Genomic DNA, 111,506 nt, shown 5'->3' with positions numbered 1-111,506 from the left:
GCGGCGCGCAGACCGTGCGCGCCAGCGAGCGGCTAGCCCGCCAGGACCCGCTGACCGGTCTGCTGAACCGTCGTGGCCTGCGCACAGCCTTCCAGGACCTCGTGCACCCGGTGAGCCGGACCGTGCAGGCCGGTGGGGTGCTCGTGGTGCTCGACCTCGACGACTTCAAGCACGTCAACGACACCTGGGGCCACGAGGTCGGCGACCAGCTGCTCGTCGCCGTGGGGAGCCGGCTGTCCGAGACCGTCCCCGCCGGCAGCACCGTGTGCCGCTCGGGGGGCGACGAGTTCGTCCTGCTGCTGCCCCCGGGCGCCGACGCTCCGGCGCACCTCCTGTCCCGGGCCCTCGACGCGCCGGTCACCCTCGCCGGCCGGCCGTTCCCGGTCCGCTGCAGCGCCGGGTGGGTCCCGCTCGGACCGGGGAGCGAGCTCGCGCACGCCCTCGCCGACGCCGACGTGGCCCTCTACGCCAGCAAGTCCGGCGCCCGCGGCACCGCGACCCTGTTCGCCCCCGAGCAGCGGGAGCAGGTGCTCGGTCAGCTCGCGCTGGGCGCCGACCTGCGCCGACTGGTGGACGGCGACCCGACCGCCGGCGAGCTGTTCCTGCTCTACCAGCCGCTCGTCTCGCTGCCCTCCCGGCGGGTGATCGGCTGCGAGGCGCTGCTGCGCTGGCGGCACCCCACCCGCGGGCTCGTCTCCCCCGACACCTTCCTGCCGATCGCCGAGTCCCAGGGCCACGGCGCCGCGCTGGACGCTTGGGTGCTCCGCGAGGCCTGCCGCGCCGCCCAGGCCGAGATCGACCCGACCTGGTCGGTGAGCGTCAACCTGGGCCGGTCCTCCATGGTCGACCCGGACCTGGCCGGCACGGTGCGCGCCGCCCTGGCCACCAGCGGACTGGCCGCGGAGCGCCTGCACCTGGAGATCACCGAGCACGACCAGCTGCCTGCCGACGCCGGTGTCGTCCCCCTCCGCGATCTCGCCCTCGAGGGCGTCGGGGTCGCCCTGGACGACTTCGGCACCGGCTACACCTCGGTCGCCTACCTCGAGCGCTACCCGATCAGCGTGCTCAAGCTCGACCGCTCGGTCACCGGGTACGACGCCTCGGTCGGTCTGCTGCGCGGCCTGGTCGCCCTCGCCACCGGGATGGGCACCACGGTGCTCGCCGAGGGCATCGAGACCGACGAGCAGTGCGCCCGGCTGGCCACGCTCGGGGTGGACGCCGGTCAGGGCTGGCTGTTCGGTCGTCCGGTGCCGACCTCCGACCTCACAACGCACCGTCCACTGGTCACATCCTTATCCGAAAGATAAGGTTTTGCACGGTGAGAGGAGGATCCATGACTGCCGTCCCGACGGCGATCACCCAGGCGCCGCTGCGCACGATCCGTCCCCAGGACCTGGCTGCTGTCTACACCCAGCCCAACGTGCAGCTTGCCCGGCTCACCCGCGGCGGACGGGTGCGCAAGGCGGCACCGGGTCTCTACTACGCCCTGCCCGACGACCAGGACGTCACCTGGCTGCCCACGCTGGAGGCGGTCGCCGCGGGCGCTGCGACCGCCCTCTACGGCGACCGGGTCCCCGTCTTGATGCACCTGACCGCGGCCCGGCTGCACGGAGCGCTCCCCCGCGCCGTCGGCCTCGCCGTCGTCGCCGTCCCCACCCGACGGCGACCGCTGCGCCTCCTCGACCGGCCGGACGCCGTCCTCACCTTCGTGGCCCGCGACGTCGACGACCTGGACGCCGCCCTGATGCCGACGGACCTCGGCCGCGTCCTGGTCACCACGCCGGAGCAGACCGTGCTCGACCTCGCCCGGCGCCCCGAGCTGGGCGGTCTGCCGGACGAGGTCCGGGACGTCGTCCGGACGCTGCTCCCCCGCTGTGCACCCGAGCGGCTCGACCTGCTGGCCCGGGGTCAACGGATGACCCGCACCCTCGAGCGGCTCCGCGCCGAGCACCCGTGACCGCCGGCCGTCGTCCCCGCCGCGGACTCGACCCGGCCGAGGCCGCAGTGGTCCGCGACCGGTTCGGGGTGGCGGACTCCCAGGTGCTCCGCGACCACGCGATCAGCCACGTCCTCGCGGCGCTCTCCGCAGCCGGCCTGGCGGATGCGCTGCTGTTCATCGGCGGCACCGCCCTGTCCCGCACGCACCTCCCCGACCGGGACGTCACCTCGCCGGCCTTCAACGAGGTCAAGCGGCAGATCGCCGAGCTGGTGCACACGGCGCCGGTGCCCGCCTGAGCCGCTACGGTGCGGGCCCATGGCGATCAACCCCCGCGGTGCCGACCTGAAGCAGTTCCTCGCCGAGGACCCCGGCGGGCCCGTGGTCATGCTCAACCTGCTGCGCTTCGCCGACGGCGGCCGGGAGTCCTACGCCACCTACTCCCGGGCCGTCGAGCAGACGTTCCTCCCCCGCTACGGCGGCGAGGTCGTCTACGCCGGGGACGGCGGCACCCCGCTTGTCGCCGAGGAGGGCCAGGCGTGGGACGCCGTCCTGCTGGTGCGGTACCCGAGCCGGGAGGCCTTCAGCGCGATGGTGGCCGACCCCGAGTACCAGGAGTTCACCCAGCACCGGACCCAGGCGCTGACCGAGGCGGTGCTGCAGCCGACCGCCGCCCGGTAGGCCGTGGCTCAGTCCTCGGTACTGGCTGTCCGGGAGGCCAGGTACCGGGCGGTCAGCTCCGCCGGGACCCGGCCCCGGTCGCTGACGTCGATGCCCTCCGCGCGCGCCCACCGGCGCACCTGCGCCGGGGTCGGCGCCGGGACCGGCACCGGCCCGGCCGGGGCGAAGGTCTGCTCGACCCCGGCGGTGTCCGCGGCGGCTGCCAACTCGGCCTGGCAGGCGCCCAACCAGCGGTAGGTCCACTCCTGGGCCAGCGGCCGGGTCTCGCAGAACACCACCGGCACGGCGGGGAACCGGGCCTGCGCCTCGGCCAGCGCCTCCGCAGCCGCGGCGCCGGGCCAGTGCTCCAGGGAGAACAGCCGGCTGTACCGGTCCTCGACGACGACCGCCGACCGGGGCAGCGCGCTGAGCTCGGCCATCGCATAGGTCAACTTCCCGCTGCGCAGGCTGGTCACCAGGTCGGCGAGGGTCTTGCGCTCGACGGCGGCCAGCACCTCGCCGTCCCGCAGCACGGCGTAGTCGCCGGCGGCCAACCGCCGCCGGGTGGTCACCGCCTGCTGGTGGCCGAAGGTCCAGGGGTACTTCTCCGCGGTGTCGACGACGATCTCCAGCACCTGGCCGGCCGCCCGGGCGGTGGGCAGCGCAACACCCGGCCGGGCCTGCTTGCTGGTGCTGGGGGTCTGCCAGAAGACGACCTCGCGACCGCGGGCTCGGGTGAGCACCAGCTGCGAGCGGTTGCGGCGGGCCCGGGTGAGGACGAGGTCGATGGCCGGTCCGCGCCGGGTGCAGGTGCGCACCTCGTGCCGCTCGAGGACCTCGGCGTCCGCCGGCCAGCCCTCGGCCCGGTGGCAGTAGACCTTCGTCGCCCCCGGCCAGGTCTCCCGGGCCTTCAGCACGATCCCCTCGGCACCCAGCGGCACCCGGATCAGGTAGGGCAGCGACGAGTCCGGGTCAGGGTTGCGTGCCACCAGGAAGTCATCGGCCACGGCCTGCAGCCTGCCAGGCACCTGCTCGTGCTACGAGGTCATGACGATCTCGGCGCCGGGTTGACCCGGGCCGCCCGGGCCGCCGAGGCTCGAGGGGTCAGCAACGACGTCCTGGACTCCGAGAGGACCTTCTCCCGTGCTCACCTTGACCCCGCAGGCGACCACCGCGATCCGCAGCATCACCGAGAAGAGCGAGGCCGCCGAGCAGGGCGGCCTGCGCATCTCCGGCGACACCGCCGACCAGTCCCTCGCCGTCAGCCTGGCCGCGGTGCCGGCCGACGACGACCAGGTCGTCGAACAGGACGGCGCCCGGGTCTTCCTGGACGGCAAGACCGCGACCGTCCTGGACGACAAGACCCTGGACGCCGGCGCCGCCCCGTCGGGCAGCATCCAGTTCGCGATCACCGAGACGGCCGGCTGAACCCGCTCCCTGCCCCCGGCCTACGGACGGTCACGTCAGGCGCAACGCGGCGAACTCCGCCACCTGCCCGGCGATCGCCTTCTCCGTCGGCAGCCGCTCCATGGACGACGCACCGAAGAAGCCGGCGACGCCGGTGGTGCGCTCCAGCACGTACTGGGCGTCGGCGGGCTCGGCGATCGGCCCGCCGTGGCACAGCACCAGGACGTCGGGGCGCACCGCCACCGCCGCGTCGCGCAGCTCCTGCACCCGCGCGACCGCGTCGTCCAGGGTCATCGCGGTCTGCGCGCCGATGGTCCCGCTGGTCGTCAGGCCCATGTGCGGCACCAGCACGTCCGCCCCGGCCTCGGTCATGGCCACCGCCTGCTCGGCGTCGAACACGTAGGGCGCCGTCACCAGACCACGCTCGTGGGCGGCGCGGATCATCTCGACCTCCAGGCCGAAACCCATGCCGGTCTCCTCGAGGTTCGCCCGGAACGTCCCGTCGATCAGCCCCACCGTCGGGAAGTTCTGCACCCCGGCGAACCCGATCCGCACCAGCTCGTCGAGGAACGGGCCCATCAGCCGGAACGGGTCGGTGCCGCACACCCCGGCGAGCACGGGGGTGTCCTGCACGACCGGCAGCACCTCGCGGGCCATGTCGACGACGATCGCGTTCGCGTCGCCGTAGGGCATCAGCCCGGCCAACGAACCGCGGCCGGCCATCCGGTAGCGCCCGGAGTTGTAGATGATCAGCAGGTCGACCCCACCGGCCTCCGCGGCCTTCGCCGACAGGCCGGTGCCGGCGCCCGCGCCGATGATCGGCCGGCCGGCAGCGGCGGTCGCCAGCAGTCGAGCTCGTGCCGTTGCGGCGTCCATCAGTTCCCCTCGGCGGTGATCAGGGCGTGCAGTCGCTCGGCGGCCAGCCGGCCGAAGCCGGGGTCGTTGATCGCGCCGTCCCAGTCGGTGACCGGCACGTCGGTGCCGGCCAGCCCCTCCCGGACGGCGCCGAAGAGGGCCTCGTCCGCGTCGGGGTCGGCGAACGGCCCACCGGGGACGTCGATCCCCGACACCCCGCCCACCGGCAGCAGCACCTCGGCCGGGCCGGTGGCCGCGCCGACCTTGGCCGCCACCCGCCGTCCCAGCTCCGCGCTCTCCTCAGCCGTGGTGCGCATCAGCGTGACGGTGGGGTTGTGCACCAGGAACTGCCGATCGGCGAACTCAGCCGGCACCGTCTCCCGGCCGCCGAAGTTGACCATGTCCAGCGCACCGACGCTCACCACCTGCGGGATGCCGCGCCGTCCGGCCGCCTCCAGCCGGTGCGGACCGGCGGTGAGCACCCCGCCCACCAGGTCGTCGGCGAGCTCGGTGGTGGTCAGGTCGAGCACACCGGCGAGCAGCCCGGCATCGGCCAGGCCCTCCAACGCGCGGCCGCCGGCGCCGGTCGCGTGGAAGACCAGCACCTCGTAGCCGAGCTCGGTGAGCCGGGCCCGAGCCTCGTCGACCGCGGGCGTGGTGAGCCCGAACATGCTCGCGCCGACCAGCGGCGCGTCGTCGGTCGCCGGCTCCGCCGTCCGACGCTCGTAGGCGACGGCCATGCCGGCCGCGGCGGCGGCGGCGTTGCCGAGCACCGCCCGCGAGATCGAGTTCAGCCCCGAGATGTCGACGACGGAGTACATGAGCGTGACGTCGGACTGCCCGACGTAGGGCGCGACGTCCCCCGACGCCATCGTCGACACCAGCAGCTTCGGGACGCCGACCGGCAGCGCCTGCATCGCCGGCGCCGCGATCGACGAGCCACCGGACCCACCGACGGCGAGGACGGCGTGCAACCTGCCCTGCTCGAGCAGATCCCGGACGACGGCTGCCGCGCCCTTCCCCATCGCGTCCATCACCGCACCGCGGTCACGCGCTGCGAGCAGCGGGCCGACGTCCACCCCCGACCGGGAGGCGACCTCGGACGACGGGACGTCGGCCGCGGCGTCCTCGGTGAAGCTGCCGACGTCGACCGTGACGACCTCGCAACCGGCGGCCTCCAGCTGCGCGCGCAGCCAGCTGTCCTCCTCGCCCTTGGTGTCCAGCGTGCCCAGCAGAACCACGGTCGCCATCGACCGCCTCCTGTCGTCGAGGGGGATGGGGGGGGGTCAGCGCCGACGCAGCGACGCGTCGGTGATCGCNTATTAGGCTACGGGGGGCCCGCGATATCTAGAAGGCGTCGGCACCGTCAGATGTGTATAGGGTATAGGAGCCAGGCGCCGACGCAGCGACGCGTCGGTGATCGCGGGCGGGGCGTACCCGGCGTCGTCGGCCCGGATGTTGGTCCCCGGCGGCACGATCGCGTCGATGGCGTCCAGCACGTCGTCGGTCAGGACGACGTCCACCGCCGGGAGCTGGCTGGTGAGCTGCTCCATCGTCCGCGGTCCGATGATCGACGACGTCACCCCCGGGTGCCGGATCGTGAACGCGATCGCCAGCTGCGGCAGGCTCACCCCGGCCTGCTCGGCGACCCCGGCCAGGGCGTCGGCGGCGTCCAGCTTGCGCTGGTTGATCGGGTCCGACAGGTCGTAGCGCGAGGCCATCCGGCCGCCCATCGCCGAGGCGCGGTGCGTCTCGGGGGCATCGGCGCCCTTGCGCCACTTGCCCGACAGCCAGCCACCGGCCAGCGGGCTCCACACCAGGGTGCCCATGCCGTACTCCTGGGTCACCGGCAGCAGCTCGCGCTCGATGCCGCGAACCAGCATCGAGTAGGGCGGCTGCTCGCTGATGAACCGCCCGCTGTGCCGCACCGCCGCCGCCCACTGCGCCTGCACGACCTGCGAGGGCAGGAACGTCGAGGACCCGAAGTAGCGGATCTTCCCCGCCCGCTGCAGGTCGGTCAGCGCGTCGAGGGTCTCCTCGATCTCCGCGTCGGCCGAGGGACGGTGGATCTGGTAGAGGTCGATGTGGTCGGTCTGCAACCGGCGCAGGCTGTGCTCCACCTCGGTCACCAGCCACCGACGGCTGTTCCCCTGCTGGTTGGGGTCCTCCCCCATCGCCCCGTGCGCCTTGGTCGCCAGCACGACGTCGTCCCGCCGTCCCCCGGCCAGCGCCTTGCCGACGATCTCCTCGGACTCCCCCGCCGAGTACACGTCCGCGGTGTCCACGAAGTTGATCCCCGCGTCCAGGGCGGCGTGGATGACCCGGACCGACTCGTCGTGGTCGGTGTTCCCCCACGCGCCGAACATCATGGCTCCCAGGCAGAGCGGGCTGACCTTGACGCCGGTGCGACCGAGCGTGCGCATCTCCATGGGTCGTTGCATGCCCCCACCAACCCGTCGCACACACGGCGTCGCTCCTGGGCTCGGGGCGTGCGTGACCCGTCAGACGAAGGCGCGCTCCCGCAGCTTCTCCTCGGCCTCGGTCGGCAGGTGGACGTCCAGGAAGAGCTCGTCGACGGTGAAGTACGAGCCGCCCCGTGCCGAGCGGGCCGCGACGACGGCGTCGGCGAGCCCCGGGGCGATGTCGCAGACCGACGCGATCGCCGAGGCAGGCGCACCGTTCAGGTCGACCAGCCCGCCGTCGTCGTAGCCGCGGCCGAGGTCCGGGCGGCCGATGCCGAGCTCACGTGCCATGGACCGGTCCCGAGCGATCAGCTCGCGGGTCTCCGCGCGGCGGGTGCGGGCGGCCAGGATCGAGGCGATCGCCGGGTCGGTGTGCAGCGGCCGGGCGGTCGGGACCACCCCGCCGTACACCTCGCGCCGCAGACCGTTCAGCTTCACGACCGACACGACCGCGGCCGCCAGCGCCGAGAACCCGCCCAGTGTGCTGAACACCGAGTCCGGTGTCGTGCCGTCGGGGTTCCGGTCCGGCGTCAGGACCAGGAGGACGACGAGCCACGCCGTCACCGCGGTGAACGCGACCGCCCACCGGCGGACGTCGGGCCCGTGCAGCTGCTGGGCCGCGTGCCAGAACGGGACGCAGGCCAAGAAGCCGACCGACAGCCCGGCCACCCAGAGGTACCAGCGCCCGGTGCCGGTCGCCGAGACCGTCTCCTGCGGGGAGGCCGTCACCGGCCGACCGCCGGGAGGGGCTGCGCGGCCCAGCCACCGTCACCGCGGGGCGGCAGCGCCCCGGCGGCGTGCACGGACACCAGCGGCAACGGCGGTGCGGCCTGGTCGAACTCGGTGTGCTGCCACTTCCACCGCTGGATGCGCGGGATCACCCAGAGCAGGTAGACGCCCAAGGTGATGAAGGAGAGGAACAGCCACTTGAGCCAGTTGCCGAACAGGCCGATCGCCGAGCCGGTGAACCGGAGCTGGAAGCCGTCGATGTAGGAGTGCTTGGCCCGCCAGCGCTCGTTGAGCACCAACGCGAACGGGTAGCAGATGCCGAGCGTGAAGACGGTGATGGCCAGGCCGAGCAGTGCGGTGCCGACGTAGGTCGCGGCGCCGCCGTCGAAGCGGAAGCGAGCAGAACGCATGGTGTCCCCCGTGGGTGGCTGATGGAGCCGCGCCAGGTTAGGTAGGGGAACGACACCGGACGGTTCCGACACACCCGACTCCGGCATGGACGGGGCACGTGTGGCAGAGGAGACGACACCGACACCGCGCGGTACCGGACGGTGTCGTCTGCGCCGATGGGGTCCCCGGCACGACGCCGCACCACGGAGCAACGGGGGAACCACGATGACGCAGCACGTCAAGGACCGGTCCGCACGAGCAGCACGGGCCCAGGAGGGTGTCCTGCGGACGCCGCTCCTCCGCCGTCCTGCCGCCTGGGGAGCGGCGGCGACCGTCCTCGCCGCCTTCGTCCTGGGTGGTTGCGGCAGCGACGAACCCGCCGCCACCAGCGCGGCGACCTCGGCCAGCGCCGTCGCGCCGACCACCGAGGCGCCCGCGACCACACCGGCACCTGCGCCCGCACCCGCGGTCACCCCCACGACCGTGGCAGCGCCGGTCGTGGACTTCGCCATGCCCGACCTCGTCGGCACCGACCTGCAGACCGCCCAGGACACCATCCAGACCTACGGCGTCTTCCTCACCGTGTCCCACGACCTGCTCGGCACCCGCAACCAGGTGCTGGACTCGAACTGGATCGTCTGCGACCAGAACGTGGCGGCCGGGCAGCAGGTCACCGGCGAGGTCGAGGGCTCCATCGACTTCGGCGTGGTGAAGCGCGAGGAGGGCTGCCCCTGACACAGGGGCCGGCTGAGTCCTCGCCGGGGACTCGGCCGCCGGCGCTCAGCGACCGGCGGCCTTGGCCGCCTCGCGCCAGCGGCGACGGGCGTCGGCCACGAAGCCGTGCAGCGGGTGCGACTTGTTCTCCGCCTGGTTGAGCGGGGGCTCCAGCTCGGCGATGACGTCGGACTCCACCGTCCACGGCTCGGCGTGCTCGGCCCAGCTGACGTGCAGCGTCTGCGCCATCCAGTCCGACAGCGCCAGCTCGTCCTTGTTCACCAGCACCGGCCGCGTCGTCCAGCGGCTCCGCCAGCCCTGCTGCTCGGTGAGCAGCGCGGCCAGGGAGCGGCGCAGCGTCGACGATCCCGTCGTCCCGCGGATGTGGTCACCCACCACCCGCGAGCGCAGCGTCGCCGCCGACGTCGCCCCGCTCGGTGCGATGCCGATGTACAGCAGCTGCACCGGGGCGGTCGGGTGCCGCGGGCCGGAGATGCCGGGCAGCGCACCGAAGCGCCCCCACCAGGCGTAGATGCCGGGCACCGGCGGCACCGCCGTCATCGCCTCCGGTACCGGCACGGGCAGGGAGTGCAGCGCCTCGACCACTGGGTCCACGACCCACAGTCAACCCTGGCCTCCTAGGCTCGGGCCGTGCCGCATCCACCCCGTGACCCTGCTGCCACCGGACGCCGCTCGGTCCTGGTGCGGGTCCTCGGCGGAGTCGGCGTGCTCGGCATGGCCAGCCCGCTGATCTGGGTGGTCGCGCTGGCGGTGATGTGGTTCGTCGCGCGCGACTCCCTGAACGGGGACCTCGTCTTCACCGTCTTCGCCACGACGCTGCTGGCGATGGTCGTCGGCGTCCTCCTGTTCGGCCTGGCCGACCGGCTCGACCAGCGCGGCAAGGCCCCCGCCGGCGAGGACGACGCAGCCTCCGAGCTGCCCTGACCCGGGGGTGTCCGCACATCCCTCAGGGTGTGCGGTCATCGCGATGCGCGGACACCCGCAGGGACGACCGGACACCCCGGCCGGAGATGCTCAGCCGACCAGGTCCTCGGCGTCCGGCACCGTGCCGGCGGAGTCGGCGACCCCGCGGGCGAGCACCGCGGTCAACCCGGTGAGCGTGCCGGCCGGACCCATCGGACCGTCGGCGACCAGGTACTCCCGCGCCCCCAGGTAGGAGTGCGTACCGGCGTCGAAGATCCACTCGTGCCGCTGGCCGTTCCGCACCAGGGCCACCCCGATCCCGGCGCGGCCGGCGGCGTCCTGCGCCCCGGGTACGACCTCGACGCCGGGGATCAGCGCCACCGCGCGGTAGAGCGCAGCGTCGACGGCGGGTGGGGCCAGGCTCTCCTGCAGCAGGCTCCCGATCGCGAGGAACGCCGCGAGGTCGTCGGACGCGGTCGCCCGCACCTGGTCCAGCAGCTGCTGCGGGTCGGTCGGGAGCTGGGCGAGCACCTCGTAGCGGGCGGGATCGCCCCCGCCGCCGAGCTCGAGGTTCAGCCGGGTGTCCACGCCGTCCTCGCGGATCAGGCCGATCCCGCCGTCCGGCTCCTGCGAGAGCCAGACCTCCCGGTCCTGCAGCCCCTCGAACACCGCCGGCCCGGTGCCCTCGTAGGCCGGGGTCGCGTCGATCGAGGCGCTCAGGCTGCGCACGTACACGTACTGGTCGGCCTGCGGCACGGGCACCGACGCCGCCGCTGCGGCCGTGGCGATCTCTCCCAGGACCTCCGGCGTGCGGGCGGCGTTCCCGGCGAGCACCTCGACGGTCGCCGGGTCGGCAGCGGGCTCGCGGGTCGGCGGCGTCCCGGACACCAGGACGGCGACGACGGCGGCCGCGGCGACCACCCCCACCGGCACGGTCAGCACCGGCCACCACCGGCGCCTCCGCCGGACCGGGGCGCCGAGGCCGTCGTCCACCCGGGACCGCAGCCGGGCGAGCTGGGCGACCTCGGCGACGGTCGGGGCACCGCTGCCCACCGGGTCGGCCTCGCAGAGGAGCAGGTCCAGGTCGTCGGGGGTGCGGCTCATCGTCGGCCTCTCTGGGGTGCGGCGTCCGGTACGGGGGTGGGGTCGGTCTCGGCCAGCACGGCTCGCAGGCGTTGCCGGGCCCGGTGCAGCCGGACCCGCAGGGCGGCCGGGGAGCACCCGAGCACCTCGGCGGCCTCGGCCGGCGACAACCCATCCCAGGCAATGAGCGTCAGCAGCTCCCGGTCGTCGTCGCGCAGCTGGGCCAGCGCCCCGGCCACCGCCTCGCCGGCCCCGGGTTGGGGCGATGGCTCCCGCTCGGCGACGTCGGCCGCCCGGGACAGCAGGGCCGCGCGCCGGTCCCGCGCCCGCAGGTGGTTGGCCGCCACCCGGCGCGCGATGGCCAGCAACCACGGCAGGGCGAACTCCGGCGCGTCGGTCTGCCGTCGCCAGGCCACCGTGAACGTCTCGGTGACCACGTCGTCGACGTCGGCAGGGTCCACGCGGCGACGGGCGTAGCGCAGCACGGCCGGCGCGTGCTCCTGCCAGAGCTGCTCCAGCCGCACCTCCGCCGCGGAGGTCATGCCCGTCGTCCTGCTGCTGCGCCCACGTCGGGGTCAGTGTCCGGCAGACCCGCCCGCGTTACAGGGCGGCCCGCGTCGTCCTCGGGCGAGGATGTTGGCGAACACAGCTCGGCAGTACGGCATGCACGTCAACGGCGCTCACGAGCAGAGGACGACGTGGATGTCAGTGGTTCGAACTAGCGTTCGATCCATGCAGACGACCCCGCCCGCGGAGCTCGACGAGCTGATGTCCAGAGCCGCAGCCACCCTCTCCTCCGGCCTGCGGAAGGGACTCGAGAGTCCGACGCCCGGCGCCCTGCTCGGCATGGCGTCGATGCTGCTCGCCCTCTTGAGCGCCCCCGAGGTGGATCCGGGCAACACGACTGCCGTCGTCCGCGGGCTCGCGGCGCAACATCGCCCCGAGGCCTCAGCAGGCGCGCTGGCGATCGCCACCCTTGCCGACGACGCTGGTCTGCGCAGGTGGGCCCGTCGAGACTTGGCTGACCGCGGGTACGCCGTCCCACGATGGCTCGCCCAGCTGCACCGCGCCGCCCCGTCCGGTCGTGCGTTCGAGATCTCCGGTCCGTTCCGCGACCGCGACGACCTCGTCGTCGGCGTCACCCTCCCGACCGGACACCCGCTCACCGCCGTCGTCCGGATCGACAACGAGTTCGGCGGTCGGGCTGTCGGCGGCGCCCTGTTCGAGCTCCCTGTCGACGAGACGCTCGAGCACCTCCAGCCTCCCGACGACGCGGACGTCCACATCCGCAACATCGACGCGGCCGACGCCCGCGCCCGCATCGCCGCGAGCTTCAGCCACATCGATCTCCCACTCGCCTCGCGAACGGACTGGCACAGCCAGCGACCTCTCGTGCGCTGGCTGCTGACCCGCCTGCCGACCGGTGGCGAGCCACGAGTGCCCGGCCAGGTCGACGACGTCGACGTGGACCACGTCCTCCGCCGGTTCCTCGCGAGCCCATGGGGCCGGCCGTGGGTCCGAGGCCACTTGTCCGCTTTGGCCGAGCACGTCCTCGGCGACGGCCTGGCCAACGGTCTCGGCGACCCGCTGCTGTGGGCGCCGCACCACGTGGCCCGCCTCCTCGACCCGACTCATCGCCACATCGACGCGGACGAGCTCGATGCAGTCCGCACCCCCGAGCTGCTGCGCGACCTGATCCGCTACGGGCACGGCGAGCGCGGCCTACGACAGGAACTGACCGACAGGTCACTGCGTGAGGTCGACCGGTGCGCCGACGCATTCATCAGATCGGTTCGAGCCCGGGAGGAGGCAGCGTGAGCGCGGCAGGACCGCTCCCCGCGCCGGCCACGTCCATCCGGACCACGAGCCGGGCCTTCCACGCCTGCGCGAGTTGCCTCCTGACGATGGCATCGGCGTCCTTCGCGACAGCGGCAGCACGGCGGTCTTCGCCGTCGACCGGGTTGAGCAGCATGGCGGGGACGCTTCCCCCACCGACGAGGTCCAGGACTCCTTCGACGAGGAACCGGGCGGCCACCCGGTCGGCGTCGTCATCACCGCCTCGGTCGCCACCGGTTGATCAGTCGACGGTCTCCCACGCATCACCGGTGAAGGGCTGCTCGTCCGGATCGGCCTGCCCCTCCAGGCGCACGAGCAGCCGCAGGCGACTGCCCACCTCCGGACCGTTCACCCGGACGACCGACAGCCGGACGTCGTCGACCGAGTGGACGAAGTCCAGCAGGACGTCCGGGACATAACCGAGCGGCTGGTCGTCACCCTCGACGACGAGTACGGCTCGTGCATTCGTCCAGTTGTCGGGGTCAGGCCTGAGGAACAGAGCGTCGCCGACGCACAGTCGGCCAACCCGTTCATCGGCACCCGGCACGTGCCGCATGCCGTGCACGAGAAAGGTCGCGTGCGTGCTGCCGTCGGCGGCGACCTCGGGGATCGGCAGCAGCATGATGCCGTCGCCTGCTCGCTGCCCCCCGGATCGCGCGAGCACCTCGAGCGGGGTCACGTCGCCCGACAGGTCGAGCGCGGCCAGGTACATCGGGTGCTCAGGGCGACGCGGGTCCATGATCCGCTCCGCGAACAGAGGGAAGAGGCCGTCGGAGCGGTAGGAACGGCCGGTGTCGGAGAACCCGAGGAAGGGCCGGAACCCAGGGCGTGCAACGGCCGACCGGAGGTAGTGGAACGTGTACTGGCCCGCGGTGGGTGCACCCAGGACCCCGACCGGGCGGTAGAAGCCCTCGGCATCCTTCTCCGTGACCATCAACCGGTGGTGCTGGACGTGGGCGCCGCGCACCACGGTCGCGATCTCATCGACAGTCATCGAGCACCCTCCTCCGGTTGATGACCAGCAGTTGTTCGCAAAAGGTACGAGCAGGGTCCGACATTCGCGGTATTCCGTCGAGTGCACCACGGATGTCGTCGAGCTCCACCGCTTCCAGGGTCGACAACCAGTGCGCCCGGGCCGCCGTTCCCGCCTGGTCCAGTGCATCCGCAGCGACCGCGGTCAACGGGACCCTGGCACCGTCCTCGAACTTCCTGGCGAAGGCCTTGTCGGCGTACGCCGCCAGGCCGACGGAGTCCGCGGCCAGCGCAGCACGACGCGCCTCCGTGAGCGACGAGCCCAGCGCGGCACCGTGGTCGTAGGACGCAGCCAGCGTGACGACGCCGTCCTCGTCACGGAGCACCGCCCAGTTCTCCTCGTGCCGGTCGAGGTTGCCGATCCACGCGTCGAGCACCAGGTAACCGGCCAAGGCGGCCACGGCCGTCGGGACACCTGATGCCCCCGTCGGTGGACCCACGTCGAAGGCACGCAGCCGGTCGACGATGTTCTGGACCGAGTGCCCGACGTGGTTGCGGGGTGGCCGCCCGCGGCTGTCCCGGTATCGATAACCCGGGATGTCCGCCAGCAGGTTGGCACCGTTCTGGAACTCGGTCGACGGTTCCGCGAGGTCCTTGCAGACGACACCCGGTTCAGCCCCGTCCCCGCGCCGCACGTGGGCGAGTTCGACCTCGGCACACGGGACCCCGATCAACGACGCCAGCCGCTCGGCCGCCTTCTCCGACCAGTCCTCCCCCTGGAGCTCACCGGTCGCCGCAGCCCTGCGCGTGGCCTTGTACAGCCACTGGACGCCGTTCGGGTCGCGCCGCCACTGGTTCGCCCCGCTGCCGCGGGCCTCGATCTGGATCGTCTCCCAGTCGCTGACATCCACCTCGATCGCCTCGGCCACGGCGCGACGGTAGCCAGCAGGTCCGACACCGCGCCGGGTTCGGAAGGGCCACGCACGTCCCGCGCACCACCAGCACCGAGCTGTGTCCGCATCGAGAGCGTCCGCGAATTCCTGTGGGTGAGCGGGCCCTGCGATGGGCGCACACCCGCAGGGATCCGCGGACACCCCGGGTCGTGGGTGATCCCTGACGGTGGCGGGGCGGTGCAACGGCCTCGCACCGTGCAGAACGACCGCCGACCCCTACGACAGCAGCGGCGCCAGCTCCGCCGCGCAGAGCCGCGCCGCGTCCAGGCACTCCACCGGCACCTCCCCGCGCGGTGAGCTGATCGCCACCGCCGCCACCAGCCCGCCGGAGGCATCCAGCACCGGCACGGCCAGGCAGGCCACGCCGACGTGCAGCTCGCCGCTCTGCCCGGCCCAGCCCTGCGCGCGGACCTCGTCCAGCAGCAGGTCCAGCCGGTGCACCCGGGTCACCGTCGCCGGGGTCACCGCGGCCAGCCGAGCGGTGCCCGGCAGCAGCTGCCAGTCCGGGACGGCGGCCAGCAGCAACCGGCCGGCCGCGCTCGCGTGCAGGTGCCGCTCCACCAGCGCCACGGCGGCCAGCGGCAGGTCCGGGTCGACGTCGACCACCTTCAGCGACCGAGCCCCGTACCGGACCAGGTGCACCCCGGCCCGCACCCGCCCGCGCGCCTCCGCCAGCACCGTGCGCGCGGCAAGAGGCGGCGCGACCGGCGTCCCCGCGCCCAGCAACCCCTCCACCCGGGCGCCGAGGGCGAACCCGTGCAGGTCGGGCAGCCGGACCAGCCACTCCTCCCCCACCAGCAGGTTCAGCAGCCGGTAGGTCGTCGCCGGCGGCAGCCCGAGCTTCTCGGCCAGCTCCCCCGCGGTCACCCCCGGCCCCGCCCCGGCNGTGCAGCTGGTCCTGGACGGCTACCGCCCGCACCCTGCGCTGGCCGTCGACCGTCGCTGGGAGCTCGTCGCCGGGAACGCGGCCGTCGCCCTGCTCACGGCGGGGGGGGGCCCCCGGCCGGCGGGGGCGCCCGGCCCCGCGCCGGGCCCGCGGCGCCCCCCCCCCGGGGCCGCCCCCCCCCCCCCCCCCCCGGGGGGGCGAGGACCGAGCCCGTGGTCGCCGAGTCGTAGACGCCGCCCCCGGCCAGCCGGTCCGGATCGCGCAGCCGCCAGAACAGCCACAGCAGCGGACCGCCCAGCCACAGCACCACGAACACCGCGACCACCGCCCCGCCGAGCAGCACCGCGCCCAGCAGCACCAATGAGCCCAGCACCGCGGCCAGCACGCCCCCGACCAGCGGGCCCGGGGTCAGCTCGCCGATCCGGCGCAGGAAGCGTGGCATCGCCGCACACGCCAGCACGTAGGCCAGCAGGTAGCCCATCGCCGAGACGGTCAGCGAGCCGGCCAGCACCGTCCGCGGCGCGACGCCGGCGGCCAGCAGCACCACCGGGACGCCGGCCACCAGCGGCAGCACCGACAGCAGCGCCACCCACGGCGTGCCGAATCGCCGCGACGTCCGCCCGGCCGCGGCCGGCAGCACCCGCTCCCGGCCCATCGAGAACAGCACCCGGCCCAGCGCGTTCACCGAGCCGGTCACGCAGGCGAAGAACGACGCCACGATCCCGGCGTCCAGCAGCCCCGACAGCACGCCGAGGCCCTGCAGGTCCGCCAGCCGGCCCACCGGCACCGCGGAGTCCAGCACGTCGGCCGGCGCCGTCCGCAGCAGCAGCACCTGCGCCGCCCCCGCCGCCAGGAACAGCACCCCGGCCACCACCGGCGTCCACAGCACCGCCCGCGGCACGGCGACCAGCGGACGGCGGGCCTCCACCCCCAGCGTGGATGCGCTCTCGAACCCCATGAACCCGGCCACCGCCAGCACCGCGCCCACCGCCAGCCCACCCGGACCGGGCGTCGCCGTGGTCACCTCGTTGACCGCCCCGGTCCCGCGCTCCAGCACCACCAGCGCGGTGAGGACGGCGACCACCAGCGCGATCGACACCACCTCCAGCCCTAGGGCGAGCCGCGCGGACAGCGCGATCCCGCGCAGCGTCGCGGCCACCGCGGCCAGCCCGAGCAGCGCGGCCAGCAGCGCCGACGTCAGCGGGGTCGGCGCGAGCCCGAGCAGCGACCCGAGGTAGGCACCCGCCCCGGCCAGCGCCGACACCCCGACCGAGGCGTAGCCGATCACCAGCGCCCAGCCGGCGACCAGCGCACCGGCCGGGCCCAGGCCCTTCGCGGTGTAGCTGTAGAGCCCGCCGACCGCGGCCATCCGCCGGGCGAACTGGGTCAGGCACCAGCCCACGCCGACCAGCAGCGCGGTCGCGGCCAGCAGCACCCACGGCGTGGCCGCCCCGGCCGGCACCAGCACCAGCGCCGGGACGGCGACCATGGCCGCCGAGGGCGCCAGCGCGGACACCGACTGGGCCAGCACCTCCACGAAGCTCAGCCGCCGTCGGCGCAGGCCGGCGACCGGTGACCGGGCCGGGAGCGTGGCAGGCTGTCGCACGTCGGCAGGCTAGAGGTGGCCGGTGTCCCGTGGGCGATCCGCGAATGAGAATTGTGACGCGCAACACTCCCGATCGGCGTCGCACGGACGTCGTCGGAACATGACGCGGCGGTAACCGGCGTCACACCGGATCGGGCCAAGGTTCCGGGCAGTCCTGTCCCGCTGCCCCAGGAGCCCCCGTGGCCACCGTGTCGCCCCCGCCCGCCAGCCCCGCCTCAGATCCGGCACCACCGACCACCGCTCCCACCGACCACCGCCTCTCCGGCAAGCTCGGCGTGGGCGCCATCGTGTTCATGGTCGTGGCCGCCGCCGCGCCGCTGACCGTCGTCGCCGGCACCGTGCCGATCGGCATCGCCGCCGGCAACGGACCGGGCTACCCGGCCACCTACCTCGTCTCGGCGATCGTGCTGGCCTTCTTCGCCGTCGGGTTCACCGCGATGACCCGGCACGTGCCGAACGCCGGCGCCTTCTACTCCTACATCGGCGTGGGCCTGGGCCGCGGCTGGGGCCTGGGCAGCGCGCTGGTCGCCCTGGTCAGCTACGTGACCGTGCAGGGCGCCGTCTACGGCTACATCGGCTTCGCCCTCGGCGGCCTGGTCGAGTCCTACGGCGGGCCGTCGCTGCCCTGGTGGCTGTGGACCTTCGTCGTCATGGCCGTCACCGGCGTGCTCGGCTTCCGGCACATCGAGCTGTCCAGCAAGGTGCTCGGCGTCCTGCTGGTCGCCGAGGTCGGCATCGTGCTGCTCCTCGACGCCGTCGTCGTCGGCAAGGGCGGCACCGACGAGGGCCTGTCCAGCGCGTTCCTCAACCCGACCGAGGTGCTGTCCGGCGCCCCGGGCTCGGGCTGATGTTCGCCATCGCCGGGTTCATCGGCTTCGAGGCCACCGCGATCTTCCGCGACGAGGCCCGCGACCCCGACCGGACCATCCCCCGCGCCACCTACGCCGCGCTGGCCATCATCGGCGTCTTCTACACCGTCAGCGCCTGGGCCGTGGTCAGCGCCTGGGGCGACAGCGCGGTCGTCGCCGAGGCCGCCGCGGACCCCGGCAACATGCTCGTGGTCACGGCGCAGAACTACCTGGGGACGGCGGCCGGCGACGTCATGCAGGTCCTGTTCATCACCAGCCTCTTCGCCGCGGTGCTGAGCTTCCACAACGTGCTGAGCAGGTACTTCTTCTCCCTCGGCAACACCGGCGTCGTCCCGGCGTCCTTCGGCCGGAGCCACCCGACGCACTCCTCGCCGCACGTCGCCTCGCTGGTGACCACCGTCGTCGGCGCCGTCCTCATGGCGGCCAGCGCGATCGCCGGCCTGGACCCGGTGCTCGAGGTCTTCACCTGGCTGGCCGGGATCGCCAGCGTCGGCATCGTCGGGCTGATGCTGCTGGCCTGCGTCGCCGTCCTGGTGTTCTTCCGGCGCACCGGGGTGGACCGCCGGCCCTGGCAGACCGTCGTCGCACCCGCCCTGGGCGTGCTCGGGCTGACCGCGATCCTCGTGCTGCTGGTGCAGAACCTGCCCCTGCTCATGGGTGGCTCGACCGCCCTGGGCGTCGGCGCCGGCGTCCTGCTGCTCGTCGCCCTCGCCGCCGGGTTCGTCCTGGCCAAGGCCCGTCCGTCCGCCGCCCGTGACCTCGTCCGCGCCACCCGCGCGGACGCCGCCCCGCAGATCTGAGGAGACCAGCGATGACCACCACCGAGAACCGCACCGCCACCCACCCGCTGTCCCGGATGACCGCCGAGGAGATCGAGATCGCCCGCGGGCTCGTCGCCGACGCCGGGCTGGTGCAGCCCAGCACCGTGTTCGTCTACGTCGGCCTGGCCGAGCCGCACAAGCGCGACGTGCAGGAGTTCACCCCCGGCAGCCCGGTCGAGCGCCGGCTGCGGCTGCTGCTGCTGGACCGCGCCACCGGCGCCGGCCGGGACGTCCTGGTCTCGGTCACCGCCGGGACCGTCGTGTCCGACACCGAGATCGACGGCGTCGCCGACGGCCAGGTGCCGATCACCGATGCCGAGTTCGAGGCGATCGAGCCGATCCTTGCCGCCGACGAGGGCTGGGTCGCCGCGATGGCCAAGCGCGGTCTGGACGTCGCCGACGTCCGCGCCGTCCCGCTGTCGGCCGGGTCCTACTACCCCGAGGAGCACGGGCACCGCGTCGTCCGGGTGCTCGGCTTCCACCAGGCCGACCCCGACGACCTGCCCTGGGCGCACCCGGTGGACGGCGTCGTCGCCTACGTCGACATCACCCGCGGGATCACCACCGCCGTCCACGACCACTTCGACCTGCCGGTGCCCGCCGAGCGCGTCTCGCTGGAGGGCACCCCGCGCGACCTCAAGCCGATCGAGATCACCCAGCCCGAGGGCCGCTCGTTCACCCTCGAGGACGACGTCGTCCGCTGGGCCGGCTGGGAGTTCCGGATCGGCTTCGACGTCCGCGAGGGCCTGACCATCAACCAGCTCTCCATCGACGGCCGGTCGGTCGTGCACCGTGCCTCGATCGCCGAGATGGTCGTGCCCTACGCCGACCCCTCACCGGTCCGGTTCTGGCAGAACTACTTCGACACCGGCGAGTACCTCTTCGCCCGGTACACCAACTCCCTCGAGCTGGGCTGCGACTGCCTCGGCGACATCCAGTACCTGGACGCGACCATCGCCGACGAGACCGGCGCCCCGCGGGTCATGCGCAACGCCATCTGCATGCACGAGGAGGACTACGGCGTCGCCTGGAAGCACACCGACATGTTCACCGGGATGGCCGAGACCCGGCGCTCGCGGCGGCTGGTGGTCAGCTTCTTCACCACGATCGGCAACTACGACTACGGCTTCTACTGGTACCTCTACACCGACGGCACCATCCAGCTGGAGTCCAAGGCGACCGGCGTGGTGTTCACCTCGGCCTACCGCGGCGAGGAGCACCCCTACGCCACCGAGATCGCCCCGGGCCTGGGTGCGCCGTTCCACCAGCACCTGTTCTCCGCCCGGCTGGACATGGCCGTGGACGCCGCCGACGGCTCGGGCAACACCGTGCACGAGGTGGACGCCGTCCGGGTGCCGATGAGCGACACCAACCCCTACGGCAACGCCTTCACCCGCTCGCTGACCCCGATCACCCGGGAGTCCGAGAGCGGCCGGTCCACCGACGCCACCAAGGGCCGGACCTGGCACGTCGTCAACCCCGGCAAGACCAACCGCCTGGGCCAGCCGGTCGGCTACGCGCTGCACCCGGAGAACGCCCCGGTCCTGCTGGCCGACGACGAGAGCTCCATCCACCAGCGGGCCACCTTCGCCACCAAGTCGCTGTGGGTGACGGAGTACGACCCGGCCGAGCGCTATCCCGCGGGCGACTTCGTCAACCAGCACCCCGGGGCGGCGGGTCTGCCCGCGTTCATCTCCGGCGACGCCCCGCTGGAGGACACCGACGTCGTCCTCTGGCACACCTTCGGGCTGACCCACTTCCCGCGGCCGGAGGACTGGCCGGTCATGCCCACCGACTACGCCGGCTTCGTGCTGAAGCCGGTCGGGTTCTTCGACGCCAACCCCGCGCTCGGGATCCCCGCGTCGACGTCCTCGCACTGCGCGGGCAAGGGGTGACCAGCGCGGTCGCCGTCCGGTCCGGGGCGCTGACACCGGGCCGGACGGCGGTGGCGCTGTCGCTGGTCTCGGTCGTCGTGCACGCCGGGCTGCTCGAGCGCGACTCCCTGGGCTCCTGGGCGATGGTCGGCCTGGCGCTGGCCTGCCTGCCGTGCGCGGGCCGGCTGTGGTCGGGCCCGAGCCGCGGCACCTGGGCCACCGTCGCGCTGCTGGACGCCGGGATGCTGGTGCTGCACGTCCAGCTCATGGCTGGCATGCACCACCACGGCGGGACGACGCTGCCGGTGTGGCTGATGGTCGCCCAGCTCGCCCTGGCCGCCTGGGGTCTCCGCCCGGCCCGCCGCTGACCCGTCCACGGCGTGGATCAGGTGGGACGACGACCGTGCATCCTCGGCCGCCGACGTCGGTGGCTGAGGATGCGCATCGCCCGTCGGAGCTGATCCACGCCGCGGAGGGCGGGCGCGCATGCTGGGCGCGTGCCCTCCCCCACCGTGCTCGTCTCCGGCGCCAGCATCGCCGGACCCACCACCGCCTCCTGGCTGGCCCGCGCCGGGTACGAGGTCACCGTCGTCGAGCGGTTCGCCGCCCTGCGCGACGACGGCCAGAACATCGACGTCCGCGGGGCCGCCCGCGAGGTGCTGCGCCGGATGGGCCTGGAGGACGCCGCGCTGGCCGCCGGGACCGGCGAGCAGGGCACCGTCTTCCTCGGCGAGGGCGGCCGCGAGCTCGCCCGGTTCCCGGCCAGCACCGACGACACCTCCGGGCCCACCGCCGAGATGGAGATCCTCCGCGGCCGGCTCGGGGAGCTGCTGCACGACCACACCCGCGACGCCGTCCGGTACCTCTTCGACGACCAGATCGCCGGCCTGGCCCAGGACCTCGACGGCGTGGACGTCAGCTTCGCCTCGGGCCGGGAGGAGCGGTTCGACCTCGTCGTCCTCGCCGAGGGGGTCGGCTCCCGCAGCCGCGACCTGGTGTTCCCGGCCGCCTCCCGCGAGTACCTGGGCATGGTCATCGCCTACCTGACCATCCCGCGGCAGGACGACGACACCGACTGGTGGCGCTGGTACGTCGCCGGCCGCGGCCGCGGGGTCAACCTGCGCCCGGACGACGTCGGCACCATCCGCGCCTCGCTCAACGTGGTCACCGAGACCCGCGGCCTGGACGACCAGCCGCGCGAGGTGCAGGTCGCCTCGCTGCGCCGCGCGTTCGCCGGCGCCGGCTGGCAGACCGACCGGGTGCTCGCCGCCCTGGACGACGCCCCGTTCTACCTCGAGGACCTCGCCCAGGTGCACCTCGACAGCTGGTCGACCGGCCGGATCGCGCTGGTCGGCGATGCCGCGTGGTGCGCCACCCCGGTCAGCGGCATCGGCACCACCCTGGCCCTGACCGGCGCGTACACCCTGGCCGCCGCGCTGGCCGGGACCACCGACCACCGCGCCGCCTTCGTCGAGTACGAGCAGCGGATGCGGCCCTTCGTCGACAAGGGCCAGTCGCTGCCCCCGGGCGTGCCGCAGGTCGCCAACCCGCGCACCGAGCTGGGCCGGCGGGCCTTCGGCGCCGTCCTCCGGGTCGCCGCCAGCCCGCTCGCCGCCAAGGTCGGCGGGGTCGCCGGCCGGTTCACCACGCCCCCGGCCGACAAGTACGAGCTCCCCGCCTGGCCCGCCGCCTGACCCGTGCCGCAGCAGGTCACCGCGCAGTCATCGGGTCGCGCCACGACGCGACCCGATGACCGTGGGGTGACCTTTCTGCGGCCCCGGGACAGCCGGTCACCGCAGAGGGATCCGGTCACGGTGCACGGTGACCGGATCCCTGACGGGTGACCGCAGACTCACGCCGTCCGGGGAGACTCCGGCGTTGCAGGGTGACAGGAGCCCTGCAAGGCGTGAGTCTGCGCGGGTGACCCGCTCCCGCGCCCTCGCCGTCCTCGGGTCCGTCCTCGGGTCTGTCCTCGCCCTCACCGCCTGCGGGCCGAAGGACTCCCCCGCCGCACCCGGAGACGACCCCGACGCGCTGGTGCTCCGGGTGACCCAGGGCGGCGGGTACACCGCGCCCGGCGCCGACCTCGGCCGGCTGCCGCTGGTCAGCGTCTACCGCGACGGCCGGGTGATCACCGAGGGCCCGGTCGTGGCGATCTACCCGGCCCCGGCGTGGCCGAACGTGCAGGTCACCCGGCTGGACGACGACGCCGTCACCGACCTGGTCGACGCCGCCCTGGACGCCGGGGTGACCGCCACCGGCGACCTGGGCTCCCCCGGCCTGGCCGACGCGACCACCACAACGATCACCCTGGTCACCGCGGCGGGCACCAGCACCCGCGAGGTGTACGCGCTGCAGGAGGGCCAGGGTGACCCCGCCCTGACCGCCGACCAGGCCGCCGCCCGCACCGCGCTGGCCGACCTGGTCGACCGGCTCACCGCCGTCCAGGGGGACGGCGAGACCTACGAGCCCAGCGCGGTCGCCGCCCTGGCCGGCAGCTACGTCCCGGACCCCGACCTCGCGCGCGACCCGGTGACGTGGCCCGGCGCCCCCCTCCCCGGGGAGTCGGTGGCCCCCGGCATCGGGTGCACGGTGAGCGCGGGCGCCCAGGCCTCCGCCGTCCGCAGCGCCGCGCAGGACGCCGACGGCCTGACCCCCTGGACCGACGGCTCCGCCACCTGGGCGGTGACCTTCCGCCCGCTGCTGCCCGACGAGTCCGGCTGCGCCGACCTGGCCGGGTAGCACCCCCCGAGCGGGTGAGACGGCCGGTCCCGGGTCAAGGCCCGGTACCGGAACGCCGACAACCGGCAGGTGAGCGCCCCCACGAGCAGGTCCCGGGTGCCCGACGTCCTGACCGTGGGCGCCGTGGCGGCCCTGGTGCTCGCGTTCCTCCCCGCCACGCGCTCGGCGGCGGTCGTCGCGATCAGCCTGCTGGCCACCCTCGCCCCGCTCGTCGGGTGCCTGCTGCACCGCCCGGCCCGGCTGCTGCCGTGGGTCGTGGCCACCGGCATGCTCACCGGCTGGACCCTGTCGATCACCTTCGGCGCCCGCTGGCCCGTGCTCGGCGAGTACGCCCAGGACGTCGGCACGCTGTTCGGGGTCGGCCTGGTCCTCTACATGTTCACCCAGCACGTCCGGTCCCGTCCGGTGGACCGCCGCACCCACGAGCGCGCCGTCTGGGGCCGCCGGGCCGACCAGGTCACCCTCGTCCTGCTGATCGGCCTCGCCTCGGCCCAGGTGCTCACCACCGCGCGCGCCGCCTCGGCGCCGGCCAGCGCCTACTGGGCGCCGCTGGACGTGCTGATGATCGCGGTCGTGCTGCGGTTCGCGTTCTCCCGGGCCGGGCTGACCCCCAGCATCCGGCTGTTCATCGCCGGCTGCGTGGCCGCCGGCATCTACGACGCCGCGGCCTCCACCACCGGCATCCGCCTGCAGCCGCTGGACAGCGTGCTGTCGGTCGTCTGGGCGGTGTCGATGGCCTGCATGGTCGCCGCCGCCCTGCACCCGACCATGGCCGTGGCCTTCCGCAGCTCCGCGCTGCGCCGGCTGCGCCCGGAGTCCGGGCGGGTGCTGGGGCTCATGGCGCTGGCCCCCGTCCCGCTGGCCCTGGCGGTGCTGCACCCCTCCGGCCGCCTGCCGTGGCTGGTCTACCTGGCCACCGCCTGCGTGGTCGCCACCCTGGCGATCGTCCGCGGCGCCCAGGCCCTGCTCTCCAGCGAGGGCCACGCCGGCCGCGACCCGCTGACCGGCCTGGCCAACCGCCGCGGCCTGCAGATCGCCTTCGACGAGCTGCTGCTCACCGCCCGCCCCGGCGCCGACCACGTCGGCCGGCTGGCGCTGCTGGACCTCGACGACTTCAAGGACGTCAACGACACCCACGGCCACGAGGCCGGTGACCACCTGCTGATCGCGGTCGGCGAGCGGCTGTCGGCCGCCGTCGGCGACACCGGCACCGTCGCCCGCTCCGGCGGCGACGAGTTCGTGCTGGTGCTGCGCCCGGACGCCCCCGCGGTGGCCGACATCGTGACGGCCGCGTTCGGCGCCCCGCTGGCCCTGCGCGGCCCGCTGCCGCACAGCTCCCTGGTCCGGTGCAGCGCCGGGTGGGTGCCGCTGACCGCCGCCAGCCAGCTCCCGCTGGCCCTCGCCGACGCCGACATCGCCCTCTACGTCAGCAAGGGCAGCCGCCGCGGCGCCGCCACCGAGTTCGCCCCCGCCCAGCGCGACGAGGTGCTCGGCCAGATCGGGCTCAGCGACGACCTGCGCCGCCTGATCGCCGGGGACGGCGACGCCGGCGAGCTGCTGCTGGTCTTCCAGCCGCTGGTGGACCTGCGCACCCGCGTCGTGCTCGGCTGCGAGGCACTCGTCCGCTGGCAGCACCCCACCCGCGGTCTGCTGGGCCCCGACACCTTCCTGCCCGTCGCCGAGGCGCAGGGCCACGGCGCGGCCGTGGACACCCTCGTCCTGCGCCAGGCCTGCCAGGTGGCCGCCCGGTGGGCCGAGCAGGGCCTGGACCGCACGGTCAGCGTCAACCTGGGCCGCTCCTCGATGACCGAGCCCGACCTCGCCGACCAGGTGCGCGACGCCCTGGCCTGCAGCGGCCTGGCCCCGCACCGCCTGCACCTGGAGATCACCGAGCACGACCAGCTCCCGGTCGACGCCGGGGTCGACGCGCTGCGCCAGCTGGCCGAGCTGGGCGTCGCGATCAGCCTCGACGACTTCGGCACGGGCTACACCTCGCTGGCCTACCTGCAGCGCTACCCGATCACCCTGCTCAAGCTCGACCGTTCCATCACCGGCGCCGACGCCGGTGACGACCTCATCGCCGGGATCACCAGCCTGGCCGGGATCCTGGGCATGGCGGTGCTCGCCGAGGGCATCGAGACCGAGGATCAGCACGCCCGGCTCGCCGCGTTCGGCATCGACGCCGGCCAGGGCTGACTGTACGGCCGCCCGGTCCCCGCCGACCAGCTCGACGTGCTCCAGGCGACCTGATCCCCCCGGTGCGGGACCATGCCCCGGTGAGCACCCCCACCCGACGCGCCGCCTCGTCGGCCACCGGGGTGCTCGCCCTCGCCGTCGCGCTCACCCTCGTGCTGGTGCCGGCCGCGGTCTGGCCGGCGACCCGGGTGCCCGCCGTCCTCACCGCGACCGCGCTGGCCGTGCTCGCCCCGCTGGTCGCCATCCGCTGGCACCGGCCGCCGCGGCCCGGGCCCTGGCTGGCGATGTCGGCGATGCTGGCCTGCTGGCTGGTCGCCCTCGCGCTGGCCACCTCCGCCCCGACCAGCGGCGTCGTCGTCCAGACAGTGGGCATCGCGGTCGCGCTGGGCCTGTTCGGCGTGCTGTTCGGCCGGCAGCGCCGCGGCGGGCCCGACGAGCGCCGGCGGACCCGCCGCGAGACCTGGGGACGACGCACCGACCAGCTGGTGGTGGCCGCCGTCGTCGTCCTGGCCGTGGCCCAGTCGGTGGCCGCGGCGATGACACCCGGGGTGCCGTGGGCCACCTCGGTCGCCCCGTTCGACCTGGTGCTGATCTGCCTGCTGCTGCGCTTCGCCGCCTCGCGCGCCGACCTGGGCACCAGCATGCGGCTGCTGCTGGCCGGTGGGGTCGCGGCCGCGGCCTACGACTGCCTCTCGTCCGCCGACGGCGTCCGGCTGCCCGGCCCGCAGGCCGGCACCGGCGTGCTCTGGACGGCGGCCATGTGCCTGTTCGTCGCCGGCTCGCTGCACCCGGACATGCGCACCGCGTTCACCGGCGCCCGGCTGTCCCGGCTGCGGTCGGAGTCCGCCCGCCTGCTCGGGCTGACCCCGCTGGTGCTGGTCCCGGTCGCGCTGTGGCTGGTCGACGACGCCGGCCACCTGCCGACCACCGCCTACCTGGGTGCCGCGGCCGTGGTCGGTGCGCTGGCCATCGTCCGCGGCGCGCAGACCATCCGGGGCAGCGAGCAGCAGGCCCGGCAGGACCCGCTCACGGGGCTGGCCAACCGGCGCGGGCTGCGGATCGCCTTCGACGACCTGGTCCCGCCCGGCACCCCGGACGACGTCGTGGTCGGCCGGCTGGCCGTGCTGGACGTCGACGACTTCAAGCACGTCAACGACACCTACGGCCACGAGACCGGCGACCGCCTGCTGGTCGCGGTGTCGTTGCGGCTGGCCGCCGCGGTCGGCGAGCGGGGCACCGTGGCCCGCTCGGGCGGCGACGAGTTCGTGCTGCTGCTCCCACCCGACGGCGTCGGCGTGCCCGAGGTGATCGCCTCGGCCTTCCGCGCGCCGGTGGTCCTCGACCGCGGGCCGACCGACCGGGCCCTGCCGGTGCGCTGCAGCGCGGGCTGGGTGGACCTGACCGGCGCCAGCGAGCTGCCCCTGGCCCTGGCCGACGCCGACGTGGCGCTCTACACCAGCAAGGGCGCCACCCGCGGGGCGGCGACCCGGTTCGCCACCGCCCAGCGCGAGGAGGTGCTCGGCCAGCTGTCGCTGGGCGCCGACCTGCGCCGCCTGGTCGCCGGCGAGCCCGACGCCGGCGAGCTGGTGCTGCTCTACCAGCCCCTGGTCGCGCTGCCCTCCCGCGTCGTGCAGGGCTGCGAGGCGCTGGTGCGCTGGGCGCACCCCGGCCGCGGGCTGCTGGGCCCCGACACCTTCCTGCCCGTCGCCGAGGAGCTGGGCCACGGCGCCGACGTGGACGCCTGGGTGCTGCGCGAGGCCTGCGCCGCGGCGCAGGCCTGGCCGGACCCGACCTGGACGGTCAGCGTGAACCTGGGGCGCTCGACGATGTCCGACCTGCGGCTGGCCGACCGGGTGCGCCGGGTGCTGGCCGACACCGGGCTGGACCCGCACCGGCTGCACCTGGAGATCACCGAGCACGACCAGCTGCCGGCCGACGCGGGCGTGCAGACCCTGCGCGAGCTGGCGGCCGCCGGCGTCGGGGTCAGCCTGGACGACTTCGGCGCCGGCTACACGTCGGTGGCCTACCTGCAGCGCTACCCCGTCTCGGTGCTCAAGCTCGACCGGTCCATCACCGGGCCGGACGCCGCCGGCGCCCTGCTCAGCGGGCTGGTCGGGCTGGCCGGTGCGCTGGGCATCAGCGTGCTGGCCGAGGGCGTGGAGACCGACGAGCAGTGCGCCCGGTTGGCCCGGCTGGGCATCGACGCCGGCCAGGGGTCGCTGTTCGGCCGCCCGGTGCCGACCGAGCAGCTCGTCGCCGAGCAGCGAGCCGGTAACCCCACGTAGCTCACTGGTCACATCCCGGAGCGCTGCCCCGGATTCCGCCGCGTGCCGACCTACTGTCGCCGCGATCGGGACCGACGAGCGGGAGGGGTGGGGCATGCAGGTCGACCACAGCGTCGATGCCATCGCGGCACTGCAGCAGCACGCCGCCTGGCGCCTGCTCCGGGCCGACGACGCCCCCTTGGTGATCGCCTTCCTGTCCCGCGTCTTCGTCACCGGCGGCGCGCACGGGCTGCCGGCCGGCGAGCTGGCCGACCGGCTCGGCGACCTGCTGGCCGACCTGGACGGCACCCCCCGGGCCCAGGTGGACGCCCGCGGCTACCTCGACGGCTGGGCCGGCCCGGACGGCGGCTGGCTGCGCGCCTGGTACCCGCCCGGCTCCGACGAGCCCGTCATGGACGCCACCCCGGCGGCCGAGCTGGCCATCGCCTGGGTGGCCGGGCTGGCCCCGCGGCCGTTCGTGGACACCGCCGCCCGGCTGGACTCCGTCGTCGACCTGCTCCGCTCCCTGGCCGCCGGGGACGCAGAGCCGACCCTCCAGCGCGACCGCTACCTGCACCTGGCCCGCACCGCCCGCGGCCTGCTCGCCGACCTGCGCGCGGTCGAGGCGGCCTTCCGCGAGCGCGACCGCGAGCTGCGCGACCGGATCGCCGGCGGGGACGGCGCCCTGGCCCTGGACGTCGCCGCGGGTCGCCGCGGGATCGCCGACGGCGACCAGGGCCGCAGCTTCTTCGCCTGCTACGACCGGCTGCTCTCCCCGCGCCTGCAGGAGGAGCTCACCGACCTGCTCACCCGGGTGCACGCCCTGCCCGCGCTGCGCACCTGCGCCGACCCGCAGCTGCGCCGGGTGCAGCACGACCTGGTCATCGCCGCCGAGCACACCCGGATGGTGCTGCGCGGGCTGACCGACGGCCTGCGCTCGGGCCTGGACGACCGGGTGTGGCGGGAGAACCGCCGGGTGCTGGAGCTGCTCGGCGGCATCGAGCAGCGTGCCCGCCGGTTGTCGGCCGGCCTGACCCCGCTGGACGGGTTCGCCGTGGAGCTGGACGACCTGGCCCCCACCGTCGTCCTGCCGGTCGAGCGCCCGCTGTACGCCCCGCCCCGGCGGGCCGCGGTGGACAGCGCCCGGCCCGACGCCGGCGACGAGGACTTCGCCGCGACCGCGCTGTTCGGCCAGGTCCAGGTGGACCCGGTGCCGCTCACCGCGCACGTGCGGCGCGCGCTGCTGCAGCGCCCGCGGGTGGAGCTGGCGACCGTCCTCGAGCAGCACCCCCTGCAGCACGGCCTGGCCGAGCTGATGGCCTACCTGTCCCTGCGCGACGACGCCTTCGACGTCGTCTTCCCGCTCCCCGCCGACGACGACGTCCCCGACGACCGGGACGACGACGACACCGTCAGCTGGACCGACCCCGACGGTCTCCCCCGCAGCGCCACCCTGCCCCGCGTCGTCTACGCCCGCCGGGACACCGGTCCCCGCGCCGGCAGCACCCACCCCGCCGGCCGCCGCGCGCGGCTGATCCCCGTGGAGGACTCCCGATGACCGCCCTGCTGCCCGAGCTCGACGCCGCTCCTGCCCGCGCCGAGCTCGACCTGCCCCTGGTGGTGACCACGCTGATGCGCGGTGTCCTGTACCGGGAGAGCTCGCCGGAGGTCTGGCGGCACCTGACCGCCCTGCAGTCCGACCTGCGCGACCACGTCGCCGTCCTCGGGCTGGTCCCGGTGGTCGACGAGCGGGAGGGCTACGCCTTCCTGCGCCAGCGCCCCGAGGACCCGGGCACCGAGCGGCCGCTCCCCCGGCTGGTCGCCCGCCGGTCGCTGTCCTTCCCGGTCAGCCTGCTGCTGGCCCTGCTCCGCCGCGAGCTGGTCGTGGCCGACGCCGGCGACGGCGGCAGGCTGGTGCTCACCCGGGCCGCCCTGGTCGACCTGCTCGCGGACTTCCTGCCCGACCCCGGCCGGCGCAACCGGCTGGTGGAGCAGGTCGACGGGCACATCGCCAAGGTCGTCGAGCTGGGCTTCCTGCGCCGCATGCCCGGGCCGGACGGCGGGTTCGAGGTGCGCCGCGTGCTCAAGGCCTTCGTCGACGCCCAGTGGCTCGGCGAGTTCGACGCCAAGCTCGCCGAGTACGCCGGCCAGCACCCCGCCGCCGCCTCCGGCTCTGGCTCGTTCTCCGCCGCCTTCTCCGCCGACATCGAGGAGGACCTCCTGTGACCACCACCCCGCCGGTGCCGCACCTGCTGCTCACCACCGAGGACGACGCCCCCGGCAGCCGCGCCGGCTTCCGGCTGGACCGCCTGGAGATGCTCAACTGGGGCACCTTCGACCGCCGGGTCTGGACGCTGCGCGCCGACGGCCAGAACACCCTGCTCACCGGGGACATCGGCTCGGGCAAGTCCACCATCGTCGACGCGTTGAGCACGCTGCTGCTGCCCGCGGCCCGGGTCTCCTACAACGAGGCCGCCGGCGCCCCCACCCGCGAGCGCGACCTGCGCTCCTACGTGCAGGGCCACTGGCGGGCCGAGCGCAGCGACACCACCGGCGCCCCCCGCACCGTGGGCCTGCGCCCGGGCAGCACCTGGACGGCGCTGCTCGCGGTGTTCCGCAACGAGGCCCTGGACGAGACCGTCACCCTCGGCCAGGTGTTCTGGCTGCGCTCGGGCGAGGTCGGCCAGCCCGACCGGTTCCACCTGGTCGCCGACCGCGACCTCTCGATCGCCGGTGACCTCGCCGAGTTCGGCAGCGACCCGGCCGCGCTGCGCCGCCGGCTGTCCGCCCGGGTCGACGTCGAGGTGTTCGGCACCTTCACCGAGTACGGCCGGGTCTACCGCAACCGGCTGGGCATCGCCTCGGAGCAGGCGATGGACCTGTTCCACCAGACCGTCTCGATGAAGGCCGTCGGCGACCTCAACGGCTTCGTCCGCGACCTGCTGCTCGAGCCCGGGGACTCCGCCGGCTGGGTGGACCGGCTGCTCGGCCACGTCGACCAGCTCACCCGCGCGCACGACGCCGTCGTCACCGGCCGCACCCAGCTGGCCCAGCTCGCACCGGTGCTCGCCGACGCCGACCGGCACGCGGTGCTCACCGAGCAGATCGTCACCGTGGACGCCGACCTGGGCGCGCTCCCGGTGTGGGCCGACCGGCTGCGCGAGAAGCTGCTGTCCGCGCAGGCCACCACGCAGCGCGCCGAGGTCGCGGCCACCGACCGGGCGCTGAGCCAGGGCATCACCAACCTGGACCTCGCCCGCGCCCGCGAGCTGTCGCTGACCATGCAGCGCACCGGCAACGGCGGCGAGCGGCTGCGCTACATCGACGAGCAGCTGCTGGACCTCGAGGTCGCCCGCCGCGAGCGGCGCACCCGGGCCGGCACCTTCGCCGGCCTGCTGGAGGCCACCGGCCTGGACCCGGTCACCGACGTCGAGGACTTCGTCGCCCGGCGCACCGAGATCGCCCAGGCCCTGTCCCGCGCGGTGGACGGCGAGGCCCAGGTCGAGGAGCGGCTGGCCGAGGTCGAGGTGGCCCTGGCGTCGCTGCGCTCCCGGGCGGCCGCGATCGGCCACGAGCTGACCGGGCTGCGCGGGCGCACCGGCGTCGTCCCCCGGGACTCCCTGCGGCTGCGCGACCGGCTGGCCGCCGCGCTGTCGGTGGACGCCGGCCTGCTGCCCTTCGCCGGCGAGCTGGTCCGGGTCTCCCCCGTGCACGCCGAGTGGGCCGGTGCCGCCGAGCGGGTGCTGCGCGACTTCGCGCTGACCGTGCTCGTGCCGCACGAGCACTACGCCGCGGTGACCGCCTGGGTCGAGGAGCAGGACCTGGGCGCGGAGCTCGCCTACCTGGCGCTGCCGGCCCAGCTGCCGGCCGCCTCGCCCATGCCGGCCCCGCAGTCGCTGGCCGCCACCCTCGAGGTGCGCTCCAGCCCGCTGGCCGCCTGGGTGGAGACCCAGGTGGCGCTGCGCGCGCCGCACCTGCGGGTCGACGACATCGAGGAGTTCCGCCGCACCCCGGTCGCGGTCACCCGCACCGGGCAGGTCAAGGACCGCACCGGCCGGCACGCCCTGGACGACCGGCACCCGATGGGCGACCCGCTGCACCAGGTGCTGGGCTGGGACAACGCCGGCAAGGTCCGCGCGCTGGGCGCCGCGGAGAACGCACTGCTGCCCCAGCTCGGCGAGCTCTCCGCCGCCCGGGACGCCGTCCGCGCCGAGCGGGCCCGCACCGTGGCCCGCGGCCGGGACCTCGCCCAGCTGTCGGCCTACGACAACTGGAAGGCGCTGGACTGGCAGGGCGCCATCCGGCAGATCGCCGAGCTCGGCCGCGAGCGCGACCTGCTGGTCGCCGCCTCCGGGGTGCTCTTCGGCCTGGACGGCGCGATGGACGACCTGCGCCGCGACATCGTCTCGCTGGCCTCGGCGCAGGCCACCCTGCAGCAGCGCCGCGGCGCCGCCGCGCACGCCCTCGGGGAGACCTTCCGCGTGCTGGAGGGCGTCCGCCGCCGGCTGGCCGCGGCCGGCGCCGACGACGCCCGGGACGCGGTGCCCGCCCGCCAGGCCGTGGACGACGGCTCGGCCGTGGCCCGCGCGCTGCGGATCGACCGCGCGCTGACCGCACCCGAGCGGCTGAACCGGCGCGGCTGGATCGCCTCCTCCCCGCCCGGCGACCTGGACGATGTCGACGAGCGCGAGCGCACCCTGCGCGCCGCGCTGGAGCGCGAGCGCACCACGCAGACCTCGGTGCGCGCCGAGGTCGAGGCCCGGATGGTGCGCGCCATGGCCGCCTTCCGCGCCCAGCACCCGGCCGCCGCGACCGGTCTGGACGCCTCGCGGGACGCCGCGGACGCCTTCCGCGAGCTGCACGAGCGGCTGCGCACCGACGAGCTGCCCCGCGCCGAGGCGACCTTCACCGCCTGCCTGGAGCAGGACACCGTGCGCGACATCGCCGGGTTCCTGGCCGAGCTGGAGCGGCGGGCCGCGCAGGTGACCGAGCGGATCGAGGCGATCAACGGCTCGCTGCACGACATCGACTACCACCCGGGCCGCTACCTGGCCCTGGAGGCCCGGCGCAGCGGCGCCCCGGAGATCGAGGACTTCCGGGCGGACCTGCGGTCCTGCACCGAGGTCGACGACGCCGACCCGGAGCTGCGGTTCGCCCGCATCGCCCGGATCGTGCAGCGGCTGCGCGGCCGGGCCGGGCACGCCGCCGAGGACCGCCGCTGGGCCCGGACCGTCACCGACGTCCGCACCTGGTTCGTGTTCTCCGCGATCGAGCGCTGGCGGCACGACGACGCCGAGCACGAGACGCACACCGACGCCGCGGGCAAGTCCGGCGGGCAGAAGGAGAAGCTGGCCTACACGGTGCTGGCCGCGTCGCTGGCCTACCAGTTCGGCATCGACCCGGCCGCCCACCTGGCCCGCAACTTCCGGTTCGTCGTCATCGACGAGGCGTTCGGGCGGGGCTCGGACGACTCCACCCGGTTCGCCCTGGACCTGTTCGGCCGGCTGGGCCTGCAGCTGCTCGTGGTCACCCCGCTGCAGAAGATCCACGTCATCGAGCCCTACGTGGCCTCGCTGGGCTACGTGGACAACCAGCAGGGCGACGACTCCCGGCTGCAGTGCCTGACCGTCGAGGACTACCGCACCCGCCGGGCGCTGGCCCGGTCGGTCACCGCCTGACCGCTACAGCTCCGGGATGCACGCCCCGGCGCCCAGGCGGGCCAGGCCGGCCATGTCGCCGTCGGCGAAGTCCAGGACGTCGCCGCTGGTGGTCGAGGCCATCAGCTGGTCCTCGTCCCACACGTGGGCCAGCCCGACGACGTGGCCCAGCTCGTGCAGCAGGATCGCGCGGGCCAGGGCCTCGTCGCCGTCGGCCAGCAGGGTGGCGTACTCGGGGCCGTCGAGGGTGACGCTGCCGGTGACGTAGGCGACCGGTCCGCCGTCCGGGCCGGCCGATGCGCTGCCGCCCAGGCCGGCGACGTCCCCGGCCAGGCCGGGCTCCTGCTCGGGGGTGCGCCAGCCGACCACCACCGGCGCCCAGCGGTCGCCGTAGCGGTCGGGCTGGTAGGCCGCGCGGCCGCCGCCGGGCACCTCGTCGGTGGGTCCGTCGTAGCGGAACTGCAGGCCGGTCACCGCGGTCATCCGGGCCAGCGCGTCGACCAGCATCGTCTCGGCGCCCTCGGGCGCGCCGTCGGTGCTCAGCACCACCGCGACCGGGCGGCACGGGTCGTAGGCCACCGGGGTCACGCCGTCGGCCTGCTCGGCGACGAAGGCGTAGACGTCGCTGTCCGGCGCGGTCGGCGGGGTGCCCAGCGGCTCGTCGGACTCCTCGCCGCCCGGGGTGGGCACCGTGCGCGGCGCCTCCACCGGGGCGACCGAGGGTGCGGTGACCAGCGGCAGGGACGGCGTGCGGCCGCTGCCCAGGTACCAGCCCGCTGCGGCCACGACCAGCACGAGGACGACGGTCAGCAGGCCCGGCCACGCGCGCCGGCGACGCGACGGGAGAACCGGGGGCAGCACCGGCGGGCCCCACTGCGGCACGGGGTACCGCTGGGTGGGGGCCTCGTCGGGGTGGGGCTCGCTCATCGCCGTCCAGTGTCCGGTGCGGCACCGACGGTGTCCCGCGCCGCGCCGGTCCGGCCCCCCGGAGGGGGCAGGGTCAGACGCCCAGGTGGGCGAGGGCCTGGACCACCAGGGCGCTCTGCCCGTTGGCCAGCTCGGCGAGGACGCCGGGCTCGCGGGCCTCGTCCGGGGCGAACCAGGTGAGCTCCAGCGCGTCCTGCTGGGGCTCGCAGTCGCCCTCGACCGGCACCACGTACGCCAGCGACACCGCGTGCTGACGCGGGTCGTGGAACGGGGTGACCCCGGGGGTCGGGAAGTACTCGGCGATGGTGAACGGCTGCGGGGCCGGCGGGACCCGGGGCAGGGCGAGCGGGCCGAGGTCCTTCTCCAGGTGCCGGAGCAGCGCCGCGCGGACCCGCTCGTGGTACAGCACCCGGCCCGACACCAGGGCCCGCTTGATCTGCCCGTCGCTGCCGACCCGGAGCAGCAGGCCGACCTTGGTCACCGTGCCGTGCTCGTCGACCCGGACCGGGACGGCGTCCACGTAGAGGATCGGCAGCCGCTCGCGGGCGGCGTCCATCTCCTCGCCGGAGAGCCAGCCGGAGTCGGACAGGGTGGTCGCCTCGGTCATGTGCACTGTCTATCCGACCGCGCCCCCGGTCAGCTGCAGCGGGGTCCGGCGAGCGGGCCGAGCCGGGCCAGCCCCTCCAGGTCGCCCTGCTGGTACTCCCGCCCGAGGGACCCACCGGCGTCCATCAGCTGGCTGGGGTCCTCGACGTGGTCCAGGCCGACGAGGTGGCCCAGCTCGTGCAGCAGCACCCCGCGCGCCCGCGCCGGGCTCGCGTCGGCGAACCAGCCGGCGTCCAGCACGACCTGGCCGCGGCCGTAGACCTGGCCGCCGGACCGGCCGCCGACCACCATCGGGCGGGCCCACCCGATGGCCTCGCCGGCGGCGAACAGCTCGTCCTGCGCGGTCGGCACCCAGGACACCAGCACCTCGGCACCGCCGGGCAGCGGGTCGGTCGCGCCGCCCTGGTCCGGGCGCAGCTGGGTGGACCCCAGCGCGGTGAAGGTCAGCCCGGTGGCCTCCTCGACCGTCGCGACGGCATCGGTCACCAGGGCCAGCGCGCCATCCGGCGCGTCGGTCCAGTCGACGACGTAGCCGACCGGGCTGCAGGGGTCCCAGGTCACCGGCGCGCCGTCGGCGGCCTGGTTCAGGAAGGCGTGGTCCCCGGCCGCGCGGGCCGGCGTCGGGTCGGCGACCTGGGCGACCAGCAGCCCGGCGAACAGCGGGATCTCGACCGCGACCAGCAGCAGGGCGGCGAACCGGATCCGCGAACGGCGGCGGCGTGGGGTGGAGGGCACCTGCCGTGTCTAGGTGACCCGGCGGCCATCCGGACGTCCCGGTGACGCAGCGTCACCCCGTCGGCGGTCCCGGATCACCCGGTCGGGCGTCACCCCGCGACGGGCAGGGGCTCCTGCGGACACTGCGTGAGCACCGTGGCCATCGCGGCGTGCTCGGCGGCCGTCGTCCACAAGCCGTAGGTGAGCTTGACCGCGACCTGGCGGGCGACGTAGGCGCAGCGGTAGGCCTGGTTGGGCGGCAGCCAGGTCGCGGTGTCGCCGTCGCCCTTCTGCTGGTTGAGCGGTCCGTCGACGGCCAGCAGGTTGAGCGGGTCGTTGGCGAAGGCGACTCGGGTGGCCTCGTCCCACTGCTGGGCGCCGGTCTGCCAGCTGTTGGACAGCGCGACGACGTGGTCGATCTGCACCTGCTCGCTGGTGCCCTGTCCGCGCAGGAAGGAGATCGTGGTGCCCGAGTACGGGTCGACGAGGACGCCGCTGGTCACCACGCAGTCCTGGGTGCCGGGCCGGAACTGCTCGGCGGAGAGGTCGCGGGCCAGCACGTCGTTGCGGGTGTCGCAGCCGTTGCGGTCGGTGTCGACCCAGCCGCTGCCGTACCGGTCGCGCTCGTAGCCGGTCTGCGGCGCCCGGCCGCGGACCGGCAGCCCGGCCAGGGCGGCCAGCGCGGTGCCCGGGTCGGCCCCGGCGACGGCGGTCGCGGCGGCGTCCTCGCCGAGCAGGCCGGTGTCCGGGTCGATGGTGACTGGCGCCTGGGTGACCGGTTCCGGGGTCGTCGGCGGCGGCGTCGGGGACGGCAGTGCGCTCGACGTCGCCGGGGCGGTGGCGGCGGTCGGGGTCGGCGCCGGGCCCGGGTCGGCGCCGAGCGTGCCCACCCCGACGCGGAGCAGGACGGCGACCGCGGCGACGACCGCCAGCAGGGTCCGCCGCCCGCTGCGGGACAGGCCGCGGCGGGGGCCGGTCAGCCTGGTCGAGGGCACCTTCAGCGGGTCGCGGCTCATCGCCGTCCAGGGGGCTGGGCGGGGCGGCGGCCGACGGGGGCCGACACGCCCCCGGTTCTGCCAGGATCTGCCGGCATGACCGGGGAAGACGACCTGCACCGCCTGTCCATGACCGTGCTGATGACCCCGGACATGAGCAACTTCTCCGGCAACGTGCACGGCGGCCAGCTGCTCAAGCTGCTGGACCAGGTGGCCTACACCTGCGCCAGCCGGTACAGCCGCACCTACGCGGTGACCCTGAGCGTGGACCAGGTGGTGTTCCGCGAGGCCGTCCACGTCGGCGAGCTGGTGACCTTCCGGGCCAGCGTGAACTACACCGGCCGGACGTCGATGGAGATCGGCATCCAGGTCACCACCGAGGACCTGCGGGCCGGGATCGTCCGGCACACCAACAGCTGCTACTTCACGATGGTCGCGCTGGGCGCCGACCGCCGCCCGGTCGCCGTCCCGCCGCTGGAGGTGGTCACCGAGGACCAGCGGCGCCGGCACGCCGCGGCGGTGTCCCGGCGCGAGCTGCGCCGGGAGATCGAGGCCCGCACGCAGGAGATCCGGACGGCGGTGCCCTGACCGGGCTGCTCTAGCGTCGGCCCCGTGGACGAGATCGCCGAGGCCTTCTACCTGCCGCTGGGCGAGGGCCGGTTCACCCCGACCCGCGCGACCGAGAGCCCGTGGGACGTCGGGGCGCAGCACGGCGGCCCGCCGTCGGCCCTGCTCGCGCACCTGGCCGCGGCCGCCGGGGACCAGCAGCCGGCGCGGGTGTCGGTGGACTTCTTCGGCGCGATCCCCCGCCAGGAGCTGACCGTCGAGGTGTCGCCGGTCCGCCCGGGCCGCCGGATCGACCTGACCGAGGCGGTGATGACCGTCGGCGGCCGGACCGTCGCCGTGGCCCGGGTGTGGTCGCTGGCGCCGGGGCCGACGCCGCCGGTGGTGACCCCGGCCGTCGTCCCGCCCCCGGTGCCCGCGGAGGGCACCGTCGTGTTCCCGGGGCTGCCGGACTTCGGCTACCAGGAGGCCCTGGACTGGCGGTACACGGCCGGGTCCCCCGAGCAGCTCGGCGCCGCGGACGTCTGGACCCGGGTGCGCATCCCGCTGGTCGCCGGCCAGGAGCTCACCGGCACCGACCGCACGCTGATCGCCGCCGACGCGGCCAACGGCATCTCCGTGGAGCTGCCGCTGGAGCGCTGGCTGTCCATCCCGCCCGGGATGACCTGCCACCTGACCCGGGAGGCCGAGGGCGAGTGGGTGCACCTGTCCTGCGCGACCCGGCTCGGCGGCAACGGCCTGGGCCTGTGCACCGGCACGATCTCCGACACCGCCGGGGTCTACGGCGAGGTCAGCCAGCCGCTGCTGGTGCGCGAGCGCTGATCCGGTTCCCCCTGGTCGCGACCGGGTAGCGCCCCGCCATGACCTCCAGCAGCCCGGACCGCCAGGACGAAGCCCCCAGCCGCAGCCAGCGGCACGCCCGCAGCCGCGCGGTGTCCGCGACCCTGGGCGGCCTGGGTCTGGGGATGCTGCTGGCGCCGGCCTGGACCGTGCGGCACCTGGCCCCTGGCGCTCGGGCGCCGCGCAGCTGGCTGGTCCGGGTGCTCGGCGTCCGGACGGTGGTGCAGAGCGCGGTGCTGCTGGCCAACCCCACCCGGCAGGCGATGCAGGCCGGCGCCGCGATGGACGCCCTGCACCTGGCCAGCATGGCGCCCGCGGCGCTGATCTGGCCGAGCTACCGGCAGGCCGCCGGGGTCAGCGCCGCCGTCTCCGGGGTCGCGCTCGCGCTGCAGCTCGCCGTCGCCCCGCAGGCCGAGGACGCCGTCCGGATCCCCGGCGACGTCCCTCCCCGCTGACCCGGGCTCACCCCGCCAGCGGCGCGGCGATCTCCCAGAGGTGGCCGGACGGGTCGGCGAAGGCCGCCGTCCGGACGCCCCACGGCCGGTCCTGCGGACCGTTGCGCAGCGCGATGCCGAGGCCCGCCAGCTCCGCGCAGACGGCGTCGACGTCGGCCACCCCGACGGTGAGCATGAACCGGTGCGGCCCGGCGTCGGCGACGGTGCCCGGCTCCACCAGCTCGACCGCCTGGTCGGCCTGCAGCAGGTTCACCACAGTGTTGCCGATCGAGAACGCGGTGGACACGTCGTCGGTGAACAGCTCGCGACCGTCGAACACGGCCGCGTAGAACTGGCGGGCAGCGGTCAGGTCGTCCACGAACAGGGTGATGGCCTGCAGGTCGCGCAGCGGCACGGTGCCTCCTCGGTAGGGGTGTCGGGGAGGAGACCGCCGGGCCGGCCCGGACTCATCGGCGCGGACTCATCGGCGCGGGACGGGCGTCCAGTCCGTCGCCGTCCGCAGCGGGCCCTTGAGCACCTTGCCGCCGGCGTTGCGCGGCAGCGGCCCGTCCAGCACCCGGACGTACTGCGGCACCTTGTAGTCGGCCAGCCGCTCGCGGGCGAACGCGGCAAGGTCGGCGACGGCCAGCACGGTGCCCGGCCGGGTGAGGACGACGGCGCCCACCTTCTCCCCCATCACGTCGTCGGGCACGCCGACCACGGCGACCTCGAGGACGTCGGGGTGCTCGGCCAGGACGTTCTCCACCTCGACGGAGTACACGTTCTCCCCGCCGCGGTTGATCATGTCCTTGGCCCGGTCGACGATCCGGACCAGGCCCTCGCCGTCGACCGTGGCCAGGTCGCCGGTGTGCAGCCAGCCGTCGACGAAGGTCTCGGCGGTACGGGCGGCGTCCCCCCAGTAGCCGACGGCGACGTTCGGCCCGCGGACCAGCAGCTCGCCGATCCCGCTGTCGGGGTCGGGCCGGTCGACGGCGACGTCGACCACGGGGGCCGGGAAGCCCACCGAGTCGGCGTGCGCGTCGGTCCAGGCGTCGGGCAGGAAGGTGGCCAGCGCGCTGGTCTCGCTCAGCCCGAACCCGTTGCCCAACCGGACGCCGGGGAAGGCCAGCCGCAGCCGGTGCACCAGTTCCGGGGCCATCGGGGCGCCGCCGTAGGACAGCGCCCGCACGCTGGACAGGTCGGTGGTCGCCAGGTCCGGGTGCCGCAGCACCAGCTCGTAGATCGTCGGCACGCTGGTCAGCAGGGTGACCCGGTGCTCGGCGACGGCCGCGAGGAACGCGGCCGGCGAGAACTTGGGCATGAGCACCGTGGTGCCGCCCATCAGCACCTGGGTGATCATCTGCGAGCAGCAGCCGGTGACGTGGAACAGCGGGACCGAGATCAGCGAGACGTTGCTCTGCTCGACGTCCAGCTCGCGGCAGCGCTGCACGTTCTCCGCCGAGCTGACCAGGCACTCCTGGGTGAGCATCGCGCCCTTGGGCCGGCCGGTGGTCCCCGACGTGTAGAACAGCGCGGCCACGTCGCCCAGTGCCGGGTCGGCCGGCTCGACCGGGTCACCGTCGGGCAGGTCGACGGAGTCCACGACGACGGCGGCGCCGGAGTCCTGCAGCACGAACGCCGTCTCGGCCGGGGCCAGCCGGGTGTTCAGCGGGACGACGACGGCGCCGGCCAGCTGGGCGCCCCAGAACCCGAGCATCCAGGCCAGCCCGTTCGGCAGCCCGACGGCGACCCGGTCGCCCGGTCCCACCCCCGCGGCGCGCAGGCCACCGGCCACCCGCAGCGCCCTGTCCCACAGCTCGCGGTAGGTGGCGGTGCCCCCGCCCAGCTCGACGACGGCGGTGCGGTCGGGGTGCGCGGCGACGGTGTCGGCGAACCCGCGGACCACGTTGGGCAGCAGGCCCTCGTACCGGGCGATGCCGTCCGCGCCGCGCTGGATGCCCGTGCTGTTGAAGACCACCGTTGCATCCTGCACCTGTCGGCTGGGCACGGCCCGCAGGGTCTGGACCGTCCGGCACGCGGGCCCTACGGTCGGCGGGGTGTCCGTCGTCCCACCAGCCCGACCGAGCCGGGCAGAAGCCGAGGCGGTCCCCCGGCCGGGCCGCGGCTACCTGCTCGGGGCCGACGAGGGCGTGCCCGGTCGCGGCCCCGAGGTGAAGGCCTCGAACGAGTCGACCGGCGGCAGCCTGGCCGTCTACCGGAGCGTCCTGGACGGTGCCGGTCCGCCGCCGCACCAGCACCGCCTGGATGACGAGACGATCATCGTGCTCGAGGGCACCGTCGAGGCCGAGTGCGGGGACGACGTCTTCCGCGGGGACGCCGGGAGCACGATCTTCCTGCCCCGCGGGCTGACCCACACGTTCCGGTCCGTCGACGGGCCGGCCACGTTCCTCTTCGTCGTCACCCTGGGCCACCTCGACGAGTTCTTCCGGGCGCGGGAGGCGGGCGGCAGCCGGGAGGAGATGATCGACCTCGTGCGTCGGTTCTTCTGACGCCTCGGTAGCGCAGAGCATCGTTGAAGTTCTCGGATCTTGGGCTTGAGGTGGGGGTCGCCTGATCCGAGGAGTTCCTGGTGGTTGTCACTACCCTTGCCCTGACCGTTGAGCTGCCTGAGCTGGGTGGTTCGTTGACCTGGTCGCAGCTGGAGGCGTGGGCGGTGGCGATGCGCGATGAGGTGCCCGCCGCCGCGGTAGCGGCGGCTGTGGAGGAGCTGCAGGACAGGCTGATCGACCGGGTGTGTGGTCCCAGATGGCTGCCGGTGTGGGACCTGCCGGCGCCGTTCGGGTGCCCGGGGTGCGGGGTGATGAGCGACTTCGCCCGCAAGGGCAAGCGCACCCGTCCGCGCCGGCTGGACACCGCCACCGGGATCGTGCGCATCCAGTTGGCCAACGTGGGGTGCCGGTCGTGCGGGCGGGTGTTCGCCCCGCTGCTGTTGTTGTTGGACCTGTCGGGCCGGCGACGCACTGATCGGTTGATGGTCGAGCTGGCCGAGTTGGCCACCCAGATGTCCTTCGCCCGCGCCGGGGCTGTGGCCGCGCAGTTCGGGGCACCCGGGACGGCCGGGCGAGCGCACTCGGCTGTGGCCGACCTGGCCCCGATGCTTGATGGGGTGGGGTGCGCAGACCTACCTGGTGCCCCCGGGCGGGCCGAGGTGGTGATCCTGGATGGCACCGGCATGCGCGCCGGTCGCCGCAGGCTGGGCGTGGACACCAACATCGCCATCGGGCTCACCGCCCGCACCGGCCCACGCCGCCGCCGCCGCGCCACGGTCAACCTGCTCGGGCTGACCCTGGGCCAGCCGTGGTCGGCCATGGCCACCCAGCTGCGTGCGGTGGACCCACCGGCGATGGTCGTCGTGGACGGGGAGCTGGCGATCACCCGACTGGCCCAGGACGTGTGGCCCGACGCCCCGATCCAGCGCTGCTGGTGGCACCTGCCCCGTGCGCTGCGCTGGGCCCTCTACGCCGACAAGGCACCGCACCCCTGGGCCAACGCCCAGCGCGCCGGACTGGTCGACCTCCTGCACCGCGTGGCCCGCGAACGACTCACCCACGCCCAGGCCTTGGACCTCTACGACGCCTTCGTCGACACCATCACCGACGCCGACCACCACGCCGCCGCACAGCTGCTCACCGGCGCCCGCGACCAGGTCTTCACCTGCCTGCGCCCCGAACTCCGACAACGACTGGCACCCCTGGGCGGACCCGAACTGGGCTCCGGAGTCATCGAGCGCGTCATGCGCGAACTCAACGCCCGCACCGACATCGGCGGCACCCGCTGGTCAGTCGAGGGCCTACGCGACCTGGTCACCATCCAACTGGCCCGGATGACCGACCACCCCGCCTGGACCACACTGACCCAAGCTCTACGCCCGACCAACACCATCGACTTCAAGATCCACACCCTGAAGTTCAACGCTGCTTGACGCTACCGACGCCTCAGCCCGCGGCCAGCACCGCCCAGCCGTGGGCCGGCAGCTCCAAGCCCGCGCCCCGCGGCGTACCGGACCCGGCCAGCAGCTCCCCCGCCGCCGGGACCGTGGCGGCCTCGCCGGCCACGTTCAGCGCCACCAGCAGCGCCTCGCCGTCGGCCGCCGTCCGGTAGACCAGCTGCTCGTTGGTCAGGTGCAGCTGCTCGGTGCGGGCCCGGTGCAGCCAGCGGTGCCGGCGGCGCAGCCCGACCAGCTCCTGGTGCAGGGCGAACACCGGCCCGCCCTCGACGGCGAGCGGGTCGGCGGGGAACTCGGGCCGGATGGCGTCGTCCCCGCCGGCGCGGTGCTCCTTGATGCCGTGCCAGCCGAACTCGTCGCCGGACCAGACGGCCGGCGTCCCGCCGACGGTCGCCCAGAGCACCAGGGCGTGCGGCAGCCGGTCCTCCCCCACCTGGTCGACGATCCGGGTGACGTCGTGGTTGCCGACGAAGGTCCACGGCACGAAGGCGTCGAGGAACCCGTCGTGCCGCTGCAGCGCGTGCGCGGTCTCGAACAGGTTGCCCTCGGCCAGGCCGTGCCAGATGCCCTGCCACAGCTCGTACTGGGTGACCGCGTCCATGCCCGAGGCCGCCACGACCCCGGCGTAGTCGCCGTGGATGACCTCGCCGACGACGTAGACGTCGGGGAAGCGCTCGCGCACGGCGGGGAGCACATGCGCCCAGAACTCCGGCGGGACGGCGTAGGCGGCGTCCAGCCGCCAGCCGTCGACCCCGCGCTCCAGCCAGTGGCACATCACCTCCACGACGAGCTGCACCACGTCGGGCTGGGTGTGGTCGAGCTCCACCAGCGCGCCGTGGCCCTCGAAGACCGCGGGCTGGTCGCCGTCCCACCGGAACCAGTGCCGGCGGGCCGGGTCGGCGAACGCGGGGTGGTCGCGGCCGACGTGGTTGAACACGCCGTCCAGCAGCACCCGCACGCCCTTGTCGTGGGCGGCAGCCACCAGCTCGTCGAAGTCCTGCTCGTCGCCCAGCCGGGGGTCGATCCGCAGGTGGTCGACGGTGTCGTAGCCGTGCGTGCTGCTGGCGAACACCGGCCCGAGCGCCAGGCCGTTGCAGCCCAGGGACACCAGGTGGTCCAGCCACCCGCTGATCCGCGGCAGCCGGTGGGTGACCGTCTCCACGGCCTCCCGCTCGGCGCCGACGAACCCCAGCGGGTGCACCTGCCACCAGATCGCGTCCTGCACCCAGTCGGGCACGCTCACACCAGCCCGGTGAGGACCGGCCACGGGTCCTCACCGGCGACGGCGGCGCCCAGCACGCGCGCCCAGGTCAGCTCGTTGCCCGCCTCGTCCCGCCAGGACCACATCCGCTTGGTCAGGTGGTGCAACCGGTGCTCCTGGGTGAAGCCGATCGCGCCGTGCACCTGGTGGGCCTGCCGGGCGACGACGTCCACCGCCGCACCCGCGCGCACCTTGGCCGCCGCGGCGGCGAGCTCGACCGGCTCGCCGCGGTCCAACCGCTGCACGGCCGCGTCGACCAGCGCGGTGACCGCGGTGACCTCGCCGGCCATCTGCGCCAGCTGCATCTGGATGCCCTGGAACTTCGCCAGCGGGCGGCCGAACTGCACGCGCTCACCGGCGTACTGCACGGTCCAGGCCAGCACCGTCTCCGCCGCCGCGGACAGCTGCACCGCCCGGGCGAGGGCGTATCGGGCGCGCAGGTCGGCCGGCAGCGGGCCGACCTGGGCGGGGACCCCGTCGAGGACGTAGGAGCCGCGCGGCTCGCCGGCCAGGTTGGCGGCGTGCGTCGCCTCCAGGCCGGACACGTCGACCAGCGCCAGGACGTCGCCGTCCGGACCCGCGGCGACCACGGCCAGCCAGTGCACGACCCCGGCCCAGGCGACGTCGGTCGCCGTCCCGGTGAGCCGGCCGTCCTCGACCCGGACCGCCCCGGCCACCGACACCGACAGCGGCTGGTCGACCGGCGGCAGCTCGAGCCCGGCCGCCAGGACGGCGGGGGCGGCCACCAGCAGCTGCTCGGCCACCGGCACCGCCCCGGCACCCGCGGCCAGCGTGGCGACGACGGCGACCGCGTCGGCCAGCTCGCCGCCCGAGCCACCGGCCTCCTCGGGCAGCCCGACGCCGGTCAGCCCGGCCTCGGCCAGGTCGGCCCACAGCTCGGCGTCCCACCGGCGGTCGGGGGTCAGCTGGGTCGGCTCGTGCCCGGCCAGGATCTCCCGGACGGTGGAGACGACGAGGTCCTGGTCGCTCATCGCAGACCCAGCCCGCGCGCCACGATCCCGCGGAGGATCTCGTTGGTGCCCCCGCGCAGCGTGTAGCCCGGCGCGTGCAGCTGCGCCTCGGCCAGCGCCCGCCCCAGCGGGTCCGGTGAGTCCAGCGAGGCGGGCACGTCCACCACCTCGCGGATCGCCTCGACGACGTCGGCCTCGAACGTCGTCCCCACGTCCTTGACCAGCGCGGCCGGGATGTCGGGCAGCTCGCCGCGGTCCAGGGCGGCCGCGATCCGCAGGGACAGCTGGCGCAGCGCCAGCAGCCGGGCGCTCAGCCGGCCCAGGGTGGCCAGCTCGGCCGGCGACGACGCCCGGCGGGCGAACTCGGCGACCAGCGGGAAGGTGGACAGGAAGCGCTCGGGACCGCTGCGCTCGAAGGCCAGCTCCGCGGTCACCTGGTGCCAGCCGGCCCCCTCCTCGCCCAGCAGCATGTCGCCGGGGATGACCACGTCGTCGAACACGACCTCGTTGAAGTGGTGCCCGCCGTCCAGGATGCGGATCGGGTTGATCGTGATGCCCGGTGTCGACAGGTCGACCAGCAGCTGGCTCATCCCGGCGTGCCGGTGCGCGGTGTCCAGCGGCGCGGTGCGGACCAGGGTGATCGCGTAGTGGCTGTGGTGGGCGTTCGACGTCCAGACCTTGGCGCCGTTGACCACCCAGTCGCCGTCGGCGTTGCGCACGGCCCTGGTGCGGATGGAGGCGAGGTCGGAGCCGCTGTCGGGCTCGCTCATGCCGATCACGAAGAAGCACTCGCCGGCGGCGATCCTGGGCAGGATGTCCTTGCGCTGGGCCTCGGTGCCGTAGCGCAGCAGGTTCGGCCCGGACTGCCGGTCGGCGATCCAGTGCGCGGCGACCGGCGCGCCGGCGGCCAGCAGCTCCTCGGTGACGGCGTAGCGCTCCATCGCGGTGCGCTCGTGCCCGCCGTACTCCTTCGGCCAGGTCATGCCCAGCCAGCCGCGCTCCCCGAGCTTGCGCGAGAAGTCCGGGTCCACGCCGGACAGCCAGGTGTCCACGTGCGTCGTGAAGGACCCGGCCGCGAGCTCGGCGGCCAGGAACTCGCGGACCTCCAGGCGCACCGCCTCGGCGGCCTCGGAGGGTGGTGCGGGGGCGAGCGTCAGCGTCGACGGCATGCCGGCGATGGAAGCACCTCAGCGCACCGTGAGCAGCATCGGCCCCTTCGGCTTGGGGATCGGGATCGGGGAGATGACGACGCCGGCGCGCGGGTCGGCGGTGACCCGCCGGGTGGCCAGCAGCCGGGCGACGATCGCCTTGACCATCACCTCGGCGACGTGGTTGCCGATGCACAGGTGCGCCCCGCCGCCGAAGGGCACGAAGAGGTGGCTGTGCTGCTTGTGCTCCTCGCGGCCGGGGGCGAAGCGGTCGGGGTCGAAGGCGTCCGGGCGGGTCCACCAGTCCGGGTGCCGGTGCAGCGCCAGGCTGGACACGCTGACCCCGGTGCCGGCCGGCACGTGCACGCCGGCGATCTCCACGTCGGCCAGGGCGCGGCGCGGGGAGAACGGCACGGGCGGGCTCAGCCGCAGCGCCTCGGACATCGCCCGCGAAGTGTGCACCAGGTCGCCGTGGTCGGCCGGGGTGACCGGGGCGCCGTCCAGCGCACGGACCTCGGCGGCCACCCGGTCCTGCTCCTCGGGGTGCAGCGCCAGCTGCCAGAGCATGACCGCCAGCGTCGAGGTCGTGGTGTCGTGCGCGGCGAGCATCAGGAAGACCATGTGGTCGACGACGTCGTCCACCGGCAGCAGCTCGCCGTCCTCGGTGGTGGCGTGGGCGAGCCGGGACAGCAGGTCGGTGCGCGGCTCCGACTCCCGCCGCCGCGCGGCCACCAGGTCGCCGAACACCCGCACCAGCTCGGCCCGGCCGCGGATCCCGCGCCGCCAGGGCGTGCCCGGCAACGGCACCCGCAGCGGGGTGATCGAGGCGGCCACGGCGTCGGCGAAGGCCCGGTTGACCCGCTCGGACTCCTCGCCCAGGGACACCCCGACGAACACCTCGGCGGCGATGTCCAGGGTCAACCGCTTCATCAGCAGGTAGACGTCCACGTCGCCGTCGGGGAGCTCGCGCAGGTGCCGGTCGGTGACCTCGTGGATGGCCTCGACGTACCCGGTCAGCGCCGCCCGGCTGAACGCCTGCTGCATCACCCGGCGGTGCCGGTGGTGGTCGTCGAAGTCGCGCAGCATCAGCCCGTTGCGGAACAGCTCGCCGATCGTGTTCGACCAGCCCTGCTCGCTGGAGAGCACCTTGCCCGGGTCCAGGAAGACCTCGCGGGTGGCCTGCGGCGTCAGGAAGGTGATGCCCTCGCGGCCGAGCACCCGCATCCGGTAGACGTCGCCGTAGCGCAGCCGGTTGCGCTCGGTCAGCCCCCGGGCGTCCCGGACGAACATCAGCGTGTGGCCGACCAGCGGCCACCCCCGGTCACCGGGCACGTGCGCGAGCGGATCCACCACGGAGCACCTCCGAGCCGGCCGCGCCGTTGCGACCTGACCGCGACCCTAGGGCCGCGGGAGGACGGCGTCCACGAGGTGCGGCCCCGGTGCGGCGAACGCCCGGCGCAGCGCGTCGGCGAGCTCCGGGCCGGTGGTCACCCGCTCCCCCGGCACGCCCATGCCGGCGGCCAGCGCCACGAAGTCCAGCGACGGCGACCCCAGGTCCAGCAGCCGCCCGGCCCGCGCCCCGCCGGCCGCGGCGCCCACGTTCTCCAGCTCGCCGGCCAGGATCGCGTAGGCCCCGTTGTCGCAGACCAGCACCGTGACGTCGAGCTGCTCGCGGGCCATCGTCCACAGCGCCTGCAGCGTGTACATGGCCGAGCCGTCGGCCTGCACCGCGAGCACCGGCCGGTCCGGGCAGGCGACCGCCGCGCCGACCGCCATCGGCAGGCCGTCGCCGATGGCGCCGCCGGTCAGCGACAGCACGTCGTGCCGGGGCGCCCCGGCGGTCGCCGGGAAGAGGGCGAACCCGCTGGTCAGCGATTCGTCCACCAGCACCGCCCCGTCCGGCAGCACCGCCGCGACGACGGCGGCGAGCACCTGGGCGTCCAACGGCCGGGCCGGCACCGCCGGCACCGCGGCCGGGGCGAGCACCGGGGCACCGCCCACCTCGTCGGCCAGCGCGGTCAGCGCGGCCAGGGCGGACTCCCCCGGCTCGGTGAGCACGTCGACCCGGCAGCCCTCGGGCACGAAGGTGCCGGGCACGTCGGGGTAGGCGAAGAACGCGACCGGGGCCGGCGCGCCGACGAGCACCAGCTGCCAGACGCCGTCCAGCGCGGCCAGCGCCGGCCCCGGCGGGTACGGCAGCTTCGGGACGTCGGGCAACCCGGCACCGCGGGCCATCCGCGCCGGGAAGGTCTCGGCCATCAACCGCGCCCCGGTGCCGGCGGCGACGCGCGCCGCGGCGAGCAGGGCGTCGGCGGTCAACGCGTCCCCGCCCAGGAACAGCACGGTGTCGCCGTCCAGCGTGCCGGCCAGGGCGGTCGGGTCCGGCACGTGCGGCCGGGCCCGCGGCCGGGGTGCCACCCCGGGCGAGGCGCCGGTGGACCAGGAGACGTCGGCGGGCAGCACCAGGGTGGCGACCTGCCCCCGGCCCGCGGCGGCCACCGCGTCGGCGACGTCGTCCCCGACGGTGCCCGGGGTGAGCGACCGGCGCACCCAGCCGACGGCGCCGGCGAGGGCGTCCAGGTCGGACTCCAGCGGGGCATCCCGCCGCTTGTGCGCCAGCGCGTGGTCGCCCACCACGACCACCAGAGGCGCCCGGCCGCGGCGGGCGTTGTGCAGGTTGGCCCAGCCGTTGCCGAACCCCGGCCCCAGGTGCAGCAGCGTGGCCGCGGGCCGGCCGGCCATCCGGGCGTAGCCGTCGGCCGCGCCGGTGGCCACGCCCTCGAAGAGGGTCAGCACCGCCCGCATGTCCGGGACGTCGTCCAGCGCGGCGACGAAGTGCATCTCCGAGGTACCCGGGTTGGCGAAGCACACGTCGACCCCGGCGTCGACGAGCGTGCGGATGACTGCCTGGGCACCGTTCACCTCCGCACCCTGGCACCCCGGCGGGTCCGCCGCTCAGCCGCCGGTGGGCACGACGACCACCGTCGCCAGGCAGAGCACGGCGACCAGCACGCCCAGCACCGCCGGCGCGCGGTCACCGGGCCGCCGTCCGGCCACCAGCGCCCGGCTGCGCACCTGCCCGAGGACGACGGCGACCCCGGCCACGGCGAACGCGGCCACGACCAGCACCCGGTCGAGCACCGACGCCTCGCCGGTCAGCGTGCGCAGCAGCAGGAGCGAGCCGTTGGTCGCCGCGGCCAGCCCGGTCCGGGTCCAGGCCAGCGACGTGCGCTCGGCCGGCAGGGTGGGTCCCGAGGTCACCCGCCGGCCACCAGCAGCACGCAGACCCCCACGGCGACGACGGCCAACCCCACCGCCAGCACCACGACGGTGCGCGCCACCGGCAGCGCCTGGCCGCGGCGCATGGCGCGCTGCACCTGCCGCCAGCGGACCAGCCCGGCGATCGCCGCCACGACGCTCAGCACGCCGAGCCCGACGCCCAGCGCGGTCCGGACGCCGTCGGCCCCCAGCTGCGGCACGAACTGGTCCAGGGCGACGCCGGCGGCAAGCAGGGACAGCGCGGTGCGCAGCCAGGCGAGGAACGTGCGCTCGTTGGCCAGGGTGAACCGGTAGTCCGGTTCGGACTCCTCGGGGACCTCCGCCGCCTGTCGCTGCACCCGCCTAGTCTGGCGGGAGCAACGTTCGACGACTCGAGGATGTCCCCACCGTGACGATCGCCCCCGCTCCGATCGTGAGCCGTCCCAGTCCGGTGCACGTGGCCGAGAAGGGTTCGCGGCTGTCGATGCTGCTGCGGACCACTGATCACAAGACGATCGGCTTGATGTACCTGGCTGTGTCGTTCACGTGGTTCATGGTCGGTGGCCTGATGGCCATGTTGATGCGTGGTGAGCTGGCCCGGCCGGGGTTGCAGTACTTGTCCAACGAGCAGTACAACCAGTTGTTCACCATGCACGGCACGGTGATGTTGTTGTTCTTCGCGACGCCGTTGTTCTTCGCGTTCGCGAACTTGATCCTGCCGTTGCAGCTGGGTGCCCCGGATGTGGCGTTCCCGCGGTTGAACGCGTTCTCGTTCTGGTTGTTCCTGTTCGGCGGGTTGATCATGATCTCGGGGTTCGCCACCCCTGGTGGTGCTGCGGACTTCGGGTGGTATGCCTATTCGCCGTTGTCGGATGTGACGAACTCACCCGGTGCCGGGGCTGATCTGTGGATCGCCGGGCTGGCCGTCAGTGGTCTGGGCACGATCTTGGGTGCGGTCAACTTCATCACCACGATCGTGTGTCTGCGGGCGCCGGGGATGACGATGTTCCGGATGTCGATCTTCGGGTGGTCCTCGCTGGTCACCAGCATCTTGATCTTGTTGGCGTTCCCGATCCTGACTGCGGCGTTGTTGGCGTTGCTGGCCGACCGGCACCTGGGTGCGTTGGTGTTCTCCGCGGCCAACGGTGGGCCGATGCTGTGGCAGCACCTGTTCTGGTTCGTCGGCCGTCCCGAGGTCTACATCATCGCGTTGCCGTTCTTCGGGATCATCTCCGAGATCATCCCGGTGTTCGCCCGCAAGCCGTTGTTCGGCTACAAGGGCATGGTGTTCGCGATCATCGGGATCGGGGCGTTGTCGTTGACGGTGTGGGCGCACCACATGTACGCCACCGGGGCGGTGCTGCTGCCGTTCTTCAGCTTCTTGACCTACCTGATCGCCGTGCCGACCGGGATCAAGTTCTTCAACTGGATCGGCACCATGTGGCGCGGGCAGTTGACGTTCGAGACCCCGATGCTGTTTGCGATGGGGTTCCTGGTCACCTTCTTGCTGGGTGGGTTGACCGGGGTGCTGCTGGCGTCCCCGCCGCTGGACTGGCAGCTCAACGATTCCTACTTCGTGGTCGCCCACTTCCACTACGTGGTGTTCGGGACGGTGGTGTTCGCCGCCTACGGCGGCATCTACTTCTGGTTCCCCAAGATGTGCGGGCGGATGATGGATGAGCGGTTGGGCAAGGTGCACTTCTGGTTGACGTTCATCGGGTTCCACACCACGTTCTTGGTCCAGCACTGGCTGGGCAACCAGGGCATGCCCCGCCGCTACGCCGACTACCTGCCCACCGACGGGTTCACCACGCTGAACACGATCTCCACGATCGGGTCCTTCATCCTCGGGGCCTCCACCATCCCGTTCCTGTACAACGTGGTGAAGTCCTGGAAGTACGGCCAACTCGCCCTGCGCGATGACCCCTGGGGCCACGGCAACTCCCTGGAGTGGGCCACGTCGTCCCCCCCGCCGCGGCACAACTTCACCGAGATCCCCCGCATCCGCTCCGAACGCCCCGCCTTCGAGCTGCACTACCCCCACCTGCGGGACCGCCTGGACCGCGAGGCCCACGCCGGCGGGAAGCACGGCACCTACGCCAGCGAAGTCCTCGAGGGCACCGGCAAGCGCGCCGGCGCGAACGACCCCGACCCCACCTGAGCAGCGGCGGGGGGCGTGAGCCCCCCGCCCTCCGGGGTAGGTGACGAGCACCGTCCGCCTATCCCAGGAGTGCCCGCATGCCACGAACCGTCGTCGTCACCGGAGCGAGCGGGGGCATCGGACGGGCCACCGCGGTCGAGTTCGGCCGCCGCGGGGACAAGGTCGCTCTGCTGGCCCGGGGCGAGGTCGGCCTGGCCGCCGCCGCCGACGAGGTCCGGGCCGCCGGTGGGACGGCTCTGGTCGTGCCGGTGGACGTAGCCGACGCCGACGCCGTCGAGGCCGCGGCGAGCCGGGTCGAGGCCGAGCTCGGCGAGATCGACATCTGGGTCAACGTGGCGTTCACCGCCGCGTTCGCCCCGTTCCACGAGCTGACCCCGGCCGAGTACGCCCGGGTGACGCAGGTCAGCTACCTGGGCTTCGTGCACGGCACGATGGCTGCCCTGAAGCGCATGCGCCCGCGCGACCGGGGCGTCATCGTGCAGACCGGGTCGGCGCTGGGTCGCCGCGGCATCCCGCTGCAGAGCGCGTACTGCGGCGCCAAGCACGCGGTGAAGGGGTTCACCGAGTCGGTGCTCACCGAGCTCAAGGCCGAGGGCAGCAACGTGCACATCACCCGGGTCGACCTGCCCGGGGTCAACACCCCCCAGTTCAGCTGGGTGCTGAACAAGATGCCCAAGCGCCCGCAGCCGGTGGCGCCCATCTACGCCCCCGAGTTGATGGGCCGCGCGATGGTGCACGCCGCCGAGCACCCGCGCCGCCGGGCCTGGTGGATCGGCACCCCGACGGTCTACACCGTGCTCGGCGCCGAGGTCTGGCCCCAGTTCATGGACTGGTACCTCTCCCGCAGCGGCGTCGACGGCCAGCTGACCGACGTCGACGCCTCCGCCGACGACCCGGTCAACCTGTACGAGCCCGCCGACGGCGAGGGTGGCCGGGACTTCGGCGCCGAGGGCCGGTTCAGCGACCAGCAGTGGACCTGGGACGCCCAGATCTGGGCCAGCCAGTACCACGGCACGGTGGCCGCGGTCGCCGGTGCCGGGCTGCTCGCCGGTGCCTCCGCGCTGCTCCGCCGCCGCTCCTGACCCGTGGTCTGATGGGCGTCCCGGGCACCGACGCCCGGGACACCCCCGGAGGTAGCCCGTGACCCACCGCCTGCTCGTGACCTACGGCCAGCCCACCGACCCCGCCGCGTTCGACGCGCACTACCGCGACGTGCACGCCGGCCTGGCGCAGGCCATCCCCGGGCTGGTCCGGTTCTCCACCGGGCACGCCGAGTCCATGGACGGCTCGCCGTCCCCGGCCTACCTGGTCGCCGAGCTGGACTTCGAGTCCGCCGAGGCGATGGGCTCCGGGATGAGCTCGGAGGCCGGGCGGGCCGCCGGCGCCGACGTCGCCACCTTCGCCTCGGGCGGCGCCACGATGGTGCACTTCGAGGTCCAGGACGCCACCCCCTGAGCCAAGGGCGGGGCCGGACCCACCGGCCCCGCCCCCGCGAGCACGTCACCCACCGAGGAGCACCCATGAGCGACACCCGGGCAGACCTCGGTGAGCACGACGAGCCGGCCGAGGACCAGGTGGTCGACGCCTTCGACGCGATCGTCGCCGAGGGCAGCCAGCGGCTGCACCGCAGCTGGCGGGAGGTGCTGACCACCGGGCTGGCCGGCGGTCTGGAGGTCGGCACCGGGGTGCTCGCCCTGCTGGCCGTGTACGCGGAGACCGGCAGCCACCTGCTGGCCGGGATCGCGTTCAGCATCGGCCTGATCGCCCTGCTGCTGGCCCGCAGCGAGCTGTTCACCGAGGGCTTCCTGGTGCCGGTGACCGCGGTCGCGGCCAAGCGGGCCAGCGTCGCGCAGCTGGGCAAGCTGTGGGGCGGCACCCTGGTCGCCAACCTCGCCGGCGGCTGGCTGGTGATGTGGCTGGTGGTGCACGCCCTGCCCGACCTCGGCGCCACCGCCGTCGAGTCGGCCGTGCACTTCGTCGACGCCCCGCTGGACCTGCAGTCGATCTGCCTGGGGGTGCTGGCCGGCAGCGTGCTGACCCTGATGACCCGCATGCAGCACGGCACGGAGTCCGACCCGGCCAAGATCGTGGCCGCGGTCGCCGCCGGTTTCCTGCTGGCCGGGCTGCAGCTGTTCCACTCCATCCTGGACTCGCTGATCGTCTTCGCGGCGCTGATCAGCGGTGCCCCGTTCGGCTACGGCGACTGGCTGGCCTGGTTCTGGTACGTCGCGCTGGCCAACATGGCCGGCGGGCTGCTCGTGGTCACCGCGCTGCGGCTGGTCCGGAGCAAGGACCTCCTCGAGCAGGAGCGCGCCGAGGCCGAGTCGGAGGCCTGACCCGGTGCGCGCTCTCGTGCTGCCCAGCGCCGGCCCGGACCCGCTGCCGCCGGACGTCGCGCGGGCCGCGGTCCGCGGCTACCAGGGCGGACGACGTCCGCTGTGGTTCCGACCGCCGGGGACCCGCGAGGGACGGTGGGTCGAGCTGCCGGCGTTCGGCTGGGCCCGGTTCGACCGGGCGGCGGGCGGCAGCGACGACGCCGACCTGCTGGCCGCCGAGGGCCTGCACGGCCGCCTCGACCCCACCGCGCACGCCGCGGTCGCCGACGCGCTGGTCCGGGTGCGCCCGGTGGTGGACGCCGCGGTCGAGCGGGCCGCCGGGCGGGCGTTCGGGGAGCTGCCCGACGACGAGCTGTCGGTGCTGGGCGAGCCCGGCACCGTCGGCGCCGCCCTGCGGCAGGTGCAGCGCGAGCCGCACTTCCCGCACCTGTCCGCCGCGCTGCACCACCGGCACCCGGCCCTGGTCCCGCACGTCGACCGGGTCACCCGGCTGCAGCTCCTCCCGCACGTCGAGGAGGGCGACAGCGACCTGCACGCCGTCGTGCACCGCGAACTGCGGGCCAACGAGGCCGCCTTCGCCGAGCTGTCCGCGGAGTCCGGGCTGACCCCGCTCCGGCTGCACGACGTCCTGGTCTGGCTGTCGGGCAGCCTCCGGCTGACCCATGCGGTTGCCCTCGGCCGGCGAGGGGCACAGTGACGGTCATGCCCCTGATCACCACCTCGTTCGACGCCACCAGCACCGCCGCCGACGTCGTCGCCGGCCACGACCTCAGCGGCACCCGCGCGGTCGTCACCGGCGGCGGGTCCGGCATCGGGGTCGAGACCGTCCGCGCGCTGGCCTCGGCCGGCGCCGAGGTCACCATCGCCGTGCGCGACCCCGAGCAGGGGGCCCGCGCCGCCCAGGACGTCGCCGGCACCACCGGCAGCACCACGCTGCGGGTCGCCCGGCTGGACCTGCTGGACCTGGACTCGGCCGCGGCCTTCGTCGCCGACTGGGAGGGCCCGCTGGACCTGCTGGTCAACAACGCCGGCGTCATGGCCCTCCCCCAGCTCACCCTGACCGACCGCGGCTGGGAGACCCAGTTCGCCACCAACCACCTGGGCCACTTCGCGCTCACCACCGGGCTGCACGACGCGCTCGCCGCGGCCTCGGACGGCGCGCGCATCGTGTCGGTGTCCTCCACGGGCCACCTGCGCTCCCCCGTGCACTTCGACGACATCCACTTCGCGCAGCGCGAGTACGACGCCTGGCAGGCCTACGGCCAGTCCAAGACGGCGAACGTGCTGCTGGCGGTCGAGGCCACCCGCCGCTGGGCCGACGACGGCATCGTGGCCAACGCGCTCATGCCCGGCGGGATCATGACCAACCTGCAGCGGCACGTGTCCCAGGACGTCCTCGACGGCTGGGACAAGGCCCAGCGCGAGGGCACCGTCGTCTTCAAGACCACCGAGCAGGGTGCCGCGACCACGCTGGTCGCCGCCGTCGCCCCGGAGTTCGCCACCGGCGGGCACTACCTGGAGGACTGCGTCCAGGCGCCGACCGTCGCCGACGACGCGACCGGCGTGCGGGCCGGCGTGCGGGCCTACGCCCTGGACCCCGGCAACGCGCAGCGGCTCTGGGAGGTCAGCGAGGAGCACCTCGCCCAGCGGCCCGACGCCGACTGAGCGACGCTGACGACCGTGAGCAACGACAAGGGCTACGTCGAGCCCGGCAAGTCCTTCGAGCGGGACACCAACTACATCGAGGACCGCATCCTCGCCGACGGCTCCCAGGGCTGGCCGGTGGAGGCCGACCGGTACCGCCTGGTCGTCGCCCGCGCCTGCCCGTGGGCCAACCGCGCGACGATCGTGCGGCGGCTGCTGGGCCTGGAGTCCGCGTTCTCGATGGGCATCTGCGGCCCGACCCACGACAAGGACAGCTGGACCTTCGACCTGGACCCGGGCGGCCGGGACCCGGTGCTGGGCTACGAGCGGCTGCAGGAGGCGTTCTTCGCCCGCGACCCGGAGTACCCGCGCGGCATCACGGTGCCGGCGATGGTCGACCTGCCCACCAAGGCCGTGGTCACCAACGACTTCGCCCAGATGACGCTGGACTTCTCCACCGAGTGGACGGCGTTCCACCGCGACGGCGCGCCCGACCTCTACCCCGAGCACCTGCGGGACGAGATGGACGACGTCATGAAGCGGGTGTTCACCGAGATCAACAACGGGGTCTACCGCTGCGGCTTCGCCGGCTCGCAGGAGTCCTACGCCAGCGCCTACGACCGGCTGTTCACCGCGCTGGACTGGGTCAGCGAGCGGCTGGAGAGCCGCCGCTACCTGATGGGCGACACCATCACCGAGGCCGACGTCCGGCTGTTCACCACCCTGGCCCGCTTCGACGCGGTCTACCACGGCCACTTCAAGTGCAACCGGACCAAGCTGACCGAGATGCCGGTGCTGTGGGCCTACGCCCGGGACCTGTTCCAGACCCCCGGGTTCGGCGACACGACCGACTTCCCGCAGATCAAGCGGCACTACTACATCGTCCACGCGGACATCAACCCGACGCAGATCGTACCGGTCGGCCCGGACACCTCGGTCTGGCTGACCCCGCACCATCGCGAGGAGCTGGGCGGCTCGCCGTTCGGCGACGGCACCCCGCCCGGCCCGGTGGCCGCCGGCGAGGAGGTGCCGGAGTCCGAGGGCCCCGGCGGCTCCACGTCGTACTGAGGCCGGCCACGGTGGCCACCCGGGTGCGGCTCCTCCTGACCGTCGCGGCGCTGACCCTGGTGGCCGGCTGCACCTCCTTCGCCGACGCACCCGCCGGCACGGCCAGCTCGTCGGGCACGGCCACGACGACCCCCACGGCGACGAGCACCACCGCCGACGGTCCGCTCGCGGTCACCGACGAGGTCGACCTCGGGCGGTCGGCCGCCGACGTCACCGGTGCCCGCGTCGCGGCCGACCGGGACGGGTACGCCGTCCTGCTGCAGGGCGGGGCGGGCGGCACCGTCCTCACACCGGACGGCGCCACGGGCGTCACCGGCACGGTGCTCACCGACGTGGCCCTGGTCGACGGCGACCCCGTGGCCGCCGCGCTGACCGCCGGCGCCGTCGACCCCGACCCGGCGGTCGGCGTGCTGCTGGCCGCGGGCTCCACGGCCCTGCCGACGGATCTGGCGCCCGCGGTCGCCGCACCCCGGGGTCTGCCGGTGCTCGCCGCGACCGGCGGCGACCAGCTGTTCCTGCTCGCCGAGACCCCGGACGGCGTGGGCGCGCAGGTGCTCGCGGTGGACCCGGCGACCGCCGAGGTGCTCGCCACGACCGACCTGGACCTGGAGGTCGACGGCGCCACCGCGATCGAGCTGGTCGGCCTGGTCCCGGCCGGGGACGGCGGCGTGGTGGCCGGTCTGGGCGTCACCACCCCGGACGAGGACGTCGTCGCCCGGCTGGTCGAGCTCGACGCCGACCTGGAGCCCGTCGGCCGGGCCACCGGGCCGGAGGGGCGGCTGGTCGGGCTGACCGGCGACGACGGCACAGCCCGCGCGCTGGTCGAGGCGCCCGACGGCACCCTGCGGCTGTTCGGGCCGCAGGGCGGGCGCGAGCAGGGCGACCTCGGTGCCGGCAGCCGGGTGGCCGGGGTCGCGGCCTACACCTCGAGCGCGGGGACCGTCGTGGTCACCGCATTCCTGGACCAGCCGGCCCCCACGGTGGTCGTCACCGCGCCCGACGGGGACCCGACCACGCTGGAGCTGTGCGACGGGGACGGCGACGCGCTGGCCGTCGCCGCGGCGGGAGACGGCACCTTCCTGGTGGCCGGCACCTGCGACGGGGAGAGCCGGCTCTGGACCCTGGGCTGACACCATCCCGGGCATGACCGCCTCCCTGCCTGCGCTGTTCGACCTGACCGGCCGGACGGCGGTCGTCACGGGGGCGTCCTCCGGGCTCGGCACGACGTTCGCGGCCGCCCTGGCCGGGGCCGGGGCATCGGTCGTGGTGACCGGACGGCGGGCCGACCTGCTCGCGGACGTGGCCGACGGGCTCCGCGCGGCCGGCGCCGTCTGCGTCCCGGTGGTGGCCGACGTGCGGCTGCCGGCCGACTGCGCCCGCGTGGTGCAGGCCGCGCTCGACGAGACCGGCCGGGTCGACGTGCTGGTCAACAACGCCGGCACCGGCCACGGCGCCCGGGCGCTCACCGAGGACCCCGCCGCCTTCGAGGCGGTCCTGGCCACCAACCTGGCCGGTGCGCACCACATGGCCCAGGCCGTGGCCCGCGCGATGGTCGCCGCCGGGCACGGCGGGTCGGTCGTCAACGTGTCCTCCGCGCTCGCGCTGGCCGTCGGCGACGTGCCGCAGGCCGCCTACACGGCGTCCAAGGCGGGCCTGCTGGGCCTGACCCGTGACCTCGCGATGCAGTGGACCGCCCGGTACGGGATCCGGGTCAACGCGCTGGCCCCGGGCTTCTTCCCGTCCGGGATGACCGCGCCGCTGCTCGGGTCGGAGAAGGGCGCGGCCGGGGTGCTGGCCCGCACCCCCGTCGGCCGGGTTGGCCGGCCCGAGGAGCTCGTCGGCCCGCTGCTGCTGCTCGCCTCGGACGCCGGGTCGTACATGACCGGCGCGACGGTGGCCGTCGACGGCGGCTGGTCCATGCACTGACCCTTGCCCGACCGTCCGTTTGTTCATAGCCTCCTGTGATCCACCTCACCCAGGAGTGCCCGTGTACAAGCTCATCGCGATCTGGTCCGCCCCCCGCCCCGAGGACGCCGAGGCGTTCGAGGAGCACTACCGCACGGTGCACCTGCCCGCGGCCGCCCGGACCCCCGGGATGACCCGGCTGGTCGCCGTCCGCACCGACAGCGGGCTGGAGGGCGGGGAGTCCGCGTTCTGGCGCGTGGCCGAGCTGCACTTCGACACCAAGGCCGAGCTCGAGGCCGCCGAGCACTCCGACGCCTGGGGGGCGATGCGGGCCGACGCCGGCGGGATGATCGAGCGCTTCGGAGTCACGCTCACCGTGGGCATGGGCCAGGAGCAGGACGCCGAGCTGACGCCGGCATGACCGTCCTGGTGACCGGCGGGTCCTCCGGCATCGGTCGCGCGGTCGCCGAGCACTGGGGCTCGCTCGGGCACGACGTCGTCGTCAACTTCCACTCCGACGACGCCGCGGCCGCCGAGACCGCCCGGCTGGTGACCGCCGCCGGCGGCACCCCGCACCTGGTCAAGGCCGACGTCGGCACCGCCGACGGGGTGGCCTCGATCGCCGACGCCGTCCGCGGCCTGACCGACTCCCTCGACCTCTACGTGCACTGCGCCGCCCTGGCGGTCACCGGCAGGGCGCTGGAGATCGACCCGGTCCAGCTCGCCCGGGCCATCGCGGTGAACGGCACGTCGCTGGTCCCGCTGACCCAGAGCCTGCTGCCGGTCCTGCAGCGCGGGTCGAGCCTGGTCTACGTCAGCAGCCGGGGAGCCCGGTCCTATGTGCCGAGCTACGTCGCCCTGGGCCCGACCAAGTCCCTCGGCGAGGCCCTCGTCCGCTACCTGGCCGTCGAGCTCGCCCCGCGCGGGGTCCGCGCCAACACCGTCGCCGCCGGCCCGCTGGACACCCCCGCGTTCCGCACGATGTTCGGCGACCTGGCGCAGACCCGGCTGGACGCGGCGGCCGCCGCCAACCCCAGCGGGCGGGGCCTGACGGTGGCCGACGTGGTCGGCGCGGTCGCGTGGGTGGCCTCGCCGGCGGCGTCGATGGTGCAGGGCCAGACCGTGATGGTGGACGGCGGCCTGTCGCTCTGATGCCGCCCTGGACAGCAAACGGCCGTTTGCCTACGGTGTGGGGCATGCCACACGGGACGCAGCCCTCGTGACCGCCCCGACCACCGGCCCCGGGACCGACCCGCGCCCGCAGGTCGTCGGCACCGACGACGGCCCCGCCGTGGCGGGCGTCCGCTGCACCGCCTGCGGGCACCCGTCGGCCTTCCCCCGGCCGCGCTGCCCGGCCTGCCGCGGCCCCGTCGTCCCCGCGCTGTTCGGGCCCACCGGGCGGGTCTGGAGCTCCACCGTCGTGCGCATCCCGGTGCCCGGCCGCACCCCGCCGTACGCCCTGGCCTACGTGGACCTGGACGACGGGCCGCGGGTGCTGGCCGGCGCCGAGGGCGACGCGGCGCTGGCGATGGACACCCCGGTGCGGCTGCTGCCCGCCGACCCGGCCGGCGACGTCCGCGTGGCGGTGGTCCGGTGACCGTCGCCGTCCACGGGGTGGGCACCTCGCACTTCGGCCGCCAGCCGGGCCGGACCCTCACCGACCTGGCCTGGGACGCCGTCCGGGAGGCCCTGGCCGACGCCGGGACCGAGGACGTCGACGCGGTCTGGGTGGGCACCGTGTTCGGCGCCCCCGGCGTCGCGCAGCGCGTGCTGCATGCCCTGGGCATCACCGACGTGCCCGTGGTGACGGTGGAGAACGCCTGCGCCAGCGGGACGACGGCGTTCCTCGAGGCGCACGAGTCGGTGCGCACCGGGCGGTACCGGCGGGTGCTGGCGCTGGGCCTGGAGCAGATGAGCACCGCCTTCGACGGCGCCATCACCCCGGAGCCCACCGACGCCGAGGGCCTGTCCGGCCTGGCCATGCCGGCGCTCTACGCGATGGCCGCCCACCGCTACCTGGAGACCGGTGCCGCCACGCTCGAGCAGCTCGCCGCGGTGTCGGTGAAGAACCACGCGGTCGCCGAGCACAACGACCGCGCCCAGTACGCCGGTCGGTACACCGTGGAGCAGGTGCTGGCCTCGCGGATGATCGCCGACCCGCTGACCCTGCTGCAGTGCTGCCCCACCTCCGACGGGGCCGCCGCGGCCGTGCTGGCACCGGCCGACGGCTCCCCCGACGAGGTCCTCGTCCGCGGGCTGGGGTTCCGGTCGGGGTCGCTGTGGGACCACCGCTCCGCGCACGTGTGGGGCTACGACCTGGTGGCCGCCACTGCGGCCGACGCCTTCGCGCAGGCCGGGACCGGGCCCGACGACGTCGACGTGTTCGAGGTGCACGACGCCTTCACCGTCGGCGAGGTCGCCACCACCGAGGCGCTGGGCATCGTCCCGCCCGGGGACGGCGGGGCGGCCGCGGCCGCGGGGGTGACCGCGGTCGGCGGCGCGCGGCCGGTGAACCCCTCGGGCGGGCTGCTCTCCCGCGGTCACCCGCTGGGCGCCACCGGCCTGGCCCAGGTGGCCGAGGTGGTGTGGCAGCTGCGCGGGCGGGCCGGCGGGCGCCAGGTCGAGGGGGCCCGGACCGGGCTGGTCGAGACGATGGGCGGCGGCGTCAGCGGCATCGACGGCAACGGCTGCGTCGTGGCGGTGCTGGCCCGGTGACCGCCGTCGAGCTCGACCTGTTCAGCCCGGCCGCCGTGGCCGACCCGTACGCGGTGTTCGACCACCTGCGCGACACCGACCCGGTGCACTGGAGCCCGCGGTACCGGTCCTGGATCGTCACCCGCCACGCCGACGTGTCCGCCGCGCTGCGCGACGCGCGGTTCTCCTCCGACCGGATCAGCCCCTTCGTCGACGCCAAGCTGTCCGGGCCCGACGCCGACCCGGCCCTGCGGCAGACCTTCGCCGTGCTGGCCGACTGGATGGTCTTCAAGGACCCGCCCGACCACACCCGGCTGCGCCGGCTGCTGCGCACCGCGTTCACCCCGCGCTCGGTGGCCGCGCTCGAGCCACGGGTCCGGGCGCTGTCCGACGAGCTGCTCGACGCCGTCGCCGGTGCGGGCCGGGCCGACCTCGTCGGCTCCTACGCCTACCCGCTCACCGCGGCGGTGATCGCCGAGATGCTCGGGGTGCCCGCCGCCGACCGCGACCTGTTCAAGGGCTGGTCGGACTCCATCTCCGCGTTGGTCTTCGCCGGCCTGGGCACCCCCGAGCGGTACGAGCGCGCCGCCGACGGGATGCTCGAGCTGCGCGACTACCTCGGCGACCTGGCCGAGCGGGCCACCCGCGACCCCGGCGACGACCTGGTGTCCGCCCTCGTGCAGGCCCGGGACGACGACGACAGCCTCAGCCACGACGAGGTCATCTCCACCGGCGTGCTGCTGCTGTTCGCCGGGCACGAGACGACCACCAACCTGATCGGCAACGGCCTGCTGGCCCTGCTGCAGCACCCCGACCAGCGGGCGCTGCTGGAGTCCGGCGAGGTCGGCATCGGTCCCGCGATCGAGGAGTTCCTCCGCTACGACGGCCCGGCCAAGACCGTCGTCCGGCAGATGGCCGTCGACGTGGAGCTGGGCGGGCAGGTGCTGCGGGCCGGGCAACGGGTCTTCCTCTGCCCGCCCAGCGCCAACCGCGACCCGGCGGTCTTCGCCCGTCCCGGCGAGCTGGACCTGACCCGCCGGGAGAACCCGCACGTGGGGTTCGGCTTCGGCCTGCACTACTGCCTCGGCGCCCCGCTGGCCCGGCTGGAGGCCGGGGTGGCCATCCCGGCCGTGCTGGACCGGCTGCCGGGCCTGGAGCTCGACCCCGCGGCCGAGCTGTCCTGGGCACCGGTGCTGCTCAGCCGCGGCCTGACCGGGCTGCCGGTCCGGTGGCGGTCGTGACCGCCCGGGTCGACCGGTCCCGCTGCGTCGGGTCGGGCACCTGCACCCAGATCGCCCCGGACCTCTTCGTGCTGGAGGACGGCACGGCGCGCGTGCTGGCCCCCGGCGAGCCCGGGTCCCGGGCGGTCCGGGACGACGACCGCACCGCCGCCGACGTCGAGGAAGCAGTCGAGTCCTGCCCGGTGCAGGCCATCGAGGGAGGACCCGCATGACGACGACAGCCCCCCGGGCCCGCACCCGCCGGTCGACCGCCGAGCGGCTGGCCGGTCACCGGCCGTTCTGGGACGAGGAGCGGGAGACGATGCCGCCCCGGCAGCGCGACGCCGTCGTCCTCGCCCGGGTGCAGCACCAGCTGCAGCGGGTCTACGCCGAGCTGCCGTTCTACCGGCGGCACTACGACGCGCACGGCTTCCACCCCGACCAGGTCCGGTCGCTGGAGGACTTCACCACCCTCGTGCCGGTGATCACCAAGAAGGACCTCGTGGCCGACCAGGCCGCGCACCCGCCGTTCGGCAGCTACCTGGGGGTCGACCGCGACCAGGTGGCCCGGGTGCACGGCTCGTCGGGCACCAGCGGGGTGCCGACGATGTACGGCGTCTCGCACCGGGACTGGGCCCGCTGCGGCCAGGCCATGGCGATGGGCCTGTGGTGCGCGGGCTTCCGGCCCGGCGACATGGTGCAGGTGACCTTTCCGTTCACCATGTTCTTCGGCGGCTGGGGCAACGTGCAGGCCCTGGAGCTGCTGGGCGCCGGGTGCTTCCCCACCGGCTCGATGGTCGCCACGGAGCGGCAGATCGAGTTCCTGCACGCCCTCGACGTCGACGCGGTCATCGCGACGCCGTCCTACCTCGCGCACCTGGCGCACCGGGCGGAGGAGCTCGGCACGCCGGTGCGCGACACCCGGGTGGAGCTGGCGCTGGTCGGTGGCGAGCCCGGCGGCAGCATCCCCGCCGTCCGGTCCCGGCTGCGCGAGCAGTGGGGCGACCTGGCCGTCGTCGACGGGGCGGCCGGCTCGACGTCGGAGATGTACCCGTTCCTGACCAACATCGGCTGCCTGCAGGAGCCCGGCGGCGGGGTGCACCTGTTCCAGGACGAGAACTACACCGAGGTCGTGGACCGCGACGACCCCAACGTGCCGGTCACCGTGGGGCTCCCCGGCGCGGTCGTGGCCACCCACCTCTGGCGGGAGTCGCAGCCGATGATCCGGTTCTGGACCGGCGACGAGGGCCTGCTGGACGACGCCCCGTGCCGGTGCGGCCGCACGTACCCGCGGCTCCCCCGGGGCGTCTTCGGCCGGATCGACGACATGCTGGTGATCCGGGGGGCCAACGTCTACCCCTCCGCCGTCGAGGCGGCGGTCCGGGACACCCCGGGCGCCGGCGCCGAGTTCCGGATCGTGGTCGACCGGCCGCGGGACCTGGACGAGGTGCTGGTGCTCGTCGAGCGCGGCGCGGGCCGCAGCCCGGCCGACGACCCCGCCCTGCAGGAGGCCCTGGAGGCCCGGGTCAAGCGGGCGGTCAACGTCCGCATCCCGGTGCAGGTGGTCGCCGCCGGGTCGCAGGAGGCGCAGACGTTCAAGGCCCGCCGGGTGGTCGACAACCGCCCCCGCCCCTGAGGCGGGTCAGCGGGCCGGTCGGGACCGGGAGCCGTCCAGGAAGGTCGCGCTGACCCGGTCGGCCATCTCCTCGGCCGAGGCCGGGCCGTCGGGGTCCCACCAGCGGGTCAGCCAGTTCAGCGACCCGATCAGCACGTGGCCCGCCGTCCGGACGTCGAGGTCGTCGCGCAGCGACCCCTCGGCCACCCCGGCGGCCAGGACGGCGCGGACCAGCTCGACGTACTCGTGGTCCATCGCGGCCCACTCCGGGTACCGACCCATCCCGGCGATCTCGTGCACGTACACCGCGGCGTAGACGAAGTGCTCGGCCAGCACGCCGGCGTGCACCCGGGCGATCGCGACGACCTTGCCCGGCGCGGTCCCCTCCGCGGCGACCAGGGCGCGGGTCTGCTCGAGCAGCTGCTCGGCCGGCGGTCGGACGACGGCGAAGAGCAGCTCCTCCTTGCTGGTGATGTAGTTGTAGAGGCTGCCCTTGAGCATGCCGACCTCGTCGGCGACGTCCTCCAGGGTGGCGGCGTGGTAGCCCTTCGCGCGGAACACCTTGGCCGCGGCGGCCATCACCTCGGGCCAGCGACTGGGTCGGGGCACGCACCTGTCCTCTCCACGCGCCCCGGCCCGGGGACCCGGCGGGGACGGACCATCATCCCCGCCGGGCCTGCTCGGCCGACCCTCAGGCCCTGCCGAGGGCGACGTCGGCGAGCTTGAGCCGGCGGGCCATGTGCTGGTTGCGCTGGAACTGCGGCATCACGTACCGGGCGAAGAGCTCCAGCGACCGGTTCCACTTGTCCGTGCTCACCCAGTCGCGGCTGTTGATCAGGAAGGTGCCGAACCCGCCGACGGACTCCTCGATCTCGCGGATCTGCCGGACGCAGTCCTCCGGGCTGCCGATCACCCACGGCAGCTCCTCGGCCATCCACTCGAAGGTGAGCTCGGCGTCGGGCATCTCGATGTCCTTCTTCATCAGCGCGCCCAGCCCCAGCCCCAGCAGGTACTCGTAGGACCGGTGCACCCCCTCGCGGATGTCCTTCATGGCCTGGTTCTTGTCGTCGGAGACGTAGACCTCGCGGCTGATCCGCCAGTTCGCCCGGGCACCCGCCGGGTCGAGCCCGGCCGCGGAGGCCGCGGTCGTCATCGCGTGCGCCTGCTGCTGCAGGTCGGGGGTGAACTCGTTCTTCTCCGCGAGCAGCGGGGCGAAGTACACCGACAGCGGGTTCCAGCCCCGCTCGCCGCACTTGGCGTAGTTGTGCACCCCGGTCAGGCCGGCGATCGCGAACGGCGGCGGGTCCTGGTACGGCCCGACCTGGATCTGCCGGTTCTCGTACTTCCAGTAGACGCCCTCGTAGTCCACCGGGTCCTCGCTGGTCAGCAGCTTCCAGACGATCTCGATGGCCTCGTTCATCCGCGGCGTCGCCTCCTCCGCGGGCATCTGGAACAGCGCCTTGTCGGTGGGCAGACCGCCGCCGCCGAACCCGTACTCCAGGCGGCCGTGGGTGAGGTGGTCCAGGAAGGCCAACCGCTCCGCCACGAGGAACGGCTCGTGGTAGGGCAGGTTCACCACGCCGGTGCCCAGCCGGATCCTCGACGTCAGCCCCGAAGCCTTGGCGATCATGTACTCGGCCACCGGGACGTTCTCGAACCCGCCGGTGTGGTGCTCGCCGATCCAGTACTCGTGGAAGCCGAGCTTCTCGGCCAGCACCACGTCGTCGATGTCCCGGTCGTAGGACAACGTCCAGTTCTCCTGCGGCGGGTGCTCCGGCATGGTGAAGATCCCGAACCTCATGTGCGGCGCTCCTCTGCATCGACGACGCACCCCGGTGGACGCCGTTGGCAAACAGTGAGTCGGAAACGTCCGGCTGTGTCAAGGGTCACACCGACGTGCCGGCCCGCCCAGGGCTGGCACCATCACGGACCGTGCAGTTCCGAACCCCCTCCGTCGCCGTGCTGGCGCTCGCCCTGGCCACCGCCGCCTGCACCACCGGGGGGACCTCCGCGCCCACGGCGGCGCCGACGACGACCACGGCCGCACCGCTCGGGGCAGCTGGCCACCCGGGTGGTCACGGTGGCGCCGGGCAGCACCGAGGTCACCCCGGTGGCCAACCTGGACAGCATCGCCGTCGACGAGCTGCAGGCCGGCCCGGCCGGCTGGGTGCACCTGATCGCCACCGACTACGCCACGAGCTCACCCCCGGAGCTGCTCCCCCTCGACCTCGGCACCGGTCTGGCCGCCGACCCGGTGGAGCTGTGCGACGGGGCGCAGCCGTTCGGTCTCAGCCGGTCCGCCGACGGGGCGCGGCTGCTGGCGTGGGTGGCCTGCGGGCAGGCCGACACCCGGTTGTTCGTGCTGCAGGGCTCCTGACCGGGTCAGTCGCCCCCGCCGCCACCACCGCCGCCGTCCGAACCCCCGGAACCGCCGTCCGAGCCGCCGGACCCGCCGTCCGAACCGCCCCAGCCACCGCCGTCGTGGTGACCCGACCCGTGACCGTGCGAGGAGCCGTGGTGGCCGGGGCCGGGGTCGGCGCCGCCGTCACCGCCCCACCGCTGGTCGCCGGCCGCCCCGGTGTACCCGTAGGACGGCGTCGTGTCGCCGACGTAGAAGCCGCTGTCGGCACGCCGCGGCGAGCGGCCGCGCGAGACCGCCCGGCGGGGCTGCGAGCGGAACAGCAGCACCGCGCAGAGCAGGGTCACCAGCGCGACGAAGGTGGCGAAACCGCCGGCGCCGCCGTCACCGTCGACGAAGAGCGCGACGGCGGCCGCGGTGAACACGACCGCGGCCAGGGACAGCAGGACCCCGAGGGTCACGGCGAGGGCGCGCACGGCGGTCACTGTGCCGGGTCCGGTGCGGCCGGGCAACGGTGGACCCGTGCGGCCGGCGGGGGAGGTGCGCCCGCCGCGGTGCGGGCGGACCTCCGGCGGCGTCAGTGCCGGGTGGTGCCGCAGTCGGTGCAGCGCTTGCGGTGGGTCTCGTTGGTGGTGGGGCAGTTGGCGCAGGTCCAAGCGCCGCGTTCGAGGGTGCGCACGGGGTCCTCCGGGGGATAGGTGTGATCCAGCCCCCATGACGCTAGCCACACATCATGACGAATCCGTGAACTCCGGGTTGACTCCCGGCACACGGTCGCCCCAGCGGTCACCCGCGCTGCAGACCGCCGCACCCACCGGCGCCGCACGCGCAGCCACCGCAGCCGGCCGCGACCGGCGCGGGCTGCGCCGCCACCCTGCGCAGGGCGAGCGCACCGGTCACCGACATGACCCCGGCGGCGAGCACCGCGACCGACACGGCCAGCACCGAGGCTGCCGCCAGCCAGGTCGGTCCGGCCAGCACCGTGCCCGCGGCCAGCGCGACGACGGCGAGCCCGACCGCGAGCCCTGCGCGCACCCGCCGCGCCGGCTCGGCCCGGACGACCAGCGCGACCAGCACCCCGGCCAGCACCACGACGCAGGTCCACGCGGCCACCGCCGGCGGGAAGAACGCGAGCCCGACGGCCACCGCGCCGAACCAGGCGGCACCGGCACCGGCCACCGCGGCCGACCGCTCGACCAGCCCGGCCCGGGCCGACCGCAGCAGGGCCACCCCGCGCACCAGGCCGAGGACGCCGAGACCGGCCAGCAGCAGGCGGACGCCGGTGTCGGCGACCACCACGGCCACGACGGCCAGCACGACCAGCACGACCCCCTGCAGGGCCGACCACGGCCACGAGCGGCGGGCCTGGTCGGGGGTGGCCGAGACGGCGGCGGGGGCGGGACCAGCGGTCGAGGCAGCGGCGGGCGACGTCACCACCCCAGTGTCCCCCATCCGCCGGGCGGACCACCCGACCGTGTGCCACCCTCCGTGCACGGGGGTCCCACAGGTCCAGCACGGAGGTCCACCCATGAGCGCGCAGCAGACCGCCGACCGGGTCGGCCGGTCCGACGCCCTGCAGAACCTCGCCAGGGTCGGGCTGGTGGCCTACGGCGTCGTCCACCTGCTGATCGCCTGGCTCTCCCTGCAGCTGGCCTGGGGCGGTGGCGGCGAGGAGGCCTCCCAGTCCGGCGCCCTGCAGACCCTGTCCGAGGAGCCGTTCGGCAAGCCGCTGCTGTGGGTGCTCGGCCTCGGGCTGATCGCGCTGGCGCTGTGGCAGGCCGCGGAGATCGTCCGGCACGTCGGCGGGCTGTCCGGGTCCGGCGATGCGAAGAAGAAGGCCGTCGTCGCGGTCGTCAAGTGCCTGGCCAAGGTGGTGGTCTACGGCTTCCTGGCCTTCACCGCCCTGCGCTTCGCCACCGGCAGCGGCTCGTCGAGCTCGGACCAGCAGCAGCAGACCACCTCGGGGGTCTTCGGCCTGCCCGGCGGGCGGTTCCTGGTGGGCGTCGCGGCGCTGGTGGTCATCGGGGTCGGCGTCTACCAGATGGTCAAGGGCGCGAAGAAGAGCTTCATGGAGGAGATCGACACCTCCCCGGCCTCGGCCGGCCAGGTGCGCGTCATCGAGCGGCTCGGCCAGGTCGGCTACCTGGCCAAGGGTGCCGCCTTCGTCGTCGTCGGCGGCCTGCTGGCCTACGCCGCGATCACGTTCGACCCGGAGAAGTCCACCGGGCTGGACGGCGCGATGCGCACCATCCTGCAGGCCCCCTTCGGCCAGTGGCTTCTGTCGCTGGTCGCCGTGGGCATCGCCGCGTTCGGCGTCTTCTGCTTCTTCCGCGCGCGCTACCCGCAGCGCACCTGACCCGCGTGCCGTCTCTGCCCCCTGCCCTCACCCGCACCATGGACCGGCTCGTCGGCCGGGTGCCCGACCGGTGGCTGGACCGCGCGCACCGGGCCGTGGAGCACGCCCAGGAGGTCACCGACCACCCGTGGCTGGAGCGGCTGGCCCGGGTCGGCCTGGTCGCCTACGGCGCGGTGCACCTGCTGATCGCCTGGCTGGCGTTCACCGTCGCCTGGCGGATCTCCCCCGACGCCGCCGACGCCGACCAGGCCGGTGCGCTGCGGACGGTGTCGGAGTCCCCCGGCGGCCTGGTGCTGCTGTGGGTCATCGGGCTGGGCCTGCTCTCCCTCGCCGTCTGGCAGGCCGGGGAGGTGCTGCGCTGGTGGACCGGCCTGCTGCACCCCGACCGGCGGCTGCACGCGGCGTTCATCTGCGCGAAGTGCCTGGCCAAGGCGGTCGTCTACGGGGCGCTGGCCGTCGTCGCGCTGGTCTTCGCCGTCGGGTCCCGCTACGACGCCACCGAGAGCACCCAGGACCTGACCGACGACCTGCTGGAGATCCCGGGCGGGGCGACCCTGCTGGTGGCCGGCGGCCTGGTGGTGGTGGGCGTCGGTGCCTACCTGGCCTGGCGGGGCTGGACGGCGGGCTTCATGAAGGACGTCGACCTGGACGCCGCCCCGGACCGCTACGAGCCCACCATCGCCGCCCTGGGCCGGGTGGGCTACCTGGCCAAGGCCGTGGCCTTCGCGGTGGCCGGCGGCCTGGTCGTCTTCGCCGCCGTCACCTCCGACGTCTCCACGGCCACCGGGCTGGACGGCGCGCTCAACGCCATCGGCGCCGTGCCGCAGGGGCGCTGGCTGCTGACCGCGGTGGCCATCGGCTTCGCCGCGTTCGGCGTGTACGCGCTCGCCCGGGCCCGCTACCCCGACCGCGACCCGGCCACCTGACCTCCCCCGCCAGCCCTCGAACACCTGTACGATCGTCCGATGTCGCCCGGGCCGCTGCTGCACGCGGACGCGGACTCGTTCTTCGCCTCGGTGGCCCTGCGGTCCCGGCCCGAGCTGGCCGGCGCGCCCCTGGCCGCGGTCGCCCACGTGTTCGTCGCCAGCGCCACCTACCCGGCCCGGGCCCGCGGCGTGCGGGGCGGCATGTCGGTGCAAGAGGCGCTGGGGCGGTGCCCCGAGCTCGTGCTGGTCGAGGTCCCGCACGCCGAGGTCGAGGAGGTCGCCGACGCGCTGTTCGACCTCTTCGGCGAGTGCGCGACGGCGGTCGAGCCGGGGTCGGTCGAGGAGGCGTTCCTGGACGTCGGGGCCGCCGGCTGGGACGACGCGGTCGCCGCCGGGCACGACCTGCGGCGCCGGGCGGCGGCCGAGCTCGGCATCCCGGTGAGCGTCGGGGTGGGCCGGACGAAGCTGATGGCCAAGCTGGCCTCGCGGGCCGCCAAGCCCGACGGGCTGCACGTGCTGGGCGTCGACCGGGAGCACGAGCTGCGCTCCTCCTTGCCGGTCGAGGAGGTGTGGGGCGTCGGGCGGGCCACCCGGGAGCGGCTCGCCGTGCTGGGCGTGCACCGGTTGGCCGACGTCGACGGCGTCCAGGCCGACCGGCTGCAGGCGGTCTGCGGGACGGCGATGGCCCGCCGGCTGCGCAGCATCCGGACCGGGACCGACGACGCGCAGGTGCGACCGGTCAGCGCCCGCACCAAGCTGTCCGCCGAGGGCTCGACCACCGGGTGGGACCGGGCCGACCGCTCCCCGGCGGAGCTGGCCGGCACCTGCGTGGCCCGGCTGTGCCGGCGCGCCGAGCGGGCCGGGCTGACCGGCACGGAGCTGCGGATCAGCGCGGCGCCGCGCGACGGGGCGCCCGCGGTGACCCTGCGCCGGGCCGGGCTGCCGGCCACCGCCGACGTCACGGCGTGGCAGGCCGCGGCGGCGACCCTCCTCGCCACGGCGGACCTGCCGCCGCTGGCCGGCCTGCGGGTCACCGTGGCCGGCCTGTCCCCCGTCGGTGCGGCACCCCTCACCCTGTTCTGAGCAGGCTGCGCCGACCCGGGCGCAGGCCGTCCCGACCACTGACGACCCCCGGCCGGGGCACGACTCGTCGGCCGGAACCTGACAAGAACGGTACAGTTTCGTGTCGGTTTCGGTGACGGCCGGTGGTCGGTCGGTCGCAATAGGGTCGGGAACCACTGATCCCCCAGAAGCGCATGGAGCACACCGTGACCGCGTTCGGCCTGCACCCCCGCTCCTACCCCGTCCCGTCGGTGGACCACCGCCCCCGGGCCGACGTCATCCCGATCGGTGGTCGGACCACCACCACCGGACCGGTGCTGGTCTCGCTCGCCCAGGCCGCCACCGCGCTCCCGGTCAGCACCAAGGTGCTCTGGGTGGAGTACCTGACCCTGGGCGGCAGCCTCGACCTGGACTGGTTCTGCGCCCACCTCGACTCCCCCGGCGGCGCCCAGCCCGAGGAGCACGCGATCGTCGTGGAGACCGTCACCGAGTTCATCGCGGCCGAGGGCCTGCCGCTGCGGGTGGCCTGAGCACGACAGCGGCCGGCCACCCCGCGGGGGGATGGCCGGCCGTTGCCGGTGCGGGATCAGCCGATCAGAGGTCGATCGCCTCGTAGCAGGGCTCGGTGAACTCGTAGCCCTCGGCCGTGCTGCCGGCCAGGTCCTCCTCGGTGACCGAGATGCCGGTGGAGGCCTCCGGGTCGGGGCTGGACAGCTGGGTCACCCGGACGGCGGCGGAGTCCCCGCCGTCGGCGTAGTCACCCGAGCCCTCCGGCAGGATGCCCTCGTAGTCGACCGAGCTCAGGCCGGACGCCGCGGAGTACAGACCCTCGCGGGTCAGGTCACCGTTCTCGGCGGCCGCCTCGAGCGCTGCCTTCAGCGGGTAGGACCAGGCCCAGCCGGCCAGGAAGAACTCGTTCGGGGTCGAGCCCGACTCCTCGGCCGCCGCGCGCATGGCCTCGTGGCCGGGGGTGTCGGAGTCGAACGGGGCCCACGGCCCGAGCAGCTGGTAGGACGCCTGCAGCGCCGGCGCGGCCGGGCTCTGCAGCAGGGCGACGTTCCAGGTCGGCGAGGAGCCGAGGAACTTGCCGGTGTAGCCGGCGGCCACCGACTGGCCGACGATGGTGGCCATGTCGGCCGGGCCCGTGGACACCACGACGACGTCGGGCTGCTGCTCGACGATCGCCGCGACGGCCGAGGCCTGGTTGTCGGTGCCGGCGGTGGTCTCCACGTTGGCGAAGTCGATGCCGTTGGCCTCCGCGGCGATGCTGGCGCCGGCGGCGGCGTCGCCGCCGTAGTCACCGGCGTAGTGCACGGCCATGACCGACTCGGCGTTGTTGGTCTCCACCGCGTAGTCGACGCCGTTCATGGCCTCGGCGCAGTAGGTCGGACCGGACTCGACGATCGCGTCCTGGAACAGGTACAGCGAGGTCCAGCCGGCCGGGGCCGCGACGATGTTCTCGGCCTCGAGGTCCTCCACGATGGCCGCGGTGGGGGGCGAGCCGAGGGTCTGGGCCAGGGCCAGGATGTCGGGCTTGATCTCCTGGTAGACCTGGTTGGCGACCTGCGGGTTGTACTGGTTGTCCCGCACGTACTCGGTGACGTTGATGTCGTAGCCGCCGATGCCGCCGTCCTCGTTCACCCGGTTCCAGAACGCCTCCTGGCCGGCCACGATGACCGGACCGGCCGGGGCGAAGGGGCCCACGGTGAGGTCGGACAGCGTGCCGAGGTAGATGCACCCGTTGTCCGGGTTGACGGCCTCCGGGCAGGCGTCGCTGGTCACGCCGACGTCGGTGGCGATGTCGCCCTCGCCACCCCCGCCGTCGGCCGGGTCCTCGCCGCCGCCGCGGCAGCCCGCGGCGAAGACCGCGAGGCCGGCCAGGCCGGCCGCCGCGACCCGCCGTCGTGTCCGTGTGCTGCTCATCCGTGGTGCTCCCTTCGTGCCGGCACCGATGCCGGTCGGGCGACCTGCCCGGCGTCCTCGCCGGGCAGGAGATTGCGGAACCGCGCGGTGCGCGGCTCAGTAGGAGAAGGGCCAGGCCTTCCAGTAGTTGCGGATCCGGACCCACAGGCCGAACAGGCCCCGCGGTTCCAGCAGGAGGAAGGCGACGATCAGCAGCCCGTAGAGCAGCGTCTCCACCTGGAAGACGTTGGGCGTCTCGGTCGCCGACGAGGACAGGAACGGCAGGTACTCCGGCAGCTCGCGGGTCAGCCGCGGCAGCAGCGCGATGAAGAAGGCGCCCATGATCGAGCCGGAGATCGTGGAGACCCCGCCGATCAGCACCATCGCCACGAACTGCACCGACACCAGCAGCCCGAAGCTGGAGGGGTCCAGGTACCCGGTGATCGAGTACAGCAGCGCCCCGGCGCAGCCGGCGTAGAAGCCGCTGATCACGAACGCCCGCCGCTTGACCTTGCGGACGTCGACCCCGGTCACCTCCGCGGCGATGTCCCGGTCGCGGACGGCGGCGAAGCTGCGGCCGATGGCCGAGCGGGCGATGTTGCGGCCCAGCAGCGCGAAGACCACCAGCAGCGCGGTCATCAGCAGGTACAGCTGCTGGTCGGCGCTGAAGACCTCGGTGCGCCGGGACAGGTCGACCCCGAACAGCACCGGGTCCGCGGCCGGGCGGCCGACCCCGATGCCACCGGTGACGGCGTCCCACTCGTTCCAGACGTGGGTGCCCAGGAAGACCAGGCCCAGGGTGACGATGGCCAGGTACAGCCCGCGCAGCCGGCTGGCCAGCGGCGCGACGACGAAGCCGACGGCGGCCGCGGCCAGCCCACCGGCGATCAGCCACACCGGCAGGAACGTGATGCCCAGGCCGTAGAGCTGGTCGTCCTCGGGGTCACCGGACACCACCGCGGCGGTGTAGGCGCCGATCCCGAGGAAGAAGGCGTGCCCGAGGCTGACCTGCCCGGCGTACCCGGTGACCAGGTTGAGCCCGATGGCCCCGATCGCCAGCACCGCGCCGGTGGCCAGCAGCCGCAGCAGGTCGTCCTCCAGGACGAAGGGCAGCAGCAGGCCGACCACCAGCAGCACCGCGACGGCGACCTTCTTGGCCCCGGTGTTGAGCAGGGCCATGTCCTGGCCGTAGGCGGTGTAGAGCATCGGGCGGCCCAGGGGGCGGCGGCCCTTGGCCGGTGCGGGCTCCCCCCCGCCGGTCGACGGCTGGTTCTCCACGGCGGTCACACGCGTTCCACCTCTCGGGTGCCGAACAGCCCGTAGGGGCGCACGAGCAGGACGACCAGCAGCAGCACGTAGGGCGAGACCAGCGAGAAGTTCTGGCCCAGCCACGGCAGGTACTCGCCCTGGTAGGTGGCGAAGAAGCTCTCCACGAGCCCGACCAGCAGGCCGCCGACGACCGCGCCGCCGATGGAGTCCAGGCCGCCGATGATGATCGCCGGCAGGGCCTTGAGCGCGATCACCCACGTGGACTGGTCCACGCCGCCGCCGGCCCCGACGAAGGCGCCGGCGACCGCCGCGATGCCCGCGGCCATCGCCCAGGCCAGCGCGGTCATGGAGCCGACCGGCACGCCCTGCACCAGCGCGGTCTCCTGGTCCAGGGAGGACGCCCGCATCGCCAGGCCGTAGCGGCTGTAGCGGAAGAAGGCGAACAACCCGGCGCCCACGACCAGCAGCACGACCGCCATCGCGATGTAGCGCTCCTGCACCGGCAGCCCGAGCAGCTCGACGGTGGACAGCCCCCACGGGTCGCCGACGTTGCGCACGTCGGGCCCGATGAAGACGTTCACCACGACCCGGATCGCGATGTCCAGGCCCAGGGTGATGATCGCGACGACGAACACCGGTCGGCCGATCATCGGCCGGATCGTGGTGCGCTCCAGACCCCACCCGAGCATCGCGATGGCGATCGCGGCCAGCGGCACGGCCAGGTAGAAGCCCACCGGCCCGGCCAGGTAGCTGACCAGCACCGCCCCGGCCAGCATGAGCGCCGGCTGGGCGAAGCTGATCACCTTGGACGACTTGTAGATGATCACGAAGCTGACGGCCAGCAGCGCGTAGACCGAGCCGAAGCCCAGCCCGCGCACCACCGTCAGCAGGACGTCCCTCACGAGCGGGCCCCCTTGGAGTACATGGATTCGACGAGGGGCGAGTAGCGCTCGGCCAACGCGGACCGGCGGACCTTCTGGGTGGCCGTGAGCTCGCCGTCCTCGTGCTCGAGGAGCTTGGGCAGCAGCCGGAACGTCTTGATCTGCTCCACCGGGTTCAGCCCGGCGTTGACCTCGTCGACGATGCCCTGCACGAGTGCCTGCACCTCGGCGCGCTCGGTGAGGTCGCGGTAGGTGGTGAAGGCGATCCGCTCGCGCTGGGCCCAGTCGCCGACCGTGTCGGGCTCGATGCCGATCAGCGCGGTCAGGAAAGCCCGGCGGTCGCCGATGACCACGCACTCCTTGATCAGCGGGGACACCTTGACCGCGTTCTCGATCTCCGACGGCGCGACGTTCTTGCCGCCGGCGGTGATCATGATGTCCTTCATCCGGTCGGTGATCCGCAGCCGGCCGTCCTCCAGCACCCCGACGTCGCCGGTGTGCAGCCAGCCGTCGGCGTCGACGGCCTCGGCGGTGGCGTCGGGCCGCTGCCAGTAGCCGGCGAACGTGGCCGGCCCGCGGGTGAGCACCTCGCCGGTGGTCTCGTCGATGCGCAGCTCGACCGAGTCGTGCGGCTCCCCCACGGTGCCCAGCCGCAGCCGGCCGGGCCGGTTGGCCGTCGCCGAGGCGGTGTTCTCGGTCATGCCGTAGACCTCGTGGACGGGCACGCCCAGCCCGAGGAAGAACCGCAGCACGTCCACCGACACCGGCGCCGCGCCGCAGCCGGCCCAGCGCACCCGGCGCAGGCCCAGCCGCTCGCGCAGCGCGCGGACCACCAGCACCCAGGCGATGCCGTGCAGCACCCGGCTGCCGGCGGTGTGCCGGCCGCCGTTGGCCTCCATCGCGGTGGCGACCTTGGCCGACAGCTTCAGCCCCAGGTTGCCCGCGTTGCGCTTGAGCGGGCTGGCCGCCGACTGCTTGATCTGCACGTTCGCCAGCAGCTTCTCCCAGATCCGCGGGACGGCGAAGAAGAAGGTCGGCTGGATCTCCCGCAGGTTCTCCGGGACGGTGTCGATCGACTCGGCGAAGTTCACCTGGATGCCGGTGGCGGCGTTGTTCCAGGTGGTGAAGATCCGCTCGGCCACGTGGCACAGCGGCAGATAGGACAGCGACTGGTCCTTCGGCCCGGCCGGGGGGTCGAGCAACCCGGCGGGTCCGGTCAGCGCGGCGATGGTCGCCTCGACGTTGCCGACGGTGAGCATCGCGCCCTTGGGCGCCCCGGTGGTGCCCGAGGTGTAGATCAGGGTCATCAGGTCGCCGCTGCCGGTCTGCGCCATGGCCTGCTCGACGGCACCGGGGTGGGCGGCGCGGTGCGCCCGTCCGCGGGCCAGCAGGTCGGCCCAGAACAGCAGGCGCGGGTCGGTGTACCGGCCGCGGATGCCGCGGGGCTCGACGTAGAGCAGGTGCTCCAGCGCCGGCAGCTCGCCGGAGACCTCCAGCGCCTTGTCCAGCTGCTCCTGGTCCTCGGCCAGCAGCACCCGGGCGCCGGAGTCGCGCAGCACGTGCACGACCTCGGCGGGCGGGTTGGTCGGGTACAGCCCGACGGTCACCGCGCCGACGGCGACGGTGGCCAGGTCGGCGACCAGCCACTCCCGGCGGTTCTCCGACTGGATGGCCACCCGGTCCCCGCGCTGCACGCCCAGGTCCAGCAGGGCGTGGGCGACGTCCAGGACGTCGTCCCAGTACTGCGCCCAGCTGGTCTCCTGCCACAGGCCCTTCTGCTTGGACCGCATGGCGACCCCGCTGGGGGTCTCCTGCGCCCGGTCGCGGACCCGGGTGACGATCGTCGTCGTCCCGGTGCCCCGCGTGCTCGGCTCGAGCGTGGTGGTCACGACGTCGTCCCCTCGTCGGCGGTCTGCTTCTTGCGGCGTCCGCCGGTGTCGTGGTCCTCGCCCAGGTAGGCCTTGATCACGTTCGGGTCGCGCTGTACCTGGGCGGGGGTGCCGGTGGTGATGGGCACGCCGAAGTCGACGACCATGATCCGGTCGGCGAGGTCCATGACCAGGCCCATGTCGTGCTCGACCATGAGGATCGACAGGCCCAGCTCGTCGCGGATGTCGATGATGAAGCGGGCCATGTCCTCGGTCTCCTCGAGGTTCATGCCGGCCACCGGCTCGTCGAGCAGCAGCAGCTGGGGCTCCATGGCCAGCGCGCGGCCCAGCTCCACCCGCTTCTGCACGCCGTAGGGCAGCAGGCCGACCGGGAAGCGCCGGTAGGACTCCAGCTCCAGGAAGTCGACGATCTCCTCGACGGCGGCGCGGTCGGCCAGCTCGCTGCGGCGCGCGGGGCCGACCCAGCCCATCGCGGCCAACATGCCGTACTTGACCTGGTGGGCCCGGCCGAGCATGAGGTTGTCGACGACCGTGAGGTTCTCGAACAGCTCGATGTTCTGGAAGGTGCGGGCCATGCCCTTGGCCGCGATCTTGTTCGGGCGCTGGCCGAGGATGTCCTCGCCGCGGAAGCGCACCGAGCCCTCCTGCGGCCGGTACACCCCCGACAGCACGTTGAACACCGAGGTCTTGCCGGCGCCGTTGGGCCCGATGATCGCGAACAGCTCGCGCTCGCCGACGGTGAAGGTCGCCCCGTTGATCGCGGTGACGCCCTTGAACCGCAGCGTGACGCCCTCGACCTCCAGCACGGGTGCGGTCGCGGGTGCGGTCACGAGAGCCACCTCTTCCGGCGCTTGTAGTGCTTGACGTCGCGGAAGCTGCGCTCGCCCTCGGCGCCCAGGCCCAGGTAGAACTCCTGGATGTCGGAGTCGTCGAGGAGCTCGGCGGCGGGCTTGTCCATCACCACGCGGCCGGTCTCCAGCACGTAGCCGTGGTCGGAGATCGACAGCGCCATGGAGGCGTTCTGCTCGACCAGCAGGACCGTCGTCCCGCTGTCGTTGATCTGCACGATCAGGTCGCGGATGCTGCCGACCAGCTGCGGGGCGAGGCCCAGGCTGGGCTCGTCGAGCAGCAGGTAGCGCGGGGAGCTCATCATCGCCCGGCCCATGGCCAGCATCTGCTGCTCGCCGCCGGAGAGGTAGCCGGCGGCCTGGGTGCGGCGCTCGAGCAGCCGCGGGAACAGGTCGTAGACCCGCTCCAGGTTGGCCGCGCGCTCCTTGGGCCGGGTGTGCGCACCGACCCGCAGGTTCTCCTCGACCGAGAACTCGCCGAACACCCGCCGGCCCTCCAGTACCTGGCTGATGCCGCGGGCCACGACCTGCTGGGGGTCCAGGTGGTCGATCCGCTCGCCGTCCAGGGTGATCTGCCCGCGGGTGATCGCCCCGTGGTGGATGTCCAGCAGGCCGGACAGTGCTCGGAGCAGGGTCGTCTTGCCGGCGCCGTTGGCACCCAGGAGGCCCACGATCTTCCCGTCGGGGACCTCGAGGCTCACCCCCCGCAGCACCAGCACGACGTCGTCGTAGACGACCTCGAGATTGCTGACCGTGAGCACGTGCCGCCCTTCGTCGTCGGAGGTTGCGCGTCGCGACGACGGTGAAGCAGCTCACAGCCGGCGCGTGATCCGGGACACTAGGTGCCACCTGTGAGGTTCCGGAAGGTCCGCAGCCGGTTTCGACATCCGGTGAGGTGTTTCGTTATGCGCCCGTTATGCCGGGCGCCGTGCCGTTCGGCTCAGCTGAACACCGGCAGCCCGCGGACAGCGCTGAGCACCTCGTCCAGGGCCGCTGCGCACGTCGGGTCCAGGGCCACCAGGTGGGCGAAGCCGTGCGGGACGTCGGCCAGGTCCAGCGCGGTGACCGGCACCCCGGCGGCCGCCAGCCCGGCGGCGTAGGCCCGGCCGGAGTCGCGCAGCGCGTCCACCTCGGCGGTGACCACCAGCGCCGGGGGCAGCCCGGCCAGGTCCGCCGCCCCCAGCGGGCTGACCCGCGGATCGGTCAGCGCGACGCCCTCGGGCAGGTAGTTCCGGGTGTACCAGCCCATGTCGGCCAGGGCGAGGAACGGCGAGCGGCCGTGGTCGGCGACCGACGGCCAGTCGATCCCGGCGCCCACCGAGGGGTACAGCAGCAGCTGCGCCGCGGGCTGCGGCCCCCCGGCGTCGCGCAGCTGCTGGCAGGCCACCGCCGCGAGGTTGCCCCCGCCGCTGTCGCCGGCGACGACCACCCGGGCCGGGTCGTCGGCGTGCGCCAGCGCCCACCGGACGGCGGCGACGGCGTCGTCCACCGCGGCCGGGAACGGGTGCTCGGGCGCGCGGCGGAACTCGACGGCGAGGACGACGGCGTCCAGCCCGGCGCACAGCCGTGCGGCCAGGCCCGCGTACTCCTGCGCGGTGCCCACCGTCCACCCGCCGCCGTGCAGGAAGACCACCGTCGCCCCGCCCGGCCGGGCCGGGGCGTACCGGTCCGCGGTCAGCCCGGCGCCGAGCTCGACGGTGCCGACGGCGACCTCGGGGGGGCCGGCCAGCCCGGCGGCCAGCAGCTCGCCGAACCGGGCGCGCGCCGCGGCCAGGCCGACCTCGCGGGCGGGCGGGGCCAGCAGCGCGCCCAGGCGGTCGGCGAGCCGGGTCAGGTGCGGGGGCAGGTCGGCGGTCATGCCGCCATCCTCACCCGACCACCCGCCAGACCAGCACGTCCTCGAGGCCGGTGAGCTCCAGCAACCGGCCGACCGCACGGTCGGTCCCGCCGCGGACGGTGAGCGTGCGGCCCGACCGGCAGGCCGCGGCGCGGGCCCGGAGCACCGGGTGCAGCCCGGCGCAGTCCAGGAACGTCACGCCGGTCAGGTCCACCACGCACGCCCGGCCGCCGGGCCGGGCCAGCACGTCGTCGAGCGCGCCGCACAGCGCCGGCGCCGCGGCGGTGTCGAGCTCGCCGGCCACCCGGACGACGACCACCCCCTCACCGCCGTCGGCGACCTCGATGCGGAGTGCGGGGACGGCGGCAGCGACCTCGGTGGTCATCGTGGACTCGACCTCGCGCGGGACGGAGGGACCGGCGGCCGAGGACTGAACCGCTCACCGCGCAGATTACGGGCCGATCACGTTCCGCGTCCAGACCCGCGCGCTGGATCAGCCCCAGACCTCGGCCGCGGTCTCGACCACGAGCGCGAGCTTGGCGATCTGCTCGTCCCGGGTGAGCGCGTTGCCCTCGACCGTGGAGGAGAAGCCGCACTGCGGGGACAGCGCCAGCTGGTCCAGCGGCACGAACCGGGCGGCCTCGTCGATCCGCCGCTTGAGGTCGTCCTTGCTCTCCAGCTCCGGTCGCTTGGTGGTGACCAGCCCGAGGACCACCCGCTTGCCCGGCGGCACGAAGCGCAGCGGCTCGAACCCGCCGGAGCGGGCGTCGTCGAACTCCAGGAAGAACCCGTCGACCTCCAGCCCGCCGAACAGCGCCTCGGCGACGAAGTCGTATCCACCCTCGGCCGCCCACGAGGAGCGGAAGTTGCCCCGGCACATGTGGGTGGTCACGGCCATGCCCTCGGGCCGGCCGGCCAGCGCGGCGTTGATCTGCCGGATGTACCGCTCGTGCTGGTGCTCGGCGTCCCGGCCCTGGGCGGCCAGCTGGGCGCGCTGCGCCGGGTCGTTGAGGTAGGCCAGCGAGGTGTCGTCCAGCTGCAGGTACCGGCAGCCCTGGGCGGCGATGCCGGTGACCTGCTGCCGGTAGGCCGCGCTCAGCGCGTCCCAGAACGCGTCCTCGTCCGGGTAGACCGCCGGGTCGATCGCCGCGGCGCCGCCCCGGTAGTGGACCATCGAGGGCGAGGGGATCGTCAGCTTCGCCGTCTGGTCGGGCTGCACCGCACCCTGCAGGTGGGCGAAGTCGTCGGCGAAGACCGGCTCGTCGATCCGGAGCGGCCCGGTGACCCGCAGCCCGGCCGGCGTGTAGTCCAGCGTGCCGTCGGCGTTGCGGAAGTGGACGGTGATGTTCTCCTCCACCTTCTCGACCCCGCCGATCGAGTAGATGAAGTCCATGTGCCAGGAGGCCCGGCGGAACTCGCCGTCGGTGGCGGTGGCCAGCCCCAGGTCGGCCTGCATCCGGACGACCTCGTCGACCGCCTCGTCCTCGACGGCGCGCAGGCCGTCGGCGTCGAGCTCCCCGGCGGCGAAGCGGGCGCGGGCGGTGAGCAGGTACTCGGGGCGCAGCAGGCTGCCGACGTGGTCGGCGCGGAACGGCGGGCTGGTCATGCGTCGATCCTCACCGAGACTGCCAGCCCGCGCTCAGCAGGACGGCGGATACTCGGGGGCATGAGCAAGCGTGTGCTGGTCGGAGCCGTCGTCTGGGTGCTGGCCACGATCGGCGCCTTCCTCCTCGACCCGATCCTCGGCAGCGCCGTCCTGGTCTTCGGCGGGGCGCTGGTCGCGATGGGCCACCTGGCCAGCGGGTGGGGCGAGGGCAGCACGTTCGAGGAGCGCGAGATGGACCGGGCCCGGCGCCGCAAGGCCAAGTTCGAGGCCAACGCCGGCAAGCGGGCCAAGGACCGGGAGCGCTGGGAGGCCGGCAAGGCCCGCAAGGCCCGTCGGACGGACCGGAAAAGCGCGTGACAGCGCGCTCGGGGCGTCCCCAGCCTCTCGAGCCATGGGTTCCCTGCTGCTGCTCGGCTGAGTGACCGCTCACGTCTCCGCCGACGTCCCCGCCCGACCGACCGGGCAGCAGCCTGCCCGGACCACTCCTGCTCGGAGGTCCCCCATGACCCATCCCCCCGCTCCCGAGTCCGCCGCCGGCACCGCCCGGGCGACGCTCCCCGACGAGGAGCGCGAGGGCTTCGACCGCCTCGTGCACTCGATCACCGCCGCCTCCGGCAAGGCCCTGGGCGCCGTCCTCCGCGGCCGGCTGCCCGGCGTGGAGGGGGTGCGCTGGCTGCGGTCCGAGGGCCTGCCGCCCACCGCCCGCGCCGCCTCGCTCACCCCGGGCCAGTGGCTCTCGCTGCACGCCACGTGGCAGCGGCTGAGCGGGACCCCGCACGCCGGGGTGCCCCAGCGCGGCGGCGGGAAGGCCGACAGCAAGCACGGCCACGCCCCCGGCGCCCAGGCCGCTCCGCGCTGGTTCTGACCGCCCCGCCGCCGGTGGCGGTTGGGTGTTACCTCACGTAACACCCAACCGCTACCGGCGGGTAGCATCCGGGCCATGTCTCTCGTCGAGGACCGGGGCACCGCCGCCCCGGACGCAGCCGGCACGTTCCCCTCCACGGACCCGGCCACCGGCGCCCTGGTCGCCGAGTTCCCGGTGCACTCCCCCGAGGACGTCGCTGCCGCCGTGGCCCGGGCCCGGGTCGCCGCGCAGGCGTGGGGCGACCTCGGCTTCGCCGGCCGGCGCACCCGGCTGGCCGCCTACCGCGGCTACCTGGCCCGCCGGATGCACGAGCTGGCCGACCTGGTGCACCGGGAGAACGGCAAGCCGCACGCCGACGCCATCCTGGAGATCACGCTGGCCGTCGACCACCTGGCCTGGGCCGGCGCGCACGCCAGGAAGACCCTCGGCCCGCGCAACGTGAACCCCGGCCTGCTGGCCGCCAACCACCAGGCGGTGCTGGAGTACCAGCCCCTCGGCGTGGTCGGCGTGATCGGGCCGTGGAACTACCCGGTGTTCACCCCGATGGGCTCGATCGCCTACGCGCTGGCCGCGGGCAACGCCGTGGTGTTCAAGCCCAGCGAGTTCACCCCGGCCATCGGCACGTGGCTGGCCGAGGCGTGGGCCGCCGCCGTCCCCGACGTGCCGGACGCCCTGCAGGTCGTCACCGGCCTCGGCGAGACCGGTGCGGCGCTGTGCCGCGCCGGCGTCGGCAAGGTCGCGTTCACCGGGTCAGCCGCCACCGGCCGGAAGGTCATGGCCACCTGCGCCGAGACCCTCACCCCGGTGCTCATGGAGTGCGGCGGCAAGGACGCGATGATCGTGGACGACGACGCCGACGTGGCCGCCGCCGCCGACGCCGCGGTCTGGGGCGCGATGAGCAACGCCGGGCAGACCTGCATCGGCATCGAGCGGGTCTACGCCACGGCCCCGGTCTACGACGCCTTCGTCGCCGCGGTCACCGCGCAGGTGGCCGGCATCCGCCCGGGTTCCGACGACGGCGCCTCCTACGGCCCGATGACCATGCCCAGCCAGACCGACGTGGTGCAGCGACACCTGGACGACGCCGCGGCCACCGGCGGGCGCGCGGTCACCGGCGGCACCGTGCAGGGCGGGTTCGTCGCACCCACCGTGCTGCTGGACGTGCCCGAGACGTCCTCGGCGGTGCAGGAGGAGACCTTCGGCCCGACGATCACCATCACCCGGGTCGCCGACGCCGAGCAGGCCCTCGAGCTCGCCAACGGGACGTCGCTGGGCCTGGGCGGCTCGGTGTTCTCGGGCTCGGCCAAGCGCGGCATGGACCTGGCCCGCCGGATGCGCAGCGGGATGACCTCGGTGAACTCCGTGATCACCTTCGCCAGCGTGCCGTCGTTGCCCTTCGGCGGCGTGGGCGACAGCGGCTTCGGCCGGATCCACGGCGAGGACGGCCTGCGCGAGTTCACCCGGGCCAAGGCGATCACCCGGCAGCGGTTCGCCCTGCCGGTGCCGCTGATGAGCTTCGCCCGGCCGGCGAAGGCCGCCGACGGCCTCGCCCGGGTCATGGGCCTGGTGCACGGGCGGCACCGGTGACCTACGACGTCGTCGTCGTCGGTGCCGGCTCGGCCGGCTGCGCCCTGGCCGGCCGGTTGACCGAGGACCCGTCGCTGCGGGTGCTCGTGCTGGAGGCCGGCGGGTCGGACAGGGCGCTGGAGGTGCAGATCCCGGCGGCGCTCTACAAGACCTTCCGCACCCGCCGGGACTGGAACTACGCGACCGAGCCGCAGCCGGCGGCGTCCGACCGCCGGGTGTTCTGGCCGCGCGGGAAGATGCTCGGCGGCTGCAGCTCGAACAACGCGATGATCTACATCCGGGGTGCCGCGGCCGACTACGACGAGTGGGCGCAGCTGACCGGTGACCCCGGCTGGTCCTACGAGTCGGTGCTGCCGCTGTTCCGCCGGATGGAGGACAACGGCCGCGGTGCCGACGAGTTCCACGGCGTCGGCGGACCGCTGCGCGTGGAGGACCCGCGCTCGCCGCACCCGTGGAGCCGGGCGGTGGTGGAGTCCGCGGTCGCCGCCGGGTACCCGAGCAACCCGGACTTCAACGGTGCGCGGCAGGAGGGCGCCGGGCTCTACCAGCTCACCCAGAAGCGCGGCCGGCGCTGGTCGGCCGCCGACGCCTACCTGCACCCGGCGATGCACCGGCCGAACCTCGAGGTGCGCACCGGCGCCCGGGTCACCCGGGTGCTGCTGGACGGCGACCGGGCCACCGGCGTGGAGTACGTGGCCGACGGGGTGCTGCAGCAGGTGCACGCGCCGCAGGTGCTGCTGTCCGGCGGAGCGATCAACAGCCCGCAGCTGCTCATGCTCTCGGGCATCGGGCCGGCCGACCACCTGCGCTCGGTCGGGGTGGACGTCGTCCACGACCTGCCCGGGGTCGGCGGTGGGCTGCAGGACCACCCGCTGGTGCCCACGATCTGGCACGTGCGCAGCGGGAAGTCGCTGTTCCGCGGCGAGTCCCCGGCCGGGTACGCGCAGTGGTTCGGCGCCCGCCGCGGTCCGCTGACGTCCAACCTGGCCGAGGCCGGGCTGTACACCCGGTCCGACGACGCGCTGGCCGAGCCCGACCTGCAGTACCACTTCCTGCCGGTGAAGTACTGGCAGCAGGCCCGGGTGGACCCCGACGTGGACGCGTTCACCGCGTGCGCCGTCCTGGTCCGGGTGGAGTCGCGCGGATCGGTGCGGCTGCGCTCGGCCGACCCGACCTGGGCCCCGGCGATCGACGCCGGCTACCTGACCGAGCAGCGCGACCTCGAGGCCCTGGTCACCGGGGTGGAGAAGGCCCGCGACATCGCCGCGGTCGGGCCGCTGGCGAAGGTGCTCGCCGAGGAGTGGTCGCCGGGCGGTACCCGGTCCACCCGGGCGGAGCTGCGGCAGTCGGTGCGCGACACCCTGGAGTCGCTGTACCACCCGGTGGGCTCGTGCCGGATGGGCACCGACGCCGACGCGGTGGTCGACCCGCAGCTGCGGGTGCACGGCATCGAGGGGCTGCGGGTGGTCGACGCCTCGGTGATGCCGACGCTGGTCCGCGGCAACACCAACGCCCCGACGATCATGATCGCCGAGCGGGCCGCCGACCTGGTGCGCGCCGACCTGGGCGCCCGGAGCGCCCTCGCCCAAGCCTGACCTTGCACGGCGTGGATCAGGTGCGACGACCACCGTGCATCCTCAGCCGCCGACGTCGGTAACGCAGGATGCACATCCCTCGTCGCAGCTGATCCACGCCGAACGGAGCTAGAGCCGCAGGGCGGTCCGCACCAGGTCGGCGACGGCCCGGGACCGGCTCTGCGGCGGCCAGGCGACCACCGTCGTGACCGACGGCGCGTCGAGCACCGGCACCGCGGTCACGCCCTCGGGGAGCTGCGCCCGCACCGAGTCCGGCAGCACCGCGTAGGTCCGGCCCAGCGCGATGAGCTGCAGCAGCTGGGCGTGGTCGCGGATCTGCGGCCCGGGCCCGGCGGGGTGACCGGGCCACCGGGCGGCGGGCAGACCGGGCAGGTCCGCCAGGTCGGCCAGGACGACGTCGGTCCGGCCGGTGAGCGGGTGCCCGGCCGGCAGGACGGCGAGCTGGCCCTCGGTGCCCAGCTCCTCGACGTCCAGGCCGGCCAGGTCGTCGAAGGGCCGGTGCAGCAGGGCGACGTCGGCCCGACCGTCGCGCAGCACCGGACCCTGCTCGCCGATGCCGCACAGCAGCACCTCGACCGGCACAGCGCCCGGTTCGGCGGCGTAGGCGTCCAGCAGCTTGGCCAGCAGCTCCGCCGACGCCCCGGCCTTCACCGCCAGCACGACCCCGGCCCGGTCCGGCGCGGCCCGACGGGTGCGCCGCTCGGCGGCCTCGACCGCGGCCAGGGCAGCCCGGCCCTCGCGCAGCAGCACCTCGCCGGCCCCGGTCAGCGCGACCACCCGGCTGGTCCGGGTCAGCAGCGGGGTGCCCAGCCGGCGCTCCAGCTGGGCGACCGCCCGGGACAGCGGCGGCTGCGCCATGCCCAGCCGCTGGGCGGCCCGGCCGAAGTGCAGCTCCTCCGCGACGGCGACGAAGTAGCGCAGCTCCCGGGTCTCCACGTCGGGCGACGGTACGCCGATCCATACCCGGCGAGCATCGATGGCCACCCGATCGGTGTTGGCGCGACCACCCCGACCGGGACGACGCTGGGGGCATGACGACGACAGCGCTGGTCACCGGCGCGAACAAGGGCATCGGGTACGAGATCGCGGCCGGCCTCGGCCGGCTGGGCTGGGCGGTCGGGGTCGGCGCCCGGGACGACGAGCGCCGGGAGGCCGCCGTGGCCCGGCTGCGGGAGGCCGGGGTGGACGCGTTCGGCGTCCCGCTGGACGTCACCGACGACGCCAGCGTGGCCGCGGCGGCCGCGCTGCTCGAGGCCCGCGGCGGGCTCGACGTGCTGGTGAACAACGCCGGGGTCACCGGCGGCGGGGTGCAGACGCCCAGCGAGGTGGACATGGCGGCCGTCCGCGCGGCGGTCGAGGTCAACGTCTGGGGCGTGATCCGGCTGACCAACGCCGTGCTGCCGATGCTGCGCCGCTCGCCGTCCCCGCGGATCGTGAACGTGTCCAGCGGGGTCGGGTCGCTGACGATGCAGAGCGCGGACGACGGCACCACCGGCCCGCTGTCGGCGGCCTACTCGCCGTCCAAGACCTACCTCAACGCGGTCACCGTGCAGTACGCCAAGGAGCTCAAGGACACCGGGATCCTGGTCAACATGGGCTGCCCCGGCTTCGTGTCCACCGACCTCAACGGGCACCGCGGCACCCGCACCCCCGAGGAGGGGGCCCGGACGCCGATCCGCCTGGCCACGCTCCCCGACGGCGGCCCGACCGGCACCTACTCCAACGACGACGGGCCGCTCCCCTGGTGAGCCGCCGTCGTCCCCGGTAGGCAGGGGCGCATGACCCACGACGACGTCCGCGCCTGGCTGGCCGGCTACGAGCGGGCCTGGCGCTCGCCGGGCACCGACGGCCTGGCCGGGCTGTTCACCGACGACGCCACCTACTCCCCCTCCCCCTGGCGGGAGCCGGTCCGCGGGCTGCCCGCGCTCGCGTCCTGGTGGGAGGGCGAGCGGGACGGCCCGGACGAGGAGTTCACCGCCGGCTACCGGGTGCTGGCCGTCGACGGTGCGGTCGCCGTCGTCCGGGCCGAGGTCGACTACGCCTCGGCCGAGGGGAACCACGGCCGGTGGCGGGACCTGTGGGTGCTGGAGTTCGCCGACGACGGCCGGGTGCGGTCGTTCGAGGAGTGGCCGTTCGCCCCCGACCAGCGCGACGGCCACGAGGACTGAGCGGGCGGGATCGGCCCCGGGACGGCAGCATCGACCGGAACCCCCTCGACCTCCTGGAGTGCTTCCCCCATGTGGCTGTTCCTGACCCGTCGTCTGCGCACCTGGCTGCTGCTGACCGTCGCCGCCCCGCTGGTGGCCAAGGTGCTGCAGCGCGCCGGCACCTCGCTCGAGCGGAAGAACGGCCCGACCTCGCTGTCCCGCGGCCTGCGCAAGGGCGGGGAGTTCCTGGACTCCCGCCGCCGCGGCGCCAAGCGGGACGCCCGGCGCCGCTGACCGCTCAGCCGCGGAGGACCGCGTCCTCCGCGGCCGCCTCCTCGGGGGCGGGTGCCGGCTCCGGTGCCCGCCCCGTGCGGATGGCGACGGACAGACCGGCGGCGACCAGGCACAGCAGCGCCGCGCCGTACCAGGCCGCGTCGTAGGTGCCAGTCACGTCGCGGACGACGCCGGCGGAGTAGGCCGCGATCGCCGACCCCACCTGCTGGCCGGCGCGGACACCGTCGTCGTCCCCGGGGTGGCCGGGGGTGCGGTGCTGCGCACGGCCGAGCTGCCCGACGGCGTCGCGCAGGCGCTGCAGGGCCCGGCGCGGCTGGTGTCCATCTGCACCGGGGCGTTCGTGCTGGCCGCGGCCGGTCGCCTGGACGGCCGACCGGCCACCACGCACTGGCTGCACGCCGAGCGGTTCGCCCGGCTGCACCCGCAGGTCCGGCTGGACCCCGACGTCCTCTACGTCGACGACGGCGACGTGCTGACCAGCGCCGGCAACGCCGCCGGCATCGACCTGCTGCTGCACGTGGTGCGCCGCGACCACGGCAGCGCCACGGCCACCCGGATCGCCCGGCGCCGGGTGGTGGCGCCCTGGCGGGACGGCGGCCAGTCCCAGTTCGTCGACCGCCCGGTGCCCGACCCCGACGGCACCGGGACGGCGGCCACCCGGGCGTGGGTGCAGCAGAACCTGGACCGGCCGTGGACCCTCGAGCAGCTGGCCGCGCACGCGGGCACCAGCGTGCGCACCTTCACCCGGCGGTTCCGCGAGGAGACCGGCCTGAGCCCGCTGCGCTGGCTGACCCGGCAGCGGGTGGAGCTGGCCCGGCACCTGCTGGAGACCACCGACGCCGGGGTGGACCGGGTGGCCGAGCAGTCCGGGTTCGGCACGGCCACCTCGCTGCGCCAGCACCTGCACGCCGCGATCGGGGTGGCCCCGCAGGCCTACCGCCGCACGTTCCGCGGCGTCCCCCCGGCGGTCCTCCCCGGCTGAGCCGCCGGGGGCTCAGTGCAGGTCGGCGTGCTCGTGCCGGGTCGCCGTCCGGGCGCCGTCGTCGGCCTTCCGGTCGCGCAGCCAGTCGGGGACGGCGATGACCAGCGCGCCCAGCGCACCGAGCACGGCGACGCCCAGCGCGATGCCGGCCGCGGTCGGGTAGTCCCCGCCGGTGGACCCGAGGACGACGTAGAACAACCCGGGCAGGACGGCAGAGCCCAGCGCTGCGCCGAACCGCTGCGTGGTCTGCAGCCCGCCGCCGGCGGCCCCGGCCATCCGCACCGGGACGTCGCGCAGGGTCAGCGTGATGTTGGGGCTGATGACGAACCCGCCGCCCAGGCCGGCGACGAACAGGGCGGGCAGCACGGCCCAGGTCAGCGTGTCCGGCGGCACCAGCGCGACCAGCAGCGCGGTGGTGATCAGCCCCACCGAGACGACGGTCAGGCCGAGCACGGTCAGCAGCCGGCCGTACCGGCTGACCAGCCGCCCGGCCAGCGCGGCGGAGCCCGCCGCCCCGATGGCGAAGGGCATGACCGAGAGGCCCGAGTGCAGCGCCGTCCAGCCCAGCCCGGTCTGGAAGTACAGCGCGAAGACCAGCCAGATGCCGCTGAACCCGATGAAGTAGACGGTGCCGACGGCCACGCCGGCGGCGTAGCCGCGGGTCTGGGTGAGCAGCCGGACGTCGAACACCGGCTCCCGGCCGCGGGCCACCACGCGCCGCTCCCACCAGGCGAAGCCGGCCAGCGCCGCGGCCCCGAGGAGGAAGAGGAACCACAGCCGGCTGAGCCCGCCGGACTCGGCCTGCACCAGCGGCAGCAGCACGAGCACCGCGCCCAGGCCCAGCAGCACGGTGCCCACCACGTCGATGTCGGTGCTGGTGCCCGTCGGGCGCCCCTTGGGCAGCAGGCGGGCGGCCAGCACCAGCGCGACGACGCCGATCGGCACGTTGACGAAGAAGATCGCCCGCCAGCCCAGGTCCTCCCCGAACAGCCCGATCAGCAGCCCGCCGACGACCGGGCCGATCGCGGTGGACAACCCGACGGTGGCCCCGAAGAGCCCGAACGCCTTGCCGCGCTCCGGGCCGCGGAACAGCTGCTGGATCAGCGCGGAGTTCTGCGGGGCCAGGAAGCCGGCTGCGACGCCCTGCAGCAACCGGGCCGCCACCAGCAGCTCGGCGTTCGGGGCCGCCCCGGCCGCCGCGCTGGCCAGCACGAACCCGGCCAGGGCGACCAGGAAGATCCGACGCCGGCCGAAGGCGTCGCCCAGCCGGCCGGCCGGGACGAGCACCAGCCCGAAGGTCAGCGCGTAGCCCGACACCACCCACTGCACCCCGCTGGCCGAGGCGTCCAGCGCCTCGCGCATCGAGGGCAGCGCCACCGACACGATGCTGACGTCGAGCAGGGTCATGACCCCGGCGACGAGGGTCACCGACAACGCCCGCCAGCGGCGGGGGTCGGGCTCGTAGGTCTCGTCGGCGGAGCCGGTCTGCTGCTCGGTGGCGGTCACGCTGCGGTCACGAGGGTCCGTGATACCCCACCACCGCCGTCCCACGCCCGCCGGGGCCACCCCGTGTGACCACCGACTCCCCCGCGGTGGCCGTCCCGGCGCCCTCGACGTGGCCCAGTGGTGATCCCCGGCGCCGCCCCCTGCTCGTCCCTGAGCGGGTGGACCCGACGTCGGCGCAGAGGCAGCGCCACCGAGGCGCGCCGGCGACCCGACGTCCGACCGGACGGTGCGGCCACCAGGGTGCTTCCACCCCGGCGGCCCCGCCCTGGCGACGGACGGTGGCCACCGACATGGTGAGGACACCATCGTGACCCCCGAGAACTCCCCCGCCCNGGCGGGTGGAGGCCGAGCAGGGGCGCGGCCCGGGAGGCGGGCGGGGCGGGGGGGCCCCGGTTCGCCGCGCCCCGCGCCGCGTCGGGCCGCGGGCGGGGTCCGCCCTTCGCCGCCCTCGGCGTGCCGGCCCCGCTGGTCGAGACGCTGACCGCCAGCGGCATCACTGCGCCGTTCCCGATCCAGGTCGCGACGCTGCCGGACACCCTGGCCGGCAAGGACGTGCTCGGCCGCGGCCGCACCGGCTCGGGCAAGACGCTGGCCTTCTCGCTGCCGCTGGTCGCCCGGCTGGCCGCCTCGACCTCCAAGCGCCTGCCGCGCAAGCCGCGCAGCCTGATCCTGGTGCCGACCCGCGAGCTGGCCAACCAGGTCGCCGCCGTCGTCGCCCCGCTGGCCACCGCGGTCGGCATGAAGACCACCGTCGTGTTCGGCGGGGTCGGCCAGAACCCGCAGGTGCAGGCCCTCTCCGGCGGCATCGACGTGCTCATCGCCTGCCCCGGCCGGCTCGAGGACCTCATCGGCCAGGGTCACTGCGACCTGTCCGCCGTGGAGATCACCATCCTCGACGAGGCCGACCACATGGCCGACCTGGGCTTCCTGCCCGGCGTGAAGCGGCTCATGGACCGGACCCCCAAGGTCGGCCAGCGGCTGCTGTTCTCCGCCACCCTGGACAACGGCGTCGACGTCCTGGTCAAGCGCTACCTGGACAACCCGCGCACCCACTCGGTCGACCCGGCCGTGGCGCCGGTGTCGACCATGACCCACCACGTGTTCCGGGTCGACGCGCTGGACAAGAGCCAGGTCGTCAAGGAGCTCGCCTCCGGGCTGGACCGGGTCGTGCTGTTCACCCGGACCAAGCACCAGGCCAAGAAGCTGGCCAAGCAGCTCACCGCCGGTGGCGTCCCCGCCGTCGACCTGCACGGCAACCTGAGCCAGAACGCCCGCGAGCGCAACCTCGAAGCCTTCACCTCCGGGACGACGCGGGTGCTGTGCGCCACCGACATCGCCGCCCGCGGCATCCACGTCGACGACGTCGCGATCGTCGTCCACGTCGACCCGCCGGCCGAGCACAAGGCCTACCTGCACCGCTCGGGCCGTACGGCCCGCGCCGGTGCCGGCGGCACCGTGGTCACCATCGCCACCCCCGACCAGGCCGGTGAGGTGCGGCTGCTGGCCCGCCAGGCCGGGATCACCCCCGAGGTGTCGGCGATCAAGCCCGGTGCCCGGGAGATCGTCGCGCTGACCGGTCCGGCCGCGCCCTACGTGGAGCCGGCCCCGGTCGTCGAGCAGCCCCAGGGCGGCGGCGGTGGCGGCGGTCGCCGGCGCGGCGCCGGTGGCGGCGGCGCGTCCGGTGGCGGCGGCGGTGCCCGGTCGGGTGCGCCGGCCCGCTCCGGCGGTGGCGGTGGCCGGTCGGCCGGTCCGGCCCGGACCCGCGCCGAGCTGGCTGCCCGGGCCGGGCAGCAGCCCGCGGGCCGCTCCCGCCGCGCCGGGCGCTGAGCCCCGTCGTCGCCCGGGGGGCCGGTCGGCCCCCCGGGCGACGCCGCACGGGGTGAGGGAGGATCGAACCCCCGCCCCCTGCTGAACGAGGAACCATGCGCCTGCCCATCACCGCCGCCGAGATCGCCCCCCGCCTGGCCACCGGTGCCTTCATCCTGAACTCGGGCCTGGGCAAGCGGAACGCCGACGAGGGCACCGCCGCCGGCCTGCACGGCTTCGCCTCGGGCACCTACCCCTTCCTGTCGAAGGTCGCCCCGGCCACCTTCGCCAAGGGCCTGTCCACCGCGGAGATCGCGATCGGCGCGGCGCTGCTGACCCCGTTCGTGCCCACCGCCATCGCGGGTGCCGCGCTCACCGGGTTCGCCGGCGGCCTGCTGGGCCTGTACCTGCGCACCCCGGGCATGACCAAGCCCGGCAAGTCCGTGGCCCCCACCCAGGACGGCCTGCCGGTCTCCAAGGACGTCTGGATGCTCGGCATCGGCCTCGGCCTGCTGACCCAGGCCTGGGTGGCCCGCAAGAACCAGCGCTGACCTCCGGCGCGGCCGGGCACCCGAGCACGGATGCCCGGCCGCACCGTGGCGCCGGGGCCCGGCTGGGGGCAGGCTGTGTGCGACGTCGCCACACCGGGGGACACGGACGTCGGGTCCACGCCTCCGCGCGGGCCGCCGCGTGGGACGATGGAGACATCATGACGACATCCGGAGCTGCTGTGCCCACCAACGCGACCACTGCCCGCCGTCCCCGCGTGGTGATCATCGGCTCCGGCTTCGGTGGGCTCTTCGCCGCCCAGAAGCTCCGCAAGGCCGACGTCGACATCACGCTGGTGGCCAAGACCGGCCACCACCTCTTCCAGCCGCTGCTGTACCAGGTGGCCACCGGGATCATCTCCGAGGGCGAGATCGCCCCGCCGACCCGGGACATCCTGAAGAAGCAGAAGAACGCCTCGGTGGTCCTGGGCGAGGTCGTCGACATCGACCTGGCCGACCAGACCGTCACCTCCTGGCTGCTGGGCCGGGAGACCGTGCACTCCTACGACCACCTCATCGTGGCCGCCGGTGCCGGGCAGTCCTACTTCGGCAACAGCCAGTTCTCCCAGTTCGCCCCCGGCATGAAGAGCGTGGACGACGCCCTCGAGCTGCGCGGCCGCATCCTGGGCGCCTTCGAGATGGCCGAGGTCGCCACCGACCCCGCCGAGATCGACCGGCTGCTGACCTTCGTCGTCGTCGGCGCCGGCCCCACCGGGGTGGAGATGGCCGGCCAGATCGCCGAGCTGGCCCGCCGCACCCTGAAGGACAACTTCCGCAACATCGACCCGAAGACCGCCCGGGTCATCCTGATGGACGCCGCCCCCGTCGTCCTGCCGCCCTTCGCCGAGAAGCTGCAGCAGAACGCGGCCAAGCAGCTGCGCGACATCGGCGTGGAGATCCAGCTCGGCGCCATGGTCACCGGCCTGGACGCCAACGGCCTGGACGTCAAGGACACCAAGGACGGCACCACCCGCCGGGTCACCGCGGCCACCAAGATCTGGGCCGCCGGCGTGCAGGCCAGCCCGCTGGGCGCCCTGCTGGCCCAGCAGTGCGACGTGCAGATCGACCGGGCCGGCCGGGTCGAGGTCCAGCCCGACCTGACCCTGCCCGGGCACCCCGAGGTGTTCGTGGTCGGCGACATGATGAGCCTGGACAAGCTGCCCGGCGTCGCCCAGGTGGCCATCCAGGGCGGCCGCTTCGCCGCCGACCGGATCGCCGCCAACGTCACCGGCCGCACGCACAAGGAGAAGTTCGAGTACCACGACAAGGGCTCGATGGCGACCATCAGCCGCTACAAGGCCGTCGCCGACCTCGGCAAGTTCAAGGTGACCGGGTTCCTGGCCTGGATGATGTGGCTGCTGGTCCACCTGGTCTACATCGTCGGGTTCAAGAGCCGGCTGACCACCACGTTCAGCTGGATCGTGTCCTTCCTGGGCAAGGGCCGCGCCCAGCGGGTGGCGACCCAGCAGCAGGTCTACGGCCGGTTGGCGCTGGAGAAGCTCGGGCCCGACTTCGAGGTCGCGCAGACCGGTGGCCTGCACGGCACCGCCGCCGACCCGGTGCGCACCGACCAGGCCGCCGACCGCACCGTCGCCTGACCGCGGGGCCGGGGACGGCCACACTGACCGCATGAGCAGCCTGCACCTGTCGGACTCGATCGTCGTCGCCGCTCCCCCGGAGGTCGTCTACGACCTGGTCTCCGACGTGACCCGGACCGGCGAGTGGAGCCCGCAGTGCCGGGAGTGCTGGTGGCTCGACGGCGGGACCGGGGCGGTCGGCGACGTGTTCGGCGGCCGGCAGGAGACCCCGGGACGCACCTGGGAGACCCGGTCGACCGTCGAGCAGGCCGACCGGCCCCGGTCCTTCGCCTGGAGCGTCAACGACCGCAAGGTGTTCTGGCGCTACGACCTGGAGCCGGTCGAGGGCGGCACCCGGCTGACCGAGTCGTGGGAGTTCACCGACGCCGGCCAGCAGTTCATGGCCGAGAAGCACGGCGAGCGGGCGGCGCACGAGATCGCCACCCGTCAGGAGGCGGCGCGCAGCGGCATCCCGGCGACGCTGGCCGCCGTCGCGGCCGTCGCCGAGGGCCGGTGACGGGGCAAGCCGCGCGGGTCGCCCTCGTCGGGGCCGGGCACCACGCCCGGGTCAACCTGGTCCCGGCGATGCGGGCGGCCGGCCTGGAGATCGCGGCGCTGGCCACCCGGGACGTCGAGCGGTCCCGGGCGGCTCTGGCGGCCGCGGGCTCGACCGGGACGCCGTACGGGTCGGTGGCCGACCTGCTGGCCGGCGAGCCCGACGTGCGCCACGTCGTGGTCTGCGCCCAGCCGGCCGACCAGCCGGACATCGTGGCCTCGGTCCTCGCCGCCGGCCGCAACGTGCTGTGCGAGAAGCCGCTGGGCACCGACGCGGCGCAGGCCCGCCACCTCGCCGACCTGGCCGCCGACGCCGGGGTGGTGCTCCGGGCCGGGTTCATGAAGCGGCACGCGCCGGCCCTGGTCGGGCTGCGCGACCTGGTCCGGTCGGGCCGGTTCGGGCCGCCGGTGGGCTTCGACGTCCGGTTCGCCGCCGATGCGCGGGCGTTCGCCCCCGACGTCGCGTCGTTCCTGACCCTGGCCGCCGTCCACCACGTCGACCTGGTGCCCTACCTGCTCGGCGCACCGCACTCCGTGCAGGTCGCCGTCTCCACCCACGCCTCGGGGTCGACGCTGAGCGCGCTGCTCACGGTGGCGCCGCAGGTGCACGGCACCCTGCGGCTGGCCTCGCTGCCGGCCCACTCCTCGGAGGTCGACGTCGTCGAGGTGGCCTTCGAGCAGGCCGTGGTCCAGGTGGTCGACTCCCGCGTCACCGAGATCCGGTCCGGCGGCAGCGGCGACTGGCACGCACCGCAGGAGCGGGTCGAGCGTCTCGTCCCCGCGGTCAGCACGATGTCCGGCGGTGAGCAGGACCTGCACCTGCGCGGCTTCGTCAGCGAGCTGGTCGACTTCGCCGCCACCCCCGTGGCCCCGGACGGCAGCGCCGAGGACAACGTCGTGACGATGCAGCTGTGCGAGCAGCTGCTGGCCGGGGTGCCGCGGGACTGAGCCCGGTGGCTACCGTGCCGGGGGTGCGCACCCGCTCCCTGGTCACCGGATCCTCCCGCGGCATCGGCGCCGCGATCGCCCACGCCCTGGCCGCCCGCGGTGACGCGGTCGCCGTGCACGCCGGGACGAACCTCGACGCCGGCCGGGCCGTGGTCGAGGCACTGCCCGGGGAGGGCCACGTCCTGGTCTCCGGCGACCTGGCCGACCCGGCGGCGGTCGCCGGACTGGTCGCCGATGCGGTGGCCGGGCTCGGCGGGGTCGACGTCCTGGTCAACAACGCCGCGGCGCACGACCCGCTGGTGATCGAGGACTCCGACTACGAGCAGTGGCAGTCGTCCTGGCACCGGGTGCTGTCGGTCAACGTCGTCGGGACGGCGAACGTCAGCTGGCAGGTCGTCCGGCACCTGCTGGACCGGCCGGAAGGCCCGGACGGCGGCCGGATCGTCACCGTCGGCTCCCGCGGCGCGTACCGGGGCGAGCCGCAGGCCATGGCCTACGGGGCGTCCAAGGCCGCCGTGCACTCGCTCACCCAGTCCCTCGCCCTGGCCCTCGGCGGCCACGGCATCGCGGTCAGCGCGGTGGCCCCGGGCTTCGTGGCCACCGACATGGCGACGTCGCTGCTGGCCGGACCGGTCGGCGACGGCATCCGGGCGCAGAGCCCGTTCGGCCGGGTCGGCGAGCCGCCGGAGGTGGCCGCCGCGGTCGCGTTCCTCACCGGCCCGGACGCCCTGTGGTGCAGCGGCGCCGTCCTCGACGTGAACGGCGCCTCCTACCTGCGCTGAGCCGACCGGGACGAGGGGTGGCCCGCGGGGGCCAACCTGGGCCGGACCCGCGTGGTGCGGACGGCGGCGCGGGTAGCGGGCCTGCCATGACGACAGCGCAGCGCCCCCTCGCCCTGGTCACCGGCGCCTCCAGCGGCATCGGCCGCGAGATCGCCGACCGGCTCGCCCGCGAGGGCCACGACCTGCTCATCGCCGCCGAGGACGCCGACGGCCTGGCCCTCACCACCCGGCGGGTGGGTGCCCGCGGCGGGTCGGTCACCGAGGTGGTCGGCGACCTGCGCAGCGCCGCGTCCGTCGCCGACCTGGCCGACGCCGCCGAGGCCGCCGGGCGCCCGCTGGACGTGCTGGTCCTGGACGCCGGCGTCGGCGCGGGCGGCGCGTTCGTGGAGCAGGAGCTCGAGGACATCCTGTCCGTGGTCGACCTCGACGTCCGCTCGACCGTGCACCTGGCCCGGCTGCTGCTGCCGGGGATGGTGGCCCGCGGCCGGGGCCGGGTGCTGGTGCTCTCCTCGATCGCGGCCACCATGCCGGGGCCGTACCAGGCGGTCTACAACGCGTCGAAGTCGTTCGTGCAGTCGTGGACCGAGGCCCTGCAGAGCGAGCTGGCGGGCACCGGCGTCACCCTGACCTCGCTGATGCCCGGCCCGGTGGACACCGACTTCTTCGACCGGGCCGGGCTGCTGGGCAGCCTCATGGGCAAGGGGCCCAAGGACGACCCGGCCGACGTGGCCCGGCAGGGCGTCGAGGCCCTGCTGGCCGGACGCCGCACCGTCTACGCCGCCTCACCGCTGGTCCGGGTGTTCGGCGCGGTGAACGCGGTGCTGCCCGACCCGGTCAAGGCCGCCCTGCACAAGCAGCTGGCCCGGCCGCGCTAGCGGTCGGTCACCGCTTCTGCCGCCTGCTCCCGCCGTGCCAGTCCTCGGTCCGGCCGACCTCGCCGGGCTCCACGCCGAAGCTGCGCAGCTGGGGGCGCTCGCGCAGCGACCGCTTGAGCTCGGTGAAGCCCGGGAACGCGGCCAGCCCCACGACGTGGTCCCACAGCGCGACGGCGTCCTCGGGCGCGGGCAGGCGGCTGATCACCGGCCCGAAGAAGGCCAGCCCGTCCGGCGGGCCGAACTGCAGGATGGGCGTGCCGACGTCCTTGCCGGCCAGCGCCAGCGCCTCGTCGGTCTCGGCCTGGATGCGTGCGTCGAGGGCCTCGTCGTCCAGCGCATCGGCGAGCCCGGCCGGGAGACCGAGGTCGGCGAGCACCGGATCGAGGAATTCCCGGGTGCCGCGCCGGTCGTGGCCCGGGGTGCCGCCGGTGGGCTCGGCGTCGTGGATGCCGGTGCCGACCGCCGTGTAGAACGCGCCGACGCGGGCGTCCCCGTGCTCGTCGCGGACCCGCGCCGCGACGCGCAGCAGCCGCAGGCCGGCGGTGTGCCCGGCCTCGTACTCGGGCGGGAACTGGTTGGCGTAGTCGACGTGGGCGTTGAGCAGCCGCAGCGAGATGAACCGCCACTGCACGCTGTACTCCCGTTGCCGCGCGACCTCCTCGACCCAGCGGCTGGTGAGCCAGGCGAAGGGGCAGACCGGGTCGAACCAGAAGCGGAGGTCGGTCACCGGTCCAGTGTCGCGGTCAGGGCAGCGAGACGCAGACCGCGTCGGGGTCGTCGGCGCACAGGGCCCCGACGACCGGGGTCTGCGGGGTGAACGGCACGTCGCCGCCGGAGTGCGTGCGCAGGTGGTCGATGCGGATCTCCAGGGTGCTGAACACCTCGGGCCGCCCGGCCGGTGTCGCCGGGGTGACCGCGTCCTGCAGCACCACGTAGGCGGTGGCCCGGCCGGAGTTGCCGTGCGACCAGAACGTGTCGGTCAGCGCGAACGCCGGGTCGCCCTGGCAGTAGGGCTCGGCGGCGCCGTCGAAGAACACCCCGATCGGGCCGATGTCGGACGGGGTGGCCGCGGTCGTCTCCACGGTCAGGTGCCCGGCGAGGTCGTCGCCGTCCACCTGGACCTCCAGCGGCACGTACTGCAGCGCCGGGAAGTCGACCGGGCACTCCGCCGACCAGCCCGGCATCGGCGGCACCAGCCCGGTCTGGGTGCGCCCCCGCGTGACGGTCAGCTCGTCGGACCCGGCCGCCCCGCCCAGCGGCGCCCGGACGACCAGGACGGGGTCGGCCGGGGCCGAGGCCGTCGTGGTCGTCGGGGACGCGACGGGGTCGGGGGCGACGTCGACCGACGTCGTCGCCGGCTGCTGGCCGAGGGCCGCCCCGACGCCGCAGCCGCTGGTGGCGGCCAGCACGAGGCTGCACGCCACCAGTCGCCGGGCCGTCCGCACGCCAGCAGACTGCCACGCCGGCCGCAGCCGGCGGGGTGTCAGCGCCTGAGGTGCGCCTGCGACTGCTGGGCGGTGCTGACCAGGGCCTGGTCCGGACGGATCCGGGTGACCTCGACCGACTGGGCCGGCAGCAGCGCGGCGAGCAGCCAGTCGCTGCCCACCCGCACCCGGTTGGCCATCGAGGGCAGCGCGTAGAGGTGGTAGCCGCGGGCGACGGCCTTGGCCAGCGGGCCGTGCAGCTTGATGCCCAGCGGCTTGGCGATCGCGTCCCACCCACCGAGGTCGGCCACCAGGCCGAGGTCGCGGTGCCGGTAGGGCTTGGCCCGCCCGAAGCCCAGGCTGGCGGCGACGTTGCGGCCCAGCGCGGTGCCCTGCCGCTGCGCGTGCTGCGCGGTGGGCGGGGTGACCGGCGTGCCCTCGTCCCCGCGGCGCGCCAGGTCCGGGACGGCGGCGGCGTCGCCACCGGCGAACACGCCGTCGGCACCGGGCACGGACAGGTCGGCCTCGACCACCAGCCGGCCCTTCTGCAGCGGCCGGTCCAGCGTGGCGACCAGCGGGCTGGCGGCGACGCCGGCGCCCCAGATCAGCGTGCGGCTGGGGATCGTGGAGCCGTCGGTCAGCTCGGTCTCGCCCTCGCGGGCCTCCTTGACCGTCACGCCGAGGCGGACGTCGATGCCGCGCCGGCGCAGGGCACCCAGCGCCTTCTCCCCCAGCTCCGGGCCGAGCTCGGGCAGCACGCTCTCGGCCAGGTCGATCAGCACCCAGCGGACGTCAGCCGGGTCGACCCGGGACCAGCGGGCGGCGATGGTACCCAGCCAGTACTGCAGCTGGGCGACGATCTCGGTGCCGGTGTAGCCGGCGCCCACCGCGACGACGGTCAGCCGGGCGCGGCGCTCGGCATCGTGCTCGGGCCCGGCCGGCAGCGCGTCGGCCCGGTCGAGCTGGCGGAGCAGGTGGTCGCGGAGGAACTGGGCCTCGACCAGCGTCTTCACCCCGTGCGCGCGCTCGGCCACCCCGGGGATGTCGAACTGCCGGGTGATCGAGCCGGGCACCAGGACCAGCCGGTCGTAGTGCAGCTCGAGCTCGCCGTCGGTGGCGCCGCCGTCGTCGGTGGTCCGGACGCTGACCGTGCGGGTCGCGGTGTCCACGGCGGTGGCGCTGCCCAGCACCACCCGGGTGCGCCGCAGCTGCTGGCGCAGGGACACCGCGATGTGCCGCGGCTCCACCACGCCGGCGCTGACGTCGGGCAGCAGCGGGCTGTAGAGCAGGTAGTCGCTGGGGTTGACCAGCACGAGCTCCGCGGCGTCGGCGGGCAGGGTCTTCTCCAGCGTGCGCAGTGCGTGGTAGCCGGCGAACCCTCCCCCGACGACGACGACCACCGGGCGGGACTGGCTCATGGGGACTCCTCGACGTGCGTGGGCGGGGCACCCCGACTCCTGCCCGTCGGCCCCTGCCGTCAACCCGTCTGCTCGGTCACCCCGGCGGCCAGGCGGCGGTCGGTGAGCTGGGAGGCCGTCAGCGCGCCGGCCAGGGCGAGCACCGCGGCGGCGCCCCAGAACACCGCCGGCAGGCCGGCCGCCGCGGCGACGACCCCGCCCAGCGCCGCCCCGACCGGGTTGATCCCCCAGGTGGCGAACCGGTACGCGCTGCTGACCCGGCCCTGCAGCTCGTCGGGGACGACGGACTGCCGGTAGCTCACCGACACCACGTTGAACGCGAAGGCGGCCAGCCCGACGACCCCGAGCAGGACCCCGGCCACCACGGCGTCGCTGGTCAGCGCCAGCCCGACGTCGGCCAGCACGGTCGCCACCACGGTGGCCGCGATGACCGTCCCGGTGCCGACCCGGCGCTCCACCCGGGGCGCGCCCGCGGCGCCGACGACCCCGCCGACGGCGACCGAGGTCAGCAGCAGGCCGTAGGACGACGGCGCCAGGTCCAGCCGCTCCAGCGAGTACAGCACCAGGATGCTCACCGTGGCCGTCTCGGTCAGGTTCCAGGCGGTCAGCAGCAGGACCAGCGACCGCAGCTGCCGGTGCGACCGCAGCCAGCGGACGCCGTCCCCGATTTCGCGGCCCAGGCCGCGGCCGGTCGGCGCCGGGGCGCGGAAGCGGGTCCGCACGGCCAGCACCAGCGCCGCCGAGCCGAGGAAGGACAGCGCGTCCACGGCGAACGGCGACCAGGACGCCGAGGTGAACAGCCAGCTGCCCACCGGCGGCCCCACGAACAGCCCGGCCATGACCGTGCCGACGTACAGCCGGCTGTTGGCCGCCGACAGCAGCGGCCGCGGCACCAACGACGGCAGCGCGGCCTGGGCGGAGCTGTCGAACAGGGTGCCGACCGCGGCGGCGGCGAAGGCGACCGCGCACAGCAGCGCCAGCCCGGCCGCGCCGGCGAGCACCGCTCCGGCCAGCCCGGCGAACAGGACGGCGCAGGCCAGGTCGCACAGCCACATCGTCCGGCGGCGGTCCCACCGGTCGGCCAGCGCACCGGTGTGCAGCGACAGCAGCAGCCACGGCAACCCCGCGCAGACGGTCACCAGCGCGACCTGCCGGGGATCGCGGGTGATCGAGGCCGCCAGCAGCGGCGTCGCCGCGCCGGCCACCCCGCCGCCGAGCCGGGAGACCACCGAGGCCGACCACAACCGTCAGAAGTCCCCGCTCAACCGCTCGGTCCCCGCACCGTCGGGCATGGGCGCGTCCTCCCGTCGGGTTCCCGGCCGTGCCGACCGTAGTGGCCCGTCGGGTCGGCTTCCCCGTGGCAGGCTGCGCAGCCATGACCGACCTGGGCCGTGCGACGCGGGTGCTGGACGCGCTGGCCGAGAGCCGGGGGCCGCTGACCGTCACCGACCTGACCACCCGCACCGCGCTGCCCCGGTCGACCGTGCACCGGGTGCTGCAGGGGCTGGAGCGGGAGCTCTACGTCGTCCGGGTGCCCGACCGTCCCGGGTGGGTGCTCGGCCCGGGGCTGCTGAAGTTCGGCATGAACGCCCACCTGCGGCTGCTGTCGGCCAACCGGGCGGCGCTGGCGGGCCTGGCCCGGGAGGTCGCCGAGAACGTCGAGCTGGCCGTCTTCAGCGGCCGGGAGGTGGTGGTGGTCGACCAGATCGCCTCCCCCGAGCGGCTGCGCGGGGTGACCAAGGTGGGCCGCTCGTTCTCCCTGCACGCCAGCTGCATCGGCCTGGCGCTGCTGGCCCAGCTGCCCGACGAGCGGGTCACCGAGCTGCTGCCGCCGGTGCTGGAGCGGTTCACCGAGCACACCGTCACCGACCACGCCGCGGTGCTCGCCGAGCTGGCCGAGGTCCGCCGCACCGGGATCGCGGTCGACGAGGAGGAGCACGACCTGGGCATCTGCGCGGTGGCCACCGGGCTCACCGGTCCGACCGGGGCGCTGCAGGCCGTGGCCGTCGTCGTCCCCACCCAGCGGTTCCGGGCCAAGCTGCCGGCCGCCGTGGAGGGTCTGCGCCGGATCAACCCGCGCGTGCGCTGAGCCCGGGCCGCCGCGGCGGCCCGGGCTCAGCACGGTCAGGCCGGGACGAGCGGCGGCGCGTCGGCGACGGGCACCCGGAAGGTGGCCGCGGTGGACCGCCGGTCGGCCACCCACAGGGCGACGACCGCGGCCAGGCAGACCGCGGCGGCCACGGCGAAGGTGGAGAACACCCCGCGGGCCCCGCCGGCGGCGATGGCCGCCCCGCCCAGCGCCGGGCCGAGGAAGGCACCGATGAACGAGGTGCCGTTGGACCAGCCCAGCGCCGCGGCCCGGGCGGGCAGCGGGTAGATGTCCGATGTTGTGGTGTGCACCAGGTTCATCGTCGAGTGCCCGCCGATGCCCATCAGCGCCACCGCGACGACCACGCCGGGCAGGGACACCGGCAGCAGGAGCACCGCGACCAGGCCGACGAGGGTGCAGGCGCTGGTGACCACGGCGACGGCGGCCGAGCCGCGCCGGTCGGCCGCCGTCGCGGTGGCGAAGGACCCCAGCACGGCCGCCGCGGTGAGCACGAAGGCCAGCAGCAGGGCGGTGGTCAGCGAGAAGCCCAGGTCGACCATCGACTGGGCGGCCCAGACGTTGAGCCCCTGCCAGGCCACCATGTTGGCCACCGCGCAGGCGGCGATCACCACGGCGACGACCGCGCCGCGGCCGGCGAACAGGACCCGCAGCTTGTCCGCGCCCGACCACGACCGGTCGGCCAGGTCCTGCGGGGTGTCGGTGGGCAGGGTCATCGCCACGACGGCGACCAGGATGGCCAGGGCCAGCCCGGCACCGGCGACGAACATCGGCCGCCAGCCGAACGCCGGCAGCACCGGGATCGCCAGCAGCGCCGCGACCACCCCGCCCAGCGGGATGCCGGCCATCGTGATCGTGACGACCAGCGAGCCGCGCTGCGGCGGTGCGCTGTTGCGGGCCACCGTCATCGCGGTGGTCAGCGCGCCGCCGACGCCCAGGCCGGTGAGGAACCGGGCGGCGGCCAGCATCCCGCCGCTGGTCGACAGCCCGGTGAGCAGCGCGCCGAGGGCGAAGACCCCGATGGCCAGCAGCAGCACCCGCTTGCGCCCGGCCCGCTGGGCCAGCACCGGTGCGAGCAGCGCGCCGACGATCGCGCCGATGTAGACCAGCCCGCCGATCAGGCCGATCTGCTGGTCGGTGATGCCCAGTCCGGCGTCGGCGACCAGCAGCGGCACCACCGAGCCGAAGACGATGAGGTTGTAGCCCTCGATCACGGTGATGACCATGCACAGCGCGATGACCGCAGGCTGCGCCCGGTGGGCGGCCGCGGGACGGGGAGGGGACATGGGTGCTCCTGGCTGGTCGGCGCCGCATCGGTGCGGCAGGTGGCGGCCATCGTGGGGAGCGGCCGCGGACGACGGAACAGCACCGTCCCGGTTTCCGGGACGGAAGTCGTGACGCGAGCCACACGGTCGGGTGGACTGCGCCGGACACGCCGTCGACGAGGAGGAGCCCAGGGTGGAACTGCACGAGGTCGGGTCCCTGCTGGAACCCGCACCGCTGCCGCTGGAGACGGGGTGGGAGCGGCTGGCCTCCGGGGCGCTGCACGTCGCCGTCCGCACCGACCTGCACGGCTGCACCGGCGAGATGCTCGAGTGGTGGTTCCGCTGGCGCTGCACCACCCGGGAGTACGTGTGGTGGCACCCGGTGGACCACGTGTCCAGCACCTGGCAGGGCACGCTGGCACCGGACACCCACATCGGCAGCGAGCACGTCGTCCGCGAGTTCTTCTCCGGCCTGCCCGACCAGGACCTGGTCATCCAGTTCCGCGACCCGGCCGAGTTCTTCGAGCCCGACGCGTACGGGAAGGCGCGGGAGTCCGGTGCGGTCACCGGGGCGGTGGTGGGGCGGCTCGGGCTGACCCACGAGCCCCCGCGGCTGGCCGACGGCCGGGTGCTCGGCGGCCGGCTGCTGCACATCGCCCGGGACACCGGGTGGGGCGCCGCGCTGCGCAGCCACTTCTTCGTCGGCCTGGACCTCCCCGACCAGGGGCTGTCCCCCGACCAGGTCGCCGCGCAGGCGCCCGAGGAGTTCGGCCGGGCGCTGCTGCAGCACGCCTACGACGAGTTCACCTTCCTGTCCCGCTTCCTGCCCGCGCTCTACGTCGCCGAGCACCGCGACACCCGCCCCCCGCGGAACCCGTGGTGAGCGCGCTGTCCGCCGAGGTGGCGGTCGTCGGCTTCGGGCCGGTCGGCAAGCTGCTGGCCATCCAGCTGGGTCGTCGCGGCCACGACGTCGTCGTCGTCGACCGGCAGGAGGCCGGCTACCCGCTCCCTCGGGCGGTGACCCACGACAGCGAGTTCGCCCGGGTGCTGCAGTCGGTCGGCCTGGCCCCGGACACGATCCCCGAGGTCACCGAGCCCTACGACGACCGCTACGTCTGGCGCAACGGCGAGGGACGCACGCTGGTCGAGGTCGACTGGACCGGGCACGGCGAGTCGGGCTGGTTCAACACCTACTTCTTCCACCAGCCCTCGCTGGAGGACGCGCTGGACCGGGTCGTCGCCGGCCTGCCCACGGTCCGGGTGCTGCGCGGCCAGGAGGCCGTCGCCCTCGACCAGGACGACGACGGGGTCACCCTCACCCTCCGGGACACCGCCGGGGCCACCCGCCCGCTGCGGGCCGGCTGGGTCGTCGGGGCCGACGGCGCGAACAGCCGGGTCCGCCGCTGGGCCGGCCTGGACTGGCAGGACGAGGGCTACTTCCACGACTGGCTGGTCGTCGACGTCCGGCCGCAGCCGCACCTGCGGTTCCCGCACGTGGCCGAGCAGACCTGCGACGTCGCCCGGCCGGCCACGATGGTGCCCGGCGGGCCGGGGCGGCGGCGGTGGGAGTTCATGCGGCTGCCGCACGAGACCCGCGAGCAGCTCGACCGCACCGGGACCGCCTGGGAGCTCCTCGCCCCCTTCGGCCTCGGCCCGGACGACGCAGAGCTGGAGCGGCACTCGGTGTACACCTTCCAGGCCGGCTGGGCGACGCGGTGGCGGGCCGGGCGGGTGCTGCTGGCCGGGGACGCCGCGCACCTCATGCCGCCCTTCGCCGGCCAGGGGCTGGGCGCCGGGGTCCGCGACGCGGCCAACCTGGCCTGGAAGCTCTCCGCCGTGCTGCGCGGCGTGGCCGGCGACGAGCTGCTGGACGGCTACGGCACCGAGCGGCTGCCGCACGTGCAGGCCTTCGTCCGGTTCTCGGTCGAGCTGGGTCAGGTCATCTGCATCTCCGACCCGGCCGAGGCCGCCGCGCGGGACGCCCGGATGACCGCGGCCTGGGACGCCGGCATGGCACCGCCGGCTCCCCCGCGGCCGGTGCTGGGTCCCGGGGCGCACACCGGTCCGGCCGGCGGCACGCTGTCGCGGCAGGGCCGGGTCCGGGTGGGCGGTGGACCGGCGACCCTGCTGGACGACGTCATCGGCGGGCCCGGCGTGCTCCTGGCCCGCGACGCCGGCGCGCTCGGCTCCGTCGACGCCGCGCCGCTGGCCGACCTCGGCATCCGGCTCGCCGCCCTCGGCGGCGCCGCGCCCGGGGTGCTGACCGTGGGGGACGTCGAGGGCAGCTACGCCGGCTGGTTCGACCAGCTCGGCGTCGACGTCGTGCTGGTGCGCCCCGACGGCTGGCTCTACGGGGCCGGCGACGACGCGGCGGCGCTGGCCGACGGGCTGCTGGCCGCGGTCCGCAGCCCGGCGCCGGTGGGCTGAGCGCGGCACCATCGCGGCGGTTGATCATCGTCAGCTGCAGCTCGGACACGCCCACGCCCGGCGGGTCCCCGCTGCGGCTGACGATGATCATCTAGAGGCGGCGCTCCATCGCGGCGCGGCGGCCGTACCGGTCCAGGCCGAGGTCGACCTCGTGCGCGCGCAGCAGCGCCAGCCCCGGGGTGAGGTCGGTCAGCTCGACGAAGCCGTGCCGGGCGTAGAACGGCCCGTTCCACGGCACGTCGGCGTAGGTGCACAGCGTCACCCGGTCCGCGCCGTGCTCCCGGGCCTGCTCGACCGCGGCCGCGACCAGCGCGCCGCCGATGCCCTGCCGGCCGTGCGCGGGGTCCACCGACAGCTGCTCCAGGTGCACGGCGCCGTCCACCAGCTCCAGGACGGCGAACCCGCGCGGCGGACGGCCCTCCACCAGCAGCCGCCAGGCAGCGGCGCGCTGCTCGGGCGGGGCCGGCGGCGGGAAATCGGTCATCCCGAGCGGGACGAAGAGCTGGTCGGCCGCGGACTCCACGGCGGCCAGCAGCGGCAGGTCCTCGGGCTCGACCGGCCGGACGTCGGTCACAGCTCGGTGACCTCGTAGGTGTGCCCGGCCGCGCGCAGCCGGTCGACCAGCACGGTGCCCAGCGCCGTCGCCGGGGTCAGCGAGCCGGCCCGGTCGGGCAGGTCGTCCAGCGCGAGGGACAGCCCGGCCTCGCCGAGCATCACCGCGGTGGCGGCGTACCCGGGGTCGCCCGGACCCGCGGCGACCGAGCGGTAGCGCCGGCCGGACTCCGTCGTCCCGGTGGTGACCATCCGGAAGAACCCGCGGGCGCGGGTGGCTGCGTCCGGGCCCTCGCCCGGTGCCGGCAGCACCTTGTCCAGCAGCGCCGCGGTCGGCCCGAAGCTCATCCCGGCCAGGACGCCGGCCAGCCCGCCGGTGACGACGCCGGCGGCCACCGCGCCGCCGATCCCGCCGCCGGTGGCCATCACCTCGCCGTAGGAGAAGTCCCGGCCGTAGGCCCAGTCCTGCAGGGCGTTGCTGCGCCGCACCACCCGGGTGTTGAACGGGGCCATGACGAAGGGGGCGGCCCAGCGGCCGTCGGCGGTGCGGGTGGGCGGGGTGGNCCGCGGTGATGCTCGGCGAGGCCGGGCTGTCCCTCGCGCTGGACGACCTGCCCGACCGGGCCGGCTCCGCGGCCCGGTCGGGGCTCAGCGCGTAGGGGTGGCCGGCGATCCGGCGCAGCTCGGGGCGCTCCTTGATCGCCGCGACCTGGGCGCGCATCGAGTCGATGGTGCCGCCGCTGAACCCGCCCTTGGCGGTGGCGACGGTCTGCACGTCGGTCAGTCCGCCGGCGCCGTCCGCGGCGGCCCGGCGGGCCAGCTCGGCGACGGCGAGGTCCGAGGGGACGGAGTCGAAGCCGCAGGCGTGCACGATGCGGGCGCCGGTCTCCCGGGCGGTCGCGTCGGCGGCGTCGATCGCGTCCCGGACGAAGAGCACCTCGCCGGTCAGGTCGGCGTAGTGCGTGCCGGCCCGGGCGCAGGCCTCGACCAGCGGCAGGCCGTAGCGGGCGTAGGGGCCGACGGTGGTGACGACGGCACGGGTGCTGGCCGCGAGCTCGGCCAGCGCCGCGGGGTCGGCCGAGTCGGCGGTGAGCACCGGCCAGCTGCGGCCCGGCCCCGGCAGGTCGGCGCGGACCAGCTCGACCCTGGCCCGGGTGCGCCCGGCCAACGCGATCCGGGTGCCCTCGGGTGCGTGCTCGGCCAGGTAGCCGGCGACCAGCTTCCCGACGAACCCGCTGGCCCCGAACAGGACGAGATCGTGCGCGCGCTCGCTCATGGGCCCATCCTCGCCGACGGGTAGCCTCCCCGCGTGACCGGGAACCCCGAACCGGGCCGCCTCTACAGCGACCTGTTCCAGGACGCGTCGCACTTCGAGGAACGGTTCGTCGACGACCTCGAGCGGCTGGCCGCCATGAGCTCGGCGCTGAAGACCCTCGGGCTGCGGGTGGTGCTGACCAGCGGCTCCTTCGACATGATCCACGAGGGCCACAGCCGGTACCTGGAGCACGCCCGGTCCCTGGGCGGGTTCCTCATCGTCGGGGTGGACAGCGACGAGAAGGTCCGCCGGCGCAAGGGGCCCAGCCGGCCCGCCGTCCCGGAGATGGAGCGGCTGCGGATGGTGACCCACCAGCGCGGGGTCGGCATCGTCACCCTCAAGCACGTCGAGCACGAGCAGTGGGCGCTGATCAAGGCCGTGCGCCCCGGGGTGCTGGTGGCCACGGCGGACACCTACACCGCCGAGGAGGTCGCCCGGCTGGAGGCCGAGTACTGCGACCGCGTGGTGGTGCTGGACCGGATGTCGACGGTGAGCACGTCGGCCCGGCTGCGCCTGATCCATCTCGAGAACTCCGCCGGCCTGGAGTCGTGAAGCAGGTCCTGCTGTACGCGCCGATCTACCACGCGGGGCACCGCCGGCTGTTCGCCGAGCACGCCGACGCCGCCGAGGTGCTGCTGCTCGGCGAGGGGTTCGCCGAGCAGTTCCCGGCCATGCGCAAGGAGATCCGCGGGCTGGACGCCGCGACGATCGCCCGGCTGGTCGGGCTGGAGCACGGGCTGACCACCCGGGTGGTGCAGCCGGCCGACCTGCCCGGTGCGCTCACCGGCGACGTCGTGGTGGTCCCGGACGAGGCGGTGACCCGGGCGCTGGCCGAGCAGCCCCCCGCCGTCCCGTGGCGGTTCGAGCGGACCTTCCTGCGGTGGGACCGGCCCTGGGCCACCGAGGAGCGCCCGGTCGGCTCGACGGCCGCCGCCACCGCCGACCCGGTGCACGTCGCGCTGATGCAGCAGACCGTCGCGGCCGGGGACAGGTCGTCGGACTGGTGGCGGCAGGTCGGCGCGCTGGCTGCCCGGGACGGCAAGGTGCTGGCGACGGCGCACAACCGGCACCAGCCGACCGAGTACGCGCCCTACGTCTCCGGCGACCCGCGCAACGAGTTCTCCCGGGGGCTGCGGGCGGACCTGTCGACGGCGATCCACGCCGAGGCGTCGCTGGTCGGCCAGGCCGCGGCCGGCGCCTTCGACACCGCCGGCGCCGACCTCTACGTGTCGGCGTTCCCGTGCCCGGCGTGCGCGTACCTGGTCGCCGAGGCCCGGTTCGCCCGCTGCTTCTTCCGGGGGTCCTACGCCGTGCTGGACGCCGAGCAGATCCTGGCCGGCGCCGGGGTCGAGCTGGTCTGGGTGGACCTGGGCGTCACCGGGCCGAGCTGAACCGCATCCGCAGCGGGCGCTCGCCGTCGGGGACCAGCACGTGCAGGTGGGCGTGCGCGATGGTGCCGCCGGTGCCCTCGCACGGGCCGTTGCGCATGCCCAGCCCGTAGGGACCCCGGTCCTCGCCGCGGACGGTGCGCAGGACGGTCCAGAGGTCGGCGCGGGCGGCGTCGTCCAGGTCCAGGACGTCGGTGACGTGCCGGCGCGGCACCAGCAGCAGGTGCTGCGCGGCGCCGCTGTACGGGAAGTCGTTGTGCAGGGCCCGCCAGTGCGCGGTCTCGGTGACCACCTGGCCGCCACCGGCCTCGCTGCCGGCGTCCGCGCAGAACAGGCAGACGCCGCGGGCCTCCAGGTCGGCCATCCGGGCGACCTGCTCGGCGGTCCGGGCGTTGGCCGGGCAGTACAGGTCAGCCACGGGTCAGCGTCTGGAACGTGACGTCGGCGCCGGAGCTGGTGGCGAGGTCGCGGCTGTCGACGACGGTGAACCCGTCGAGCCAGCCCTCGGGCATCAAGGTGTCGCCGCCGGGGGTCAGGTGCACCCGGGTGAGGTGCACGGTGCCCACCTGCGGCAGCGCCTGGGCGTAGACCCGCGCACCCCCGATGACGACGACCCCGGGCTGCGGGGCGCCGGCCGACAGCTGCGCGGCGGTCGCCAGGGCGGTGTCCAGGTCGGCGACGGTGGTGGCCGCACCGGCGGTGAACGCCGTCGGGCCGCCGGGGGGCGTCGAGCCGCTGACCACGACGGTGTGCCGGCCGGGCAGCGGCTGGCCCAGGCGGGCGGTGATCGACTCGTGGGTGCGGCGACCGGCGACCAGGACGTGGCCGGTGGTCAGCTCGCGGAACCGGCGGAGGTCCTCGCTGATGTGCCAGGGCAGGGCGTCGGCGTCCCCGATCACGCCGTCGTCGGCGACCGCGACGACCAGCGACAGGCCACCGCTCACGACGCCACCGGGATGCCGCGGATCGAGGGGTGCGGCTCGTAGTCGGCCAGCGCGAAGTGGGTGGCCCGGAAGTCGTGGATGTCGGTGACCTGCCGGCCCTCCTCGGTCAGGGTCAGGGTCGGCAGCCGGCGCGGCTCGCGGGCCAGCATCTCGTGGACGGCGTCGAGCTGGTCGACGTAGATGTGCGCGTCGCTCATCGTGTGGTGGAAGGTGCCGGGCCGGGTGCCGGTCAGCTGCGCGAGCATCAGGGTGAGCGCCGCGTACTGGATCATGTTCGCCGGCACCCCGACCGGGACGTCGGCCGAGCGCTGGAACATGTGCAGGTGCAGGGTGCCGTTGAGCACCCGGACGTGCACCCAGCCGTGGCAGGGCGCGATCGTCGTCCCGGGGGTCTTGCCCTCGCCGCGCACCTGGTACTGCGGGATCCACGGCGAGACGAAGTGGGTGCGCAGCTCGGGCAGCTCGCGGACCTGCTCGACCAGGTGGGTGAACTGGTCCATCGGCTGGCGGCCGGGCGGGGCCGGGAAGTCGTGGAAGGCGCCGCCGTAGGAGCCGGGCCCGAGGTCGCCGTCGGGCAGGCCACGCTTGCGGGTCTTCTCCGGGGTCGCCCAGGCGTCCCACCAGTCGCAGCCGAACGCGGCCAGCTCCTCGATGGTGGTGGCGCCGTTGATGAACGCGGCGAGCTCGCCGATCGCCTTGGGCCAGAAGCCCTTGATGCTGCGCTCGGTGATGACCGGGAAGCCGTTGCGCAGCGGGTACCGGGTGGTCTGCTGCATCAGGGTGAGGGCCTCGACGCCCTGCCGGGTGGCCGTCCGCTCCCCCTCGGCGACGATCGCGCGCAGCACGTCGGCGTACTGGGTGTCCGGGGTGCGCTCGGCGAACGGCAGGTACAGGTCGTCGATCACCCGTACAGCGTTCCACGTCCCGGGCGGCTCCCCTACGACCGGCTGCCGCCCGCCCGGGCCGCCCGGCGCAGGTGCAGGGCCAGCTGCAGCCGCAGCCGCCCGGCGGGGTCCCGCAGGTCCCAGCCCAGCAGCTGCTCGGCGTGCTGGAGACGGTCCTGCAGGGTCGAGTGGTGCAGGTGCAGGGCCCGGGCGGCGTCCCGCTGGCTGCCGGTCGTGGCGACGGCGTCCAGGGTGGTCAGCACCCAGGGACCGGCCGCGGCGGCGGCGTCGAGGGCCCGGACGTCGGGCAGCGGCGGCTCGTCGGCGGCGGCCCGGACCAGCGCCAGCACGGTCGTCACGTCGTCGGCGTGCACCACCCGGGGCCCGGGGTCCTCCGGCGTGCCCTCCGCGGTGAGCCGCAGGGCCAGCGCGGCGAGCTCGGCGGAGCGGGGCAGGTCCTGGACCGGACCCGCCGGCCCGGCGCCGCAGCGGACGCCGGCCGGCAGCGGCTCGGTGCCGCAGGTGACCGCCCAGCGACCGTCGACCAGCGCCACCGCGCGGGCCGGGGGGGTCCGGGCCGGCCGGCGGGCGGGGGGCGGCCGGGCGGGGGGGGGGG

The 111,506-nt window shown here is 74.7% G+C and carries 119 protein-coding genes and 3 pseudogenes (1 of these 122 cut by a window edge); 66 read left to right on the top strand and 56 right to left on the bottom strand.

Annotated elements, in window-relative coordinates; all coding sequences use genetic code 11:
• The 4 genes in view from LFA75_RS19105 to LFA75_RS19090 are tightly spaced (at most 26 nt apart) and all read left to right on the top strand, a layout consistent with a single transcriptional unit that may run on beyond the window.
• Positions 1 to 1,307 carry the 3' portion of a putative bifunctional diguanylate cyclase/phosphodiesterase gene (locus LFA75_RS19105; protein ID WP_225235178.1) on the top strand. Its footprint begins 490 nt before the window's first position, so only the last 1,307 of its 1,797 coding nucleotides appear in the window; its start codon lies beyond the left edge, outside the window; it ends in the stop codon at positions 1,305 to 1,307.
• A gap of 26 nt (positions 1,308 to 1,333) precedes the next feature.
• The gene (locus tag LFA75_RS19100) at positions 1,334 to 1,957 is read left to right on the top strand and encodes a type IV toxin-antitoxin system AbiEi family antitoxin domain-containing protein (protein ID WP_225235177.1); all 624 of its coding nucleotides are present in this window, start codon (positions 1,334 to 1,336) and stop codon (positions 1,955 to 1,957) included.
• The gene (locus LFA75_RS19095) at positions 1,954 to 2,235 is read left to right on the top strand and encodes a hypothetical protein (RefSeq protein WP_225235176.1); all 282 of its coding nucleotides are present in this window, start codon (positions 1,954 to 1,956) and stop codon (positions 2,233 to 2,235) included. The genes LFA75_RS19100 and LFA75_RS19095 overlap by 4 nt, the downstream gene beginning before the upstream one ends.
• Positions 2,236 to 2,254: 19 nt before the next feature.
• Positions 2,255 to 2,617, top strand: a complete 363-nt coding sequence (locus tag LFA75_RS19090; protein ID WP_225235175.1) for a DUF1330 domain-containing protein — start codon at positions 2,255 to 2,257, stop codon at positions 2,615 to 2,617.
• Positions 2,618 to 2,625: 8 nt separating this feature from the next.
• Here the strand turns inward: LFA75_RS19090 and LFA75_RS19085 are convergent, their stop codons facing one another.
• On the bottom strand, positions 2,626 to 3,603 hold the full coding sequence (locus LFA75_RS19085) for an ERCC4 domain-containing protein (protein WP_225235174.1): 978 nt from the start codon (positions 3,601 to 3,603) through the stop codon (positions 2,626 to 2,628).
• Between the two features lie 136 nt (positions 3,604 to 3,739).
• On the opposite strand from LFA75_RS19085, the gene LFA75_RS19080 reads away from it, so the two are divergent.
• Positions 3,740 to 4,024, top strand: coding sequence for a Fe-S cluster assembly protein HesB (locus LFA75_RS19080; RefSeq protein WP_225235173.1), 285 nt, complete (start codon positions 3,740 to 3,742; stop codon positions 4,022 to 4,024).
• A gap of 30 nt (positions 4,025 to 4,054) precedes the next feature.
• Here the strand turns inward: LFA75_RS19080 and LFA75_RS19075 are convergent, their stop codons facing one another.
• The 5 genes from LFA75_RS19075 to LFA75_RS19055 form a co-directional block, all read right to left on the bottom strand.
• Entirely contained in the window at positions 4,055 to 4,879 is an 825-nt protein-coding gene (locus LFA75_RS19075) for a phosphoenolpyruvate hydrolase family protein (RefSeq protein ID WP_225235172.1), read from the bottom strand.
• Positions 4,879 to 6,108, bottom strand: coding sequence for a Tm-1-like ATP-binding domain-containing protein (locus LFA75_RS19070; protein WP_225235171.1), 1,230 nt, complete (start codon positions 6,106 to 6,108; stop codon positions 4,879 to 4,881). Before LFA75_RS19070 ends, LFA75_RS19075 begins: the two co-directional genes overlap by 1 nt.
• 72 nt (positions 6,109 to 6,180) lie before the next feature.
• Positions 6,181 to 7,299 carry an aldo/keto reductase gene (locus LFA75_RS19065; RefSeq protein ID WP_225235170.1) on the bottom strand — a complete coding sequence of 373 codons (1,119 nt, stop codon included), beginning with the start codon at positions 7,297 to 7,299 and terminating at the stop codon, positions 6,181 to 6,183.
• Between the two features lie 60 nt (positions 7,300 to 7,359).
• A complete protein-coding gene (locus tag LFA75_RS19060; protein ID WP_225235169.1) occupies positions 7,360 to 8,049 on the bottom strand; it encodes a hypothetical protein in 690 nt (229 codons plus the stop codon).
• Complete coding sequence (locus LFA75_RS19055) at positions 8,046 to 8,459, bottom strand: DUF898 domain-containing protein (protein ID WP_225235168.1); 414 nt, start codon at positions 8,457 to 8,459, stop codon at positions 8,046 to 8,048. Before LFA75_RS19055 ends, LFA75_RS19060 begins: the two co-directional genes overlap by 4 nt.
• 205 nt (positions 8,460 to 8,664) lie before the next feature.
• Between LFA75_RS19055 and LFA75_RS19050 the strand changes: the two genes are divergently transcribed.
• A complete protein-coding gene (locus LFA75_RS19050; RefSeq protein WP_225235167.1) occupies positions 8,665 to 9,174 on the top strand; it encodes a PASTA domain-containing protein in 510 nt (169 codons plus the stop codon).
• A 45-nt stretch (positions 9,175 to 9,219) separates the two neighbouring features.
• Here the strand turns inward: LFA75_RS19050 and LFA75_RS19045 are convergent, their stop codons facing one another.
• Positions 9,220 to 9,768 carry a GIY-YIG nuclease family protein gene (locus LFA75_RS19045; RefSeq protein WP_225235166.1) on the bottom strand — a complete coding sequence of 183 codons (549 nt, stop codon included), beginning with the start codon at positions 9,766 to 9,768 and terminating at the stop codon, positions 9,220 to 9,222.
• A gap of 36 nt (positions 9,769 to 9,804) precedes the next feature.
• On the opposite strand from LFA75_RS19045, the gene LFA75_RS19040 reads away from it, so the two are divergent.
• Entirely contained in the window at positions 9,805 to 10,098 is a 294-nt protein-coding gene (locus tag LFA75_RS19040; RefSeq protein ID WP_225235165.1) for a hypothetical protein, read from the top strand.
• A 90-nt stretch (positions 10,099 to 10,188) separates the two neighbouring features.
• On the opposite strand, the gene LFA75_RS19035 is transcribed toward LFA75_RS19040, so the two are convergent.
• Positions 10,189 to 11,181, bottom strand: a complete 993-nt coding sequence (locus tag LFA75_RS19035; RefSeq protein ID WP_225235164.1) for a CU044_5270 family protein — start codon at positions 11,179 to 11,181, stop codon at positions 10,189 to 10,191.
• On the bottom strand, positions 11,178 to 11,702 hold the full coding sequence (locus LFA75_RS19030) for an RNA polymerase sigma factor (protein ID WP_225235163.1): 525 nt from the start codon (positions 11,700 to 11,702) through the stop codon (positions 11,178 to 11,180). Before LFA75_RS19030 ends, LFA75_RS19035 begins: the two co-directional genes overlap by 4 nt.
• A gap of 190 nt (positions 11,703 to 11,892) precedes the next feature.
• Between LFA75_RS19030 and LFA75_RS19025 the strand changes: the two genes are divergently transcribed.
• Positions 11,893 to 12,978, top strand: a complete 1,086-nt coding sequence (locus LFA75_RS19025) for a hypothetical protein (protein WP_225235162.1) — start codon at positions 11,893 to 11,895, stop codon at positions 12,976 to 12,978.
• Here the strand turns inward: LFA75_RS19025 and LFA75_RS19020 are convergent.
• The 5 genes and pseudogenes from LFA75_RS19020 to LFA75_RS24175 all read right to left on the bottom strand — a co-directional run.
• On the bottom strand, positions 12,944 to 13,195 hold the full coding sequence (locus tag LFA75_RS19020) for a hypothetical protein (RefSeq protein WP_225235161.1): 252 nt from the start codon (positions 13,193 to 13,195) through the stop codon (positions 12,944 to 12,946). The two genes, LFA75_RS19025 and LFA75_RS19020, sit on opposite strands and share 35 nt — an antisense overlap.
• Before the next feature lie 42 nt (positions 13,196 to 13,237).
• Positions 13,238 to 13,966 (bottom strand): HIRAN domain-containing protein, encoded by a 729-nt coding sequence (locus LFA75_RS19015; protein ID WP_225235160.1) that lies wholly within the window; start codon positions 13,964 to 13,966, stop codon positions 13,238 to 13,240.
• Positions 13,967 to 13,976: 10 nt separating this feature from the next.
• Positions 13,977 to 14,897 carry a HipA domain-containing protein gene (locus tag LFA75_RS19010; protein ID WP_225235159.1) on the bottom strand — a complete coding sequence of 307 codons (921 nt, stop codon included), beginning with the start codon at positions 14,895 to 14,897 and terminating at the stop codon, positions 13,977 to 13,979.
• A 240-nt stretch (positions 14,898 to 15,137) separates the two neighbouring features.
• The gene (locus tag LFA75_RS19005) at positions 15,138 to 15,656 is read right to left on the bottom strand and encodes an IclR family transcriptional regulator domain-containing protein (RefSeq protein ID WP_404820978.1); all 519 of its coding nucleotides are present in this window, start codon (positions 15,654 to 15,656) and stop codon (positions 15,138 to 15,140) included.
• 45 nt (positions 15,657 to 15,701) lie between these two features.
• Positions 15,702 to 15,794: pseudogene (locus LFA75_RS24175) on the bottom strand (helix-turn-helix domain-containing protein); the annotation flags it as partial.
• Between the two features lie 13 nt (positions 15,795 to 15,807).
• Between LFA75_RS24175 and LFA75_RS19000 the strand changes: the two are divergent.
• Positions 15,808 to 15,864, top strand: a pseudogene (locus LFA75_RS19000) (hypothetical protein); the annotation flags it as partial.
• Positions 15,865 to 15,901: 37 nt separating this feature from the next.
• Here the strand turns inward: LFA75_RS19000 and LFA75_RS18995 are convergent.
• A complete protein-coding gene (locus LFA75_RS18995; protein ID WP_225235157.1) occupies positions 15,902 to 17,413 on the bottom strand; it encodes an APC family permease in 1,512 nt (503 codons plus the stop codon).
• 179 nt (positions 17,414 to 17,592) lie between these two features.
• Here LFA75_RS18995 and LFA75_RS18990 point away from each other — a divergent pair, with 179 nt between their 5' ends.
• The 11 genes from LFA75_RS18990 (at position 17,593) to LFA75_RS18940 (ending at position 33,857) form a co-directional block, all read left to right on the top strand.
• Positions 17,593 to 18,261 (top strand): APC family permease, encoded by a 669-nt coding sequence (locus LFA75_RS18990; protein WP_225235156.1) that lies wholly within the window; start codon positions 17,593 to 17,595, stop codon positions 18,259 to 18,261.
• Complete coding sequence (locus tag LFA75_RS18985; RefSeq protein ID WP_225235155.1) at positions 18,261 to 19,082, top strand: APC family permease; 822 nt, start codon at positions 18,261 to 18,263, stop codon at positions 19,080 to 19,082. Before LFA75_RS18990 ends, LFA75_RS18985 begins: the two co-directional genes overlap by 1 nt.
• A gap of 11 nt (positions 19,083 to 19,093) precedes the next feature.
• On the top strand, positions 19,094 to 20,998 hold the full coding sequence (locus tag LFA75_RS18980) for a primary-amine oxidase (RefSeq protein WP_225235154.1): 1,905 nt from the start codon (positions 19,094 to 19,096) through the stop codon (positions 20,996 to 20,998).
• A complete protein-coding gene (locus tag LFA75_RS18975; RefSeq protein WP_225235153.1) occupies positions 20,995 to 21,345 on the top strand; it encodes a hypothetical protein in 351 nt (116 codons plus the stop codon). Before LFA75_RS18980 ends, LFA75_RS18975 begins: the two co-directional genes overlap by 4 nt.
• A gap of 129 nt (positions 21,346 to 21,474) precedes the next feature.
• Positions 21,475 to 22,671, top strand: a complete 1,197-nt coding sequence (locus LFA75_RS18970) for an FAD-dependent monooxygenase (protein ID WP_225235152.1) — start codon at positions 21,475 to 21,477, stop codon at positions 22,669 to 22,671.
• 226 nt (positions 22,672 to 22,897) lie between these two features.
• Positions 22,898 to 23,719 carry a hypothetical protein gene (locus LFA75_RS18965; protein ID WP_225235151.1) on the top strand — a complete coding sequence of 274 codons (822 nt, stop codon included), beginning with the start codon at positions 22,898 to 22,900 and terminating at the stop codon, positions 23,717 to 23,719.
• Between the two features lie 69 nt (positions 23,720 to 23,788).
• Positions 23,789 to 25,915, top strand: a complete 2,127-nt coding sequence (locus tag LFA75_RS18960; RefSeq protein ID WP_225235150.1) for a putative bifunctional diguanylate cyclase/phosphodiesterase — start codon at positions 23,789 to 23,791, stop codon at positions 25,913 to 25,915.
• Positions 25,916 to 25,995: 80 nt separating this feature from the next.
• Complete coding sequence (locus LFA75_RS18955; protein WP_225235149.1) at positions 25,996 to 28,200, top strand: putative bifunctional diguanylate cyclase/phosphodiesterase; 2,205 nt, start codon at positions 25,996 to 25,998, stop codon at positions 28,198 to 28,200.
• 94 nt (positions 28,201 to 28,294) lie between these two features.
• Positions 28,295 to 29,737 carry a DUF3375 domain-containing protein gene (locus LFA75_RS18950; RefSeq protein ID WP_225235148.1) on the top strand — a complete coding sequence of 481 codons (1,443 nt, stop codon included), beginning with the start codon at positions 28,295 to 28,297 and terminating at the stop codon, positions 29,735 to 29,737.
• Positions 29,734 to 30,405 (top strand): DUF4194 domain-containing protein, encoded by a 672-nt coding sequence (locus LFA75_RS18945; protein ID WP_225235147.1) that lies wholly within the window; start codon positions 29,734 to 29,736, stop codon positions 30,403 to 30,405. Before LFA75_RS18950 ends, LFA75_RS18945 begins: the two co-directional genes overlap by 4 nt.
• Positions 30,402 to 33,857 (top strand): ATP-binding protein, encoded by a 3,456-nt coding sequence (locus LFA75_RS18940; RefSeq protein ID WP_225235146.1) that lies wholly within the window; start codon positions 30,402 to 30,404, stop codon positions 33,855 to 33,857. Before LFA75_RS18945 ends, LFA75_RS18940 begins: the two co-directional genes overlap by 4 nt.
• Before the next feature lie 3 nt (positions 33,858 to 33,860).
• Here the strand turns inward: LFA75_RS18940 and LFA75_RS18935 are convergent, their stop codons facing one another.
• The 4 genes from LFA75_RS18935 to LFA75_RS18920 all read right to left on the bottom strand — a co-directional run bounded on the left by LFA75_RS18935 (position 33,861) and on the right by LFA75_RS18920 (position 37,099).
• The gene (locus tag LFA75_RS18935; protein WP_225235145.1) at positions 33,861 to 34,763 is read right to left on the bottom strand and encodes a matrixin family metalloprotease; all 903 of its coding nucleotides are present in this window, start codon (positions 34,761 to 34,763) and stop codon (positions 33,861 to 33,863) included.
• Between the two features lie 73 nt (positions 34,764 to 34,836).
• The gene (locus tag LFA75_RS18930; RefSeq protein WP_225235144.1) at positions 34,837 to 35,370 is read right to left on the bottom strand and encodes an NUDIX hydrolase family protein; all 534 of its coding nucleotides are present in this window, start codon (positions 35,368 to 35,370) and stop codon (positions 34,837 to 34,839) included.
• Between the two features lie 29 nt (positions 35,371 to 35,399).
• The gene (locus LFA75_RS18925; RefSeq protein WP_225235143.1) at positions 35,400 to 36,104 is read right to left on the bottom strand and encodes a zinc metalloprotease; all 705 of its coding nucleotides are present in this window, start codon (positions 36,102 to 36,104) and stop codon (positions 35,400 to 35,402) included.
• 89 nt (positions 36,105 to 36,193) lie between these two features.
• Entirely contained in the window at positions 36,194 to 37,099 is a 906-nt protein-coding gene (locus LFA75_RS18920; protein ID WP_225235142.1) for an HNH endonuclease family protein, read from the bottom strand.
• A gap of 75 nt (positions 37,100 to 37,174) precedes the next feature.
• On the opposite strand from LFA75_RS18920, the gene LFA75_RS18915 reads away from it, so the two are divergent.
• The 3 genes from LFA75_RS18915 to LFA75_RS18905 are packed head-to-tail and all read left to right on the top strand — an operon-like array spanning position 37,175 to position 38,937.
• Positions 37,175 to 37,666 (top strand): acyl-CoA thioesterase, encoded by a 492-nt coding sequence (locus tag LFA75_RS18915; protein ID WP_225235141.1) that lies wholly within the window; start codon positions 37,175 to 37,177, stop codon positions 37,664 to 37,666.
• 24 nt (positions 37,667 to 37,690) lie between these two features.
• Positions 37,691 to 38,464, top strand: coding sequence for a thioesterase family protein (locus tag LFA75_RS18910; RefSeq protein ID WP_225235140.1), 774 nt, complete (start codon positions 37,691 to 37,693; stop codon positions 38,462 to 38,464).
• A 38-nt stretch (positions 38,465 to 38,502) separates the two neighbouring features.
• The gene (locus tag LFA75_RS18905; protein ID WP_225235139.1) at positions 38,503 to 38,937 is read left to right on the top strand and encodes a hypothetical protein; all 435 of its coding nucleotides are present in this window, start codon (positions 38,503 to 38,505) and stop codon (positions 38,935 to 38,937) included.
• 7 nt (positions 38,938 to 38,944) lie between these two features.
• On the opposite strand, the gene LFA75_RS18900 is transcribed toward LFA75_RS18905, so the two are convergent.
• The gene (locus LFA75_RS18900; RefSeq protein WP_225235138.1) at positions 38,945 to 39,331 is read right to left on the bottom strand and encodes a VOC family protein; all 387 of its coding nucleotides are present in this window, start codon (positions 39,329 to 39,331) and stop codon (positions 38,945 to 38,947) included.
• Between the two features lie 66 nt (positions 39,332 to 39,397).
• A complete protein-coding gene (locus LFA75_RS18895) occupies positions 39,398 to 40,924 on the bottom strand; it encodes a class I adenylate-forming enzyme family protein (RefSeq protein WP_225235137.1) in 1,527 nt (508 codons plus the stop codon).
• A gap of 49 nt (positions 40,925 to 40,973) precedes the next feature.
• Between LFA75_RS18895 and LFA75_RS18890 the strand changes: the two genes are divergently transcribed.
• Together LFA75_RS18890 and LFA75_RS18885 are read left to right on the top strand one after the other, a co-directional pair.
• Positions 40,974 to 41,426, top strand: coding sequence for a cupin domain-containing protein (locus tag LFA75_RS18890; RefSeq protein ID WP_225235136.1), 453 nt, complete (start codon positions 40,974 to 40,976; stop codon positions 41,424 to 41,426).
• 134 nt (positions 41,427 to 41,560) lie between these two features.
• The gene (locus tag LFA75_RS18885; RefSeq protein WP_225233446.1) at positions 41,561 to 42,859 is read left to right on the top strand and encodes a transposase; all 1,299 of its coding nucleotides are present in this window, start codon (positions 41,561 to 41,563) and stop codon (positions 42,857 to 42,859) included.
• A 13-nt stretch (positions 42,860 to 42,872) separates the two neighbouring features.
• Here the strand turns inward: LFA75_RS18885 and LFA75_RS18880 are convergent, their stop codons facing one another.
• The 7 genes from LFA75_RS18880 to LFA75_RS18850 are packed head-to-tail and all read right to left on the bottom strand — an operon-like array spanning position 42,873 to position 49,880.
• Positions 42,873 to 44,120: an alpha-amylase family glycosyl hydrolase gene (locus tag LFA75_RS18880; RefSeq protein WP_225235135.1), complete on the bottom strand. Its 1,248-nt coding sequence runs from the start codon at positions 44,118 to 44,120 to the stop codon at positions 42,873 to 42,875.
• A gap of 2 nt (positions 44,121 to 44,122) precedes the next feature.
• The gene (locus tag LFA75_RS18875) at positions 44,123 to 45,136 is read right to left on the bottom strand and encodes an acyl-CoA dehydrogenase family protein (protein ID WP_225235134.1); all 1,014 of its coding nucleotides are present in this window, start codon (positions 45,134 to 45,136) and stop codon (positions 44,123 to 44,125) included.
• Positions 45,133 to 46,284 carry an acyl-CoA dehydrogenase family protein gene (locus LFA75_RS18870; protein ID WP_225235133.1) on the bottom strand — a complete coding sequence of 384 codons (1,152 nt, stop codon included), beginning with the start codon at positions 46,282 to 46,284 and terminating at the stop codon, positions 45,133 to 45,135. Before LFA75_RS18870 ends, LFA75_RS18875 begins: the two co-directional genes overlap by 4 nt.
• A gap of 18 nt (positions 46,285 to 46,302) precedes the next feature.
• On the bottom strand, positions 46,303 to 47,616 hold the full coding sequence (locus LFA75_RS18865; protein ID WP_225235132.1) for a cytochrome P450: 1,314 nt from the start codon (positions 47,614 to 47,616) through the stop codon (positions 46,303 to 46,305).
• Between the two features lie 45 nt (positions 47,617 to 47,661).
• Complete coding sequence (locus LFA75_RS18860) at positions 47,662 to 49,185, bottom strand: acetolactate synthase large subunit (protein WP_225235131.1); 1,524 nt, start codon at positions 49,183 to 49,185, stop codon at positions 47,662 to 47,664.
• A 33-nt stretch (positions 49,186 to 49,218) separates the two neighbouring features.
• Positions 49,219 to 49,524 (bottom strand): DUF202 domain-containing protein, encoded by a 306-nt coding sequence (locus LFA75_RS18855; protein ID WP_225235130.1) that lies wholly within the window; start codon positions 49,522 to 49,524, stop codon positions 49,219 to 49,221.
• Positions 49,521 to 49,880: a YidH family protein gene (locus tag LFA75_RS18850; RefSeq protein WP_225235129.1), complete on the bottom strand. Its 360-nt coding sequence runs from the start codon at positions 49,878 to 49,880 to the stop codon at positions 49,521 to 49,523. The genes LFA75_RS18855 and LFA75_RS18850 overlap by 4 nt, the downstream gene beginning before the upstream one ends.
• A 74-nt stretch (positions 49,881 to 49,954) precedes the next feature.
• Here LFA75_RS18850 and ctaD point away from each other — a divergent pair, with 74 nt between their 5' ends.
• The 16 genes from ctaD (at position 49,955) to LFA75_RS18770 (ending at position 64,185) form a co-directional block, all read left to right on the top strand.
• Positions 49,955 to 51,682 (top strand): aa3-type cytochrome oxidase subunit I, encoded by a 1,728-nt coding sequence (gene ctaD, locus LFA75_RS18845; RefSeq protein WP_263639393.1) that lies wholly within the window; start codon positions 49,955 to 49,957, stop codon positions 51,680 to 51,682.
• 77 nt (positions 51,683 to 51,759) lie between these two features.
• Positions 51,760 to 52,764, top strand: a complete 1,005-nt coding sequence (locus LFA75_RS18840; protein ID WP_225235127.1) for an SDR family oxidoreductase — start codon at positions 51,760 to 51,762, stop codon at positions 52,762 to 52,764.
• Between the two features lie 58 nt (positions 52,765 to 52,822).
• On the top strand, positions 52,823 to 53,137 hold the full coding sequence (locus tag LFA75_RS18835; RefSeq protein WP_225235126.1) for an EthD family reductase: 315 nt from the start codon (positions 52,823 to 52,825) through the stop codon (positions 53,135 to 53,137).
• A gap of 65 nt (positions 53,138 to 53,202) precedes the next feature.
• A complete protein-coding gene (locus LFA75_RS18830; RefSeq protein ID WP_225235125.1) occupies positions 53,203 to 54,018 on the top strand; it encodes a formate/nitrite transporter family protein in 816 nt (271 codons plus the stop codon).
• Positions 54,019 to 54,022: 4 nt separating this feature from the next.
• The gene (locus LFA75_RS18825) at positions 54,023 to 54,715 is read left to right on the top strand and encodes a DUF6308 family protein (protein WP_225235124.1); all 693 of its coding nucleotides are present in this window, start codon (positions 54,023 to 54,025) and stop codon (positions 54,713 to 54,715) included.
• Positions 54,716 to 54,720: 5 nt separating this feature from the next.
• A complete protein-coding gene (locus LFA75_RS18820) occupies positions 54,721 to 55,683 on the top strand; it encodes an SDR family NAD(P)-dependent oxidoreductase (protein ID WP_225235123.1) in 963 nt (320 codons plus the stop codon).
• 15 nt (positions 55,684 to 55,698) lie between these two features.
• Entirely contained in the window at positions 55,699 to 56,730 is a 1,032-nt protein-coding gene (locus LFA75_RS18815; protein WP_225235122.1) for a glutathione S-transferase family protein, read from the top strand.
• Between the two features lie 23 nt (positions 56,731 to 56,753).
• Positions 56,754 to 57,860, top strand: coding sequence for a WD40 repeat domain-containing protein (locus tag LFA75_RS18810; RefSeq protein WP_225235121.1), 1,107 nt, complete (start codon positions 56,754 to 56,756; stop codon positions 57,858 to 57,860).
• Between the two features lie 13 nt (positions 57,861 to 57,873).
• Complete coding sequence (locus LFA75_RS18805) at positions 57,874 to 58,656, top strand: SDR family NAD(P)-dependent oxidoreductase (protein WP_225235120.1); 783 nt, start codon at positions 57,874 to 57,876, stop codon at positions 58,654 to 58,656.
• Between the two features lie 61 nt (positions 58,657 to 58,717).
• Positions 58,718 to 59,056 carry an EthD family reductase gene (locus LFA75_RS18800; RefSeq protein ID WP_225235119.1) on the top strand — a complete coding sequence of 113 codons (339 nt, stop codon included), beginning with the start codon at positions 58,718 to 58,720 and terminating at the stop codon, positions 59,054 to 59,056.
• The gene (locus LFA75_RS18795; RefSeq protein WP_225235118.1) at positions 59,053 to 59,787 is read left to right on the top strand and encodes an SDR family oxidoreductase; all 735 of its coding nucleotides are present in this window, start codon (positions 59,053 to 59,055) and stop codon (positions 59,785 to 59,787) included. Before LFA75_RS18800 ends, LFA75_RS18795 begins: the two co-directional genes overlap by 4 nt.
• Before the next feature lie 67 nt (positions 59,788 to 59,854).
• Complete coding sequence (locus tag LFA75_RS18790) at positions 59,855 to 60,232, top strand: Zn-ribbon domain-containing OB-fold protein (protein WP_225235117.1); 378 nt, start codon at positions 59,855 to 59,857, stop codon at positions 60,230 to 60,232.
• Positions 60,229 to 61,350, top strand: coding sequence for a thiolase family protein (locus LFA75_RS18785; protein ID WP_225235116.1), 1,122 nt, complete (start codon positions 60,229 to 60,231; stop codon positions 61,348 to 61,350). The genes LFA75_RS18790 and LFA75_RS18785 overlap by 4 nt, the downstream gene beginning before the upstream one ends.
• Positions 61,347 to 62,570, top strand: coding sequence for a cytochrome P450 (locus LFA75_RS18780; RefSeq protein ID WP_225235115.1), 1,224 nt, complete (start codon positions 61,347 to 61,349; stop codon positions 62,568 to 62,570). Before LFA75_RS18785 ends, LFA75_RS18780 begins: the two co-directional genes overlap by 4 nt.
• Positions 62,567 to 62,782, top strand: coding sequence for a ferredoxin (locus LFA75_RS18775; RefSeq protein WP_225235114.1), 216 nt, complete (start codon positions 62,567 to 62,569; stop codon positions 62,780 to 62,782). Before LFA75_RS18780 ends, LFA75_RS18775 begins: the two co-directional genes overlap by 4 nt.
• Entirely contained in the window at positions 62,779 to 64,185 is a 1,407-nt protein-coding gene (locus LFA75_RS18770) for a phenylacetate--CoA ligase family protein (protein ID WP_225235113.1), read from the top strand. The genes LFA75_RS18775 and LFA75_RS18770 overlap by 4 nt, the downstream gene beginning before the upstream one ends.
• Before the next feature lie 6 nt (positions 64,186 to 64,191).
• Here LFA75_RS18770 and LFA75_RS18765 read toward each other — a convergent pair whose 3' ends face one another.
• The gene (locus LFA75_RS18765) at positions 64,192 to 64,773 is read right to left on the bottom strand and encodes a TetR/AcrR family transcriptional regulator (RefSeq protein WP_225235112.1); all 582 of its coding nucleotides are present in this window, start codon (positions 64,771 to 64,773) and stop codon (positions 64,192 to 64,194) included.
• A gap of 82 nt (positions 64,774 to 64,855) precedes the next feature.
• The gene (locus LFA75_RS18760; RefSeq protein WP_225235111.1) at positions 64,856 to 65,965 is read right to left on the bottom strand and encodes an LLM class flavin-dependent oxidoreductase; all 1,110 of its coding nucleotides are present in this window, start codon (positions 65,963 to 65,965) and stop codon (positions 64,856 to 64,858) included.
• 279 nt (positions 65,966 to 66,244) lie between these two features.
• Between LFA75_RS18760 and LFA75_RS18755 the strand changes: the two genes are divergently transcribed.
• Positions 66,245 to 66,541 carry a hypothetical protein gene (locus LFA75_RS18755; protein WP_225235110.1) on the top strand — a complete coding sequence of 99 codons (297 nt, stop codon included), beginning with the start codon at positions 66,245 to 66,247 and terminating at the stop codon, positions 66,539 to 66,541.
• 5 nt (positions 66,542 to 66,546) lie between these two features.
• On the opposite strand, the gene LFA75_RS18750 is transcribed toward LFA75_RS18755, so the two are convergent.
• A complete protein-coding gene (locus LFA75_RS18750; RefSeq protein ID WP_225235109.1) occupies positions 66,547 to 66,999 on the bottom strand; it encodes a hypothetical protein in 453 nt (150 codons plus the stop codon).
• Positions 67,000 to 67,309: 310 nt separating this feature from the next.
• On the bottom strand, positions 67,310 to 67,957 hold the full coding sequence (locus LFA75_RS18745; RefSeq protein WP_225235108.1) for a hypothetical protein: 648 nt from the start codon (positions 67,955 to 67,957) through the stop codon (positions 67,310 to 67,312).
• 94 nt (positions 67,958 to 68,051) lie between these two features.
• Here LFA75_RS18745 and LFA75_RS18740 point away from each other — a divergent pair, with 94 nt between their 5' ends.
• From LFA75_RS18740 to LFA75_RS18725, 4 genes are all read left to right on the top strand, one after another.
• Positions 68,052 to 68,879, top strand: a complete 828-nt coding sequence (locus LFA75_RS18740) for a DUF1206 domain-containing protein (RefSeq protein WP_225235107.1) — start codon at positions 68,052 to 68,054, stop codon at positions 68,877 to 68,879.
• Positions 68,880 to 68,917: 38 nt separating this feature from the next.
• The gene (locus tag LFA75_RS18735) at positions 68,918 to 69,805 is read left to right on the top strand and encodes a DUF1206 domain-containing protein (protein WP_225235106.1); all 888 of its coding nucleotides are present in this window, start codon (positions 68,918 to 68,920) and stop codon (positions 69,803 to 69,805) included.
• A 39-nt stretch (positions 69,806 to 69,844) separates the two neighbouring features.
• Positions 69,845 to 70,888, top strand: coding sequence for a Y-family DNA polymerase (locus LFA75_RS18730; protein ID WP_225235105.1), 1,044 nt, complete (start codon positions 69,845 to 69,847; stop codon positions 70,886 to 70,888).
• 185 nt (positions 70,889 to 71,073) lie between these two features.
• Positions 71,074 to 71,397: a hypothetical protein gene (locus tag LFA75_RS18725; protein WP_225235104.1), complete on the top strand. Its 324-nt coding sequence runs from the start codon at positions 71,074 to 71,076 to the stop codon at positions 71,395 to 71,397.
• A gap of 64 nt (positions 71,398 to 71,461) precedes the next feature.
• On the opposite strand, the gene LFA75_RS18720 is transcribed toward LFA75_RS18725, so the two are convergent.
• The 9 genes from LFA75_RS18720 to LFA75_RS18680 all read right to left on the bottom strand — a co-directional run bounded on the left by LFA75_RS18720 (position 71,462) and on the right by LFA75_RS18680 (position 81,099).
• Positions 71,462 to 72,790, bottom strand: a complete 1,329-nt coding sequence (locus tag LFA75_RS18720) for an ABC transporter substrate-binding protein (RefSeq protein ID WP_225235103.1) — start codon at positions 72,788 to 72,790, stop codon at positions 71,462 to 71,464.
• 96 nt (positions 72,791 to 72,886) lie between these two features.
• Entirely contained in the window at positions 72,887 to 74,056 is a 1,170-nt protein-coding gene (locus tag LFA75_RS18715) for a branched-chain amino acid ABC transporter permease (RefSeq protein WP_225235102.1), read from the bottom strand.
• Positions 74,053 to 74,940: a branched-chain amino acid ABC transporter permease gene (locus tag LFA75_RS18710; protein WP_225235101.1), complete on the bottom strand. Its 888-nt coding sequence runs from the start codon at positions 74,938 to 74,940 to the stop codon at positions 74,053 to 74,055. Before LFA75_RS18710 ends, LFA75_RS18715 begins: the two co-directional genes overlap by 4 nt.
• On the bottom strand, positions 74,937 to 76,808 hold the full coding sequence (locus LFA75_RS18705; protein ID WP_225235100.1) for an AMP-dependent synthetase/ligase: 1,872 nt from the start codon (positions 76,806 to 76,808) through the stop codon (positions 74,937 to 74,939). The genes LFA75_RS18710 and LFA75_RS18705 overlap by 4 nt, the downstream gene beginning before the upstream one ends.
• Positions 76,805 to 77,638 (bottom strand): ABC transporter ATP-binding protein, encoded by an 834-nt coding sequence (locus LFA75_RS18700; RefSeq protein WP_225235099.1) that lies wholly within the window; start codon positions 77,636 to 77,638, stop codon positions 76,805 to 76,807. Before LFA75_RS18700 ends, LFA75_RS18705 begins: the two co-directional genes overlap by 4 nt.
• A complete protein-coding gene (locus tag LFA75_RS18695) occupies positions 77,635 to 78,417 on the bottom strand; it encodes an ABC transporter ATP-binding protein (protein ID WP_225235098.1) in 783 nt (260 codons plus the stop codon). The genes LFA75_RS18700 and LFA75_RS18695 overlap by 4 nt, the downstream gene beginning before the upstream one ends.
• A gap of 179 nt (positions 78,418 to 78,596) precedes the next feature.
• On the bottom strand, positions 78,597 to 79,514 hold the full coding sequence (locus LFA75_RS18690) for an alpha/beta hydrolase (RefSeq protein WP_225235097.1): 918 nt from the start codon (positions 79,512 to 79,514) through the stop codon (positions 78,597 to 78,599).
• A gap of 10 nt (positions 79,515 to 79,524) precedes the next feature.
• Positions 79,525 to 79,878, bottom strand: coding sequence for an STAS domain-containing protein (locus LFA75_RS18685; RefSeq protein ID WP_225235096.1), 354 nt, complete (start codon positions 79,876 to 79,878; stop codon positions 79,525 to 79,527).
• Positions 79,879 to 79,986: 108 nt separating this feature from the next.
• Positions 79,987 to 81,099: a 5-methyltetrahydropteroyltriglutamate--homocysteine S-methyltransferase gene (locus tag LFA75_RS18680; protein WP_225235095.1), complete on the bottom strand. Its 1,113-nt coding sequence runs from the start codon at positions 81,097 to 81,099 to the stop codon at positions 79,987 to 79,989.
• A 60-nt stretch (positions 81,100 to 81,159) separates the two neighbouring features.
• Here LFA75_RS18680 and LFA75_RS18675 point away from each other — a divergent pair, with 60 nt between their 5' ends.
• The 4 genes from LFA75_RS18675 to LFA75_RS18660 all read left to right on the top strand — a co-directional run bounded on the left by LFA75_RS18675 (position 81,160) and on the right by LFA75_RS18660 (position 85,146).
• Positions 81,160 to 81,456, top strand: coding sequence for a hypothetical protein (locus tag LFA75_RS18675; RefSeq protein ID WP_225235094.1), 297 nt, complete (start codon positions 81,160 to 81,162; stop codon positions 81,454 to 81,456).
• A 145-nt stretch (positions 81,457 to 81,601) separates the two neighbouring features.
• Positions 81,602 to 81,964: a hypothetical protein gene (locus LFA75_RS18670; protein WP_225235093.1), complete on the top strand. Its 363-nt coding sequence runs from the start codon at positions 81,602 to 81,604 to the stop codon at positions 81,962 to 81,964.
• A 75-nt stretch (positions 81,965 to 82,039) separates the two neighbouring features.
• Positions 82,040 to 83,551, top strand: coding sequence for an aldehyde dehydrogenase family protein (locus LFA75_RS18665; protein ID WP_225235092.1), 1,512 nt, complete (start codon positions 82,040 to 82,042; stop codon positions 83,549 to 83,551).
• Entirely contained in the window at positions 83,548 to 85,146 is a 1,599-nt protein-coding gene (locus LFA75_RS18660) for a GMC family oxidoreductase (protein ID WP_225235091.1), read from the top strand. Before LFA75_RS18665 ends, LFA75_RS18660 begins: the two co-directional genes overlap by 4 nt.
• A 108-nt stretch (positions 85,147 to 85,254) precedes the next feature.
• On the opposite strand, the gene LFA75_RS18655 is transcribed toward LFA75_RS18660, so the two are convergent.
• Positions 85,255 to 86,082: a LysR family transcriptional regulator gene (locus LFA75_RS18655; protein ID WP_225235090.1), complete on the bottom strand. Its 828-nt coding sequence runs from the start codon at positions 86,080 to 86,082 to the stop codon at positions 85,255 to 85,257.
• A 95-nt stretch (positions 86,083 to 86,177) separates the two neighbouring features.
• On the opposite strand from LFA75_RS18655, the gene LFA75_RS18650 reads away from it, so the two are divergent.
• The 3 genes from LFA75_RS18650 to LFA75_RS18640 all read left to right on the top strand — a co-directional run bounded on the left by LFA75_RS18650 (position 86,178) and on the right by LFA75_RS18640 (position 87,587).
• On the top strand, positions 86,178 to 86,894 hold the full coding sequence (locus LFA75_RS18650; RefSeq protein ID WP_225235089.1) for an SDR family oxidoreductase: 717 nt from the start codon (positions 86,178 to 86,180) through the stop codon (positions 86,892 to 86,894).
• 30 nt (positions 86,895 to 86,924) lie between these two features.
• Complete coding sequence (locus tag LFA75_RS18645) at positions 86,925 to 87,314, top strand: nuclear transport factor 2 family protein (protein WP_225235088.1); 390 nt, start codon at positions 86,925 to 86,927, stop codon at positions 87,312 to 87,314.
• A gap of 69 nt (positions 87,315 to 87,383) precedes the next feature.
• The gene (locus LFA75_RS18640) at positions 87,384 to 87,587 is read left to right on the top strand and encodes a hypothetical protein (RefSeq protein WP_225235087.1); all 204 of its coding nucleotides are present in this window, start codon (positions 87,384 to 87,386) and stop codon (positions 87,585 to 87,587) included.
• Positions 87,588 to 87,591: 4 nt separating this feature from the next.
• On the opposite strand, the gene LFA75_RS18635 is transcribed toward LFA75_RS18640, so the two are convergent.
• Positions 87,592 to 87,789 (bottom strand): hypothetical protein, encoded by a 198-nt coding sequence (locus tag LFA75_RS18635; RefSeq protein ID WP_225235086.1) that lies wholly within the window; start codon positions 87,787 to 87,789, stop codon positions 87,592 to 87,594.
• Positions 87,790 to 87,825: 36 nt separating this feature from the next.
• On the opposite strand from LFA75_RS18635, the gene LFA75_RS18630 reads away from it, so the two are divergent.
• Entirely contained in the window at positions 87,826 to 88,569 is a 744-nt protein-coding gene (locus tag LFA75_RS18630; protein WP_404820952.1) for a GlxA family transcriptional regulator, read from the top strand.
• 12 nt (positions 88,570 to 88,581) lie between these two features.
• Here the strand turns inward: LFA75_RS18630 and LFA75_RS18625 are convergent, their stop codons facing one another.
• Positions 88,582 to 90,075 carry an MFS transporter gene (locus LFA75_RS18625; RefSeq protein WP_225235085.1) on the bottom strand — a complete coding sequence of 498 codons (1,494 nt, stop codon included), beginning with the start codon at positions 90,073 to 90,075 and terminating at the stop codon, positions 88,582 to 88,584.
• Positions 90,076 to 90,528: 453 nt separating this feature from the next.
• Here LFA75_RS18625 and LFA75_RS18620 point away from each other — a divergent pair, with 453 nt between their 5' ends.
• The 7 genes from LFA75_RS18620 to LFA75_RS18590 all read left to right on the top strand — a co-directional run bounded on the left by LFA75_RS18620 (position 90,529) and on the right by LFA75_RS18590 (position 97,166).
• Positions 90,529 to 91,902, top strand: coding sequence for a DEAD/DEAH box helicase (locus LFA75_RS18620; RefSeq protein ID WP_225235084.1), 1,374 nt, complete (start codon positions 90,529 to 90,531; stop codon positions 91,900 to 91,902).
• A gap of 95 nt (positions 91,903 to 91,997) precedes the next feature.
• On the top strand, positions 91,998 to 92,432 hold the full coding sequence (locus LFA75_RS18615; protein WP_225235083.1) for a hypothetical protein: 435 nt from the start codon (positions 91,998 to 92,000) through the stop codon (positions 92,430 to 92,432).
• 158 nt (positions 92,433 to 92,590) lie between these two features.
• Entirely contained in the window at positions 92,591 to 94,027 is a 1,437-nt protein-coding gene (locus tag LFA75_RS18610) for an NAD(P)/FAD-dependent oxidoreductase (protein WP_225235082.1), read from the top strand.
• Positions 94,028 to 94,058: 31 nt separating this feature from the next.
• The gene (locus LFA75_RS18605; protein WP_225235081.1) at positions 94,059 to 94,523 is read left to right on the top strand and encodes an SRPBCC family protein; all 465 of its coding nucleotides are present in this window, start codon (positions 94,059 to 94,061) and stop codon (positions 94,521 to 94,523) included.
• Entirely contained in the window at positions 94,520 to 95,509 is a 990-nt protein-coding gene (locus LFA75_RS18600) for a Gfo/Idh/MocA family protein (protein WP_225235080.1), read from the top strand. The genes LFA75_RS18605 and LFA75_RS18600 overlap by 4 nt, the downstream gene beginning before the upstream one ends.
• Positions 95,510 to 95,532: 23 nt before the next feature.
• Positions 95,533 to 96,291, top strand: a complete 759-nt coding sequence (locus tag LFA75_RS18595) for an SDR family NAD(P)-dependent oxidoreductase (RefSeq protein ID WP_225235079.1) — start codon at positions 95,533 to 95,535, stop codon at positions 96,289 to 96,291.
• A gap of 86 nt (positions 96,292 to 96,377) precedes the next feature.
• Positions 96,378 to 97,166 (top strand): SDR family NAD(P)-dependent oxidoreductase, encoded by a 789-nt coding sequence (locus LFA75_RS18590; protein WP_225235078.1) that lies wholly within the window; start codon positions 96,378 to 96,380, stop codon positions 97,164 to 97,166.
• 7 nt (positions 97,167 to 97,173) lie between these two features.
• On the opposite strand, the gene LFA75_RS18585 is transcribed toward LFA75_RS18590, so the two are convergent.
• The 4 genes from LFA75_RS18585 to LFA75_RS18570 are packed head-to-tail and all read right to left on the bottom strand — an operon-like array spanning position 97,174 to position 101,252.
• Positions 97,174 to 97,893, bottom strand: coding sequence for a mycothiol-dependent nitroreductase Rv2466c family protein (locus tag LFA75_RS18585; protein WP_225235077.1), 720 nt, complete (start codon positions 97,891 to 97,893; stop codon positions 97,174 to 97,176).
• Positions 97,894 to 97,909: 16 nt separating this feature from the next.
• On the bottom strand, positions 97,910 to 98,611 hold the full coding sequence (locus LFA75_RS18580) for a hypothetical protein (protein ID WP_225235076.1): 702 nt from the start codon (positions 98,609 to 98,611) through the stop codon (positions 97,910 to 97,912).
• Between the two features lie 38 nt (positions 98,612 to 98,649).
• Positions 98,650 to 100,008 (bottom strand): NAD(P)/FAD-dependent oxidoreductase, encoded by a 1,359-nt coding sequence (locus LFA75_RS18575; protein WP_225235075.1) that lies wholly within the window; start codon positions 100,006 to 100,008, stop codon positions 98,650 to 98,652.
• Positions 100,009 to 100,067: 59 nt separating this feature from the next.
• Complete coding sequence (locus LFA75_RS18570; protein ID WP_263639392.1) at positions 100,068 to 101,252, bottom strand: MFS transporter; 1,185 nt, start codon at positions 101,250 to 101,252, stop codon at positions 100,068 to 100,070.
• A gap of 131 nt (positions 101,253 to 101,383) precedes the next feature.
• On the opposite strand from LFA75_RS18570, the gene LFA75_RS18565 reads away from it, so the two are divergent.
• Positions 101,384 to 102,097, top strand: a complete 714-nt coding sequence (locus LFA75_RS18565) for an IclR family transcriptional regulator (RefSeq protein WP_225235073.1) — start codon at positions 101,384 to 101,386, stop codon at positions 102,095 to 102,097.
• Positions 102,098 to 102,132: 35 nt separating this feature from the next.
• On the opposite strand, the gene LFA75_RS18560 is transcribed toward LFA75_RS18565, so the two are convergent.
• Positions 102,133 to 103,401, bottom strand: a complete 1,269-nt coding sequence (locus LFA75_RS18560; RefSeq protein ID WP_225235072.1) for an MFS transporter — start codon at positions 103,399 to 103,401, stop codon at positions 102,133 to 102,135.
• A gap of 172 nt (positions 103,402 to 103,573) precedes the next feature.
• Between LFA75_RS18560 and LFA75_RS18555 the strand changes: the two genes are divergently transcribed.
• Both LFA75_RS18555 and mhpA read left to right on the top strand, forming a co-directional pair.
• On the top strand, positions 103,574 to 104,263 hold the full coding sequence (locus LFA75_RS18555) for a DAPG hydrolase family protein (protein ID WP_225235071.1): 690 nt from the start codon (positions 103,574 to 103,576) through the stop codon (positions 104,261 to 104,263).
• Positions 104,260 to 105,807: a bifunctional 3-(3-hydroxy-phenyl)propionate/3-hydroxycinnamic acid hydroxylase MhpA gene (mhpA, locus tag LFA75_RS18550; RefSeq protein WP_225235070.1), complete on the top strand. Its 1,548-nt coding sequence runs from the start codon at positions 104,260 to 104,262 to the stop codon at positions 105,805 to 105,807. Before LFA75_RS18555 ends, mhpA begins: the two co-directional genes overlap by 4 nt.
• Positions 105,808 to 105,898: 91 nt before the next feature.
• Here mhpA and LFA75_RS18545 read toward each other — a convergent pair whose 3' ends face one another.
• The 3 genes and pseudogenes from LFA75_RS18545 to LFA75_RS24170 all read right to left on the bottom strand — a co-directional run.
• A complete protein-coding gene (locus LFA75_RS18545; RefSeq protein ID WP_225236087.1) occupies positions 105,899 to 106,381 on the bottom strand; it encodes a GNAT family N-acetyltransferase in 483 nt (160 codons plus the stop codon).
• Positions 106,378 to 106,872, bottom strand: coding sequence for a saccharopine dehydrogenase family protein (locus LFA75_RS18540; RefSeq protein ID WP_225236129.1), 495 nt, complete (start codon positions 106,870 to 106,872; stop codon positions 106,378 to 106,380). The genes LFA75_RS18545 and LFA75_RS18540 overlap by 4 nt, the downstream gene beginning before the upstream one ends.
• 418 nt (positions 106,873 to 107,290) lie before the next feature.
• Positions 107,291 to 107,635, bottom strand: a pseudogene (locus LFA75_RS24170) (saccharopine dehydrogenase NADP-binding domain-containing protein); the annotation flags it as partial.
• 33 nt (positions 107,636 to 107,668) lie between these two features.
• On the opposite strand from LFA75_RS24170, the gene LFA75_RS18530 reads away from it, so the two are divergent.
• Together LFA75_RS18530 and LFA75_RS18525 are read left to right on the top strand one after the other, a co-directional pair.
• A complete protein-coding gene (locus LFA75_RS18530) occupies positions 107,669 to 108,226 on the top strand; it encodes an adenylyltransferase/cytidyltransferase family protein (RefSeq protein ID WP_225235069.1) in 558 nt (185 codons plus the stop codon).
• The gene (locus LFA75_RS18525; protein ID WP_225235068.1) at positions 108,223 to 109,065 is read left to right on the top strand and encodes a deoxycytidylate deaminase; all 843 of its coding nucleotides are present in this window, start codon (positions 108,223 to 108,225) and stop codon (positions 109,063 to 109,065) included. Before LFA75_RS18530 ends, LFA75_RS18525 begins: the two co-directional genes overlap by 4 nt.
• On the opposite strand, the gene LFA75_RS18520 is transcribed toward LFA75_RS18525, so the two are convergent.
• The 4 genes from LFA75_RS18520 to LFA75_RS18505 all read right to left on the bottom strand — a co-directional run.
• On the bottom strand, positions 109,049 to 109,480 hold the full coding sequence (locus tag LFA75_RS18520; RefSeq protein ID WP_225235067.1) for an HIT family protein: 432 nt from the start codon (positions 109,478 to 109,480) through the stop codon (positions 109,049 to 109,051). The two genes, LFA75_RS18525 and LFA75_RS18520, sit on opposite strands and share 17 nt — an antisense overlap.
• Positions 109,473 to 110,006: a dihydrofolate reductase gene (locus LFA75_RS18515; RefSeq protein ID WP_225235066.1), complete on the bottom strand. Its 534-nt coding sequence runs from the start codon at positions 110,004 to 110,006 to the stop codon at positions 109,473 to 109,475. The genes LFA75_RS18520 and LFA75_RS18515 overlap by 8 nt, the downstream gene beginning before the upstream one ends.
• Complete coding sequence (thyA, locus tag LFA75_RS18510; protein ID WP_225235065.1) at positions 110,003 to 110,911, bottom strand: thymidylate synthase; 909 nt, start codon at positions 110,909 to 110,911, stop codon at positions 110,003 to 110,005. Before thyA ends, LFA75_RS18515 begins: the two co-directional genes overlap by 4 nt.
• 32 nt (positions 110,912 to 110,943) lie before the next feature.
• The coding region (locus LFA75_RS18505) for a helix-turn-helix domain-containing protein (protein WP_225235064.1) at positions 110,944 to 111,506 on the bottom strand (563 nt) is incomplete at its 5' end.

The sequence above is a fragment of the Klenkia terrae genome (genome assembly GCF_900491935.1).
GTDB classification, from domain to species: Bacteria; Actinomycetota; Actinomycetes; order Mycobacteriales; family Geodermatophilaceae; genus Klenkia; species Klenkia terrae.
Note: the sequence above shows the minus strand (reverse complement) of the source record. Positions and strands in the feature narration are given on the sequence as shown.

Excerpts from the sequence above, each read along its gene's own strand:
- LFA75_RS19100 (WP_225235177.1), top strand. The coding sequence starts at position 1,334 with ATGACTGCCGTCCCGACGGCGATCACCCAGGCGCCGCTGCGCACGATC.
- LFA75_RS19090 (WP_225235175.1), top strand. The coding sequence starts at position 2,255 with ATGGCGATCAACCCCCGCGGTGCCGACCTGAAGCAGTTCCTCGCCGAG.
- LFA75_RS19075 (WP_225235172.1), bottom strand. The coding sequence starts at position 4,879 with ATGGACGCCGCAACGGCACGAGCTCGACTGCTGGCGACCGCCGCTGCC.
- LFA75_RS19070 (WP_225235171.1), bottom strand. The coding sequence starts at position 6,108 with ATGGCGACCGTGGTTCTGCTGGGCACGCTGGACACCAAGGGCGAGGAG.
- LFA75_RS19065 (WP_225235170.1), bottom strand. The coding sequence starts at position 7,299 with ATGCAACGACCCATGGAGATGCGCACGCTCGGTCGCACCGGCGTCAAG.
- LFA75_RS19055 (WP_225235168.1), bottom strand. The coding sequence starts at position 8,459 with ATGCGTTCTGCTCGCTTCCGCTTCGACGGCGGCGCCGCGACCTACGTC.
- LFA75_RS19050 (WP_225235167.1), top strand. The coding sequence starts at position 8,665 with ATGACGCAGCACGTCAAGGACCGGTCCGCACGAGCAGCACGGGCCCAG.
- LFA75_RS19035 (WP_225235164.1), bottom strand. The coding sequence starts at position 11,181 with ATGAGCCGCACCCCCGACGACCTGGACCTGCTCCTCTGCGAGGCCGAC.
- LFA75_RS19030 (WP_225235163.1), bottom strand. The coding sequence starts at position 11,702 with ATGACCTCCGCGGCGGAGGTGCGGCTGGAGCAGCTCTGGCAGGAGCAC.
- LFA75_RS19025 (WP_225235162.1), top strand. The coding sequence starts at position 11,893 with ATGCAGACGACCCCGCCCGCGGAGCTCGACGAGCTGATGTCCAGAGCC.
- LFA75_RS18985 (WP_225235155.1), top strand. The coding sequence starts at position 18,261 with ATGTTCGCCATCGCCGGGTTCATCGGCTTCGAGGCCACCGCGATCTTC.
- LFA75_RS18980 (WP_225235154.1), top strand. The coding sequence starts at position 19,094 with ATGACCACCACCGAGAACCGCACCGCCACCCACCCGCTGTCCCGGATG.
- LFA75_RS18950 (WP_225235148.1), top strand. The coding sequence starts at position 28,295 with ATGCAGGTCGACCACAGCGTCGATGCCATCGCGGCACTGCAGCAGCAC.
- LFA75_RS18945 (WP_225235147.1), top strand. The coding sequence starts at position 29,734 with ATGACCGCCCTGCTGCCCGAGCTCGACGCCGCTCCTGCCCGCGCCGAG.
- LFA75_RS18935 (WP_225235145.1), bottom strand. The coding sequence starts at position 34,763 with ATGAGCGAGCCCCACCCCGACGAGGCCCCCACCCAGCGGTACCCCGTG.
- LFA75_RS18930 (WP_225235144.1), bottom strand. The coding sequence starts at position 35,370 with ATGACCGAGGCGACCACCCTGTCCGACTCCGGCTGGCTCTCCGGCGAG.
- LFA75_RS18920 (WP_225235142.1), bottom strand. The coding sequence starts at position 37,099 with ATGAGCCGCGACCCGCTGAAGGTGCCCTCGACCAGGCTGACCGGCCCC.
- LFA75_RS18915 (WP_225235141.1), top strand. The coding sequence starts at position 37,175 with ATGACCGGGGAAGACGACCTGCACCGCCTGTCCATGACCGTGCTGATG.
- LFA75_RS18905 (WP_225235139.1), top strand. The coding sequence starts at position 38,503 with ATGACCTCCAGCAGCCCGGACCGCCAGGACGAAGCCCCCAGCCGCAGC.
- LFA75_RS18875 (WP_225235134.1), bottom strand. The coding sequence starts at position 45,136 with ATGAGCGACCAGGACCTCGTCGTCTCCACCGTCCGGGAGATCCTGGCC.
- LFA75_RS18870 (WP_225235133.1), bottom strand. The coding sequence starts at position 46,284 with ATGCCGTCGACGCTGACGCTCGCCCCCGCACCACCCTCCGAGGCCGCC.
- LFA75_RS18840 (WP_225235127.1), top strand. The coding sequence starts at position 51,760 with ATGCCACGAACCGTCGTCGTCACCGGAGCGAGCGGGGGCATCGGACGG.
- LFA75_RS18830 (WP_225235125.1), top strand. The coding sequence starts at position 53,203 with ATGAGCGACACCCGGGCAGACCTCGGTGAGCACGACGAGCCGGCCGAG.
- LFA75_RS18820 (WP_225235123.1), top strand. The coding sequence starts at position 54,721 with ATGCCCCTGATCACCACCTCGTTCGACGCCACCAGCACCGCCGCCGAC.
- LFA75_RS18805 (WP_225235120.1), top strand. The coding sequence starts at position 57,874 with ATGACCGCCTCCCTGCCTGCGCTGTTCGACCTGACCGGCCGGACGGCG.
- LFA75_RS18795 (WP_225235118.1), top strand. The coding sequence starts at position 59,053 with ATGACCGTCCTGGTGACCGGCGGGTCCTCCGGCATCGGTCGCGCGGTC.
- LFA75_RS18770 (WP_225235113.1), top strand. The coding sequence starts at position 62,779 with ATGACGACGACAGCCCCCCGGGCCCGCACCCGCCGGTCGACCGCCGAG.
- LFA75_RS18760 (WP_225235111.1), bottom strand. The coding sequence starts at position 65,965 with ATGAGGTTCGGGATCTTCACCATGCCGGAGCACCCGCCGCAGGAGAAC.
- LFA75_RS18740 (WP_225235107.1), top strand. The coding sequence starts at position 68,052 with ATGAGCGCGCAGCAGACCGCCGACCGGGTCGGCCGGTCCGACGCCCTG.
- LFA75_RS18735 (WP_225235106.1), top strand. The coding sequence starts at position 68,918 with ATGGACCGGCTCGTCGGCCGGGTGCCCGACCGGTGGCTGGACCGCGCG.
- LFA75_RS18730 (WP_225235105.1), top strand. The coding sequence starts at position 69,845 with ATGTCGCCCGGGCCGCTGCTGCACGCGGACGCGGACTCGTTCTTCGCC.
- LFA75_RS18720 (WP_225235103.1), bottom strand. The coding sequence starts at position 72,790 with ATGAGCAGCACACGGACACGACGGCGGGTCGCGGCGGCCGGCCTGGCC.
- LFA75_RS18690 (WP_225235097.1), bottom strand. The coding sequence starts at position 79,514 with ATGACCGCCGACCTGCCCCCGCACCTGACCCGGCTCGCCGACCGCCTG.
- LFA75_RS18685 (WP_225235096.1), bottom strand. The coding sequence starts at position 79,878 with ATGACCACCGAGGTCGCTGCCGCCGTCCCCGCACTCCGCATCGAGGTC.
- LFA75_RS18680 (WP_225235095.1), bottom strand. The coding sequence starts at position 81,099 with ATGACCAGCCCGCCGTTCCGCGCCGACCACGTCGGCAGCCTGCTGCGC.
- LFA75_RS18675 (WP_225235094.1), top strand. The coding sequence starts at position 81,160 with ATGAGCAAGCGTGTGCTGGTCGGAGCCGTCGTCTGGGTGCTGGCCACG.
- LFA75_RS18670 (WP_225235093.1), top strand. The coding sequence starts at position 81,602 with ATGACCCATCCCCCCGCTCCCGAGTCCGCCGCCGGCACCGCCCGGGCG.
- LFA75_RS18665 (WP_225235092.1), top strand. The coding sequence starts at position 82,040 with ATGTCTCTCGTCGAGGACCGGGGCACCGCCGCCCCGGACGCAGCCGGC.
- LFA75_RS18650 (WP_225235089.1), top strand. The coding sequence starts at position 86,178 with ATGACGACGACAGCGCTGGTCACCGGCGCGAACAAGGGCATCGGGTAC.
- LFA75_RS18645 (WP_225235088.1), top strand. The coding sequence starts at position 86,925 with ATGACCCACGACGACGTCCGCGCCTGGCTGGCCGGCTACGAGCGGGCC.
- LFA75_RS18640 (WP_225235087.1), top strand. The coding sequence starts at position 87,384 with ATGTGGCTGTTCCTGACCCGTCGTCTGCGCACCTGGCTGCTGCTGACC.
- LFA75_RS18615 (WP_225235083.1), top strand. The coding sequence starts at position 91,998 with ATGCGCCTGCCCATCACCGCCGCCGAGATCGCCCCCCGCCTGGCCACC.
- LFA75_RS18610 (WP_225235082.1), top strand. The coding sequence starts at position 92,591 with ATGACGACATCCGGAGCTGCTGTGCCCACCAACGCGACCACTGCCCGC.
- LFA75_RS18605 (WP_225235081.1), top strand. The coding sequence starts at position 94,059 with ATGAGCAGCCTGCACCTGTCGGACTCGATCGTCGTCGCCGCTCCCCCG.
- LFA75_RS18590 (WP_225235078.1), top strand. The coding sequence starts at position 96,378 with ATGACGACAGCGCAGCGCCCCCTCGCCCTGGTCACCGGCGCCTCCAGC.
- LFA75_RS18575 (WP_225235075.1), bottom strand. The coding sequence starts at position 100,008 with ATGAGCCAGTCCCGCCCGGTGGTCGTCGTCGTCGGGGGAGGGTTCGCC.
- LFA75_RS18565 (WP_225235073.1), top strand. The coding sequence starts at position 101,384 with ATGACCGACCTGGGCCGTGCGACGCGGGTGCTGGACGCGCTGGCCGAG.
- LFA75_RS18560 (WP_225235072.1), bottom strand. The coding sequence starts at position 103,401 with ATGTCCCCTCCCCGTCCCGCGGCCGCCCACCGGGCGCAGCCTGCGGTC.
- LFA75_RS18540 (WP_225236129.1), bottom strand. The coding sequence starts at position 106,872 with ATGGCCCCGTTCAACACCCGGGTGGTGCGGCGCAGCAACGCCCTGCAG.